Below are 112,929 nucleotides of genomic sequence, written 5' to 3'. Positions count from 1 at the left end.
CAGCCGGCAGTTCGATCGCCAAGATTCCGAAGCCCGGCAGCGAGTGCGTGTTGTATGGCCGCGTCACCGATGCCGCGGGCAAACCGGTCGCGGGCGCCACCGTCTCGATCTGGCAGACCGGCGCCGATGGCCTCTATGACATCCAGGCCAGCGCGACCTCGGTCGATTACCGCGGTGTGTTTGCCACCGATGCCGATGGCCTCTATGTGCTGCGCACCGTCAAGCCGCTCGGCTATTCGATCCCGATGGATGGCCCGGTCGGCGCGATGGTGAAGGCGCAGGCGCGGCACGGCATGCGGCCGGCGCATATTCACTTCCTGGTCGGCGCAGCCGGCTATCGCGAACTGGTCACGGCGCTCTATCTGCGTGACGATCCCCATCTGGCCGATGATGTCGTGTTCGGCTCGTCGGGCGATCTTGCCGTCGACGTGGTGGCCAATGATTCGGACTGCCCGATCAAGGGCATGCCGAGCATCCGCTTCGACATGCGGTTGTCGCGCGAAAGCGCCGCCGACAAGACCAACGGGCGCGTCGGCGCCGATCCGTCGGCGATCATGAAACAAGCCAAAAGCGAACATGCCCCGGCGGGTGCCGGCGGCTAGCCCGAGACTGACGCGATCCACTTCACCGCAGCCGGGCGAAGATCCGGCGGACGCAGAAATACAACGACATAAGGGGGAATCGATGAAACGCAGAACATTCCTGGGCGGCGCAATGGCCGTCGCGGTGGTCGGGCACGGGTCGAGCGCTCTTGCCCAGCAGCCGCCGATCAAGATCGGCATGTCGATGCCGCAGACTGGCGGCCTCGCCGGCGGCGGCAAGGCGTCGTTGCTCGGCATCGAGATCTGGCGCGACGACGTCAATGCCAAGGGTGGGCTGCTCGGCCGCAAGGTCGAACTGGTCGTCTATGATGACAAGTCGAGCGCATCGGAGACACCTGCGATCTACGCCAAGCTGGTCGATGTCGACAAGGTCGACCTGCTGTTTGCGCCTTACGCGACGGTGCCGACCGCGCCGATCATGCCGTTCGTCAAGCAGCGCGGCCTCTTGCTGATGGGAAATTTCTCATTCCAGGTGAACAGCAAGGTCGGCCACGACATGTGGTTCAACAATGCACCCTGGGGGCCGGCCGATAGCTGGGCGGCTTCGTTCCTCGACCTGGCGCAAAAGGCCGGCGGCAAGAACATGGCGCTGTTAACGGCGGATCAGGAATTCGCGCAGAACCTCGCGCTCACAGCGCGGGATGTCGCCAAGAAGCGCAATATCCCGATCGTTTTCGACCAGGTCTACCCGCCGAACACGGTGGAATTTTCGTCCATCATTCGCGCGCTGAAGGCGGCCAAGCCCGACATCGTCTATGTCGCGTCCTATCCGCCGGATTCGGCCGGCATCCTGCGTGCCGTGAACGAGATCGGGATCGGCGACAGCGTCAAGATTTTCGGCGGCGGCATGGTCGGCCTGCAATTTGCCGCTGTGATGTCGAACCTCGGCTCGCTGCTCAACGGCGTCGTGAACTACAATACCTGGCTGCCGGAAAAGAGCATGTATTTCGACGGCACCAAGGAATTCTTCGACAAATACACCAAGCGCGCCGTCGAGGCCAAGGTCGATCCGCTCGGCTACTATCTGGCGCCGTTCGGCTATGCGATGGGCCAGATGATCGAGGCGGCGGTCGGCGCGACCAAGTCGCTCGACCAGAAGGGCATCGCGAAATACCTGCGCGAGAACGAGCACAAGACCATCGTCGGCTCGATCGCGTTTTCGGCCGATGGCGAGCGAAAGGAAACGGCGACGCTGCAGGCCCAGTTCCGCGGTGTAAAGGACAAGGACATCGAACAGTTCCGCTCCTCCGGCAGGCAGGTGATTCTATTTCCTGATAAACTGAAAACCGGAGAGCTCATCAGTCCCTTCGAGGCTGCCCGAAACTTAGGCCTCGTGGCTTTTCCGGCTCAGGGCCAAGGGGGGACTTGAATTGTTTTCGATGGACCTGCTGCTTGGGGCAGTCGTGCTCGGCGTGCTGCTCGGCTGTTTCTATGCAGCCGTCAGCGTCGGCTTGTCCGTCTCGTTCGGATTGCTCGATGTTCCCCACGTCGCGCATCCGGCATTCCTGGTGCTGGCTTCCTATGGCGTGTACCAGCTCAACGAGAGCTATGACATCGACCCGTTGCTGGCGGGCCTCGCCATCACGCCGCTGTTCTTCGTGTTCGGCCTGCTCGCCTACCGCGTCTACTACGAAACCTTCGAGCGGCGTGGCAGCGATGCGGCCGTCCGCGGCATCGCCTTCTTCTTCGGCATCGCCTTCATCATCGAGGTGTTGATCATCCTGCAATTCGGCGTCGACCAGCGCTCGGTTTCCGCGACCTATATCGGCAAGTCGTGGCGGTTCGGCGAGTTTCGGATACCGATCCGGCAACTGGTGGCTTTCGCGGTGGCGCTGGCGCTGACAGTGCTACTTGCCGTGTACCTGTCGAAAACCTTCATGGGCCGCGCGATCCGCGCGGTCGCGCAGGACGAGGAGGCGCTGCGGCTGATGGGCGCCAATCCGGTCCGCATCAAGCAATTTGCCTTCGGCATCGCCACCGCCGTGCTCGGCATCGCCGGTGCGCTCCTGATCATCGTGGCGCCGGTCGAGCCGACGCTCGATCGCGCCTATATCGGGCGGACCTTCTGCGTCGTCGTCATGGCAGGGCTCGGCAGCATCAGCGGCACGCTGATCGCCGCCATCATCCTCGGCGTCGCCGAATCCATCGTGCTGACGTTGTTCGGGGCTTCCTGGGCGCCGGCGATCTCGTTCGCAATGCTGCTCGGCGTGCTCGCCGTCCGGCCGCAAGGTCTGCTGGGCCGATGAACAAGCGCAGCCACAGCATCGCATTCTGGGCCGCCGTCGCCGTCTTCCTGGTCGCCGTGCTGTCGATGACACAGATCGTCCGCAACGAGTATCCGTTTTTTGCCGGCTATGTCATCCTGCAGTTCATCGCGCTTGCGGTTGCCTGGAGCATCCTCGGCGGCTACGCCGGTTACGTCAATTTCGGCACCAACGCCTTTTTCGGCGTCGGCGTCTATACGGCGGTAGCGCTGTTCAAGGCGACAGGCGCGCCGCTCGTGGTGCAGATCGCAGCCGCCGCCGTCGTCGGCATGACGCTCGGCTTTGGCGTTGGCCTCCTCACTTTGCGGATGCGTGGCATCTTCTTCTCGATCGCCACGATTGCGCTGGCGATCATCATCGAGACCTTTGTGATGAACTGGCGGTTCGTCGGCGGCGCGGCCGGCATCCAGATCCAGCGGCCGCCGGTGATGGCGCCGTTCGACAGCTATGTGAAGATGCTGTTTTTCGTGCAGGCCGTCCTGGTCGTCATCGCCATTGCGATCGCGCGCTACGTCCAGAATTCCCGGATCGGCCGCGGCCTGCAGGCTCTCAGGGACGACGAGCTCGCCGCCGAATGCACCGGCGTGCCGACGCTGAAGCTGAAACTGATCGCCTGCATGATCTCCGGCGCGCTGATTTCCGCGGCCGGCGCGCCCGCCGCCATGTACCTGCAATATGCTGATCCGTCCTCGGCGTTCAACCTGAGCTACTCGGTCTCGGCGCTGGCGATGGCGCTGATCGGCGGCACCGCGCACTGGATCGGCCCGGTGTTAGGGGCCATCCTGCTCGGCTCGACGCAACAGCTCCTCGCCGTGACCATCTCCTCGGAGGTCAACGTGCTCGTGCTCGGCATCATGCTGGTGCTGTTCGTGGTCGGCGCGCCGAAGGGCATCATTGGGCTGTTGCGGCCGCGCTACCGTCTGCGCGCGGGGGGCAAGCAATGAATACAGCAGCCGCCGACGCACCCCTGCTGCAGGTGGGGACTCTGACAAGGACCTTCGGCGGCTTCACCGCGCTCGACAATATCAGCGTCGATATCCGAAAGGGCGAACGGTTCGGCCTGATCGGCCCGAACGGCTCGGGCAAGACCACGCTGATCAACTGCATCTCCGGCGCGTTGAAGCCGCAGGTCGGCAGCGTGGTGTTCTGCGGCGAGGACATCACGCAATTGCCGCCGCACTTGCGCGCGCGCCGCGGCATTGCCCGCAGCTTCCAGATTCCGCGGCCGTTCAGGAGCATGACGGTGCTGGAAAACCTCATGGTCGGGCTCGACTTCGCCGCCGCCGGTCCAGCGGCGGCGGAGGAAGAAATCGCGATGTCGATCCTGACGCGGATGGGGCTCGCCTCGAAAGCCGGCGCCGCGAGCGACACGCTGAGCCAGGTGGAGCTGCGCAAGATGGAGCTCGCCCGCGCGATGGCGGTGCGTCCGAAGCTCTTGATTTCGGACGAGGCGATGGCCGGGCTGTCGTCTTCCGAGGTCGACGAGGTGCTCGACCTCCTGATCAGCCTTGGCGAGGAAGACATCACCATCATCATGATCGAGCACATCATGCAGGCGGTGATGCGCTTTTCGGAGCGGGTGATGTGTCTCGACGCCGGAAAGATCATCGCGCTCGGCGCGCCTGGCGAGGTGATGGCCAACAAGCGGGTGCAGGAGGCCTATCTTGGCACTTAGCCTTGCTATCGAAGCCCTCGATGCCGGCTACGGGGCCGTTAAGGCGCTGCGCGGCGTCACGCTGCATGTCGAGGCCGGCGAGACCGTGGCCTTGCTCGGCACCAATGGCAACGGCAAGAGCACGCTGATGAAGTGCGTCATGGGCCTGGTGCGCCCGGATAGAGGCCGGCTTGCGCTGTCGATCGACGGCGTGGCGCATGACCTCACAAAGCTCTCGCCCGAGGCGATCGTCGATCTCGGCGTGGCGCTGGTGCCGGAGGGGAGGCGGCTGTTTCCCAAGCTGACGGTGACGGAAAACCTGATGCTTGGCGCATTCAGGAAAATGGCCCGCAACGCCATCCAGCAGAATCTCGCGCTCGTCTTCGATACATTTCCGGTGCTGAAGGAGCGGCGCAGCCAGCTCGCCGGCACCATGTCCGGCGGACAGCAGCAGATGCTGGCGATTGCGCGCGCGCTGATGTCGTCGCCGCGCCTGCTCTTGATCGACGAGCCTTCCGTGGGGCTGTCGCCGCTATTGGTGTCGCAGACCATTGCCAAGATCGGCGAGCTCAAGCAGCGCGTCGGCCTGACGGTGCTGATGGCGGAGCAGAATTTCAACCAGGCGATCCGGATCGCCGACCGCGGCTACATCATCGTTCACGGCGAGATCGCGGTGGCTGCGCAGTCGGTCGACGAATTGAAGGCCAACGACATCGTCAAGCGGCTCTATCTCGGCGGCGTCGCGTAACGGAGATCCGCCGCAGGGATGCGACTATTGTGCGCCTCTGAGCGTGCAGGCGGTCGAGCAGGTCGTCATGACCCCGCGCTCGCAGGCGATGCACACCGCGACGCACTGCTTCTTGTCCTTGGGATTGTACTGGCTGAAAAGCTTGCGGACGCAATTGTCGATCGAGCCCGTGACGTCAGCATTGCTGCCGCTCTCGGGCGTGCACGACGCCAGTGCCGCCGCCGACAGCACGATGGCAATGATGCTGCGCATGTTGGTCGCTCCACCGAGGGAGCCGCCGCTCAAAAGCTTGGCGACGGCCCAAGGGCCCTCGCAGAAATTCACCCTTCAGGATGGCGCGATTGGATTAATCGAGTGTTACGAGCGGTGGGAGCGCTCGTGCGTAGTTCTACGCCGGTCCAGGTCATGGAGGAAACAATGTGCGCTGCAGCGGGGAGCTGCAGCGCCTGTGTTGCGGTGTTACCGCACCAGCACGTTCCTGAACTGCCAGGGATCCGACGTGTCGATATCCTCCGGGAACAGGCCGGGCCGGTCCGACAGCGGCGTCCAGTCGGTGTAAAACCCTTTCACCGGGCCGAGATACGGCATCTGGATTTCGAGGCAGCGGCGGAAATCCATCTCGTCGGCCTCGACGATGCCGGCTTCCGGATTCTCCAGCGCCCACACCATGCCGGCCAGCACCGCCGAGGACACCTGCATGCCGGTCGCGTTCTGGTAAGGCGCAACGAGGCGGGTCTCCTCGATCGAGAGTTGCGAGCCATACCAATAGGCGTTCTTGCCGTGGCCGTAGAGCAGCACGCCGAGCTCGTCGATGCCGTCGACGACCTCGTGCTCGTCCAGAATGTGCCAGCTCGGCTGCATCTTGCCGGTCGCGCCGAAAATCTCGTGCAGCGACAGCACGGCGTCGTTGGCTGGGTGGTAGGCGTAGTGGCAGGTCGGGCGATAGATCACCTCGTTGCCATCGCGTAGCGTGAAATAGTCCGCAATCGAGATCGACTCGTTGTGGGTGACGAGGAAACCGTATTGCGGCCCCGGCGTCGGGCACCATGAACGGACGCGGGTGTTGGCGCCGGGCTGCAGCAGATAGATCGCCGCACCGCAGCCTTCGGTGTGCTGGCGGCCGTTATCCGGCATCCATTTCTCATGGGTGCCCCAGCCGAGCTCGGCCGGCTGCATGCCCTCGGACACGAACCCTTCTACCGACCAGGTGTTGACGAACACGTTCATCGGCTTCGGATTCCTGGAGCGCTGGGTGTCGCGCTCGGCGATGTGGATGCCTTTGACGCCAAGCTTCTGCGCGAGCTGCCCCCAACCCTCGCGGCTCTTCGGCTCGTTGAAAGGCGTGTTGGTGTCGCGAGCGATATCGAGCAGCGCCTGCTTGACGAACCAGGATACCATGCCGGGATTGGCACCGCAGGTGGAGACGGCGGTCGTGCCGCCCGGACTCTTGTGCTTGGCGGCGAGCAAGGTCTCGCGCAGGGCGTAGTTGGAGCGCTTTTCGGGACCGATGTTCTTGTCGAAATAGAAACCCGCCCAGGGCTCCACCACGGTATCGATGTAGAGCGCGCCGATCTCCCGGCACATGGTCATGATGTCGACCGAGGAGGTGTCGACGGAGAGATTGATGCAGAATCCCTGGCCGCCGCCTTCGGTGAGCAGCGGGATCAGGAATTCGCGATAATTGTCGCGGGTCACGGCTTGCTTGATGAAGCGCACGCCGTGTTTCTTGGCGAGCTCGCCATCCTCATGCGGATCGATGATGACGAAGCGCGACTTGTCATAGTCGAAATGGCGCTCGATCAAGGGCAGCTTACCCTTGCCGATCGAACCGAAGCCGATCATCACGATGGGCCCAGTGACTTTCGCGTGAATTTTTGCGAGTGCGTTCATCAGTCGGTCTCCGGAAACAAAAATTCGTGGGAATGGAGGGATCAGGCGGTGCGGCGCTTGGCCGTCACTTCGATCTCGATCTTCATCTCGGGCTTGTAGAGCCCCGCGACGACGAGGAGCGTTGTGGCCGGGCGGATCTCGCCGAAGATTTCGCCGCAGACCGCAAAGAAGGCGTCCGCATCGGCAATGTCGGTGATGTAGTAGGTGGCGCGGACGATATCGGCCATCGCAAAGCCGCCCTCCTTCAGGGCTGCCTCGATATTGCCAAAGCAGTTGCGCGCCTGGCTCGTGATATCGGCCGGAATGACCATGGTCTTATAGTCGTAGCCGGTGGTGCCGGCGACGAAGGCGAAATCGCCGTCGATGACGGCGCGGCTGTAGCCGGCGGTCTTCTCGAACGGCGAGCCGGTGGAAATCAGGCGGCGGGGCATCGGAACCTCGATCTTGGGAACGATCCTGGGAATGATCCGGCGGCGGGATGGGCGCGGTTTAAGGGCTTTTCCCCGGCGCGCGCAACCCCTGGCGACGTCACCGGGAATGCCGGGTGAAGTCGGCGGCCGGCGGCGCGCCGCCGCTCCAGCGACGCACGAGAATGTCCCTGACGATCATGACCGAGATCATGACCAGGAGGACGGTCGTGACGGCGCTGCGCCAGCGCGGGCGCACGGCGGCGGGAGGGCACTCCGACATGCTTTCAGGCCACGCGCGGCAGGAGCAAGGACTTCGCCTTCCTGGCCCGCACTGCCTTTGTTTTCGGCGAGCGTTCACCGGTCGGAACGATCATGCCGCAGGCGCCGTCAAGCGCGCCATCGCAAAGCTCCAGGCCGAGCAGCCGGTCGCGATCGAAGGCGCCCGGCAGCGACAGCTCGCTGGTCTTCGCGGCCGAGAAGCCGAAGCGGGCGTAGTACGGCGCATCGCCCAGCAGGACTACCGCGCGATGGCCACGCGCCTTCGCCGCCGCGAGCGCGTGGTCCATCAGCGCAGCCCCGACCCCGAGCTGGCGGGAGCAAGCCTCCACCGCCAGCGGGCCGAGCATGAGCGCCGGGATGCCCCCGGCGCTGACGTGCCACAACCGCAACGTACCGACCAGCCGGCCCTTGCTCACAGCCGAAAGGCTAAGGCCTTCGGCGGGCGCGCGTCCATCGCGCAGGCGCTGGCAGGCGCGCATATGGCGGTTGTCGCCAAAGCAGGCATCCAGCAGCGCCTCGCGCGCGGCGACGTCCGAGGCCCGCTCGCTGCGGATCGCAAGCGGAGCGGCATCGGGGAGCAGGGCAACAGTGGTCTTCCGCAAAGCAGTCATGGCACGTCAGTCCCCGCTTCCACGGCAGGGCAGCCGCGCGAAGCGTTGTCTTCAAATCGCAGATGACGGGGAGGGAGCCGGCGCACCGGCTCCCGTTACTCGAGCCTCAAAAAGAGGCAGCTCAGATGTGGTAGGTCCTGAGCGGCGGGATGCCGTTGAACGCCACCGACGAGTAGGTCGACGTGTAGGCCCCGGTGCCTTCGATCAGCAGCTTGTCGCCGATCTCGAGCGTCACCGGAAGCGGGTACGGCATCTTCTCGTACAGCACGTCGGCGCTATCGCAGGTGGGGCCTGCGAGCACGCACGGCGTCATCTCCGCGCCGTCATGCGGCGTGCGGATGGCGTAGCGGATCGACTCGTCCATCGTCTCGGCGAGGCCGCCGAACTTGCCGATGTCGAGATACACCCAGCGCACCTCGTCCTCGTCGCTCTTCCTGGAGATCAGGACGACTTCGGTCTCGATGATCCCGGCGTTGCCGACCATGCCGCGGCCCGGTTCGATGATGGTCTCCGGGATCTGGTTGCCGAAGTGCTTGCGAAGCGCACGGAAGATCGACCGGCCGTATTGCAGGACCGGAGGAACGTCCTTGAGGTACTTGGTCGGGAAGCCGCCGCCCATGTTGACCATGGACAGGTTGATCCCGCGCTCCGCGCAGTCCCGGAACACCGTCGAGGCCATCGCCAGCGCGCGGTCCCACGCCTTCACCTTGCGCTGCTGCGAGCCGACATGGAACGAGATGCCGACCGGCTCCAGCCCCAGACGCTTGGCGAGGTCGAGCACCTCGACCGCCATCTCCGGGTCGCAGCCGAACTTCCGCGACAGCGGCCATTCGGCGCCGGCGCAGTCATAGAGGATGCGGCAGAACACTTTTGCGCCGGGAGCGGCGCGCGCGATCTTCTCGACTTCGGCGGCGCAGTCGACCGCAAACAGGCGAATGCCGAGCGCGAAGGCGCGCGCGATGTCGCGCTCCTTCTTGATCGTGTTGCCATAGGAGATGCGGTCCGGCGTCGCACCGGCAGCCATCGCCATTTCGATTTCGGCAACCGTCGCGGTGTCGAAGCAGGAGCCCATGGAGGCGAGCAGCGACAGCACTTCGGGGGCCGGATTGGCCTTCACCGCGTAGAACACGCGGCTGTCCGGCAGCGCCTTGGCAAAGGTCTGGTAATTGTCGCGCACGACTTCGAGGTCGACGACGAGGCACGGCTCGGTGTCGTGGCCCTCGCTGCGGCGGTTACGCAGGAATTCCTGAATACGTTCGGTCATAGCACCCTCCAAACGGCCCAGCGACGGGTCCCGTTCAAATTTGATCTCGGACGTGAGTGCTTTGGCGTTGCCGCACGATGGAGACGCGACGAAGCCTCGAACTCAAGAACCGAATTGTGCTGCCGTGGATTGGTTGGGAATTTTCCCGCCCGCTCACCTGGCAATGAAGGACAAGCCTTTTCAGTAGCCCGCGCCGGCGGTGGAATGCCGGTAGAGACCAAAAAAGCCCGATCCGTCGTTGCTTTAAGTCGCGTCCCCCGTTGAGAGCGGGGTGCGCCGGTTCGCCTCCGGCTGCCAGTCACGGTTGCAAAGGATGGAGAGACCTTCAACGGCATCTCTTGAGAGAGATGCTGGCCACTCGAACAGGAGCGACCCTCGGTTCTTCATCCCTTGGCGGCTGTCCGGCCTCTTGTCCGGATACCTACCGACTGACACACGACCACAGGCACGTGCGAAATTGGGCAAGGCTGGAAATAAGACTTTTGATTCTGGTTCGCAAGAATTTTTTTAGGCTGGGGACAAATTTCCCCGACGTGTGCTTACGAAAGCGTTCGCAGCGCGCACGGCTCACGACAAACATGAATAGAAGTTAAGATTTTCTCAGGCAGGCGATAAACGCTTCAGCGTCCGTGCCGCAGCGCTTTCTTGAACGCGCGTCAGGCGCGTTTGAAGAACGGCTCGATGCGCTGCGCGCCGCGGATGAACGCTACCATGATCAGCACGCCGATGCCGAACAGCACCGCCTGGAGGATGCGCGCGCTGGTGTCGTCGAGGCCGAACAGGATCGCGAGCGCCCAGCCGCCGGCAAACGCCGCGCCGAACACTTCCGCGCCGATCAGGATCGCAGCCGAAATGACGGTGATGACGCTCGGCCATGCGATCGCGCGGGAGGATGTGGAGGCGGGCTGTGGGCTCATGAAAAAAGGTCCTGTTCTCGGGGGCGCAATCTCTCCGAAAAGGTCCTCTCTATCAAGCACAAAAGGCCCAAAAATGCCGCATCGCGTGCTATAGATTGCCGCATCTTCTGGAGCGTTTTCGAGCGAAATCGGTACCGATTTCGGCCCAAGAAAACGAGGCATAAACGGGAATTGTGATGTCAGAAACCCTGCAGACGGCGGCCCCTTCGGAAGCTGGCGAAAACCCGCTGCTCCGGCCGTGGCAGACGCCGTTCGAGACACCGCCCTTCAGCGAGATCCAGCCGGAACATTTCCTGCCCGCGTTCGAGCAGGCCTTTGCCGATCACGCGGCCGAAATCGCGGCGATCACCCACGATCCCTCGGTGCCGGACTTCGCCAACACCATCACGGCGCTGGAGCGCTCCGGCAAGCTGCTCGCGAAGGTCTCTGCCGTGTTCTACGATCTGGTCTCGGCGCACTCCAATCCCGCGATCCTGGAGATCGACAACGAAGTCTCCTTGCGGATGGCGCGGCACTGGAACCCGATCATGATGAACGCGGTGCTGTTCGGCCGCATTGCGCTGCTGCACGATAACCGCGCCACGCTCAAGCTGACCGGCGAACAGATGCGGCTCCTGGAGCGTACCTACACCAACTTTCACCGTGCCGGCGCCGGCCTCGACGAGGTCGCCAAGAAGCGCCGGGCCGAGATCAACGAGCGGCTGGCCCAGCTCGGCACCGCGTTCAGCCACCATCTGCTCGGCGACGAGCAGGACTGGTTCATGGAGCTCGGCGAGGCTGACCGCGACGGCCTTCCGGAGGCCTTTATTGCCGCAGCCAAGGCCGCCGCTGAAGAGCGCGGGATGGCGGGCAAGGCAATCGTGACGCTGTCGCGCTCCTCGGTCGAGCCGTTCCTGAAGAGCTCCGCCCGCCGCGACCTGCGCGAGAAGGTCTTCAAGGCCTTCACCGCGCGGGGCGACAATGGCAACGCCAACGACAACAACGCCACCATCGTCGAGATACTCGCGCTCCGCGAGGAGGCCGCCAAGATCATGGGCTTTCCGACCTACGCCGCCTACCGGCTGGAGGATTCCATGGCCAAGACGCCGGAGGCGGTGCGCAGCCTCCTGGAGCGGGTCTGGAAGCCGGCCCGGGAGCGGGTGCTCGCCGACCGCGACGCGCTGCAGGGGTTGATCGCGGAGGAAGGCGGCAACTTCGCGCTGGCTCCGTGGGACTGGCGCTACTACGCCGAAAAGCTGCGGCAGCGGCGGGCCGATTTCGACGACGCGGCGATAAAGCCCTATCTGGTGCTCGACCACATGATCGAGGCCGCCTTCGACTGCGCCACACGCCTGTTCGGGATCACCTTCTCCGAACGCAAGGACATTCCGGTCTGGCATCCGGATGTCCGGGTCTGGGAGGTCAAGGATGCTGCCGGCAAGCACAAGGCGCTATTCTATGGAGATTATTTCGCGAGACCCTCAAAGCGCTCCGGCGCCTGGATGACTTCGCTGCGCGATCAGCAGAAGCTCGACGTCGACGTCGCCCCGCTGATCATCAATGTCTGCAATTTCGCCAAGGGCGCGGACGGCCAGCCGTCGCTGCTGTCGCCGGACGACGCGCGCACCCTGTTCCACGAGTTCGGCCACGGCCTGCACGGCATGCTGTCCAATGTGACTTATCCCTCGCTGTCGGGGACATCGGTGTTCACCGATTTCGTCGAGCTGCCCTCGCAGCTCTACGAGCACTGGCAGGAGCAGCCGCAGGTGCTGCGGCAGTTCGCCAGGCACTACCAGACCGGCGAGCCGTTGCCGGACGACCTGCTGCAGCGCTTCCTCGCCGCGCGAAAATTCAACCAGGGCTTTGCCACCGTGGAGTTCGTTTCCTCGGCGCTGGTCGATCTCGAATTCCATACCCAGCCGGCCGCCGCCGGCCGCGACGTCGCTGCGTTCGAAAAGGCGGAGCTGGAGAAGATCGGCATGCCCGCCGAAATCGCGCTACGGCACCGGCCGACCCAATTCGGCCACATCTTTTCCGGCGATCATTACGCATCGGCCTACTACAGCTACATGTGGTCGGAAGTGATGGACGCTGACGCCTTCGGCGCGTTCGAGGAGGCCGGCGATATTTTCGATCCTGCGGTGGCAAAACGCCTGCACGACGACATCTATTCGTCAGGCGGCTCGCGCGACCCCGAGGATGCCTATGTCGCCTTCCGCGGCCGCGAGCCGGAGGCCGACGCGCTGCTGCGCCGTCGCGGCCTGCTCGAAGCAACGCCGGCGGCCTGATTGGCCGGCGCCGCTTCCACGAGTCGTCCCTGCGAACGCAGGGGCCTATAACCTCTGGTGTCCGTTGTGAAGGAACAGCCTTTGCCACATTGCCAAAATGAGACGACACGGCATATCGGTCCCCGCCGTCGGAGAGATGACGTGTTACGTGGAATGTTCGGATTGTTCGGCTTGATCGTCGCGTTGTCGCTCGGCACAGCCGCGGCTGAGGCCCATCCCCATGTCTGGATCACCGCCAGGAGCGAGGTGGTCTACGCGCCCGACGGCGCGATGACGGGTGTGCGCCACGCCTGGACATTCGATGACATGTTCTCGACCTACGCGCTGCAGGGTGTCGCGACCAAGACCAAGGGCGTCTACACCCGCGAGGAACTGGCACCGCTGGCTCAGACCAATGTCGAGTCGCTGAAGGACTTCGCCTATTTCACCTTCGCCAAGGCCGACGGCAAGAAGGCGAAGTTCGAGGAGCCGGTCGACTACTACCTCGAATACAAGGACAGCGCGCTGACGCTTCATTTCGTGCTGCCGCTGAAGGCGCCGGCGACCTCGAAGCAGTTGGCGCTGGAAGTGTTCGATCCCTCCTACTTCATCGACTTCAAGTTCGAGGACAAAGATCCGATCAAACTGATCGGTGCGCCCGCCGCCTGCCAGATGCAATTCCAGCGGCCGAACGACGAGACCGCCAACACCCAGCGCCTGAACGAGCAGAATTTCCTGAACGGCGACAATTCCAACTATGGCGCGATGTTCGCCAACAAGATCATGGTGAACTGCCCATGAGGCGGATGCTCCCCCCAAGCCTCGCGCGAGGGATCGCAGTGACGGCCGCGGCGATCGCGGCCGTTGTGATTTTCGATGCTGCCTTGCATGCGCTGATGGCGCAGAATCCGTTCGGTGGTCCACGTCCCGCGGCCGAGCCGCAGGTCGGCGGCGTGATCGGATGGATTTTGGCCAAGCAATCCGAATTCTACCGCGAAATGTCCGCCACCATCCGCGCGGCGAAATCGGACGGCAGCGCGGTCTGGACGCTGCTTGGAATTTCCTTCGCTTACGGTATTTTTCATGCCGCCGGCCCCGGCCACGGCAAGGCGGTGATCTCGTCCTACCTTGTCGCCAATGAGGAAACCGCGCGGCGCGGCATCGTGCTGTCGTTCGCCTCGGCGTTCTTGCAGGCGTTGGTGGCGGTCGCGATCGTGGCCGTCTTCGCCTGGCTGCTCTCTTCCACCGCCAAGACGATGTGCTCTGCGGAGAAGGCGATCGAGATCGTCAGCTACGCGCTGATCGCGGCGTTGGGCGCCCGGCTGGTTTGGACCAAGGGCGGCGGCTTTATGCGCGCGCTGCAGGCGAAGCCGGAGCTAGCGATGGCATCGGCCACGGCCCATCATCACGGTCATGACCATGCCCATCACCATCATCATGATCACAGTGATCATCACGGCCATGCCCATGTTCATGACGAGCACTGCGGCCATTCGCACGGGCCGACACCGGACCAACTCGCCGGTCCGGGCGGTTGGCGGCGCGGCTTGGGGACGATCTTTGCCGTGGGCATGCGGCCCTGCTCGGGTGCCATCCTGGTGCTGGTGTTTTCGCTGGCGCAGGGCCTGTTCCTGGCCGGCATCGCAGCGACCTTCGTGATGGGCCTCGGCACTGCGATCACGGTCGCCGCTATCGCCGTGATCGCTGTATCGGCGAAGGGCCTGGCAAAGCGGCTGAGCGCCGGGCGCGAGGGCGGCGGCGCGCTGATCATGCGCGGCATCGAATTCGGCGCCGCCGGCCTGGTGCTCTTGTTCGGCCTCGGACTGTTGTTCGGCTACCTCGCCGCCGAACGCGCGACGTGTTTGTGATGCTCATCGTCATTCCGGGGCGCGTCGAAGACGCGAACCCGGAATCTCGAGATTCTCAGGTGCGCAATTGCGCACCACAGTTCGATGCTTTGCATCGCTCCGGAACGACGAGCACGAGGATTACCTGCAAATACTCGCGGATCGAATCCCCACGGTCCGGCACTTCAAGGAACAAGCCCGCTGCGCTATTCAAGCGCCTGAACACGCAAAGTCGGGAATCCCATGTCACGCGAGCAATTCTGGTTCTTCCACCCGTTCCGGGTGCGCTACTCCGAAATCGACGGCCAGGGAGTCGTCTTCAACGCGCACTACCTGACCTATTTCGACACCACCATCACCGAATACTTTCGCGCGCTCGGCTATGATCAATATGCCGATGCCAAGAAATCCGGCGTCGATTTCCACGTGGTCAGATCCGTCATCGAATACAAGGCGCCGGTCCGGTTCGACTGGGAGCTCGACGTCGGCGCGCGCGTGGCGCGGATCGGCAATTCGAGCCTCACCTTCGAACTCGCGATTTTCCTTAAAGGCGGCAGCGACGCGCTCGTGACCGGCGAGATCGTCTGGGTCAACACCGATCAGAAGACGCATCGTGCGGTCCCGATATCGAAGGAGATCCGGGACCTGATCGCGACACGGGAGCGGCATTTGAGCTGAGCCAAGTCGTCCTCGATATCGTAGGTGGGCCAAGGAGCGCTAGCGTGCCCACCATCATCGAGCACGGTGCTTGATGGTGGGTACGCGGAGCCTGTCATCACTCCGCGAGCGCCCTTGCGCGCTCGTCGCTGGGCGCACATTCGCGCGACCCTTTGACTCTTCGCAATGACGATGAGAAACCAGCATGACTCCCAACCCCCACCTACATCGGTAAATACTCCTTGATCGCCGGCAGAAAGAAGATCGCGATGTTGATCGCGAACCCGAGGCTCCATAGGATCGAGCGCAGCGTCGGGCGGTTGCCGAGATAGGTGAAGACATAGGCGATCCGCACGATCACAAAGAGAATCGCGAGTTCGTCGATCAGGCGCTGCGGCCCGAGCCGAAATTCCGCCAGCAGCACGGCGACTGCAAAGAACGGAAAGGCCTCGATGCCGTTTTGATGCGCGCCAAGTGCGCGGGCGCGGATCGGGTCCTGGTAGAAGGCGGGATCGCGCGGCTTGGCATTGTCGAAACGGCCGTAGGCGGCCCATTTGACCGATGCGATCGTCAGCAGATACAGCAGCACCGTTCCGAAAACGCACCATTCGGCGATCGTCATGGTTCCTCCCCGCGCACGCGCGCCCAGCCGCCAGTTGGGAAGCGTAGCGAACCGGCGGTTATCTTGACAAGGATGGTGCAAAGCGCGAAGCCATCGAAATCATGACCGCGGTCGTCCCACTTGGCAATGCAACGGCACCGGCAGCCCTGGAGCAACGCGTCGGCGTGCTGCTGGTCAATCTCGGCACGCCCGATACCGCCGATGCCCAGGGGGTGCGGGTCTATCTGAAGGAATTCCTCTCCGACCCCCGCGTGATCGAGGATCAGGGCCTCGTCTGGAAAGCGATCCTCAACGGCATCATTCTGCGGGTGCGTCCGGCCAGAAAGGCGCGCGACTACCAGAAGATCTGGAACGCCGAGAGAGGCGAATCCCCGCTCAAGACCATCACCCGGTCGCAGGCCGAAAAGCTCGCGTCGGCGATCGCCGATCGCGAGCACGTCGTGGTCGATTGGGCGATGCGCTACGGCAATCCGTCGATCCGCTCGCGCATCGACGCCCTGGCTGCGCAAGGCTGTGATCGCCTGCTGGTGGTGCCGCTCTATCCGCAATATTCCGCGGCGACCTCGGCGACGGTCTGCGACGAGGTGTTTCGCGCGCTCGCCGATATGCGCGCGCAGCCGACGCTGCGGGTGAGCCCGCCTTATTATGACAATCCCGATTACATCGAAGCGCTCGCCGTCTCGATGTCAGAACATCTGGCGGCCCTGCCGTTCCAGCCCGAACTGATCGTGGCATCGTTTCACGGCATGCCGCAGAAATATGTCGACAAGGGCGATCCCTATTACGCGCAATGCGTCGCAACGACCGAAAGCCTGCGCAAGCGGTTGGGCCTTGATGCCTCCAGACTGGTCCTGACATTTCAATCGCGCTTCGGCAGCGACGAGTGGCTGCAGCCCTACACCGACAAGACCATCGAAAAATTGGCGAAAGATGGCGTGAAACGCATTGTGGTGGTAACGCCCGGCTTCTCCGCCGATTGCCTGGAGACGCTGGAGGAGATCGCGCAGGAAAACGCCGAGATTTTCAAGCACAACGGCGGCGAGCAATTTTCCGCAATTCCCTGTCTGAACGACAGCGAGCCCGGCATGGACGTCATCCGCCAACTCGTTTTGCGCGAACTCCAAGGCTGGATTTAACCACATCAACAACCAGTTCGCCGTTCGGAGCCCGAGAACATCTGGTGGCCCGCAAACCATTCCCTAGCTATATAACCATGAACTGAGAACCGCCGGCTGAACCGGGCCTACGCCGTTACAGACAAATGAGAGATCGCGCCGGGCAACGCACCTTGCCGGCCTTGGAGGGACTTTATGAGTGGCTTCGACATTTTCGCGATTGCCTTTGTTCTACTTGTCATTGCCACATTGTTCGCGGGCGTCAAAACGGTGCCGCAGGGCTATGATTGGACCATCGAGCGGTTCGGCAAATACACCCGCACGCTGTCGCCGGGGTTGAACCTCATCATTCCCTATTTCGACCGCGTCGGCCGCAAGATGAACATGATGGAGCAGGTGATCAACATTCCCGAGCAGGAGGTGATCACCAAGGACAACGCCACCGTGACGGTGGATGGCGTCGCGTTCTTCCAGGTGTTCGACGCCGCGAAAGCGAGCTACGAGGTCGCCAATCTCGAGCAGGCCATCATCGTGCTGACCATGACCAACATCCGCTCGGTGATGGGCTCGATGGATCTCGACCAGGTGCTGTCGCACCGCGACGAGATCAACGAGCGGCTGCTGCGCGTGGTCGATGCGGCCGTCTCGCCATGGGGGCTCAAGGTCAACCGCATCGAGATCAAGGACATCGTGCCGCCGGCCGACCTGGTGGAAGCGATGGGCCGGCAGATGAAGGCCGAACGCGTCAAGCGCGCCGACATTCTGCAGGCCGAGGGCCAGCGCCAGTCGGAAATTTTGCGCGCCGAGGGCGCCAAACAGGGGCAGATTTTGCAGGCCGAAGGCCGCCGCGAAGCCGCATTCCGCGATGCCGAAGCGCGCGAGCGCCTGGCGGAGGCGGAAGCCAAGGCGACGCAGATGGTCTCCGAATCCATCGCCCAGGGCGATGTCGCAGCGTTGAACTATTTTATCGCCGACAAGTACATCAAGGCGTTCGGACAGTTCGCGGATTCGCCGAACCAGAAGATCCTGATGATCCCGATGGAAGCAACTAGCGTGCTGTCCTCGCTCGCCGGTATCGGGGAGATCGCCAAGGCGACGTTCGGCGAAAGTGCCGCTTCCGCTACGGCCGCCGCACGGCGGACATCGTCGGTGCCGAATACCGGTCCCACCCCGCCGCCGGTCGCGCCGCAGCGGTAAGAGGTTGATCTCGAAGATTGATTAGAGGTTCGTGTCATGGCCGAGATATTTTCGACGTTGGGCACCTGGAACTGGCTGATCTTCGGCTTCGTCCTGATGGCGCTGGAATTGCTCGCGCCGGGTGTTTTCATGTTCTGGCTCGGGCTCGCGGCGCTGTTGGTCGGGCTCGTGTCGTTTGCGATCAGCCCGTCCTGGCAGACGCAGTTCCTGATGTTTGCGGTATTCGCGGTTGCCGCGGTACCGGCATGGCGGCACTTTGCGCGCAGCGAGGGAAGCCGCAGCCTGAGCAACCCGTTTCTCAACAACCGGACCAAGGCGCTGATCGGCCGGGAATTCACGCTGGAGAAGCCGATCGTCGGCGGCACCGGCACCGTGCGGATCGACGACACGATCTGGCGCGTCGCCGGCCCTGACGCGCCGGCCGGCAGCCGGGTCAGAGTGGTGCAGGCCGATGGCGCCAGCCTGACGGTGGCGGTGGCTTAGCTTCCATCATCTCCTTGCATTATGCTACAAAAAATGTAGCATCGCTACGATATTAGTAGCAATGGAGGTTTGCCGTGTCACAAACCATGCCGCGCATCGCGCCACTTGAGCCGCCTTATGCACCTGACATTGCCGAGCAGTTCGACCGCATCATGCGCGGCGCGCCGCCGCTGGTGCTGTTTCGCGTCGTGGCCGGCAATGCGCGGGCCTGGGAGAAATTCCGCGCCGGCAGCCTGCTGGATCGCGGCCCGCTCAGTTTGCGGGAGCGCGAGATCGTCATCGACCGCACCTGCGCGCGAACGGGCTGCGAGTACGAATGGGGCGTGCATGTCACGACGTTCGCGCAAGCCGCGCATCTGACGGAAGAGCAGGTCCGCGCCACCGTGCTCGGCGCCGCCACCGACGCATGCTGGTCGCCGGCAGAGCAGGCCCTGATCGCCGCGGTCGATGCGCTGCACGGGCACGCCACGCTTGATGACGCCGAATTTGCGGCGCTATCGGCGCATTACGACGAGGCGGAAATATTCGAGATCATCCTGCTGTGCGGGTTCTACCGCACCGTCTCGTATCTCGCGAACGGACTGGCGCTGCCGCTGGAGGAGAACGCGGTGCGGTTTCCGGAGGCCTAACCCGTCATTGCGAGCGGAGCGAAGCAATCCATCTCGCGGCATAACGGATAGGTGGATTGCTTTGTCGCTTGCGCTCCCTTGCGCAAACGCTTCGCGTTTGTCGCAGGCAATGACGGGGAGAGGTCGGGAGTTACGCCACACCCGCGCGCAGGAAATCGTGCAGGTGCACGATGCCGATCGGCTTGCTGGCGTCGGTCACGATCAGCGTCGTGATCTTCGAGGAGTTGAGGATCTCCAGCGCCTCGCCGGCCAGCACGTCGCGGTCGATCGTCTTCGGATTTTTCGTCATCACTTCGTCGACGGTGGCCGACATGAGCTGCGGCCCCATATGGCGGCGCAGGTCGCCGTCGGTGACGATGCCGACGATGTGTCCGCGAGCGTCGACAATACCGACACAGCCAAAGCCCTTGGACGTCATCTCGACCAGCGCCTCGGACATCTTGGTGCCGAGCGGCTTCAGCGGCACAGCGTCGCCGGTGTGCATGAGGTCGCGGGTGTATTTCAGGAGCGCGCCGAGCTTGCCGCCGGGATGCAGCACGCTGAAATCGACCGAGGTAAAGCCGCGGCCTTCCAGCAATGCAATCGCCAGCGCGTCGCCGAGCGCCAGCATCATCAGGGAAGAAGTGGTCGGCGCGAGATTGTGCGGGCAGGCCTCACGCGCCTTTGGCAGCGTCAGCGCGATGCCGGCCGCCTTGGCGAGGGAAGATTCGCGCTCCGCCGTCATGGCGATCACGGGAATACGGAAGCGCTTGGCATAGGTGATCAGATTCTTCATTTCCGGCTGCTCGCCGGACCACGATAGCGCCAGGATGACATCGTCCGGCGTGATCATGCCGAGGTCGCCATGGCTCGCTTCGGCCGCATGGACGAAGAAGGCGGGCGTGCCGGTGGAGGCGAAGGTCGCGGCGATCTTGCGGCCGATATGGCCCGACTTGCCGAGCCCGGTGACGATCAGACGTCCCTTGGCGTTCCGGACCAGATCGACGGCGGCGACAAAGGATGCGCGAAGGTCGGACTGCAGCGCCGCCGCGATCGCGGCGATGCCGCTGCCCTCGGCATCGAGCGTGCGCAGCGCCGATTGGACGGCGGCATCAGCGGGTTCAGAGCCGGATGATTGTACCATCAGCGGATTCGGATTGGCCATGTCTGTCCCAGGAAAGGAGGGGCTTCGCGCCCCGAATCCTTGCATAGCATGGGCCGTCCGGCGAAGCGACGCGGGGCTGCCGCCCTCAACGGCTCATTAACCATAATTGTTTTAACTCCATTAACGACGTGTTCCGCGAGGGTTCGGCGTTCGTCCACCAAGTATCTGTTTTTGTTGGGGTATATTTTATCGTGATGGCGGGGCCAGCATCGGGCCGGAACGGCCGCGCGCGCCTCTTCCGCGCAGCCTTGCCGTGCCTTGCGCTGTTCGTCCTGACCGGAACCGCAGCGCGAGCGCAAACCGTCACGTCGGACCTGTTCAGCTCAAGGCGGACCAGTCAGATGCTGCCGCCGGATTCGCCGCTGCGCCGGACGGCGGCAGAGGTGAACGATCCCGTCAACAGCCCAAAGCTGCAAGAGAGTGACAAGCCCGCGCCGTCGCGGATCGGACAGATCCCGAAATACGGTCTGCCGGCCGCGAGCGGCGCAGCCGACATCGGCTACGATTCGCTCAACCGCAAGCGCAAGAAGCCGAAATATTATCCGGGGCAGGCGAAGCCGAAGCCGCCGGTCGGACCCGGTAGTCCGCCGCCGCCGATTGCGTCGAACACGCGGCTGCGGCTGTCGATTGCCCCATCGGAATCAGCGCACAGAACCCCGATCCCGCCGGCGATGGCGGGCACGGTCGTGGGACAGCCGCCGCGCAAGCGTCTCAGGATCGATGACGATCCGTTCGGCGCGGTCGGCGATTACGCCGGCAGCTTTCTGATCAAATCCGCGGTCGAATTCTCGGGCGGCTACGACACCAATCCCGGCCGGCTCGTCCCGGCGCAAGGCAAGCCGTTCTACGTGATCGCGCCGGAATTCTTGGTGGTCTCCGACTGGGAGCGTCATGCGCTGGTGGCCGATCTCCGCGGCTCCTTCACCGGCTACGGCAGCAATCTCACGCCGAACGCGGACGGCACGCCGCTGTCGGCGCCGCTCGATGTCGACCGGCCCAACTTCATCGGCCATGTCGACGGCCGGCTCGACGTCAGCCGCGACACGAGGCTGACCGCGCAGGGACGCTTGTTCGTCTCGACGGACAATCCCGGCAGCCCGAACGTGCAGGCCGGTCTCGCCAGATATCCGATCCTCACCACGGTTGGCACGACTTTAGGCGTCGACCAGAGCTTCAACCGGCTGCAGGTTTCTGCCGGCGCCACCGTCGACCGCACCGACTATACCAATTCAAAGCTCACCGACGGCACTTCAACGACCAACGACGACCGTAACTTCAACCAGTATGGCGGCGTCGGCCGCGTCAGCTATGATTTGAAGCCGGGCATAAAGCCGTTCGTGGAAGTGCAGGGCGACAGCCGCGTGCATGACGTCAGGCTCGACCGCAGCGGATTTGCGCGCGATTCCAGTGGCGGCTACGTCAAGGGCGGCACCAGCTTCGAATTCTCGCGGCTGTTGACCGGCGAAATCGCCGTCGGCTATGCCGCGCGCGACTACGTCGATCCGAGGCTCGATCGCCTGGAAGGCCTGCTCGTCTCGTCCTCGCTGGTCTGGACCGCAACGCCGCTGACGACGGCAAAATTCTATTCCGACACCACGATCACGGAGACCACGCTGCCAGGCACGTCGGGCGTCCTGACGCATGTCTACACCGTCGAAGTCGACCACGACTTCCGCCGCTGGCTGACCGCGATCGGCAAGTTCACCTGGGGCTCGCTCGACTATCAGGGCAATCCCAGGCGCGACAAGATCTACGCGGTGTCAGGCGAGGCCATCTACAAGATGAACCGCAACGTCTGGCTCAGGGGCACGCTGCGGCGCGACTGGCTGGATTCGAATTTGCAGGGGAATAGCACAGCATCGACGGTGGTAATGCTGGGGGTGAGATTGCAGCACTAGGGCTGCCGACGCCCAAGCTCGTCATTGCCGGGCTTGACCCGGCAATCCATCCCTTAGCGAGAGTCTGATGAAGATTGATGGATGCCCGGATCAAGTCCGGGCATGACAGTTGTGAACGTGGCCCGTTTCGCGTCTCACTACCGCGGCAGGTCCGTCTTCCCCATCAGATACTGATCGATCGCTCGCGCGCACAGCCGGCCCTCACGGATTGCCCACACCACCAGCGACTGCCCGCGGCGCATGTCGCCTGCGGAGAAGACGTTCGGCAGCGAGGTCTTGTAGTCGGCTATGTTGGCGCGGACGTTGCCGCGCTGGTCGAGGTCGACGCCCAGCGTCTTCAGCATGCCGTCGTGCACCGGGTGCACGAAGCCCATGGCGAGCAGCACGAGCTGCGCTTCGAGCTCAAATTCGGTGCCCGCAATCGGCTTGAACTTGTCGTCGACCTTCACGCAGTGCAGCTTTTGCACCTTGCCGTCAACGCCTGAGAATTTTTGCGTCAGCACCGCGTATTCGCGGCTCGCGCCTTCGGCTTGGCTCGACGAGGTCCGCATCTTCAAGGGCCAGTTCGGCCAAGTCACGCCCTTGTTCTCGTGCTCGGGCGGCGCCGGCATGATTTCGAGCTGGGTTACGGACTTCGCACCCTGCCGGAACGAGGTTCCGATGCAGTCGGAGCCGGTGTCGCCACCGCCGATCACGACGACATGCTTGCCGCCGGCCAGGATATCCTTGACGTCGCCGAGCGGCTCGGAGGAGACGCGGCGGTTCTGCTGCGGCAGGAAGTCCATCGCAAAATGGATGCCGTCGAGATCGCGGCCGGGGATCGGCAGATCGCGGCCGGCTTCGGCGCCGCCGGTCAAGGCTACCGCGTCATACTGGTTGAGCAGCTCGCGCGGATCGATGGCGCCTTGCGAAGTGCCGCCGATATGGACGCCGTAGTGGAACGTCACGCCCTCGGCCTCCATTTGCGCCACGCGGCGGTCGATGATGTGCTTTTCCATCTTGAAGTCGGGAATGCCGTAACGAAGCAATCCGCCGGCCTTGGCGAACTTCTCGTAGACGTGGACGTCATGGCCGGCGCGCGCGAGCTGCTGCGCGGCCGCAAGGCCTGCAGGGCCGGAGCCGACGATCGCGACCTTCTTGCCGGTCTTGGCCGGCGCGACTTCCGGCTTCAGCCAGCCATTGTCCCAGGCTCGGTCGACGATCGCGCATTCGATCGTCTTGATGGTGACCGGGTTGTCGTCGATGTTGAGCGTGCAGGATGCCTCGCACGGCGCCGGGCAGATGCGGCCGGTGAACTCCGGGAAATTGTTGGTCGAGTGCAGGTTGCGCGAGGCTTCTTCCCAGTTGCCCTGATAAACGAGGTCGTTGAAATCGGGGATCTGGTTATTGACCGGACAGCCCGGCGTGCCCGGCGCCACCGAGCCGGTGCCGTGGCAATAGGGGATGCCGCAGTTCATGCACCGCGCAGCCTGGTCGCGGGTGTCCTTCTCGCTCAGGGGAATGACGAATTCGCGATAATGCTTCAACCGCTCGGCGACCGGCGCATACTTGCGTTCGTTCCGGTCGATCTCGAGAAAACCTGTGATCTTGCCCATTAAACCTGATGCCCCTGCATCTCTCGTTCGCATCTGTCTGTTTCCGTCACCCTCCATCATCGCGAGGAGCGTTATCGACGAAGCAATCCATGGTTCGGCTTGTGGCGCTATGGATTGCTTCGCTGCGCTCGCAATGACGGGCTGGTGTAACTAAGCCCCGATCGCGATTTTCGGCTCGGCGTCGGCGTCGACCTTCAATTCCTTCAGCGCGCGGCGGTATTCCACCGGCATCACCTTGCGGAATTTCGGCAGCCAGGCCTTCCAGTTCGCGAGGATCTCGGCGGCCCGTTTAGAGCCGGTCAGCTTGGCGTGACGCGTGATCAGCACGTGCAGCCGCTCCACGTCGGAGTCGAGCAGGTTCTGGAACACGTCGACCCGGCCATGCGCTTCGAGATCGCCGGTGTGGTGATAGGTGTTCTGGTTGATCATCTCTTCCGAGAGCACCGGCTCCAGTTCGACCATCGCCATGTTGCAGAGCTTTGCGAAGTCGCCGGCCTCGTCGAGCACATAGGCGATGCCGCCGGACATGCCGGCTGCGAAGTTGCGGCCGGTCTTGCCCAGCACCACGACGATGCCGCCGGTCATGTATTCGCAGCAATGATCGCCGGCGCCTTCGACGACCGCGACAGCGCCGGAGTTGCGCACCGCAAAGCGTTCGCCGGCGATGCCGCGGAAGTAGCATTCGCCCTCGATCGCGCCGTACATCACCGTATTGCCGACGATGATGGACTCCTCCGGGACGATGCCGGAATTCCGCGGCGGCTTGACGACGATGCGGCCGCCCGACAGGCCCTTGCCGACATAGTCGTTGCCTTCGCCTTCGAGCTCGAAGGTGACGCCCTTGGCCAGCCACGCGCCAAACGCCTGGCCTGCCGTGCCCTTCAGGCTGACATGAATGGTGTCATGCGGCAGCCCGGCATGGCCGTAGATCTTCGCCACGGCTCCGGACAGCATCGCGCCGGCGGAGCGGTTGGTGTTATTGATCTCTTCCTCGATTTTCACCGGCGCGCCGCGGTCGAGCGCGGCCTGCGCCTTCTCGATCAGGCGGCGGTCGAGCACCTTCTCCAGATGATGGTTCTGGGCTTCGGCGTGATAGATCTTCTGGCCCTTCTCTTCCTTCTGGCGGACGAAGAGTTTTGAGAAATCGAGCCCCTTGGCCTTCCAGTGCGCCACCAGCGTGGACTGGTCGAGCATCTGGGTCTGGCCGACCATCTCGTCGAACTTCCTGTAGCCGAGTTGCGCCATCATCTCGCGCACTTCCTCGGCGACGAAGAAGAAATAGTTGATGACGTGCTCGGGCTGGCCGGTGAAGCGCTTGCGCAGTACCGGATCCTGGGTCGCGACGCCGACCGGGCAGGTGTTGAGATGGCACTTGCGCATCATGATGCAGCCGGCCGCGATCAGCGGCGCAGTGGCGAAACCGAACTCGTCGGCGCCGAGAAGGGCGCCAATCACGACGTCGCGCCCGGTGCGGAAGCCGCCGTCGACCTGGACCACGATGCGGCTGCGCAGCCGCTCGCGCACCAGCGTCTGATGCGTTTCGGCAAGGCCGATCTCCCACGGGCTGCCGGCATGCTTGATCGAGGTGAGGGGGGAGGCGCCGGTGCCGCCCTCGAAGCCCGCAATGGTGACGTGGTCGGCGCGCGCTTTCGCTACGCCCGCGGCCACCGTGCCGACGCCGATTTCGGAAACCAGCTTGACCGAGACCTGACCGTCCGGATTGACGTTCTTGAGGTCGTAGATGAGCTGCGCCAAATCCTCAATGGAATAGATGTCGTGATGCGGCGGCGGCGAGATCAGGCCGACGCCGGGGGTCGAATGCCGCACGCGCGCGATCGTCGCGTCGACCTTGTGGCCAGGCAATTGGCCGCCTTCACCGGGCTTGGCGCCCTGGGCCATCTTGATCTGCATCATGTCGGAGTTGACGAGATATTCCGTCGTCACGCCGAAGCGTCCCGAGGCGACCTGCTTGATCGCCGAGCGCATTGAATCGCCGTTCGGCATCGGCTTGAAGCGATCGGCCTCTTCGCCGCCTTCGCCGGTGTTCGACTTGCCGCCGATCCGGTTCATGGCGATCGCGAGCGTGGTATGCGCCTCGCGCGAGATCGAGCCGAAGCTCATCGCGCCCGTGGCGAAACGCTTGACGATTTCGGAGGCCGGCTCGACCTGATCGAGCTTCACCGGCTTGCGCTTCTCGTCCTCGGCGGTCTTGATCCGGAACAGGCCGCGTAGCGTCAACAGCCGCTCCGACTGCTCGTTGAGGATCTTCGCGAACGCGCGATAGCGCTCCTGCGAGTTGCCGCGCACGGCATGCTGCAGCGCTGAGACGGACTCGGCCGTCCAGGCGTGGTCTTCACCGCGGGTGCGGTAGGCGTATTCGCCGCCCACATCGAGTGCGGTCTTGTAAACCTGCGCGTCGCCGAACGCGTCCGTATGACGGCGCGCGGTTTCCTCGGCGATTTCGGCCAAGCCCACGCCTTCGATGCGGGTGTGGGTACCGGCAAAATACTTCGCGACGAAATCGGCCTTCAGCCCGACGGCGTCAAAAATCTGCGCGCCGCAATAGGATTGGTACGTCGAGATGCCCATCTTGGACATCACCTTGAGCAGGCCCTTGCCGATCGACTTGATGTAGCGCTTGACGATTTCATAGTCGTCGAGTGCGCCCGGCAAGCGGTCCTTCATCGCGATGATGGTTTCGAACGCCAGATAGGGGTTGATCGCCTCGGCGCCGTAGCCGGCCAGGCATGCGAAATGATGCACCTCGCGCGGCTCGCCGGATTCGACGACGATGCCGACAGAGGTGCGCAAGCCGGTGCGGATCAGATGATGATGCACGGCGGCGCAAGCCAGCAGCGAGGGGATCGGAATCCGGTCCGTGCCCGCCATGCGGTCGGACAGGATGATGATGTTGACGCCTTCGCGCACAGCGCCTTCGGCGCGCGCGCAGAGTTCGTCGAGCACCTGCTCCATCCCCGCCGCGCCGAAGCCGGCATGGAATGTAGTGTCGAGCGTGCGTGACTTGAAATGGGTGTCAGCTACATCGGAGATCGAGCGGATCTTCTCCAGATCCGCATCGGTCAGGATCGGCTGGCGCACCTCGAGCCGCTTGGTCGAGGCCATGCCCTGCAGGTCGAACAGGTTCGGCCGCGGCCCGATGATCGAGACGAGGCTCATGACGAGTTCCTCGCGAATCGGGTCGATCGGCGGGTTGGTGACCTGCGCGAAATTCTGCTTGAAATAGGTGAACAACGGCTTCGGCCGGTCCGACAGCGCCGAGATCGGTGTGTCGTTGCCCATCGAGCCGGCGGCTTCCTCGCCGGTCGCAGCCATCGGCGTCATCAGGATGTTGATGTCTTCTTGCGAATAGCCGAACGCCTGCTGCCGGTCGAGCAGCGGCAGGTTCGAACGCATGCCCTTGACGGGCGCATCGGGCAATTCCTCGAGCACGAGCTGGGTGCGATGCAGCCAGTCGCTGTAGGGGTGGCTCTTGGCCAGCGTCGCCTTGATCTCGTCGTCGGGAATGAGGCGTCCCTGTTCGAGGTCGACCAAAAGCATCTTGCCGGGCTGCAGCCGCCACTTGGTGACGATCTCATCCTCCGGGATCTTCAGCACGCCCATTTCGGACGCCATCACGATGCGGTCGTCCTTGGTGACGAGATAGCGCGCGGGACGAAGCCCGTTGCGGTCGAGCGTGGCGCCGATCTGGCGGCCGTCGGTGAACGCGATCGCGGCAGGGCCGTCCCACGGCTCCATCAGCGCGGCGTGATACTCGTAGAAGGCGCGGCGCTGCTCATCCATCAGGGGATTGCCGGCCCACGCTTCCGGAATCATCATCATCACCGCGTGCGGCAGCGAGTAACCGCCCTGCACCAGGAATTCGAGTGCGTTGTCGAAGCAGGCGGTGTCGCTCTGGCCTTCGTAGGAGATCGGCCAGAGGCGGCTGATGTCCTTGCCGTAGAGCTCCGAGTGAACGGAAGCCTGCCGCGCCGCCATCCAGTTGACGTTGCCGCGCAGCGTGTTGATTTCGCCGTTATGGGCGATCATCCGGTACGGATGCGCCAGCGACCAGGTCGGGAAGGTGTTGGTCGAGAAGCGCTGATGCACCAGCGCCAGCGCGCTCTCGAAATCCTCTTCGTGCAGATCGGGATAGTACTTGCCGAGCTGGTCGGCGAGGAACATGCCCTTATAGATCACGGTGCGGCACGACAGCGAGACGGGGTAATAGCCGGCGAGCCCGCGGTCGCGGCGCTGGTAGATCGCCTGCGAGATCGACTTGCGCAGGATGTAGAGCCGACGCTCGAACTCTTCCTCGGTCTTCGCCGTGCCGTTACGGCCGATGAAGACCTGGATGTGGTAAGGTTCGGTCGGCTTGACGGTTTCGCCGAGCGAAGCGTTGTCGGACGGCACATCGCGCCAGCCGAGCAGCACGAGGCCCTCTTCCTTGATCTGTTCGGCGATGATGCTCTGGATCACCTTTCGCCACGCCGTCTCCTTCGGCATGAACAGCGCGCCGATCGCGTAGTGGCCGGGCTCCGGCAGCTTGAAGCCGAGCTCGGCGGTCTTGCGCGCAAAGAACGCGTGCGGGATCTGCACCAGAATGCCGGCACCGTCGCCGGCGCGCGGATCGGCGCCGACCGCGCCGCGATGTTCGAGGTTACAGAGAATGCTGATCGCGTCGGAGACGATCTGATGCGACTTGCGGCCTTTGATGTTGGCGATGAAGCCGACGCCGCAGGAATCTTTCTCCATGCCGAGGTCGTACAGGCCCTCGGCCGGCGGGCGCCAGTCATGCTCGCGCGCAATGTCGGCCGGTTTCGAAGCCGCGGTCGCCGACAGGGTTTCTGTCACGATGTTTTCGCGCTCGAATTCCGACCCGCTCATCTCATTCCTCTCAAAAAGGCTAAGGGCCTCACCGCATCGTCGGCGCACCTTGGACGCTTGCGGCACCCACCGGGCCACCGCTCGTCCGCCGCGAGCCGCAATTTCTTAAATTCAGGCTTGGGCGTTCAACGTCCCTGAGGAACGGCCTTGCCTGCACTGCCCTGGAGCTCGTGTCGCCACGGTTTCGTTGCAATCCCTGTGCCGGGACGGCTCCGCAATTGAGACAGTGATACTGTCCTAACTTCGACCATGCCAAATTTTTCTTTATCACACAAGCGCGTGAAAGTCCTCGCCCGCATGCGGATCGGCGCTTGATGGCCCGGGGAAAAGCCGCCCGCTGGGGTTTTGCGGCAGCGGCGCCCCGATCCGGCCCAAGGACCGCCGGATTTCGCAATGAAATTCGCCTTGGGCCGTCGGCGAGTGAGCAAAATGCTCCGGCTGCGGTCCGGAGGCTGCGGGGCTTACAGGAGCTTTCGGTGATGAAGTTGTTCACGGGATCTTTGGCGGCGGGACTGGTCCTTCTTGTGGGCGGCGCGCAGGCGCAGGTGCCCGGGCCCTATGAGATCGGGCGCTCGCCATACAGGGCGGCATCGGATTTCGACGCTCCCTATGCGGTGGCACCGCAATCGGTTCCCGGGCCGTACTACGAGCCCGGGCCGCGCTACGGAGCCGTGCCGCAGTATGGAGACGGTCCAGGACTGTTGCCGTCGACGGAAGTCTATTCCGTGCTGCGCGATAACGGATTCTCGCCGCTCGGTATCCCGAGGCTGCGCGGCTTCGTTTACACGATTGCGGCGCTCGACCGCGGCGGCGAGGACGGCCGGCTGGTGATCGACGCACGCAACGGCCGGATCATCCGTTTCGTGCCGTCCTACCGGATGGGCGACAATTTCTACGAGGAGCACAGCGCGCTTCCGGCAACTCCGGGGGCTCCGCCGCCGCAGGCCCACGCGCCGGCCACCCCGGCCAATGTCCAGGCCGCGCCGCGGCCGCAGCGGCCGGCCTCCCATGTCGCGAGCCGCGCGGTGCCGATGCCGAAAGCCAGTCCGGTCGCAGCCAAGCCTGCACCGGCGCCGGCCAAGCAGGCTGCTGCGCCTGCGCCGAAGCCGACCGAAGTTCAGGCCGCGGCGTCGCCGGCGGTGACCGGTTCGGTCCCGGCCAAGCCCGCCCCGCAGATTGCGCCGACGCAGGCGATGCCTGATGTGCAGGCGCTGGAGTAGGCACCCCATCTACGGATCTTCAAAAACGCCCCGGTCTCCCCGGGCGTTTTTCATTGCGATGGGCTATTCGTGCTGCCCGGCGGCGGCCAGGATCAGGTCGGCGACCTTGTCGGCCTGAGAGACCAGTGACAGGTGGCCGGCCTCCAGTTCGACCGTCGTGGCATTCATCCGCTTGGCGAGATACCGCTCGAGATCGGGATTGATGGTGTAGTCCTGTTTCGACACGGCGTACCAGCTCGGCTTGCTGCGCCAGGCGGCCGCGGTGGTGCGGCCGGTGAACAGGGATGCCGCGGTCGGCTCCTGCACGGCGTAGAGGACTTCCGCCGTCTTCCGGTCGACGCCATTGGCGAAGTATTTCAGGAATGCGTCCTCGGACAATTTGGTGAAGCCGTCATGCTCCTGAACGCCGGCCCGCACCGGCCCCGTTGGAAATTTCTGCGAGAGCGCAACGAAATCCTCGCCCGCATCGGGCGCGCGCGCCGCGATATAGACGAGCCCCGTGACCTTCGGGTCGGTGCCGACTTCGCTGATCACGGTGCCGCCCCAGGAATGCGCCACCAGCACGGTCGGCCCGTCCTGCTGCGCCAGCGCGCGGCGTGTGGCGGCTACGGAATCTTCCAGCGACGTCAGCGGATTTTGGACGGCCGTGACGTGAAGTCCCGCTGCCTGCAGCCGCGGAATGACTTTCGACCAGCTCGATCCGTCGGCCCAGGCGCCGTGCACCAGCACGACATTTTTCACTTTGACCGGTGCCGCGGCCTGCGCCGGCGTGGTGAGTACGCCGAACGATCCTGCAAACACACTAGCGGCGAGCGCCGCAACGATCCGTAACCTTGTCATCGATCTCTCCTGATTTGATACGTCTGTTGAAGCGCTGGGTGCGAAGGTGAATACGTCGTCGAACTGCAAACGTTACGCGTCTCGGCGCCGCCGGTGCCGGGCACGCGGTCGAATAGTCGTTGCAGAAGCGGACATCATTTAAATTCGCTGTTAATGAGCGGAGCCGGATTGCGTCGTCTTCGTGATGCGCGCACAAAAAACGCCCCGGTCTCCCCGGGGCGTTTCGCGTTCAGCCAATACCGGCTGAACCTACCGTGTTACGCGGCGACTGAAGCGTCGACCACCTGCGGGGCCTGCGCGCCCGAATTGATCGGAATGCTGCGCGGCTTCTTGGCCTCGGGGATCTCGCGGACGAGATCGACGTGGAGCAGGCCGTTCTCGAGCGAGGCGTTCTTCACCTGCACGAAATCGGCAAGCTGGAAGACGCGCTCGAAGGCGCGTGCGGCGATGCCGCGGTAGAGCACTTCGGATTTGTCCTTGCCGTTCTCGTTGGCGGTTTTCTCGCCCTTGATCGTCAGCGTGTTTTCCTTCGCGACGATCGAAAGCTCGCCCTGCGAGAAGCCGGAAACCGCAACGCTGATGCGGTAGGCGTTCTCACCGGTGCGCTCGATGTTGTAGGGCGGATAACCGGGGCTGCCGTCGGAGGTCACCTGATCGAGCAGGTTGAAGAAGCGGTCGAAGCCGACGGTGGAACGATAAAACGGGGTAAGATCGTAGGTACGCATAGGATAGTCCTCCATTGAGCGACTGTTGCAATTACCCGCCCGCCATCGGGCCGGGCTGTAGTCCTGTGCAGCCTCAGTTTTTGGAGCCTTGGTTTTTGAAGCCTTGGCTTTGGTTCCGAAACACTGGCAGTGGCCTGCACAGAAGTGATATGGGAGGGGTGAAACGGCGTTCAAGAGAGGCGAAACAGGCCCTTTTTTACGCTCCCGCCTTGATTTTCAGCCCTTTTCACCTAGTCGGTTCCCGTCATGACGCTCGTCTCCATCCCCGCCAATCCGGTTCCGGAGGACGTCGTCTCGGGCACCATCAAGACGCCCGACGGCGCGGAACTGAGGTTCGCGCGCTGGGCGCCGCCGGCGGGGCGCAAGGGCACGGTCTGCGTCTTCACCGGGCGCAGCGAGCAGATCGAGAAATATTTCGAGACGGTGCGCGACTTGCGCGATCGCGGATTCGCGGTGGCGATGATCGACTGGCGCGGCCAGGGTCATTCCTCGCGCCGCCTGCGCGATCCGCGCAAAGGCTATGTCCGCGACTTCGCCGATTTCGAAGTGGACGTCGAGACCTTCGTGCAGCAGGTGGTGCTGCCGGATTGTCCGCCGCCGTATTTCGCGCTCGCGCATTCGATGGGCGGCGCTGTCATGCTGCGGGTGGCGCATGCGGGAAAACGCTGGTTCGACCGCATGGTGCTGTCGGCGCCGATGATCGACCTGCCGGGGCGCACGACGTCCTTTCCGACGCGGGCGCTGCTTCGGATCATGCGGCTGATGGGGCAGGGCGGCCGCTACGTGCCCGGCGGCAGCGATGCGCTGACCGGAACGGAATCTTTCATCAACAACCCCTTCACCAGCGATCCCGTGCGCTACGCCCGCAACGCCGCGATCCTGGAAGAAGACCCGACGCTGGGCATCGGCTCGCCGACGGTGGCGTGGGCCGATACCGCATTTCGGGCGATAAATACCTTTCGCGGCGTGAACTACCCGTCCGAAATACGCCAGCCGATCCTGATGCTGGCCGCCAGCAACGACACCATCGTTTCAACGGCGGCGATTGAGGAGTTCGCCTATCACTTACGCGCCGGCTCTCATTTGGTGATCGCAGGCTCCAAGCACGAGATCCTGCAGGAGCAGGACCGCTACCGCGCGCAATTCTGGGCTGCGTTCGATGCGTTCGTGCCAGGCACGCCTCTGTTCAAGTGATTGCCTTTCGTATCCGCTCGCGTTCCCCGGATGCTGCGCAGCGCCTTAAGCGCGTTCACGCGCGTCTTTGACGCGCTATGGCATTTGGCGTGGTGCGCTGCTGATCCAGGGTCCATTGCCGCAGTAGGTCCCGGCTCTGCGGAGCAGACTTACACGCTGCGCCGCGTCCGGACACGAGCGCTCAGATCTTGGCAGCAGGCTTCGGTAGTCGTGACGTGATCCGCTCGGGCAGCCGCCGCTCGACGAACAGCGTCCTGACCTCGGCGATGCTGAGGTAGCGCGCCTCGCCTTCGCCCTTGCCGAGGATTTTCAATAGGACCGGCCATTCCCCCTTCATCAGGATGGGATAGTACCAGCGCGCTGCATCGCCGTCGCGCTTGATATTGGCCGCCATAAAGGTGTCGATCTCCTTCGCCGTCAGCCCGAGTTCGATGCCCCCTGAAGGATCTTTGCAGTCCTTGCCGAAGCTGGCGAGCCGGTCGATCTGCTCTTCATGAACCCTCGCTTCGGCATCGAGAATGCGTGAACCGCCGCCATGTTTGTCGAGCGGGCCGTTGCGCAGCTCGTCGAGCACGGCGCCAGACGTTGCGCTCTTGAATACGCGCAGCGGCCCGAGGCCGTTGGCAATGACGGCGACCATCCAGGCTTTCCGTCGCACCTTCTTTTGCTCTGAGCCCATTTCGCCGGTTGCGAAGCCGATTATTTCTGACAGTTGCGAGAGCGGCACGAGGTGGCCGCTGACATAGCCGTTGGCGACCAATGCGCGCAAAAACGGGCAGGGATTGTTGGGCGAAACTGGTAACTGCCCGGCGGGCGCAGCGCCCGGGGCGGTGGCAATGCGTTGGTCCGACATGGCTCCAATCCTCAAAGGCGCCGAATATGAAAATGGCCGTTCCCGACGTGGAGGGGATGACGGTTCTGAAAATGGAATTCGGCGGCGCGCTACGTCAGGGTGTAGGTAAGTTTGGCGGAATTCGACGCCGTGTCAACCGATAGGCTTACACGCTCAGGAATCCGCGGCGAGCTTCGGAGCGGAGTCGACGACGGTCAATCTGCTGAAGGGGATGCCGGCCTTCACGAGGCCGTCGCGAAAATGGGCGATGTCGGACGCCGACTTCCAATGAAAATTCCGCAAGTACCGGTCGACGGTCAGGTTTGGATAGTTGCTCAGCAGCACCTTGGCCGCGTTCTCGGCTTCCGCCGTTCGTCCCAACTGCGCGAGCGCTGCCGCCCGTATCGCCAGAGCCTGTAGATGATTGGGATTGACATAAAGCTCTTCGCGCGACCAGGACAGCGAAGCGTCGTATTGCCCGAGCAGGTAATGGCTGAACGCGTTAACGGCGGCCCACTGATATCGAGGGTCGTTGTTGCCTTGCTGGGCTGCCATCGTAAACAGTTCGATGGCTCGCCGGTGTTCGCCACTCATCAGATGACAAAAGCCGAGCACGCCGCGGGCACCCATGTCGTACGGATTGAGCCCGACTGCGCGCTTTGCGGCATCCATTGCCGCTTCGTAGTGTCCTTCCACTGCGTGCAGATAGGCCAGAATCTGAAACGCGAAAGACGAACGGGGATCGAGCCGGACGCTGCTCTCCGCGAGACACATCGCGGAGTCCCACAATTCGCGCGTGCTCTTGATCCATCCGAACTGAATGCCCTGGATCTGGATGGTGGCGAGATAGGCGCGCGCGATCGACAGCGTCGGATCGAGCGCGATGGCTTCCTTGAACAGGCTGATCGAGGTTTCGTAATCCGCCTTGGTGTGCAGGTAGTAGTAGGACAGCCCCTTGAGGAAGCGATCCCAGGCGGTGATGTCGTTCGAAGAGGAGCGGGGTGGGGCGGAGGCTTCCGCCCTGTAGATTTCGGCCGCGATCGCCGCCGACAGGCTGGTGGTGAGCTCGTCCTGCATCGCGAACAGGTCGCCCATGTCGCGGTCGAACCGGCCAGTCCATAATTGCTCGCCGGTTTCGGGCGCGATCAAGTCGGCGGTGACGCGGATCTTGTTGGCGGCGCGGCGCACCGAGCCCTGGATCAGGTAGGTGGCATCGATCTCGCGCGCGATCAGGCGCGTGCTCACATTCTTGCCCTTGAACGAGAACGTCGAGTTGCGGCTGAGTACCCGATAGAACGATTGCAGTGATAACGCGTGGATAAGGTCCTCGGTCAGCCCGTCGGAAAAATACTCGTCCGCGCTTTCGCTCAAGTTCGTGAACGGCAGCACGCCCACGATCGCGGTGCGATATTGGGCAGGCAGGTTGGTAGCCGATGTCTCGGACGCGGCCTTGGGTGCCGGGCCGACGGCATCGGCCCCCCCGGGCTGCCAGGTCCAGACATGGATCGGCTCCTCGATGTTCTTGAACCGGTAGGGACCGGCGTCGATGAATGTGACGCTGAGGCGCTTGCCCGCTTCATGACAGGCCTTGCCCGAAACCGCCACGCCGCCGGGGGCGGCGACCGATTCGAGGCGCACCGCGATATTGACGTCGTCGCCGAACACCTCGTCCTCGTCGGCCATCACGTCGCCCATGTGGATGCCCATGCGAAACTGCATGGCGCGATCGGCGGGCAGGTGCTCGTTACGTTCCGCCATTACCATCTGCATCGCGACCGCAGCCTCGATGGCGCCGACGATAGAGGGAAATTCCAGGAGGAAGCCGTCGCCGGTGTTCTTCACCAGGCGGCCGCCATGATTGAGGATGATCGGATAGATCGCGCTTCGATGGGCCTTGAACGTGGCATGCGTCCCCGCCTCGTCGGCTCCCATCATTCGGGAGTAGCCGGCGACGTCAGCGCAGACGATGGCTGCCAGGCGTCTTTCCATATCCCTACTATAATCCCCTGCTGCTCAATATCACCCCGGGGCCGGACACGGCCTACATTATCGGTCGCAGCATCCAGTTCGGATGGCGCGGCGGAGCGGCGGCGGCGACCGGGATCAGTGTCGGTTGCCTCGTTCACGTGTTCGGCGCCGCCATCGGCCTGTCGGCGCTGTTGATGGCGTCGTCCGCGGCCTTTGCGGTCCTGAAATGGGTCGGCGCCGCCTACCTGCTGTTTACGGGTGTCCAGATGCTGCTGTCGCGTTCGCGCCCGCTGGCGGAGACTGCCGTGGCAGGCAGCGAGACATCGCTTGCCCGCGTGTTCTGGCAGGGCGCCCTGACCAACGTGCTCAATCCGAAGGTGGCGCTGTTCTTTCTGGCGTTCCTGCCGCAGTTCGTGGCGGCGGAGTCTGCCCACAAGACCCTGGCGTTCCTGGTACTCGGCCTGATCTTCATCACCAGCGGCACGTTGTGGTGCTTTTGCATCGCCGGCTTCGCTGCCCGGGCCGCGGGCCGTATCCGGCAATCGGCCGGCGCGGTGGCGTGGATCAACCGCGCACTCGGCGGGCTGTTCGTCTATCTCGGTATCCGCGTGGCGATGCTGGAGGCGCGCTGATGCTTCAGCCGTGGATTTTCACGAAGGCGCTGCCGGCGAGATAGAGGCCGAGCAAGATCATCGCGATCAGGAACCAGCGGCGGAACACGTCCGGCTGCATGCGATTCCGCACCGCCTGTCCAATGAACATGCCGGCAAACGACGCCACCATCGCGACTGCGCCGGGCAGCGCGGTTGCCGCGGTCAGCAAGCCCGCGGTGGTGAGATTGAAGGCGAGCGCCACCGTGGCGACGGTAAAGAACACGCCGAGCGCCTGCACCAGCTCGTCCTTCTCCATCCCGATCGCCTGCATATAAGGCATCGACGGGATCACCTGAACGCCGGTCGCGGCCGACACCACGCCGGTGATCAGGCCGACGATGCCGCCGATCCATTTCTCGTCGCGGCGTGCGACCTTGAAGTGGAGCTTGCTGAGACCGAGAATCGCGTAGATCACCAGCAGCGTGCCGAGAACGACGGTGCCATAGGGCGCGTAGGGGCCGGTCAAAAGTCCTGCGTTCAGCCAGATGCCGGCGACGGTGCCGGCCATCAGCGGCCACAGCCGCCGCATGATGTCGCGCAAATACGGGCCGCCGAAGGTTTGCCAGATGTTGGTGACGATCGCCGGCACGATCACGATCGCAATCGCCTGCGCCGGCGGCATCGTCACCGCGAGCAGGCCCATCGAGACCGTCGGCAGGCCGAGCCCGATCACGCCCTTGATGAAACCGGCCAGCAGGAAGGCCGCGGCGATGAGAATGAGCATGGAATCGAACATGGGCGGACATTGACCTATCGGCGTATCAGGCACAATCTGGAGATTACGGAGACAGCCTTCGGGAAAAGCGAATGCTGTCTGGCCCGTCGTTGCGAGGAGCGATAGCGACGAAGCAATCCATGCTTCCGCGTGCGGAGAAGTGGATTGCTTCGCTCGCAATGACAGCTCTACAAGGAATCCCCATGCGTTTCGACCTGGTCGATCTTCAGCTCTTCATCGCGGTCGCCGAGACCCGCAGCATCACCAATGGCGCGCACCGGGTCCATCTCGCGTTGGCGTCGGCGAGTGAGCGGATCAAGGGGCTGGAAGAGGCGCTCGGTGTTTTGCTGCTGAGGCGCGGCCGCCGCGGCGTCGAGTTGACGCCGGCCGGCGAAAGCCTGCTCGACCATGCCAGGATCGTGCTCCACAACATCGAGACCATGCGTGGCGATCTCGCCGACTTTGCCCGCGGTATGAAAGCCACCGTCCGTTTCGTCGCCAACACGTCGGGGCTTTCGGAATATCTGCCGAAGACGTTGGCTGCCTTTCTGGCCGCACATCCTCACATTTCGATCGACGTCGAGGAACGCGAAAGCAGCGACATTGCACGCGCCATTGTCATCGGTGCCGCCGATCTCGGGCTTGCCGCCGAACACGCGCTTGCAGACAATATCGAGCGGATGCCGTTCAGCGAGGATCGGCTGGTGCTGGTTGCCGCGCGGAACGACGAACTGGCTAATCGGCGGCAGGTCGATTTCGCCGAAATAGTGGAGCGCGATTTCGTCGGCTTGATCAGTTCGATCGCGCTGCACGCCCATGTCAGCGGACACGCGGCGCGTCTCGGCGCGCGGCTGCGCTTTCGTGCGCGGCTGAACAGTTTCGATGCGATTGGCCAGATGGTCGCCGCCGGCATCGGGATTGGCCTGATGCCTGAAGTCGCGGCAAAGCGATGCGCGCGGTCGATGAAGATCAATGTCATCAGGATCCGGGACTCCTGGGCCAACCGGCGGCTCGTGATCTGCGCGCGGAGCTTTCGGGCGCTGCCCAAGCCCGCGCAGCAATTAGCCGAGCACTTGCGCAAATCTGCGCCACGTTGAACATGCGAGGGAGCGCGAATGCTGACGGTCTGGGGAAGCCCGGCGTTACTTGCCGGTGGCGAGGCCGGCAGCCTTGATGACGCGCGCCCACCTTTGGGCCTCGGTTCCGATGTAGTCGCGAAAATGCCCCGGCGTGTTGCCGGCGACCGTCAGGCCTTGATCTGCAAGCTTCTGCTTCACCTGCGGATCGTTCATCGCCTCGTTGGCGACGCGGTTCAGGGTGGATCAAAGCAGCAGTTCGTCCGTACGTGCGAGCCTGACTGATCGCTGCGTGATCAAGTGGCTCCAGACCCAGTTGTGGTGACGAATGACGCTCGCCGCGTCGAGATGGGGCCGGTCGTTCACAGTGTGGCCGTCGGTCACCACCACAACGTCGTAATGGTTCGAAACGGCCGATCGGACCGTTGCATCGACGCAAAGATCGGTTGCCCACCCCGTGATGAGGATCCGGTCGGGCGCGATTTCCTTCAGGCGCGCGGCGAGATCGGTCTCGGCGAAGGGATCGTTCAGGGTCTTGCGAATGACGATGTCGGCAGCCGCGCGATTCAACTCCGGCAGAAGCGCCCAGCCCGACGTGCCCGGCACGAAATCGTCTTCCGCGCCACTGCAATGCTGTACGAAGATCACCAGGCCTGAACGTTCGCGGATGCTGGCGGCGAGCCGGTTGATGCGCTCGATGATGCCGCTCAGATCGTGCTTCGGTTTCCCATTGAGAAGCCCGACCTGCATATCGACAACGATCAATGCGTCCATCGGGCTCTAGGGTCCTGTGCTCCTAGCCATTCAGCAACTTCAGCGTGGCCTCGTGGACCCGGGCATCGCCGGCGGCGACGATGCGGCCGCCGCGCTGGGCGGGTCCGCCCTCCCAATTGGTGACGACACCGCCGGCTCCGGTGACGATCGGGATCAATGCCGCGATGTCATAGGGCTTGAGTTCGGTCTCGACCACGAGGTCGAGATGGCCGGCCGCCAGCATGCAGTAGGAATAGCAGTCGCCGCCATAGCGCGACAGCTTCACTGCATGTTCGACCCGGCCGAAGATCTCGCGGTCGGCGGCGTTCATCAGCAGCGGACTGGTGGTGAAGGAGGTCGCCTCCTTCAGCGATGCGCAGCGGCGCACCGTCAGCCGGCGCTCGCCCGACGGCCCGGAATAATGCGCCGAGCCGCTATCGCCGGAAAAGCGCTCGCCGATATAGGGCTGGTGCATCATGCCGAACACCGGCGTGCCCTTGTGCAGCAGCGCGATCAGGGTGCCCCAGATCGGAAATCCCGCGATGAAGGATTTGGTGCCGTCGATCGGATCGAGCACCCAGACATAGTCGGCATCCTCGCGCTCGTTGCCGAATTCCTCGCCGACGATGCCGTGCTGGGGGAAATTGGCCTTGATCAGGCGGCGCATGACCGCCTCGGCGGCGCGGTCGGCTTCGGTGACCGGATCGAAATCGTTGGCGCTCTTGTTGTCGATCGAGAGTGAGGTTCGGAAGAACGGCAGGATGGTCTCGCCCGAAGCGGTAGCAAGGCGCCCGATAAACGCTGTAAAATCGATGACCGTCACGGCTGTCCCTTACCGCATTAGAAATGCCGTCTCTTGCCTAGCCCAATCCGGGCTGCCGCGCATCGCTAACGGCACGTTATTCCCATTGTATTGCGAACAGACTTTCGAATCGCTTTCGGAAAGGCTTCGTTTCAGGCGTGGATTTTTGGTTAGCCCGGCCATCACGAAGTCGCGAGTTTTGGCATACCAGCACTGCAGTAAGCACGGAACTGACGCGGTCATTTCCATAAGTCTTTGATGTAACTGGAGTAAAACGCAATGCCCGTCGGTGTTGCCGATGCGCCGGACTGACCCGGTTTGCACCGAAAGAGATCCGAAAACACTTGCCTTTTGTGCAGCGCGGTCGCATATTGTTGCGGTGCGGTAGCGCCTCGCGCTATCGCTGCCCTCCTTGGGCGTTTCCTCCCTAGACTTGGGCCGCTTGTTCATTCAAGCGGCCCTTTTTTCTTTCTGGGTGCACGTCATTCCGGACGTCGCGTAGCGGCGATCCGGACTCTCGAGATTCTCAGGTGCGCAATTGCGCACCATAGTTCACGCTTTGCGGGCCCCGGAATGACGAAGCGTCACTCCGCCGCCGCCTGGAACGGGCCGAGGTCGCCGAGCGGCACCTGTGCCAGCGCGTCCGCCAGCATCGCGAAATCAGTGACCACCTGGGCAAAGCGCGGGCTGCGCTCCCTGCGCCGCTCATCCATGTAGATCGCGCGGTTGAGTTCGAGCTGCACGGTATGCAGGCCGCTCGCAGGGTTGCCGTAGTGCTCGGTAATGAAGCCACCGGCATAGGGCTTGTTGCGGCCGATCGAATAGCCGAGCCCGTTCATGATGTGCTCGACGACATCGGGCAAAAGGCTCGCGCAACTGGTGCCGTAGCGATCGCCGATCACGATATCGGGCCGCCGTGGCTCCTCTCTGGACACGCCGACCGACGGCATCGAGTGACAATCGACCAGAATCACGGTCCCGAACGCCTGATGGGCCTTGTTGATCAGCCGCCGCAACGCGCGGTGGTACGGCTTGTAGAGCGCCTCGATCCGCCCCAGCGCGTCATCGACGGAAAGCCGCTCGCGATAGATTTCCTGCCCGTCGCCGACTACGCGCGGGATGGTGCCGAGGCCGCCGGCCACCCGCATCGAGCGGGTATTGGCAAAGCTTGGCAGACGGCCAGTGAACATCCGCGGATCGAGTTCATAGGGCTCGCGGTTCACGTCGACATAGGAGCGGGGGAAATTGACCCGCACCGTCGGAAAGCCCTGGTCGCTCAGACCGCCGATCAATTCGTCCATGAACGAATCCTCGGACCGGCGCAGCGTGGCGAGGTCGATCCGGGAGGCGTTGAGGAATTCGGACGGGTAGACGGAGCCCGAGTGGGGTGAGTTGAAGATGATCGGTGCCCGCCAGCGCTGCGGCTCCACGATCTCGAAGGGAGGCGACAGTTCGCCATCAAACTGGGTCATCGTCGGGCGCCGTCCCTTGAATGTCCGCATTTCCCTTCGGCCGGCCGGTCATGCGACCGATTCTGCCGGAAGGGCGGGTATTGTAAGGATGCATTGTCCGTAATCGTAATCATTCTGCCAAGCGAAAAAAGCCACGGTTCTCCTGGAAGGTGTCGTAAACGCCTGAAAAGCGCCGCCTTGATCGATCCTGATGCGCGCCGCTACACAAATTGCGCCGCCCGCTGCCGCCAGAAGCCGTTACCTTTCACCCGAAATTTACCCTCTGTCGGGCTTAGTGGGCGCAATGATCCTCCAAGCCAGGTTCAACGACTGACCGCCATGCACAAGATACTCCTCGCCGAAGACGACAACGACATGCGACGTTTCCTGGTCAAGGCGCTGGAAAACGCCGGGTTTCAGGTCTCGCCCCACGACAACGGCATGTCGGCCTATCAGCGGCTGCGCGAGGAGCCGTTCGAGATGCTACTGACCGATATCGTGATGCCCGAAATGGACGGCATCGAGCTGGCGCGCCGCGCCTCGGAACTCGACCCCGACATCAAAATCATGTTCATCACCGGCTTTGCCGCGGTCGCCCTGAATTCCGATTCGGAGGCGCCCAAGAACGCCAAGGTGCTGGCCAAGCCGGTTCACCTCCGCGAACTGGTCAGCGAAGTGAACAAGATGCTGGCGGCCTGATTCGGCGGCTATTTCGTTCGCAAAGGCACCAGAAATTAGTCCCGAGCATCCTTGCCGGGGCGCTTTGGAGCCGATATACGGACCCCACCCAATACGAATAAAGCTGGAGCGGGATGACAGGTCATCCCATTCCGGGGCGCGTAGCTCAGCGGGAGAGCACTACCTTGACATGGTAGGGGTCACAGGTTCGATCCCTGTCGCGCCCACCAGCCTTCGCTTGCTTCGCAGCCACGGCTCGGCAAGCCACGCGGAGGCCGTCAGGTCGAGGCGTGTCCGGCGCAGCTTGAACCTTGAACAAAGTGAAAGCGAAGACGGACCGCTAGTCGCAAACTCACGCCGGTAACCCCGCCTTGAGCAGGCCCGCCTCGTGACGCGCCCGATCGGCCTCCTGTTTGTAGTGCTGGGTGGCCAGATAGGCGGTCACCGAGAAGCCAGGCTCGAGCTTGATAACCTCTGCGGCATGCGCGCCGGCCGCAACGGCGTCGCCCATCTGCGCGAAGGTGGCGGCGAGGAAGGCGTGATGGGTGAAGTCGGGCCGCGTGATCCGCGCGAACGCCTCTGCGGCTTCGGCAAATTTCTCCGCGCAATAATACGCGCGACCGAGATGGCTCCAGAAGCGCTCGGGGTGGAACGGGTTGAGGCGCATTGCCTTCCTGATCCAGTCGATCCCTTCTTCCGGACGCCCCAGCCATGTCAGAAGCTCGCCCTGCTGCACCACGACGATATCGTAGTTGGGATTGAGTGCGAGTGCCCGCTCCTGATGGTAGACCGCTCTGTCATGATCGTCTCGCGTCAGGTTCACCGCGGCCAGGATGCGGTGAACGTCGCTGTCATTGTCATCGAGCGCCAGCGCGATCTGCAACTCGTCAGCCACCTGCTGGAAGGTGGCGTCGCGATCTTCGCACCATCCGTAGACCCAGGTCTGGCCCAGCACGCACGCCTTCCAGGCGTGGGCGTGAGCATAATTCGGATCGAGTGCGATGGCGCGGTCGAGCAGGATCTGGGCCTGCGCATTGTCTTCACGCCGTGAGCGGTGGTGCAGGACTTTGGCGGCGAGCACGCATTCATAGGCCGCCATGTTGTCCGGCCGCTTGCGGTTCGCCCGTTCCTGCGTGGCGGCCTCGACGCGGCCGGGAAGCGTGGCAACGATCGCCCCGGTCACCTCATCCTGGATGGCGAAGATATCCTCGAGCTTCCGGTCATAGCGTTCGGCCCAGACATGCCGGTCGGTTTGCGCGTCGATCAACTGCACGGTGACACGGACGCGATCGCCAGCCTTGCGTACGCTGCCCTCCAGGACATATTCCACGCCGAGTTCGCGTGCGACCTCCTGCACCTTTACGGCTTTGCCCTTATGCACGAAGGTCGAGTTCCGCGAGATGACGAGAAGGTCGCGGAAGCGCGACAGTTCGGTGATAATGTCCTCGGTGAGGCCGTCGGCAAAGAATTCCTGCTCCGGATCACCGCTCATGTTAACCAGCGGAAGCACAGCGATGGACGGCTTTCTGGTAACGGACGTCGCCGCCGAGCTATCCTTGCCACTCTCGGTCGCTGTGGTTGCTGGCTCAAGTCGCACCCGAAAGACGTGGATCGGCCGGCTGATATTCTTGACGCTCTGCTCGCCGAGATCCTCAAATGCGATCTCGTCCAGCCGATCACCGACTTGATCGCGCACCGCCCCCGAGACGCAGATGCCGCCCGGCTCGGCGAGCATCTCGAGCCGCGCCGCGACATTGACGCCGTCGCCAAAAATGTCGTTTTCCTCGATGATGACGTCGCCCAGATTGATGCCGATGCGGAACTGAATCCACCGCGCAGGCGACACGTCGGCATTGCGCCGCATCATCCTGCGCTGGACTTCGGCGGCGCACAGCACTGCGTCGGCAACACTCTGGAACTCGACCAGCAGGCCATCGCCGGTAGTCTTGATAATGCGACCGCGATTCTTGGCGATGGCCGGATCAATGAGTTCAAGCCGATGGGTCTTCAGGCGTGCGAGTGTCCCTGCCTCGTCGACCTCCATCAGCCGGCTAAAACCGACCATGTCGGCGGCAAGGATTGCTGCGAGCCTTCGCTCGGGTCCAGGCGTTTCCATTTTCTCGCCTCGCTGGCAGGCAGTCTAACAGATTTGCCGTGCCGGCCAAGACTGGATGGCCGCCAGCCTCATCCCAATCGATCACCCACTCTAGATTGCAATGATGAGGTAAAATTTCGAAGGAGTTCGTCTCACGCTCGATGATCGGGCAACGCCAACAAGCCTGTAAGAACCGCCGGCGCATTGAGCACCGCGAACTTCTCGCGCGGGCTCAGAAACCCCGCCGCCTCCTCGAACGTTTCGGCATCTTCGATCTTCGCGCGCGCGATCGCGAGATGCGGATCGACGTCGCCGCGCTTCCGCGGCCTTTGTCCGGAGAGGTTGTTCAGGTGTGCTTCGAGCAGGCGAGCATCGTCGAGCAACTCGCGCAGCGGGCAGGGGAGCGACGAATGCGGCGCGCTAGCCAACTCATTGGCGCGTGCCAGCACCGGCGGCGGCGCCGTCTGCTCGGGGGTCCTGAACAAACCGGACCTGCGGTTTGCACCCGGTGACGACGACAGCATCGCGATCGGAATGGAGAGCAATAGACCGAGGATCACCGGCGTCATCCACAGCAGCAACGACAGCGAGACGGCGTAGGCGCTGATGGCCATGGCGATGCCAATCAATGTCGGCACTGAATAGGTGCTGACGATGTCGCGTTGCGCGACCGCGCCATCATCCCGGCGCTGAACCTGCCATCCTGCGTCGCGCCCGAACAGGATTTCGCCGACAGCGGACGACTGGAAGATCATCATGACAGGCGCGGTCAAACCGGAAAGGATTGTCTCGGCTCCGATGCCGCCAAGCACCAGCAGGCCGCCGCCGAACTTCCTGCGCGTGTCGCGATCGGCAAGGAGCACGATGAAGGCCAGCAGCTTCGGCACGATCAGCATTCCCATCGTGCCTGCAAATACCCATGCTGCCAGGACCGGATCCTGCGCCGGCCATTGCGGAAACAACGAGTATCCTTTCGGAAAATATTCGGGCCGTACGAACTGCGCTTGCAACGAGACCAGGATTCCGAAAACAAGAAAGATCAGCCAGAGCGGCGCGGTGAGATATGACCCGATCCCCGTCAGCAGATGAAGCCGCGAGACCCAGTGAAAGCCGCGGGTCGGCAGCAGCGCCAGATGCTGCAGATTGCCCTGGCACCAGCGACGGTCACGCGCGGCAAAATCTGAAAGCGTGGGCGGAGATTCCTCGTAACTGCCGCGGAGGGTCGGCGCCATGTGGATGGCCCAGCCGCCGCGTCGCATCAGCGCCGCCTCGATGAAGTCATGGCTCATGATATGCCCGCCGAACGGCTTGCGTCCGCTGAGTTCGGGTAGGCCTGCATGTTGCGCAAAGGCGCGGACGCGAATGATGGCGTTGTGGCCCCAGTAATTGCCTTCCGAGCCATGCCACCAGGCGATCCCCGCGGCCAGCATCGGACCGTACAGGCGGCCTGCGAATTGCTGCCAGCGCGCGAACAGCGATCTTGCATTGACGATGACCGGTAGCGTCTGAATCAGTGCGACCCTCGGATGCGCCTCCATCGCGGCAACGAGCCGAACGATGCTGTCGCCTGTCATCAAGCTGTCGGCGTCCAGGATCAGCATGCATTCATATTTGGAGCCGAACCGCCTGACCCATTCCTCGATATTGCCCGACTTGCGCGCGGTGTTCTCAGGGCGGTGGCGATAGAAGATTGTTGCGGCGCAGCCGACGTCCTGCCGAAGCTTGAGAAAACATTTTTCCTCGGCGATCCAGATCGCGGTATCGGTGGTGTCGCTCAGCACGAACCAGTCGAACTGCGCGCCGTGTCCGGTCTGCTCGACGGATTCGTAGATCGCGCGCAATCTCGCCAGCACGCGATAGGGGTCCTCATTATATGTCGGCAGCAGCATCGCGGTGCGGCTATGTATCGTGGGCAGAGGCGCGCTGGCGTCGATGCCGAGCTCATCCTTCCTTCTCATCAGCAGCACGAAGAAACCGCTAAGCGCCGACATGAAGGAGAAGGCGATCCATGCAAACAGCAGCACGAACAGCGCAAGGATGATCGACTCCAGGACCGTGACACCCCCGACCCGGAGCACCCGGTACATCTCATAACAGCCTGCCGCGGTCAGGATCGCGGTGCCGGTCAGAACGAAGGCGCGCCGGATCCACATCGGCGCAAAATCGGGCGCTGGCGGCGGCTCGAACCGCCGCAACGCCTGCACCGTCATATCCGTCGGCGATTCCGGAGGAAGGAAACTGGTCGGCGGGATATCCCGCCTTCCGGGCGAGCCGCCGGCCTTCGTCAAGGTGTCCATCGATAAACCCAGACTTCCGATACCGCCTCCTCGTTCTGCATGAGCGATGCGCGGAGTTCGACTGGGGTCTTTTCCTTCAACAACTCGAAGCTCAATCGCCAGCCGCCTGTCGCCGGGTTTGGCTGGGTAACGATGTTCTGAATCTTCGCCTTCTCGGCCGTCACGACACCGCGTAAGTTTTTCGGATCGACGGATTTCAACCGCTCGCCGGTCACGTCGAGCACGAAGAGCGTAGCGTTGTCGCCTCGTGTGCCGATCCCAGTCCGGGAAAATCGTGCCAGGGGGGCTGGCTTTGGAGTATCCGGCCCCCAGTGCAAACGATAGGTGTAGGTGTGTTCGCCCTTGGCCGGCAACGCCGCTTTGGGGCGCCAGAACAATGCGATGTTGTCGTGAATCTCTTCCTTGGTCGGGATTTCAAGCAGCTTCACCTCGCCTTCACCCCAATTGCCGATCGGCTCCGCCCACAGGCTTGGCCGGCGCTCGAAATTCGATTCCAGGTCCTGGTAGGCGGCGAAATCCTTCTGACGCTGCATGAGACCGAAGCCGCGCGGGTTGATATCGGCAAACGAAGAGACCTGAAGGTCGCGCGGGTTGTGCAGCGGCCGCCAAAGCTCCTCGCCGCGGCCGTTGAAAATTGCCAGGCCGTCTGAATCATGCACAGACGGACGGAAGTCGTCGACGTCCTTGCGGTCGTTCGGTCCAAAGAAGAACATGCTGGTCATCGGCGCGAGGCCGGCTTGTTGCAGATCGACGCGCGGATAGATCGCCATTTCGACGTCGAACACGGTGGTGTCGCCGGGGCGGATGGTGAAACGATAGGCGGCGGCGGCACTCTCGCTGTCGAGCAACGCGTGCACAACGATGGAGTTGGCTCCCGGCGCCGGCTTCTCGATCCAGAACGTCTTGAAGAACGGAAATTCTTCGCCCTTGGCTTCGCCAGTGTTGATGGCGAGCCCCCGCGCCGAAAGACCGTACAATTGTCCCTTGGCAACGGCGCGGAAATAGCTTGCGCCGAGAAAGACGCAAACCTCGTCATAATAGTCGGGCTTGTTGATCGGCGCATGAAGCCGAAAGCCGGCAAAGCCGAGATCGACGGCCGGGCCGGGCGGCGCCAGCTCGCCGAATGAAAACAGGTCGGGCCGGTAGGCGATGGGTGCCGCCTGGCCGTCCTTCACCTCGAAGATGTCGACTCGGTTCTTGTAGAAAAATCCGCGATGGAAAAACTGCACCTCGAACGGCAATTTTTCGCCGCGCCACAACGCGCGGTCCGGCAAGAACCGGATCGCCCGATACCGGTCGTAATCGAGATTTGCGAGATTGTCGGGCAGCTTCTCGCTTGGCGCCTTGTAGGCTTTGCTTGCGAGGTCGCGCGCCGTTTGCCGGACGATGGATCGATCGAACGGCGCAGGCTGGGCATGGGCGGCGGGCAAAAGCCCGGGCGCTATGCCGGTTGCCAATGGTAATACGGAAACAGCGAGGAAATCCCTGCGATTCACGAAACAACCTCGCGGTTACTGATGCGGACCATCGGCAACGCAGTGCATATCGGACGGTTCCCCGCGCCGGAATAGAACTGCTGTTTTTTCCCGACTGCCTACGATCCGGTCACGAGCACGCTAGCTTCGCAGCGTATGGCTTATCCGCGTGACCACGTTGTCCCACTGGCGTTTTTCGGAGACGGGATAATTGATCATGACGCAGTTCAGGGTGCCGTTGCCGCGATTGCAGCGGTTGTACCAGACCCGGTCCTTGCGAATGCTGGACACGACGAAGAAATCAGACGTGATCCGCTTATAGATGATGCCGGCAGGCGGCCGCATCTTGGCCAGGAACGTGGCGGGCGAATCGTTGCCGGGATTGGGAACGGACTGAACCGTCAGGTCGGCGCGGCGGTCGTCGGTGAAGAAGCGCCGTCCTGTGCCGCCTTCCGGCGGTCCGGCGTCGACGCTGAAGATCGAGACCGGCATGTCGACGCTGCTCCCGGTGCTCGCGATCACGTATCGCCGCCACTCGGTCTCGCCGGCGAAGGTAAGGGCGGGAGCAAAGATTGCGGCGAGGGCGAGGGCGGCGGTGAGGAGCTGCGCGCGCATGGAACGATCTCCGGTTGGATCAAAACACAATCCAATCGGTAAACGTTCGTTCCACCGCATCGCCGGCTGGTGCAAATCTCGCCTGCGATATGCCGTTTCGTTGTGTGGCCAAACCTCGGGTTCTGACACCGGCGAAGCGGAACGGTGTTAGCCGCTAGCTTCATCACTCGGGCCGTGGTGGGCGGATCAATTGGCCAGCGCCGGCCAGGAAGCCGCTAGCGGATCGCCTAGATCGATAATATGCGGCTTCTTTTCGTCGACAATCCTGAGTTTCTTCTTGAATTGTGGATTGGCATCGAAAAGCGCCAGCAGACCGTGATCTTGCGCCGACCATTTCTCGCGCACCGTACCTTTTCCGCTCTTCTTCGTGCGCGCGATCTGCTTGTTGCGTTCCTTGTTCCAGTCCTCTTCGCGCAGCCGGTCTATTTCCTTCAACGGATACGTTAGGTGTATCTGGAAATTGCCATCCTTGCGCGCCTTCAGCAGCATCTCGAGGCTTTCGCGTTCGGGATTTCCGTGTTCGCCGTCGCCCGAGAACACATAATGCTTCGCGATGATGCGCTCGAAGAAATCCTTGTCGAGATTATTGGAACTTCCGTGATGCGGCACCTTGAGAAGATCGACTTCGATCTTTGTGCCGTTATCCTTGTCGAGCTTGCCCGCTAGTTGCAGCCCTTTGAGAACCTTGTCGCCCCTCGCATCCCCGGTCAGCAACATTCGCTTCTTGTCTACCTCCACGAGCACTACAATGCTCGACAGATTGGGAACGGATTTGTCGACATAGGCCGCGAGAGCCTCTTCGGGCGTCTTTCCTTGCTTCTTGAGATTCTCAAGCCATTTCTGATGGTCTTTGTGCAGCGCCTGAATCTCTTCAAGCATGGGGCCGATGACGGTGACGTCCAGCGAGTTGGCTATCCTAGTCGGCGCCTTGCCTTGTGGCGCGGCGATGAGCTTCCCCCCGAACTCGGTGTTGCGCCCATAGCCGAGCCGATCGGCGTCCTTCCTCAGCCGAAAGCCCTGCGCGATGCTGGCGAGTACTTTCAGGGAACTTCCAACTACTTCCGCGTCCGCGGCGTCATTGCCTCCGGGATTCTGGCCGATGAAGATATCTTCCACGCTTCCGACCTTTTCGTCGGACAGCTCGACCGCTCCGGTGCTGGCCTCCGTCTTGAATGTCGCGTTCACCTTCGCCGTCAATTCCGCTGGCTGACCGCCGATAATATCGTCAAAGCTGTTGTGCCACAGGCTGAACACATTCAGCAGACGCGGCTTGTGCGCCTCCACATTGGCGATTTCTTCCTTGGTGAAATCCAGAATTCCCTGGATATGATCGTCGTCCACATGACTGACCATCAGCACGTCGATCGGTAGCGGATCACTCTTCTTGATCTTGCGCGCGTTGCGGATTTTCATCAACCTCGGCTTGAGATGCGGTGAATAGACGGACCTGGGTCCGCCGTCGATCATGATGAGCCCGGGCTCCTGCTTGGTGCCGAAGTGCAGCAGCAGGCAATCGCCCTTGCGTGCCCGCCGGACGTCCAGACTGAAAATCATGGGGAGCCTCCTCAAATACTCTGAAAAGCCCTGAGCACATCCAGCAGCCCGCTGCCCTGGAAGCTGCGCTCGCGGCCGAGGTCGGTCGCGGTTTCGCACAATATCTTCTTGATCTTGCGCGGCTGCTTGATGAATTCCGGATATCGCGCCATCAGCATCGCCGCAGCGCCGCTGACATGCGGAGCGGCCATGCTCGTTCCGTCGAGGTCGCCCCAGCCGTCCCGGAACGGACCATGGATACGCTCGCCCGGCGCGACCAGATCGGGCTTCAACCTTCCATCCCCGGTCGGACCGCGGCTCGAGAAAAAGCTGACACCGTAGGTATGCGGCAGCGATCGATGCGTCGATCCGACCGTAATCACGCCGTCCGCATTTCCGGGATCGGTGATGCTGAACGCGGCATAGCTTTCGAACGCACCATCGGTAGTCGTAAAGCTCTGAAATCCGTAGTTTCCGGCGGCCGCGACCACTACCACGCCACTTTCGACCAGATGCTCGCACTCCTCGCAAATCGGCGTTCGGCCGCAGGCGTAATTCCGCACATCGTGCTTGATCGAAAGACTGAGGTTTGCGCCGTGAATTGAAATATAGTCGTGGCGCTCGTTCAGATGCCTGATGTACTGCAAGGCGGCGATAATCGCGAATTCGGTATCTTTCTCGTCGCTGTTTCGTGAAAGGACCCTGAAGTCGTACAGTTGGATATCAGGACACATCCCGTCGATCCTGTCGTCTTCCGCAATGGCCTTGGTTCGCTTTTGAGGTGCCCTGGCGCCAATGATGCCGGCGACGTGCGTGCCGTGATCGCTTACCGAGGGGCGCGTGTCGATTTTGATTTCGATGAACGGTTCGACCAACTCCCAATGAATCGGGCGTTGCGCCCGTACATCCCTAGACAATTGAACGAGGTTCGAGATCAGCTTGGCGCCGGCCTGCTTCAGTTTCTGCCCTTCGGGCATTTTGTGCCCGTCCGGCAGAAGCTGCTTGAGCTTGTCCTCCTGTATTTCCGGATCTTCGTCTTCGTTGAAGATCCTGAGGTTGTCGAGGTTGACGATTTTGCGAAAGTTGCTGAAATCGAAACTGGCAACGACCCTGGATTGCTTCCCGGTCGCATCCTTGAAGCATGGGTGATCGCCCTGAATCCCGGAGTCGATGACGGCCCACGCGATCTCTGCGCAATTGACCGTGAAGAGCAGGCGGGCGGCGTCCGCCTTGACTGAAGGTACGGATCGAGCGACGGCCATATCGGCGCGCCGATTGAGTGAAACCTGATAGACGAGCGAATCTTTCCATTGCTTGCGCCGGTTTGCGTCGTTCTGTTCTTGGCGATCAAGAATTTCGGAGAACAAATCGGTCAGCAGGCGCGCAATTTCGCCTTTTCCCACCTTGATCGCGGCAGCCAGTTGTTTTGCATCAGGAGCAATCGTGGTGGTTTGGGCCGCCCAGAGAATAATGCCGGCGAGCGCGGCGTAGCGATCGAGTGCCGTCAGCATTCCGGGCGATCTCTTGATTGTCTTGGGATCGCTCCAGTGTGCCGCCATTTCCTGAACTGTGTCCAGAACGGCGTTGATGCGTTGACTGCCGCTTGCGGGCTGCAGATAGACCGCCATATCGCTTTGAATGCGCGCGCTGCTCCACCAATTCGTCGTGGGTACGATGACGCGCAGCACCTCGTCGAAGTACAGCCGTGCGGCGATTACACCCTGCAGATAGGCAATTTTTCGGGGCTCGCGACCACTCGCGTCATGCGCTAGTCGATCGTGATCGACTTCGTCATCGATCCAGTTTGCGACGAGGCCTGCTGTATTCGTCTTGTACGTTGTGATGAGCAGCTCCTGCGGTCCAGCCTCGCTCGCATATGCAATCCAGACATCGCCCAAAATCGGCGAGTCCTGCAGTTGACGGCGATCACCGGTCGGTCCAAGCAGGATGTATTCGGCCAAGGTTCTTGGAATGAGCACCGTCATGGCTCAGACCTTTGATGCTGGAAAGGGAAATTCGGCAGGTGTTGGCAACGCAGACTGGAAATGTTTCCGGATCGCGGCATCGCATACTGCATAGCCCCAGTTGATCAATCGCTCCTGCAATTGATCGTCCACAGCTTGCAACCGGGTGGGCGTTTCAGCGAGCCGCATGGTCGGGTCCGCCTGCCATGCACTGCGGTTCAACGGTGCGTCGGCTGCATCACAAAGCGGGCAACATGGCGCGGAATTCCGCGCGCGCATGCCCGATCGCTTGCCGGATGAGACCGCATGGCTGTGTGTACGCGGAAGGAGCATGGACTGCCTGCCCCACTACTAACTGAAATGGTGCGCGGTTGTATCTATAAAGAATAATTCTTTTAATTGAGCGCCATGAAATGTTGGTTGTCAATGTGGTGTCGCACACATTCGTCCGGATTTTTTTGCCGACACATGGAGCCGGCGCGTCCGACGTGTGCTGCAGCTCTGCCGCCGCGGGGGGCGTTCGATTGTCGCTGTGCCTTTCTCATCAGACCTCCGCCGGCAGGGCCGTTCATCGCGTGGCAGTCTCGGGAGCATCCGCCGCGAGGTGCTTGCCCGCGATGTATCCAAACGTCAGCGCGGGGCCCAGCGTGATACCGGCGCCGGGATAGTTGCCGCCCATGATGCTCGCCATGTCGTTGCCGGCGGCGTAGAGGCCGGTGATCGGCTGGCCGTGTTCGTCGAGCGCGCGGGCATGCGCATCGGTCTTGATGCCGGCATAGGTGCCGAGATCGCCGACCACCAGCTTGATCGCATAATACGGTCCGTCCTTGATCGGCGCGACGCAGGGGTTCGGCCCGTGCAGCGCATCGCCCTGGTAGCGGTTATAGGCGCGCGATCCCTTGCCAAACGCGGGATCGCGCCCCTCCGCGGCCGAGGCGTTGAACTCGGCGACCGTCGCCTCGAGCCCCTGTCGATCGATGCCGGTTCTATCAGCCAGTTCAGCCAGCGTTGCGCCGCGCTTGAGGTAGCCGGTGGCGAGATGGTGGCGCAGCGGCATCGGAAACGGCGGCACGCAGCCGAGGCCGTATTTTCGCAGCGCGCGGTGATCGCACAGCAGGAACGCGGTGATCTCCTCGCCGGGCTTTGCAGCCTTCACCATCGCCTGCACGAAGTCATGATACGAATTGCCTTCATTGGCAAAGCGCCTGCCGTCGCGCATCACCGCAATGACGCCCGGTTTCGCGCGGTCGATGAAATGCGGCATCACGCCCTTGGAGCCGTCCTTGCGCTCGGTGATTGAGACCGGCACCCAGGCAGCCGCGTTCGGCAACGTATCCTCGATGCGGCCGCCGGCGGTCTCCGCCAGCCGCAATCCGTCGCCGGTGTTGCCGACAGGACCCGGCGAAAAATGCTCGGCGCCGGTGGGCGCGTGCGCAAACATCGTCTTGCGCCTCGCCGCATCATGCGGAAAGCCGCCGCAGGCGAGCACCACGCCGCGCCTGGCGATGATGCGCACCAGCTTGCCATGACGCTCGACGATCGCGCCGCGCACCGCGCCATCCTCGACGATCAGTTCGTGCACGGGCGAGGACAGCCACAGCGGAATTTTCAGGTCGAACGCTGATTTCGCCAGACGCCCGGCCAGCGCATTGCCGTTGGTCAAGGTCATGCCGCGGCCGTGGCGCATCACGTCCATCAAATGCTTCGACAGGCGTTTTGCGACGTAGACCGCCGAAGTCAGCGATTTGGTCGCCCGCATGAAGTGGATGATCTCCTTGCCGGAGCCCAGCATCATGCCGAACACGGTGAGTTCGGGGAGGGGATTGCCGAGATCCTTGATATGCCCGCCCAGTTCGCGACCGTCGAACGGCCGCGTCACCATCGAGCGACCGCCCTGCGCGCCGCCGGGGGCTTCCGCGTGGTAATCCGGAAAGGTCAAGGGCATGTCGAACTGGACGGCCGTCTTGCTGGTGAAAAAGTCCACCGCCTCGGGACCGGCGGAAAGAAACGCCTCGACGCGCGCGGCATCAAAACTGTTGCCGGCCTCGTGGCGCAGATAGGTCCGCGCCTGCTCCGGGCTTTCCTCGATGCCCCACGCTTTCGCCAGCGAAGTGCCGGGAATCCATAGCCAGCCGCCGGAACGGGCAGTAGTGCCGCCGAAGCGCGGCTCCTTTTCGACGATGAGAACGTTGAGCCCGTGATGCCCCGCGGTGACCGCTGCCGACATCCCGGCACAGCCGGAGCCCACCACCAGCGTGTCGCATTCGTAATTCTCTTGTTCGTTGCCAGCCACGCGATCCGCCTCGTGTTTCCATTCTTTGAACGGACATTTGGATGGGGATGGATTGGCCTGTCAATCGCGCGGCGTTCCTGGTTCGACCCGAAGCGGGTGAAGGTGCGCTCCTATCCGGTCGCGGTCGAAAGCGGCGGGGAATTACAGAAAGGGTCGTATGTGGCCGAGACCTTTCCGATGCATGTCGAGGAAAGCTACGTCATCATCGAGACGTAGATTGCCTACCACGGTTCGCAGGCATAACTCCCACCACGTCGTCCCGGCCTTGAGCCGGGACCTATAGCCACCGCTGCCGGCGATGGACCGAGCTGTGGCCTCATCGCGCCAGAGCTCTGACATCGGTGGTTATGGATTCCGGGTCGCGCTTCGCTTGCCCGGGACGACGGGAGGTGTCAGCCCATCGACCATCGCGCCGACGATGGTCGCAATCTCCTTGCGCAACGCCTCGACCGGCACCGCGATCAGCTTCTGTTCGAGGCCGAGCAGCACCATGCCGTGCACGGCGGAGAACAGACTGCGTGCGGTCACGCCGAGTTCGTCCGGCGTGCGCTTCGGAAAGAGTTCGGCCAGCGGCTGATAGATGTGGCGGAATAGATTCATCTGTTCGCTGATGGCCCAGTCCGGCACCGGCTTGCCCGGCGCCATGCGGTGCTCGAACAGCGCGCGCCACAGCTCGAGATTTTCCGCGGCGAAATCGCAATAGGCGACTGCGATGCGGACCAGCGTCTCGCGAGGCGAGGCGGAGCCATCGGCTTCGGCGGCCGTGAGTGCGGCGTCCAACCGCCCTAGCGTCCGCGATCCGACCCGCAGGATCAGTTCGTCGACGTCTTCGACGAGATTGTAGACCGCGCCGTTGGCGATGCTGATGTCCCGCGCCAGATCGCGTGTTTTCAGGCCCGCCAGACCGCCTGCGGCAATCCGTCGCTCAGCCGCTTCGATGAGGGATTCCCGAAGTTTGGCTCGTCTTTCCAGTGCTTTAGACATCTTTCACCAATCTTGAGCGCCGCTCAAAATAAATCTTGAGCATCGCTCAAAGTGCTGCTACGACAGTTTCGTGAGCAATGCTCATAACACAGGGAGCCACCAATGTTCAAAACTGTTTTGACGCTTTTCCGGGGCAGCGTGGCTGTCGCGGGTGAAGAACTGGAAGACCGCGCGGCGCTGCTCATTCTCGACCAGCAGATGCGCGATGCGGCCGCGGCAGTGGAGCGCTCCAAGCGATCGCTGGCGCTGGCGATTGCAGGCGACCAGCAGGAAGGCCGCCGTCTCGACGCCACCAACGCCCGGATCGCCGATCTTGAAGTTCGCGCCACCGCTGCGCTCGACGGCGGAAGGGAAGATCTCGCGCGCGAAGCGGCGCAGGCAATCGCCAATCTCGAGGCCGACCGTGATGCCGCGATGACCGCGCGAACGCTGTTCGCCTCCGAGATCACTCGCATGAAGCGCCAGGTCGCCAGCGCTGAGGCGCGGATCACCGAACTCGATCGCGGCCGTCGCATCGCCCGCGCGTCGGAGGCGGTTCGTGCGCTGCGCCGGGGCGGTATCGAGGCCGCGCGTCCCTACGAATCCACGCTGCCGGAAGCGGAGAACACCCTGAAGCGTCTGCGCGAACGACAGATCGAGGCCCAGTCCGCTGCGGACGCCTTGGTCGAACTCGATGCCGCCACCGGACCGCAGGCGACCGCCGAGAAACTGGCCGAACAGGGCTTTGGGCCACGGCTGAAATCAACCGCGGATGATGTGCTCGCGCGGCTGAACGCCAAACGCACGCAAGCTGCCTGAACTGAATTTGATCGATTAAGCCATACCAACAGGAGACTATCATGAACCAGAACGTCCAACCCCACAGCGGTGCCTGGGTTACCTTTACCTATGTTTCGTTTGCCGCCTCGGCCTTCATGGTTGCCGTCGGCGTGTTCTTCCTGCCGCTCGATCTCTGGATCAAGGGCTATCTCGCGATGGGCATCGTCATGCTGGTGCAGTCCTGTGTCACCCTGACCAAGACCGTGCGCGACATGCACGAGAGCGGCAAGCTGGTGAACCGCATCGAGGACGCCAAGGCCGAGCGGTTGCTGATGGAAGTTTCCAAGGCTGCTTGAGTTGCAAGACTGCGTAACCTGTGGCGCGGTGCTGGCGAGGGCTGACGGCGGATGTTTCGGCATCTGCCGTTCGCTCGTCCGCCTTCGCCGCCCTCACCAGAAGCAGCAACTCAATACCAGGCAAAGCAAAACTGAAAGGGAATGTCCGTGCCTTCTCCTGAAAACGATGATGGCCGTCGGCTTCCGACTTCGCTGCGAAGAGCGCTCGTGTTCGTGTTGCTGGGTCCCGTCCTCGGAGTGCTCATAGGCTTTTCAGTGGTGGCCATTGCGATCCGGGGATACGCGCCCGACCTTTACGGCGTCCCGATAGCGTTTTTGTTCAGTCTGGTTGTATGTGCGATCACCGGCCCCGTTGACGGAGTTCTGGCTTGGGTTGTGCCTGTTTCCTTGAGGGTGCCTTTGACCGCGATCGTCGGGGCGGCCGTTGCCGTCGGTCTCGTCCTTTTCTTGGCAGCCCAACTGGGAGGCCAGATGACACCGCCGCTGCACACGCTGATTCCGATCGCAGTCATCGGGGCAATCAATACAGGTGCGTGCTCGTTGCTCACGTACTATTGGCGTCGCAGGAAGGCTTGACCTAGCCAGCATCCGCGCCGCCGTTCCCTATCACGAATTATTTGATGCCGCCGTTCAATGCATCGTTTACCCTGCGGCAATTGCAACATGTCGCGCTCATGGCTCCTTAACCGGCCCGGCGCACAAATCCGCCCCCAAGTGGGAAAGCGGCATGGCGTCTGTCTGGAGCGACAATTCGGCGATCCGTCACGCCTTGGGGCAAGTGCGCTCCGCCGCTGCGCGTCTGGGCGGATATGGTCTCTTTTGGCTGAAGGCACTGCGCCAGCCCACCATCGATCTCACCCTGCGCACCCATACCGGGCTGGTCACGCGAATCGTCGAGGCCCCCGGCCTGTCGCTTTCCGAAGCCGAACTCGACGAGTTGGTCTCTCAACTGCGCGTCGTGGCGGCCAAGACCCTGCCGAAGGAGGGCCTCACTTACGGAATATTCTCTGGCGAGCGCGAACGGCTGTCGCGCGCCGTCGTCACGCTGATCTCAGAGGAAGCAACGGGCCGGCCGATTGCCTTCAATGCGCTGTCGGTCATGAAGGTCGAGCTCGACGGCGAGCCGGTGGAGGTCACGCATCTCGGCCTGGTCATGGTCGATCCCGATGAGCGGGGGCAAGGGCTCTCCTGGGTGCTGTACGGCCTGACGGCGCTCGTTCTCTTTGTCCGTGACGGACTGCGTCCGAAATGGATCTCGAACGTCACCCAGGTGCCGTCGGTGGTCGGCATGGTCAGCCAGACCTTTTCGGATGTCTTTCCGGCGCCCCATCCGGACTCACGCCAGAGCTTTGCGCATCTGCAATTGGCACGCGGCATCATGTCCCGTCATCGCGCCGTGTTCGGCGTGGGTGAGGATGCCGGGTTTGACGAGGCGCGTTTTGTCATCACCAATGCCTACACCGGCGGATCGGAAGCGCTGAAGAAAACGTTCGAAGCCGCACCCAAACATCGCGACGAGCAATATAACGCCTGGTGCGCGCGTGAGCTCGATTATGCCAGGGGCGACGACGTCCTTCAGCTCGGCCGCATCGATCTCGCCGGTGCCCGCCGCTACGTCCAGCGCGATGTGCCGGCCGGTTCATTGCCGGCGCTGCTCGCGGCCTCCGCCGTGCTGGCGTTGCAGCGGCTGATACTGCCGGTGGTTTACTGGCTCGACGACACGCGTCCGTTCGGCAGCTTGCGGCCTTGGCGAGGGAACGGCCGATGACACCAGGTGAAATGACATCTGGCATGATCGCCGATTCCATCGTCAATCTCTGCGGCGCGATCGGGCTTGGCGTCGCTATGATCACGCTGCACCGGCGCGATCCCAAGGGCCCGCTGACGCGGCGTCTTCTGGTCGCGCTTGGCATTATCGCGCTGCTGTTCCTGGTGCGGGGCACCGCGTGGTGGAGCGGCAGCGCGGGGCTCAACAACCTGTCGGCAATTCCGGCCGCGCTGATCCCGCTCGGCTCATTGATCGTTACCGAAGGTATCCTGCGGCGTCATGCCCCGCGCCCGGCCAAGATCGCGCTTCTGAGCGGCGGTATCGCGCTCGGTCTCGCCGGCGCTGCCGGGTTGGAAACCCTCGCGATGCCCGCCGCCATCCTGCTCGCGTTGTTTCAGCTTGGCGGCTTCGCCATTTGCGCCTGGTTGCTGGCGACGCGCGACCGCGCCACGCTGATGGTATCAGAGAATCGCATCGTTAGCCGTCTCGCCGTCGGCGCCATCCTGGTCATTCCCTTCATCGTTACCGATTTCAGGGTGCTGTTTCCGGATATCCCGGTCAGGCTCGGGGCATTGGGAGCATTGCTCGTCGTTACCGCGATATTGATCGCAGAACGCGGCGCAGAGACGCAGCATCAGGCGTTGATCATGACGGCATTGCGGCTGTCGAGTTCGGCCCTTCTCGGTATTGCCGCGGCGTTTGTCGCGCCGGATGCCGATGCGGCGCAGGTCATGCGATTCTGTGCGATAGCGATCGCGGGCGTTCTCACCATCGGGTTGATGGTGGACGCGCTGCGCGCCCACTTCGAATCCCAGGTGCCCGGTGTCCTCAACTCCGTCGCGGCCTCGCCAGCCAGAACGCGCGACGCGCTGATCGCGGAACTCGCGCGTCATCCGATCTTCGAGAGCGCCCGGCGTTATCGGGAGAGCGAACTCTCGAGCTTCGATCCGCAACTGCTGCGCCATTTTCTCTCGACCCGGCGTGTACTGCGCCGGCCGGATGCGCCGTGGGGCCTGACATCGTCCGATCCGGCCGTCGAACGCGTGGTATCGCTGCTGGCGGCCAACAGCGCGACGCACCTCATCGTGCTATCGCACGATCCGGTCGACGTCATCACACTGGCAGTTCCCGTAATTTCGGCCGATCCGGCCACGGAAACCGCGCTTGCACTGCTGCGGCGCCTGCTAGCGCTGACGCCGGAGGCGACGTGATATTCAATCCCACGATTTTTCACGCCCGGCTTACGAAACGTGTTGTGACTGTGATAAGACCGCCGCCGTAGCGAGTTCATGACGGGGCAGGCCGATGTCGAAGCAAGCGATGCGTGAAGAGGCAGAGCGGCTGATCCGCGAGACGATGGAAAAGAAGGCCCTCGTCATCAAGCAGGGCAACACCAGGATAGAGGCGGTGTGCGGAAAATGCGGCGCGCCGAACCGCGTCCAGGCCGAAAAGGGCGCGACCCGCGTCAAATACGTCTGCAAGCAATGCGGCGACAAGCAGGTAACGCTGTAAGCATAAATAGCCAAAGCTGTCATTGCCCGCCAACGGGTCGCGCGAATGCGCGCCCGATGACAGGCTGCGGCGGGCAATTCGGTATCCCAGAGACACACCAGCGATAGAATCGAGAGGCCGCAGCGTACTGGATACCCCGCATCGCGGGGTATGACGGCTGCCTATTCCCCCTTCACAAATCTGGCGAACGCCTCCGCGTAATCCGGATGCCAGCGCGACAGTGCGGGGCGGTTCTCCACGATATCGCCGATCGCCCACGACATGCGCCGCTCGTCGAGTTGTCGCGGTACGTCGTTGTCCGGACAGAGGATGTAGAAGTCGCCGGCGTCGATGCGTTCGATCATGAAATCGATCGTTTGCTCCGGCGTCCAGGCGCCGGGCGGCTTCTCGGTGCGGCCGCGCGCGGTCAGGGGAGTGAAGACGTGGCCGGGGATCATCAGATGCGCGCTGATCTTGCAGCCCGGCAGGTTCCGCAGTTCGTGCTGCAGCGCTTCCGTCTGCGCTTTGATGCCGGCCTTCGAGACGTTGTAGGCGGGATTGCCGGGCGGCGTCGTGATGCCTTGCTTGGAGCCGGTGTTGATCACGAGGCCGGGCCGCCCGCGTTCGACCATGTGAGGTACGAAAGCTTGCGTGCCGTGAATGACGCCCCACAGGTTCACCGCGAGAATGCGCTGCCAGTTCTCCAGCGGACCAAAACTGTTGCTGTCGGGGCCAATGCCGGCATTGTTCATCAGGATGTCGGTGCCGCCGAACCGCTTTTGCACCGCGGCTTCCAGGCCCGTAACCTCATCGAAGCGGCTGACGTCGACCGATGCCGTCATGATGTCGGCCGCGCCGCCTTTGGCGACGGCTGCCAGTCTGGCCGCGGCCACGGCGAGGCGCTCGGCGCCGATGTCGGCGATGCACACCTTCATGCCGAAGCCGGCAAAACGCATCGCGGCGGCGAGCCCGATGCCGGAGGCGCCCCCGGTGATCACGGCAACATGATTTGGCGACATCGCGGGATGGGGCATCGTCATTCTCCGGACAGTTGAGGTATGTATTCGCAGGCCGACGCCTTAGACTACCATGTACGAACGGGCATGGGAGGTCTTCGCATCGGCTGCTTTCCGCAATCCTTCGGCCGCATTACGGTTCATGCCACGGTTATTAGATCCGCAAGCATAGCGGCGACCAACCGACTTCAAGGGAGTGTAAACATGGCAGTCACGCAGGCGATTCCGATCACGCGCCATCCTTACGCGGATGGTTCCTACAAGAGAATGCTGATCGACGGCCAGTGGGTCGACGCCGCCTCCGGCAAACAGTTCGAGACCCACAATCCGGCGACCGGCGAATTGCTCGCGACCGTCGCCGAAGGTGACGCGGAGGACATCAACCGCGCCGTGGCGGCGGCCCGCCGCGCCTTCGAGGGACCCTGGAGCAAGATCAAGCCGTATGAGCGGCAAGGGCTGTTGCTGAAGCTCGCCGATCTCGTCGAGAAAAATTTCGAGGAGCTGTCGCAGCTCGATACGATGGACATGGGCGCGCCGATCAGCCGCACCCGTGGCAACAAGCTGCGCGTGCTCGGCATGCTCCGCTATTACGCCGGGCAGGCTACGGCGTTGCACGGCGAGACCATCGAGAACTCGTTGCCCGGCGATATCTTTTCTTACACGTTGAAGGAGCCGGTCGGGGTTGTCGGGGCGATCATCCCCTGGAACGGCCCGCTCGCCGCGACCGTCTGGAAGATCGGTCCCGCGATCGCAACCGGCTGCACCGTCGTGTTGAAGCCCGCCGAGGAAGCGCCGCTGACCTCGCTGCGGCTCGCCGAGCTCTGCATGGAAGCCGGCGTCCCGCCTGGCGTCGTCAACGTCGTGCCCGGCTATGGCGAGACCGCCGGCGCGGCGCTGGCGTCGCATCCCGACGTCGACAAGGTCGCTTTCACCGGCTCGCACGTCACGGGACAGTCGATCATCCGCGCCTCCGCCGGCAACCTCAAGCGCGTGTCGCTCGAACTCGGCGGCAAGTCGCCCGATATCGTGTTCGCCGATGCCGATCTTGACGCGGCGGTGCCGGGCGCCGCAATGGCGGTGTTTGCCAATTCCGGGCAGATCTGCAGCGCGGGTACACGGCTGTTCGTAGAAGAGAACGTCTATGACGAATTCGTCGGCCGCGTCGCCGAATTCGGCAAGAAGCTGCAGGTCGGCAACGGTCTCGATCCGGGCACGCAGATTGGGCCGTTGGTCTCGCAGCAGCAGATGGACCGCGTCGCCGGTTACCTGGACATCGGCCAGAAGGAAGGCGCCAAAGCAGTGGCCGGCGGCGGCCGGCTGACCGAAGGCGCGCTCTCGAAAGGTTTCTTCGTGCAGCCGACCGTATTCGCCAACGTGCAGGACAATATGCGGATCGCGCAGGAGGAAATCTTCGGCCCGGTGATCTCGGCGATCTCCTTCAAGGATACCGATGAACTGGTCAAGCGCGCCAATGCCACCACCTTCGGCTTGGGCAGCGGCGTCTGGACCACCAATGTCAGCAAGGCGCACCAGGTCGCGAAGGCGCTGCGCGCCGGCTCGGTCTGGGTGAACTGCTATCAGGCGATGGACCCGGCCGTGCCGTTCGGCGGCTACAAGATGAGCGGCTACGGCCGCGAGTCCGGCAAGCAGCACGTCGAGGAATATCTCAACGTCAAGGCGGTCTGGATCAAGACGGCCTGAGACGCTTCAGATCGGTGGATGCGATGGCGGCGGCTTCGGCCGCCGTTGTCTTGAACCTTTTACGAACAAGCTGAAGCGGTTACGTATCCGTATCAACCCGGAGTTCTGGAAGAGACATGAATTATCCATCGTTGTTTTCGCCGCTCAAGCTCGGCGCCTATCGGCTCAATCATCGTCTCGCGTTGGCGCCGTTGACGCGGATGCGGGCGGCGAAGCCGAGCCTCGCGCCGCGGCCGCTGAACGCGGAATATTATGCGCAGCGCGCGACGCCGGGCGGATTGCTCATCGCCGAAGCCTCGCCCGTGATGGCGACGGGCTTCGGCAGCCCCGGCGTTCCCGGAATCTATACGGAAGCGCAGATCGAAGGCTGGCGCGAGGTGGTCGATGCCGTTCACGCCAAGGGCGGAATCATTTTCCTGCAGCTCTGGCATGTCGGGCGCGTCTCGCATTCCTCCTTCCAGCCGGGCGGCGTGTTGCCAGTCGCGCCATCGGCGGTGCCGATCGCCGACCTGAAGACGGGCACGGCAGACGGCAAGGCGGTGCCCTACGAGACGCCGCGCGGGCTTGAGACATCGGAAATTCCCGGCGTGATTGACGCCTACCGTCAGGCCGCGAAGAACGCGCTTGCCGCGGGCTTCGACGGCGTCGAGGTGCACGGCGCCAACGGCTACCTGATCGAGCAGTTCCTGCAATCGCACACCAACCTGCGCACCGATCAGTATGGTGGTTCGATTCCGAACCGCGTGCGCTTCCTGATGGAGGTGACCAAGGCCGTGGTCGAGGTATGGGGAGCCGACGGCGTCGGCGTGCGGCTGTCGCCCTATGGTGTTGCCAACGGCAGCGGCGAACCGGACCCGATGCCGCTCTACACATATGCCGTCGAACAACTCAATCCGCTTCGCCTCGCCTACCTGCATTTCATCGAGCCGCGCTCCTCCGGCGCCGGCCGCGCCGAGGTCAACCACCAGAACGTGCCGTCGGCGATGGTGCTGTTCCGTCCGATCTGGAAGGGCGTGCTGATCGCGGCCGGCGGCTTCACCGGCGAGACCGCCGATGCGGCGATCAGGGATGGCCATGCCGACGCGGTCGCTTTCGGCCGCATTTTCATTTCGAATCCGGACCTGCCGCGCAGGCTGCAGCGCGGTTTCCCGCTGACGCCCTATAACCGCGCGACGTTCTACGGCGGCGATGTGACAGGCTACACGGATTATCCGGAGCACAACGAGTTGGAGCAGGCGTGAAGCTCCTGCGTCATTGCGAAATCGTATAGTGTGAGCCCGTCATTCCGGGGCGATGCGAAGCATCGAACCCGGAATCTCGAGATCCCGGGTCTGGTCCTTCGGACCATCCCGGAATGACGGAGTGTCGTCGCTCCGCTCCTCGCAATGACGAAACGTGAGGATTGAGCCAAAAATGTTTCCGGAAGAAGAACCAGAGAAAAAGAAAACCAAGGCCGTATCCCTCGGCAAACCTGCCGCGGGCCAATGCCTGTGCGGCAAGGTCGCCTTCGAGATCGACGTGCCGGCGCGCTGGGCCTGGCACGATCATTCGCCGGACAGTCGCCGCGCCCATGGCGCGGCCTACGCGACCTATGTCGGAAGCTGGCGCAAGCGCTTTCGCATTACCAAGGGCAAGGCCAGTCTTACACGATACGAAGACGAGGCCACCAAGACGGTACGCAGTTTTTGCTCCGATTGCGGCACGCCTGTCGTCTATGAGCGTCCGCGCTCGCCCCATATGGTCAACATCCCCCGTGCGCTGTTCTCCGGCCGCACCGGCCGCCAGCCGCTCTATCACATCGCGATCGAGGAATTGCAGGAGTGGGCCTATACCGGTGAACCGCTGGTGCCGCTGAAGGGATATCCCGGCGTGGTCTGGCAGCGCTCGAAAAAGAAGAAGCGCGCGGATCGTGAGGGGATGTTCTAGAGCGTGGACCCACTACGCGCAGCCAGCCATAGCCGGATGGATGCGAGCTGGACGAAGGCGATAAGGGGCTTGAATCACGGCAAGACAGTCCGGCTCAATGTGGCCCGCCAAGGAGCGGGTCGGACGCTATGCACCCGAAAGCGGACCCATTATGCTCACCCTGAGCTTTGTCGTTCTTGACCCAAAGCGGAGATCGGATCGAATAGCGGATTATGTATCGGTTAGCAGTGGCCCAATTTCAACTTGAGGCTTATGTTTCGCAGCCTCACTACAAATCGGAGGCATAGGGCCTAAGAAGGATTGATTGGGACGCTCCACTGCATCGCAACGCTTTCGGCGAGGCGGAGGCCGAACCATTCTCACGGGATTATGACGGAACGTAGCTCGAAGACCTGCATTTACCGTCGCCGAGGCAATCCGCTTTGGCACCAAACGAGGAAATACCCATGAGGAAAACCGTTCGCGTCGTGGGTACGATATCTTCTCTCGTGCTGGCATATGGCGCCGTCGGCGCGATGGCACAGCCCCAGCCAGACCAACAGGCTCAATCCCATCGCATGGATCAGGAAGAAGTCGGTACGATGGGGCAAGGTGGTATGGGGCAAGGCGGTATGATGTGTGGAGGCATGATGGGTCGCGGCATGATGGGCCGTGGAATGATGGGCGGTGGCATGATGGGCGGCCACATGGGATCTCCTATGATGTTCCGCATGATGTTCGCTCTTATGGACGATGGCGACGGGCAAATCTCGTTGCAGGAGTTTCAGGCGGCCCACGAGAGAATTTTCAAAGCGATAGACAGCAACAAGGACGGCCAAGTGACGCTGGAGGAGATGCAAGCCTTCATGCGCGGGCGGCCCCAGACATCAGCTTCGCGTCAGTAGTGCTGGCTCGGGAGGTGGATGCATTTGTACCTCTGGTCTGAATGGACCATGCGCCTTTTGGCCGTAGGTGAAGTGACGGCACGTTGCATTGAGGTCCGCTCATGGACGTGTAGCGAACTAGGTTTGCTCACGGTGAGTTCTTCGCATTTTGACGCAAAGTAGACGTTGAGCGGCTATCGATCTAACGAACAGCCATCCAGACGCTCATCGCGACCATCATCAGATTTTCGGTAAGCGAAATGAAGCCAAGGGGCACCTTGCTGTCCCCGCCCACGCAGGCGCATTTCAGCTCGCGTTTATCAATATAGACGGCTTTGAAGACCGAGGCCGCGCCAATCGTGCCGATCACAAAGGCGACCGGGATGGCTAACCGTTTCAGCGCACCGCCTGCAACCATCAGCACGCCCGAAATCGCCTCACCAAAGGGGTAGACATAGGCGTATCTTGCATAGCGTTGGGCCAACAGGTCGTAACCCAGAAACATGTTCGAGAACGTCTCGAGGTCACGCAGCTTCAGAATGGCCAGGATGCACATACTAAAGGCGATGAACCATTCGAGGCTCCGCACCGTCGTCACAATTCCAGTCGAAGCCCACGTCGCAGCCAGAGCCATGGCCAAGGCTGTGGCGAAAACCGCGGTCACAGGCTGGTAACTCGTCGCGTTGGGATTGCTGACCGGCTTGTGGAAATGTTGCCGAAGAATCATAACCCCCGATGCGACTGCCTGCGATGAATGTCTGCGGCGTCGTTTCGACGTGTTGGCGCGCCATGTAGGCGTCCGTTTCGGCACGGCTCTTCAGTTGATGATCTTCGACATCGAACCCCTCCCGCTGCAAGAGGTCGAGCGATTTCAGACCGAAGGGACAGACGTGCTCCGGTGTCACCATGCGGTAGAGCGTCGCCCTTTCTTCTCGCGTCTTGTCCAGCATTGTACCGAGCAATTCCGCTGAGACTTGGGGGTTCCTATGCTGCGGCGCAATGCCTGCTCCACGACGAGGAACCAATCGGTACGGAACAGTTATCCTTCGAGTAAGGATGGGAATCGGAACATGTCCTATGCTCGCTTCGCCGCGATGATCGCAGCCTCGACTTTGATTATGTTCGGGTTAATGTATCTCAACACGTACGCGCTGGATCATGTTTGGTACAGCCAGACGCGAACCTGGATGGCGCTTCTCATGGGCGCAGTCATGGCGGCGGTGATGCTTGCCTTCATGTGGCGCATGTACGAGAGCCGGTCCGCCAATGCAGCGATTTTGATAGCGAGTGCGGCCTTGTTTGTTGTTTCGTTATGGTTGGTTCGCAGTCAGGAGACGGTGTCGGACGTCTCTTACATGAAAGCGATGATCCCGCATCATTCGATTGCGGTGCTGACGAGCGAGAGGGCTCACATCCGAGATCCGCGCGTCCGCAAACTGGCGGACGGCATCATTGAAGCTCAGGTAAGAGAGATCAGCGAAATGAAAAAGTTAGTAGCCGATCTTGAAGCCAATCCGACGCCAACTAGCGCCAAAGACTTGCCACCTCGCGCCCCAGACTAATTTCTGCTTTTGGCCCTGACCGACCAACCTGAACTCTTCTTTCCACGTCGGCTGTCAGGCGGTAGACCGGAAATGGCTGACATATGGCCAAAACGACGCGAGCGGCGAGCAGGCTTGGGAAACCGTGCCCCGGCAGGCCGTCGTCAGCATATATTTGGGCACAAGGAGGTGCGATATGGCGACAACAGCTACCCAAGCCGTTCTTGATACGCCGGCGGCGGAGTTCCGGCTTCCGGCGACCGACGGCAAGACTTACGCACTGGACGACGTTGCGGGCGAAAAAGGCACGGTCGTCGTCTTCATCTGCAACCATTGTCCCTATGTTAAAGCGGTGATCGACCGTATGGTTTCGGACGCCCGCGTGCTGATGTCGGAGAGCGTAGGCTTTGCGGCGATTTGCTCGAACGATGCGGCGAGCTATCCCGAAGACTCATTTGAGAATATGAAGCGTTTCGCGAAGGCCCATGATTTCCCGTTTCCATATCTCCACGACGAGACCCAGACAGTCGCTCGGGCGTATGGAGCGGTCTGTACGCCGGACTTCTTCGGTTACAATGCCGACCGCGAGCTCAAGTATCGCGGCCGCCTCGACGAAGGCCGCACAACTCCGCCTCGCGCGGGGGCGCCCCGAGAGCTTGTCGAGGCTATGCGTGCGATTGCGACCACCGGTGTGGCGCCAGCTGACCAAAAGGCGTCTATTGGCTGTTCGATCAAATGGAAGGACGAATAAAGCCGGTCGCGGGTTCCACCGGGGCTTCGAGGCAAACCGAAATTATTCAGTCGCGCATTTCCATCTCGCCGCTGCGCTTGCGCACCAGGCACGGGCGGTGGTGCAGACGGGATCCAAGCTTCACTGTCCGCCGCTTGCGTACGACCATTACATGGAGCGAGAATCCGGCCTTCCTTGCCAGGCGCGAACGCGTCATTGAGGGCATGCGGATGGCAGGGGTGCCTGAGGGCAAGGATACCCGTTCTGCTTATTGCAGCGCATGATTCTGAAAACGGCCCGTAGGTGAAGTGGCGGCACGTTCCGCTCATGGACGTGTAGCGGACTAGGTTTGCTCATGCTGAGTTCTTCGCATCTTGACCCAATGCAGAAGTCATCTACTCGGCCTGACAAACGCCGCCCCCTGCTTCGGTATGACGTAGGCCAGCAATCGCGCCGCGGGTTGAAAGCGCGAATAGAGGGTGTGTTCAGGCCCTGCGTCACTGATGGTCATTCGTCGAACGGTTGCTCCCCTCGATCAACGGTGTCATCGGCGCCTCACTAACATGTGTCCGGCACACAGCATGGACGTGAAAATCACCATTGAAGTACGATCGTAATTTCATATTATGATCGTAATGGCATTGAGCTGAGCCGCTGTTTGGCGGCGGCGGGATGCCGCCAAACAGCTCTTTGGAGGATTTCATGGACGACACGACCGCCACTTCACGCCAGATTGCATCGCGAGACACCACAGATCTCACCTCGCTTGGGCTCGCAGCCGCTGCAGCAGCGGTTCGCAACGGCGACATCACGTCGGAAGCCTACACTACTGCGCTTCTGCAGCGCGCCCGAGCGCTTGCCGAGCTGAACGCCTTCATCACCATCGACGAGGCCGCTGTGCTCGAGGCCGCGAGGGACGCGGACAAGGCGCATGCGGCCGGCTCGGCGGCTCCGCTCCTTGGCGTGCCCCTCGGGGTGAAGGACAGCTATTTGACGAAAGGGCTGCCTACCAGCCTGGGTGTCGAAGGTCTCGCTCGTTTCGTGCCGCGCGAAGATGCCGACGCCGTTCGCGCCATTAAGAGTGCGGGCGCTTTGGTCTTCGGCAAGAACAACCTCGTCGAGATGTCCTACGGCTTGACCGGTCACAACGCACGTTACGGCCAAGTGAAGAATCCGCGCGCACGAGATCGCGTGTCGGGCGGCTCCTCGAGCGGCTCCGCCGCTTCCGTGGCCGCCGGCCTCGTTCCCGCGTCCCTGGGCGGTGACACCGTCGGGTCGATCCGGGTGCCCGCATCGTTCTGTGGCGTCGTGGGATTCAAGCCGACCACCGGGCGTTGGCCGCGCAACGGCGTTGCGCCGATCTCCCATACGCTCGACACGACGGGCGCATTCGCCCGAAGTGTCGCGGACTGCATATTGATCGATCAGGTCGTGACTGGTGAACAGGCTGCGGAGTTCTCCGACGGCGGCTATAACCTGAAGGGAGCCAGACTGGCCTTCGCGCCGCGCCAGTTCCTGGATCTGGTGGACTCGGAAGTCGAGACCCGCTTCCGCGAGGTGGTTCGGCGGCTGCAGGACGCCGGCGCCGAGGTCGTTGAGGTAGACCTTGGCGACGATTTCAATGCCCTCATCCAAACCGCGACATGGGGCATCTTCGCTCATGAGACGATGGGCGCAATTTCGGAATTCCTTCGGCGCCACGACATTCCGACCACATTCGAGGCGATCTACGAGAGCCTCAAGCCCGAGCTTCGCCAGGCGTGGGGGCACATCGTACTGCCAGGCGGTGCAGGCGCTACCTCGGCAGAGGCCTACCAGACGGCGCTCAACGTGAGCCGCCCGGAAATCCAGCGCCGCCTCAACGCGGCGTTCGTCTCTCATGGAGCGCTGGTCATTCTGCAACCGACCACGCCCTGCACGGCGCCGTTGATCGCTGAGCAGGCGACGGTCCATATCGCGGGGCAGGAAGTCAGCTACCTCGCTTTGGCGAACCACACCGTGTCGGCAAGCAGCGTGGGGCTGCCGGGTATCAGCATTCCTGTTGGCTTGTCTCGCGCTGGGCTGCCTATTGGCCTTGAGCTGGACGCCCCCTTGGGGAGCGACCGGGCGCTTCTTGACCTTGCCCGCCGGATCGAGGGCGTCTTGAGCACCCCGTAGACTACGATCTGACGTCTGGCCCCCTTTAGTTGGGAAAGGGGCCAACTCCGTACAACGACAACCGATTAGAGGATCAACAGATGGCCAATGCACGGTACTCAACGCGTGCCATTACGGTCGAGCACGTGACCATCAGCTCAACAAAGCCTTTCGAGGAGGTTCAAGCCAAGCTCGCGAACTTGGCCCCCCGCATCGACGACGGGAGCAGCTTGATCGCGACCTCCAAGCCTTGCTGGAAGCGGCTGCAGCCTAACGGCTGTGGGATGTTAGTGGAGTGGAGAGAAGATGCGTTTCGAGAAAGGTCATAAGGCAGCGACGCGACGGCACATCATCGATGTGGCGTCGAAGTGCGTGCGTCGAGACGGCATCTCCGCCGCCGGGATCGCCGGGATCATGGGCGAAGCCGGCCTGACCAAAGGGGCATTCTCTCCACACTTCGAGTCCAAGGAAGCGCTCGTTCGCGAGGCGCTGGCGAGCGCGCTCGGAGACCAGCAACATCGGCTCGATGAAGATCAGCAGAGGGGCCTGGCCCTCGAGGGGGCGATCCGGAGATACCTCAACCGCGCTCACCTCGAAGACCCGGCGGAAGGGTGCCCTTCGGCGGCGTTGCTCCCGGAAATCGCCCGCCAGCCCCTGTCCACCCGGCAGGACTACGAGAAAGCGCTGCGAAGCTACGTTTCGTCTCTGGCCGCACTACTTCCGGATGCCGATTCTGCAGCGAGCCGCCGCCGCGCGACCGCCATCTTCGGCCTCATGGTGGGCACCCTCCAGTTCGCGCGGGCCGTCCCCGACACTGTCCAGGCGGAGCAGATCCTGGAAGGCGGCGTTGAAGCCGCGTTGCACTTGGCGCGAGTTTGATCTTGCTAGATTAGGAAGGGCGGAGAGGTGCGGAAAGATTTTCCACGCCACCGGAACGAGCCGTGACACTCCGGACTGACCGCTAACCGCGGGCCATGTCTCCTTCTGGCCCTTCTGCGACATCGGGCTATGTCCGCTATTCCGCCGCTGTTGAGCGTTGAGCGGACATCAGTCAGTTGCTTAATGAGTACACGGCCTCGAGCGGGATGAGGCCGTGAAGACGGACCATCTCGTGCTTCGGAGGGAAGCGGCCTGAGTGCTGCGAGCCGGGTCCCATTCTACTTTGCATGGGGTTGTTTTCGCGTTTTTTGTGTCCGGGTCCCGCGCTGCACGGTGTCCGGGACACGGAAAAAATTCTGTGCAGAGCAGCCATGACCGCGATCCATTGCTTACGCGCGCCAAGTTTGGTCATCTGCTTCCGCCCCGCACATCAACGAAGCGGCGGGCGGGAGGAACAATGAAGAACAAGATCACCGGCCGTTCGGCATTCCTGGCGCTGCTAAAGGACGAGGGCGTTACGCATCTGTTCGGCAATCCCGGCACCACCGAACTGCCGATCATGCACGCGCTGAAGGACCATCCCGACCTCACCTATGTGATGGCGATGCAGGAAAGCCTGGTCGTCGCCATGGCCGACGGCTTCAGCCGCGCCTCCGGCAAGCTCGTCGCCTGCAACGTCCATGTCGCGCCCGGCCTCGGCAACGCGATGGGCTCGCTCTACAACGCCAGCTTCACCGGCACGCCGCTGATCCTGACCGCCGGCCAGCAGGAGCAGGGCCACGGCCTGACGGAGCCGGTGCTTTATGGTCCGCTGGTGCAGATGGCTGCGCCCTTGGTCAAATGGGCGGTGGAGGTGACGCGGCTGGAGGACCTGCCGCGGATCGTGCGACGTGCCGCCAAGATCGCGACCACGCCACCGACGGGGCCGGTGTTCATCTCGCTGCCGGGCGACATCCTCAATTCCGAAGCCGGCATCGAGCTCGGCCGCTCGACCCGCGTCGATACCCGCGTCAAACCGTCGGAGGCATCGTTACAGGCGCTCACCGCGCGGATTCTCAAGGCAGAGCGGCCGGTGATCATTGTTGGCGACGAGATCGTGAAAAGCGATGCGTTGCAGGAGGCCGCTCAACTCGCGGAAACGCTGGGTTGCCCAGCCTACCAGTCGCCGACGCCCTATGGCGCCCATTTCCTGTCGGAAAGCCCGTGCTTCATGGGTGCGCTGGCCCGCATTCAGAAGATCGCCCGCGACGCGCTGTCGCCGTACGATCTCATCATCGCGCTCGGCGGCGATCCCTTGCGGATGTCGGTCTACAGCGAAGTCGATCCGTTGCCGGACGGGCTGTCGATCGTGCAGATCGGCCTGGTCGATCAAGACCTCGCCAGGAATTACGGCGCCGATATCGCGCTCAAGGCCGATGTGCGGGAAACCTTGCGCGCCCTGGTCCCGGCACTAAAGGCCGCCGGCGGCAGCACGCTCCAGGCGCGCGCGAGCCAAGGATTGGACGCACTCGCCTCGAAGAACTGGACGGCGCGGCGCAAGCCGCTGATCGAGCAGATTTCGAAGCACGCCAAGACCTCGCCGATCGATCCGGACTGGCTGGCGCTGCAGGTGGTCGAGGCGATGCCCGACAACGCGATCCTGGTCGACGAGGGATTAACGTCGTCGCGGCAGATGATCTCGCTGCGTCCGCACCGCGACCGCTACGGCTATCACGCGCTGGCCTCCGGTGGCATCGGCTGGGGACTGCCGGCGTCTGTCGGTGTCAGCCTCGCCAACCCGCAGCGGCCAGTGGTCTGTTATTCCGGCGACGGCAGCTCGATGTACTCGATCCAGTCGCTGTGGACGGCCGCAAACCACAAGCTGCCGCTGACGTTCGTGATCGTCAACAATGGCGGCTACCGCATCATCAAGCAGCGGCTGCTCGCCTTCCACGGCGACGATCATTACGTCGGCATGGATTTTATGGATCCCCCGGTGGATTTTGCCGGCGTGGCGAAATCGCTCGGTCTGGAGGCGACGAAGGTGACCGATCCCGGTCAGCTAAAGTCGGTATTGTCGTCGGCCTTCAGCCGCCCCGGCGCGAAGCTGATCGAGGTGGTCGTCAGCAATTCGGTGAATTGAGCCGTGGTCGAAATCGTAGCGAAATCGTAGGGTGGGCAAAGCGCAGCGTGCCCACCATTCAGAGGTGCGGTGCGGATAGGTGGTGGGCACGGCGCAAGTGCGCCTTTGCCCACCCTACGAATTACTCCGCCGCCTGCACATGCGGGCGAAATCTCGCCGCCGGATGCTGCTCCGTCAGCCCGGCGCGGCCTGTGCCGAACAGCTTCTCGCGCAGCGTCCCTTTCGCATACGTCTCCTTGTACCGTCCTCGCCTTGTCAGTTCAGGCACCAGCATGTCGGCGATATCCTCGAAATCGCCCGGCGAGGTGGCGAACGCGACATTGAGGCCGTCGACGTCGGTCTGCTCGAACCAGGCCTCGATATCGTCGGCAATCTTCTCGGGCGTGCCGACCACGACCGGCCCCGCGCCGCCGATGCCGACATGCTCGACCACTTCGCGCACGGTCCAGACCCGGTCGGGATCGGCGCGCGTGACGTTGTCGAGCGCAGTGCGGCCGGCGTCGTTCTGGACGTGGCGCACTTCCTGGTCGAGGTCGTAGCTCGAGAAATCGACGCCCATCCAGCCCGACATCAAGGCCAGCGCGCCCTCCGTCGCGATGTGCGCCCGATAGTCGGCGTATTTCGCTTTCGCCTCTGCCTCGGTGCGGCCGAGAATGATCGTCATCATGGAAAACATCAGGATTTCAGCCGGATTGCGGCCGATCTCCTGCGCCAGCGCGCGGATCGCGGCAACCCGCGGCCCGATGATCTTGGCCGACGGGCCTGACATGAATACGCATTCGGCATGCTGGGCGGCGAACTTTCGACCGCGCGGCGAGGTGCCGGCCTGGTACAGCACCGGCGTCCGCTGTGGCGACGGCTCGCTAAGATGGATGGCGTTGAGCCGGTAGTTACGGCCCTCGTGCTGAATGCGATGCACCTTGGAAGGATCGGCAAAAATCCCGCGCGCGCGGTCGCGCAGCACAGCGTCGTCTTCCCAGCTTCCTTCCCAGAGCTTGTACGCCAGCTCCATATATTCGTCAGCGATGTCGTAGCGGTCGTCATGCGCGGTCTGCTTGTCCTTGCCGGCGCCGCGGGCGGCGCTGTCGAGATAGCCGGTCACCACGTTCCAGCCGATGCGTCCCTCCGTGAGATGATCGAGCGTCGACATTCTCCGCGCAAACGGGTAGGGCGGCTCGAAGGAGAGATTGCTGGTGACGCCGAAGCCGAGATTCTGCGTCACCGCTGCCATCGCCGGGATCAGCATCAGCGGCTCGTTGGCCGGCGTCTGCGCGGCATTGCGCAGCGCCGCGTCCGGGCTGTTGCCGAAGACGTCGTAGACGCCGAGCACGTCGGCGAGAAACAGCCCGTCGAACCTGCCGCGCTCCAGCGTCCTCGCCAGATCGAGCCAGTAGGGCAGGCGGTTGTAGTCCAGCGTGCGGTCGCGCGGATGGGTCCAGAGCCCCGGCGATTGATGCGCCACGCAGTTCATGGCGAAGGCGTTGAGCCGGATTTGTTTTGTCATGACGCGAACCTCGCCGCGCACAGTTCCCTTGCGCATTTGCCCGGTTAAACGCCGGGCTATCGCCTGAAATTGTTGCATCCTCGCTGCGTTTAGCAAGGCCCATTCGACGGACCCTGCCACTTCCAGCGGGCGGCTTATCCCGATAGGTTGCGGCCCCAACACGTTTGCGAACAAAGGAAAGAAACATGGCTGATAGAGCCGACGCGGTTGCGCGGGTACGCGAGCATCTTCATTCCGGCGCGTTTCTCGCCGAGCTCGGCCGCAGGGTTGGATATCGGACCGAAAGCCAGAATCCCGGCAGCGGCGAGGCGTTGCGCGCCTATCTCGTGGACGACCTCCAGCCGGCCTTCGCCGCGCTCGACTTCTCCACCCGCCTGATCGAATCGCCGACCGGCAAGGGCCCCTATCTGCTGGCGGACTATCGTGAGGATCCCTCCCTGCCGACCGTGCTCACCTACGGCCATGGTGACGTCGTCGACGGCATGGAAGGCGAATGGCGCGACAATCTCGATCCGTGGCAGGTCACCACCAAGGGCGAGCGCGTCTATGGCCGCGGCACCGCCGACAACAAGGGCCAGCACAGCATCAACCTTGCAGCGTTGCGCGCGGTGCGCGAGACCCGCGGCGGCAAGCTTGGCTTCAATGCCAAATTCATTATAGAGACCGGCGAGGAGATCGGCTCGCCTGATCTGCGGCAGGTGTGTGAAGCCCATCGCGAGGCGCTGAAAGCCGATCTGTTCCTGGCGTCCGACGGGCCGCGGCTCTCGGCCGATCGGCCGACGATCTTTCTCGGCTGCCGCGGCGGCAACCGCATTCATCTCGATGTTAACTTGCGCGAAGGCGGCCACCATTCGGGCAATTGGGGCGGCGTGCTCGCCAATCCCGCGACAATCCTTTGCAACGCCATTGCGAGCCTCGTCGATGGCAAGGGCCGCATGAAGCTCGACGCGCTCAAACCGCCGCGGATCTCGAATGCCGTCCGCGCGGCGCTTGCGGATGTGAAGATCGAGCCGACCGCGGACGAACCGGCGCTTGCGCCCGACTGGGGCGAGGAGGGGCTATCGTCTGCAGAGCGGCTGTTTGCCTGGAATACGCTGGAGGTGCTGGCGATGTCGTCGGGCAGTATCGAGAAGCCGGCCAACGCCATTCCCGGACGCGCCAATGCCGTGCTGCAGCTTCGTTTCGTCGTCGGCACCAAATACGAAGAGGTCATCGACGCCGTGCGCGCGCACCTGCACGCCAACGGCTTTCCTATGGTGGAAGTCAGCGGCACGCAACGTTTCGCTGCCTCGCGCACCGATGTCGACAGTCCCTGGGTGAACTGGACGGCGGACTCGATCAGGGAGACCACCGGCAAGTCGCCGGCGATCCTGCCGAACTTTGGCGGCTCGCTGCCGAATGACGTGTTCGCCGAGGGGCTTGGCCTGCCGACGATCTGGGTGCCGCATTCCTACCCTGGCTGCTCGCAGCATGCGCCGGACGAGCACATCCTGCTGCCGGTGACTGAGGAAGCGCTGGCGATCATGGCAGGCCTGTTTTGGGATCTCGGCGAGAAGCCGCCAGGCACAGGCGTGCGGCGCTAGGCCTCTTCATCCAGCGCGACCAGTTCGCGCTTCTTGCGCAGTGCCGGCAGCAGCGGGCCGACCAGCAGCACGACCGCGACCAGAAGGCAGGCGGCCGAGATCGGCCGCTCGACGAACGTCATCAGATCGCCCTGGGAGAGGATCAGCGACTTCCGCAGATTGTTCTCCAGCATTGGTCCCAGCACGAAGGCCAGCACCAATGGGGCCGGCTCGTAGCCGAGCTTGCGCATAAAATAGCCGATAATGCCGAACGCGATCATCACATAGACGTCGAACACGTTGTTGCTTGAGCAATAGACGCCGATAATGGTGAACAGGATGATCAGTGGGAACAGGATGTTGTAGGGCAATTTCAGGAGTTGCACCCACATGCCGATCAGCGGCAGGTTCAGCACCAGCAGCATCAGATTGCCGATATACATGCTGGCGACGATGCCCCAGAACAGGCCGGGGTTCTGCGTGATCATCAAGGGCCCAGGCTGCAGGCCGTGAATGACGAAAGCGCCGAGCAACAGCGCCATCACCACATTCGGCGGAATGCCGAGCGTCATCAGCGGAATGAAGGCGCCCCCGGCGGCGGCATTGTTGGCGGCTTCGGGTCCCCCCACGCCCTCGATCGCGCCGTTGCCGAACCGCTCCGGTGTCTTGGACAGTCGCTTTTCCAGAGCATAGGACGCAAAGGAAGAGATCACCGCGCCGCCGCCCGGCAGGATGCCGAGAAGGAATCCCATGATCGTTCCGCGCGACATCGGGCCCGCGCTGGCCTTCCAGTCTGCTCTGCTCGGCAGCAGGTGCGTGATCTTCGTGTTGATGATGTCGCGTTTGATGATTTGTTCAGTGTTGAGCAGCACCTCCGCGACGCCGAACAGGCCCATGACAACCGGGACGAGGCCAATGCCGTCGATCAGCTCGATCCGGCCGAAGGTCAGGCGCGGTTGCGCGGTAATGCTGTCGAGCCCGATCAGGCCGAGCACAACGCCGGTGCAGGCCATCAGCAGCGCCTTCGCCATCGAGCCCTGCGTCAGGAAGGTGAGCACCACGACGCCGAGCACCATCAGGCTGAAATATTCGGCCGGCCCGAAAGCGATCGCGACGCTGGCAAGCTTTGGCGCCACCAGCATCAGCGCGATCAGCGCGAAGGTGCCGGCGATGAACGAGCCGAACGCGGCGATGCCGAGCGCAGGACCAGCGCGACCTTGTTTCGCCATCTGGTGCCCGTCGATACAGGTGACGACGGAAGCGGCCTCGCCGGGAATGTTGACCAGGATCGAGGTGGTCGAGCCGCCATACATCGAGCCGTAATAGATTCCGGCCATCATGATGATGCCCGACTCCGGCGTTCCCGACAGCGTGATCGGCAGCAACAGCGACATCGCAGAGATCGGGCCGATGCCAGGCAGAACGCCGACCAGCGTTCCGATGAAGACGCCGATGAAACAATAGATCAGATTGATCGGCTGAAGGGCGACGCCGAAGCCATGCGCGACGTTGATGAGCGTGTCCATGGTGCGATCAGCCGATTTCGAAGATGCCCGAGGGCAATTGGATCAGCAGCAGGCGTTTAAGGATCCACCACATGCCGAGCGGCACCAACAGCGCGATCGGAATGGTCAATTGCCAGCGCACCGGGTCGACCAGCCGCAACAGCAGCACCATCAGCGGGATCGACGACAGCAGGAAGCCAAGCGGATTGAGCGCAAAGGCGAACGCGGCGAGGCAAACGATGACGATCACCGGCTTTGTCCAGCGGGTGTTCTGCCAACGCGAACCGAAGGTCGGCCCGCCCTCGCTGAGCGCCGCGATGATGATCGCCGCGGCGAACACGCACATCAGGATGCCGGTATAGAACATGACGTAACCCGCCCCGGGATCGTTGATGGTACCGAGCTTGAGCTTGAGCCCGGACCAGATCACGAAACCGCCGAGCGCGAGCCCGATCAGCCCGCCCCACAGTTCGGAATTGTTGAGGCGGAATTTGACGTCGCTGTCGTTACTCATGCGAAACTCTCTCAGGCGTTCCCCGGACGCAGCGCAGCGCCATCAGCGCGTTTACGCGCGTCTTGACGCGCTATGGCATTGCGCTGCAGAGCCGGGGTCCACGGCTGGCGTCATGGGGTGCCGGCTCTGCGGAGCAGCGCAAACGCGCTGCACCGCGTCCGGGACACGATTGCGGCTAATTCGTCTTCTTCGCCAGCCCGAGCCTGTCGATCACCTTGCGCTCGGATTCGGTCACTTCGACGACGAACTTCTTGTAATCCTCGGTATTCCTGTAGTTCGGCACCATGTCGAATTTCGCGAGCGTGGCGATCACGGCAGGATCTTCCAGCGCCTTCTTGAAGGCGTCGTGCAGCTTGGCGACGATCTTCGGGTCCATGCCCTTTGGTCCGGCGATGCCGAAAGGCGAGTCATAGACCATTGGATAGCCGAGTTCCTTCAGCGTCGGCACGTTTGGATAGTTCGGCGAGCGCGCCGAGGTCCACACCATCAGAAGCCGCAGCTTGCCGGCGTCGACCAAGGGGCGCCAGCCGGTCGAGTCCGCCTGCAGCATCGTGTGCTGCCCCAGCACCGCGGCATTGGTCTCCGCGCCGCCCTTGAACGGTACCTGCGTCAGTTTGATCCCTGCCATCGAGGCAATCTGCTCCATGCCGATATGCAGCGACGTGCCGGCGCCCGGTGTCGCATAGGTCACCTTGCCGGGATTCTGCTTGGCGTAGTCGATCACATCCTGCCAGGTCTTGAATGGCGACTCGGCGCTGGTGGTGACACCGAACGTGTAGCCGGTGAGGTGAATGATGTAGGTGAAATCCTTGGCCGGATCCCACGAGACTTCCTGCATCAGCGGCAGCCGAAACACCGTGATCGGAATCTGTGCGATAGTGTAACCGTCAGGTTTGGCGCCGGCCGCCATGGTCGCGGGCCCGACGGTGCCGGAACCGCCGGCCTTGTTGTCGATCGCGATCGGCTGCCCCAGAACTTTCGAAGCGCTCTCGGCGATCGCGCGCATCGAGATGTCGGTCGAACCGCCCGCCGGCCACGGGACAATCAGCGTAATCGGCTTGGTGGGATATTCTTGCGCGCCGGCGGCTGCGGATATCAGCATGAAGGCAGCAATCGCGGTCGCCAAATGGCTACGTCTGAACATGTGCAACACTCCCCTGCAGCTTCTCTTGACACGAGAGCCGCTTGTTTCTTCCCGGGCTCGATCATCCCTGAAATCGCCCAAGAAGAAAAGCGTGTTACGCGCCGTCCGCGTCGCAACAAGCTGGAAACGACGCCAGCGATGATCGCCCTGCCGCGGCATCCCGGACTACGGAATTTGGCCGCCGCCGCACAATGCGAATTCGGGCAATGATGACTAGCCTGGATTGTCGGCCCCTTCGTCCGCAACGTCACCGTTCGTTAGGCGGCGCGGCGCGGAGCAAATGGCTTGCAACCGATCAAGTCCGCCGTCAGCCGCGCGCTGGCGCACGCCAGCGTCCAGCCGAGCATGCCGTGTCCTGAATTGAAGAAGAGGCCGTCAAGCGGCGACCAGCCGATGATCGGCCGGCTGTCGGGCGTCATGGGACGAAGCCCGCACCAGGGCTCGATGTCGCCGGCTGCGTCGCTTGGCGACCCGCTACGTTTACCGGCATGGAACTTCACATTTGCTATCGAGAACCAGCGCCGCTTCACCCGCGCCGCCGAGAAACGAAACACGTCCCAAGCCGCGTTCAGCCGGTGGATCAAATCGCTCCAAGCCTGGCTCGGTTTCGACCTGATCGACCGCAGCGTGTACCCGACGCAGCTCACGCCGCAAGGCGAGCGCTTTCGCGCATGCCGGCGAGTTGCTGCGGCAGATGCTCGACAGCCGCGTCGAGCTTGCGGCATCCGCATCGCCCTGCCGTTCGCGATGGCCACCGCCCGGCTGCCGCATTGGTGGCAGGCCTGGTCACAGGAGCGGCGGTTGAGCTGCTCGGTGGTCGTGGCAACATCCACGATCTCGTCACCTCGCTCGTCTCGGACAACGTGGACCTGATGATTTGCTACCACCACGCCGCCCAGCAGCCGATCCATCTCGATCCGGATCGCTACGAACGCGTCACCCTCGGCACCGAGTTCCTGCGGCCCTATGCCAGCGAGGCGCTGATGGCGAAGGGCGGCGCGTCGCTGCCCGGCCGGGCGTCGCATCCGGTCCCCCTTTTGATTATTCGCCCGGCGTCTATTTTCCCGGCTGGTCGATCTCATCCTGGAGACCGCCCCCATTTTCGGCGTGCGGGTCATTGAAAGCGACATGTCGGACGTGCTGTGCGGGATGGCGCTCAGCGGACGCGGTGTGGCTTGGTTAACGGAGGGGACTGTGACGGCTTCCGGCCGGCGGCGGCTGGTCCCAATCGGCGGCGACAAATGGGCGTTGCCTTTGCCTTTAGTCGCATTCAGGGGCCGAATGCATGATGGCCAACGGGCGCTAAATCTGTTTTGGTCCGAATTGTGCAGTTATAGTGCCGGGCACGCCGGAGGCGGTCTTGCCAAAGGTCTTGCCAAAGGTTTTGCCAAGACAGGTTCGAGACCGCCGGCCAAACGGCCCGGCAAGTTGCTGAGTTAGGGTGGATGAGCAATCATCTGAAACCTTTGGAGGGAGAAGTCACGTGAAACACCGTCATATTATCGGCTGTCTGGTCGCGGGTGCGTTGTGCGCCGGGCCGGCAGCGGCCCAGGAGCTCACTGGGACGCTGAAGAACATCAAGGATACCGGCGCCATTACGCTCGGCTACCGCGACTCGTCGATTCCGTTTTCCTATCTCGACGACAACCAGAAGCCGATCGGCTACGCCATGGACATCTGCTACAGGATCGTCGATGCCGTGAAGAAGGAGCTCAAGCTCGACAAGCTCGAGGTCAAGCTCAACCCGGTGACGTCGTCGACCCGCATCCCGCTGCTCGCCAACGGCACGATCGATCTCGAATGCGGCTCGACCACTAACAATGCCGAGCGCCAGAAGCAGATTTCCTACACCAACACCCACTTCCTGACCGCCAGCCGCTACGTCACCAAGAAGGCGAGCAAGATCAACTCGATCGACGATCTGAAGGGCAAGCCGGTGGTCTCGACCGCCGGCACCACCAATATCAAGCAGCTCACCGAAGCCAACGCGGCGCGCAACCTCAACGTCAACATCATCCCGGCGAAGGATCACGCCGAGGCATTCCTGATGGTCGAGACCGATCGCGCCGTGGCCTTCGTGATGGACGACATCCTGCTCGCGAGTCTGGTTGCCGGCTCGAAGGCGCCGGGCGATTACGTCATCTCTAAGGATGCGTTCTCCAAGCCCGAGCCGTACGGCATCATGCTGCGCAAGGACGATCCGGCCTTCAAGAAGGTGGTCGATGCGGCGACGGCGGCGCTCTATACTGGCGGCGAGGGCCAGAAGATCTACGACAAGTGGTTCACGCAGAAGATCCCGCCCAAGGGGCTGAACCTCAACACGCCGATCAGCGCCGAGTTGAAGAACGAATTCGCCAAACCGTCGGACTCGCCGGATCCGGATTCGTATAAGTAAGTGATACGTTGACCCTCATGGTGAAGAGGCGCGCCATGCGCCGTCTCCGGACGATGCTTCGCATCGCCGGGCGAATCCATGAGGGCCCAGTTGGGCCTTCATCCTTGGAGACGCCGCGCGATGCGCGGCTCCTGAGGATGAGGGGCTTCCAACCGGCAAGTCCGGCCATTCTTTTTAAAGCAAAGAATGGCCGGACATTTGCATACGCAGTCATGACCAAGAGCTTTACCGGCACTTTCGGGGACAAGGTGCAGCGTGAACTATAACTGGAACTGGCACATCTTTTTCGAGCCGAACCCGACAGGGGCGGGGACCTATCTCGACATGTTGGTGGCGGGACTGCTGCTGACCATCAAGACCGCGCTGTTGGCCTGGGTCATCGCGCTGATTTTCGGCACGATCATCGGCATCCTGCGCTCGCTGCCGTCGAGAACCGCGTCCTGGATCGGCTTTGGCTATGTCGAATTCTTCCGCAACATGCCGCTGCTGGTGCAGCTATTCCTCTGGTTCTTCGTGTTGCCGGAACTACTACCGCGCGGCGCGGGGCTGTGGCTAAAGCAGATTCCCAATGCGCCATTCTGGACGGCGGCGATCGGGGTCGGGTTGTTCATGTCGGCGCGTGTCGCCGTGCAATTGGCCGCAGGCATCGCCTCGCTGCCGCGTGGACAGAAGAATGCCGCGACCGCGCTCGGGCTGACGACGGCGCAGGGCTATCGCTACGTGCTGCTGCCGATCGCGTTCCGCATCATCCTGCCGCCCCTCACGTCCGAATTCCTCAACACCATCAAGAATACGTCCGTCGCGATCACCATCGGCCTCATCGAACTGACCGGTCAGGCGCGGGCGATGCAGGAATTCTCGTTCCAGGTGTTCGAGGCCTTCACCGCCGCGACCGTGATGTATCTCGCGATCAACATCGTCGTCGTCACCGGCATGCGCTTCCTCGAACGCAGCCTGGCGATCCCCGGCTATATCACGGGGAAATAGCGATGTTCGACAATCTCGATTTCGATGTCATTCGCCGCTCGCTGCCTTACCTGTTTCTCGACGGCATGAGCTTTACGCTGATGCTGACCGGGTTATCGGCGCTGGGCGGCCTGGTCTTCGGTACGCTGATCGCGCTGATGCGGTTGTCCGGCTACAAGCTGCTCGGCCGCGTCGCCGGGCTTTATGTCGACTTCATGCGCTCGCTGCCGCTGGTGCTGGTGATCTTCTGGTTTTATTTCCTGGTGCCTTATATCGGCCAGTGGCTGACGGGTGCGGCGCGCCCCATTCGTGTTGGCGCGTTCACCTCGTCTCTCGTCACTTTCATCATGTTCGAGGCGGCGTATTTCTCCGAGATCATGCGCGCCGGCATCCAGTCGATTTCCAAAGGGCAGCCGGCTGCGGCGAGCGCGCTCGGCCTGACCTACAGCCAGTCCATGCGCTATATCGTACTGCCGCAGGCGTTTCGTAACATGCTGCCGGTGCTGCTGACTCAGACCATCGTGCTGTTCCAGGACACTTCGCTGGTCTACGTGCTGTCGATCCCGGATTTCCTGGGCGCCGCCAGCAAGGTGGCGCAGCGCGACGGCCGGCTGGTCGAGATGTATCTGTTCGCGGCCGCGGTCTATTTCGTGATTTCCTGTGTCGCGTCCTATGGCGTCCGGCGCCTGCAGGCACGCATTGCTATTGTTCGGTAGCGAGCATGATCCGGAAAAGTGGAAACCGGTTCTCCTCGGGACAAACGCGAAGCGTTTGCCCGGCGATCATGCTCAAAAGGATGGGTTCATGATCGAAATCAGCCACGTCAATAAATGGTACGGGCCGAGTTTCCAGGTTCTGAAGGACTGCACCACCAGCGTCGCCAAGGGCGAGGTGGTGGTGGTGTGCGGCCCGTCGGGCTCGGGAAAGTCGACGCTGATCAAATGCGTCAACGCGCTCGAGCCGTTTCAGGAAGGCCAGATCATTCTCGACGGCATCAAGGTCAACGATCCCAAGACCGATCTGCCGAAACTGCGCGCGCGAGTCGGCATGGTGTTCCAGCATTTCGAGCTGTTCCCGCACTTGAGGATCATCGAGAATCTGTGTCTCGCGCAGGAGAAGGTGCTGGGCCGCTCGCATGACGAGGCCATGGCCAAGGGCCAGAAGCTGCTCGAGCGCGTCGGCCTGACGGTGCACGCGAACAAATATCCGGCCGAATTGTCCGGCGGCCAGCAGCAGCGCGTCGCGATCGCGCGGGCGCTTGCCATGGACCCGATCGCGATGCTGTTCGACGAGCCGACCTCGGCGCTCGACCCCGAGATGATCAGCGAGGTGCTCGACGTGATGGTCGATCTCGCCCATGAGGGCATGACGATGATGGTCGTCACCCACGAAATGGGCTTTGCCAGCAAGGTTGCGCACCGCGTGATCTTCATGGACAAGGGCGAGATCGTCGAGGATGCGCTGAAGACGGATTTCTTCGGCAGTCCGCGCAGCGAACGCGCGCAGAAGTTCTTGTCGAAGATTCTGTCGCATTAGGGATGCTGCGGCCATCCGCGTCATTGCGAGCCACCCGGTCGGCGCGAAGCGCCGCCGGATGACAGGCTCCGCGAAGCAATCTATAGCGCTGCAAGTGGAGGAATGGATTGCTTCGTCGCTTGCGCTCCTCGCAATGACGGTTACCTATAACGTCCGCCGCGGCGGCATCGCTATCTTTTAGGAGACTCTACTTTGGAACAGATCGCTTACGTCAACGGCTCGTTCGTCCCGCTTTCAGAGGCGAAGGTCTCGATCTTCGACCGCGGATTCCTGTTTGCCGACGGCATCTATGAAGTCGCCGCCGTGCTGGACGGAAAATTGATCGACAACGCCTCGCATCTGGCGCGGCTGGAGCGCTCGGTCGGCGAGATCGAGCTGGCGCTGCCGGAGACGACGGCGCGCATCCAGGAGATCCAGAAGGAGCTGGTCGCGCGCAACGATCTCGTCAACGGCATGGTTTATCTGGAAGTAACGCGCGGCGCCGACACCGGGCGCGATTTTGCGTTTCCGAAGAACGTAAAGCCGACGTTGATCATGTTCACCTCCACCAAGGACATCATCAACGCGCCGTCGGCCAAGACCGGCATCAACGTGATCACGGTGCCGGACCTGCGCTGGGCCCGCCGCGATATCAAGAGCGTCGCGCTGTTGGCGCAGGTGTTGGCCAAGCAGGCTGCGGCGGTGGCCGGCGCCGGCGAGGCCTGGATGATCGAGGACGGCAAGGTGACCGAGGGCGGCTCGTCGTCATGCTTCATCCTGACCCAGGACGACGTAATCGTGACGCGGCAGAACGGCAGCGAGATCCTGCCCGGCTGCACCCGCAAGGCCGTCGTCGCGCTGGCCGAAGAACGCCAGCTTCGCGTCGAGGAGAGGGCATTTTCCGTCGAGGAAGCGCTGGCCGCCAAGGAAGCCTTCGTTACCAGCGCCAGTCTGTTCGTACAGGCCGTGGTGTCGATTGACGGCAAGAAGGTCGCCGACGGCAAGCCCGGCCCGATGACCAACCGCCTTCGCGAGATTTACATCGAATTCGCCAAGGCGACGGCGGTGTGATGATCGGAAGAGCCGCGACGGGCCGCGGCTCGTCCGTCTCACTTCTTGCCGAACGTCGTCAGTTGCGCGCCATCGTCGGCAACGAAAACCGCGAGCAGGCTTGCGGGCTCCGTCGTGCTCGCATTCTCGCTGACGAGGTGCTCGCTGCCGGGTGGCTCAAAGAAGCTTTCGCCCGCCTTGTAGACGCGGGCCGGGCCGGTCGCCGAATTTTCTGACCGGATGCTGCCCGACAGCACATAGGCGAATACGCTGCCGGCGTGATGATGGCTGGCCGACTTGCCGCCCGGCTCGTAGTTGACCACGACGGCCGTCAGGCTCTTGCCGGGCACGTTGGGAAGTCTCTCCGAACGAACCGGCGTTACCTTGTCGCCTTCGGCATGGGCTGTGGGTATGCCGACGATTGCCAGCGCAACCACGGCCGCTACCGTGACATGATGCATCGTAAATTTCATATTGACCTCCTCGCTTTACGCCACTGCCGCCTTTGCCTTGACCGGGTGCACCGCGCGAAAAGCGATCGCCAGCCGGTTCCAAGCATTGATAGCCCCGATCAGCATGGTCAGATTGACCGTCTCCGCTTCCGAGAAGTGGGCGCGCACGTCTTCGTAGAGATCGTCAGGGGCATGCGTTTCAGCAATCAGCGTCAGCGCGTCGGTCCAGGCCAACGCCGCGCGTTCACGGTCGGTGTAGAGCGGCGACTCGTGCCATGCGCTCAACAGATACAGCCGTTGCTCGGTCTCGCCGAGCTTGCGGGCGTCCTGGGTGTGCATGTTGATGCAGTACGCGCAGCCGTTGATCTGCGAGGCGCGTGTCTTCACCAGTTCGATCAGCGACTTTTCGAGACCTGAAGCGACGATCTGGGCCTCCAGCGCGACAAGCGCTTTGATGGTCTCAGGCGCGGCCTGGTAGTAATTCATCCGGGGCTTCATGCGCTTCTCCTTCTCTGCGACGCTTTCAATTTGAGCGGTTGTTTCAGTGTACGCTGACAGCCTGTCCTCATTTCTGAGGACGTTAGACCTTCTCCTTCACAAACCTGTTCCGCAACGTTCCGATGCCGGTGATGTCGATGTCGACGACATCGCCGGCTTTCAAATCAGGTGAGGCGCCGTCGGTGCCCATCCAGATCACGTCGCCCGGCGACAGCGTGAAATATTTGGTGAGTTCGACGAGGAACGGCACGATGCCGAAGATCATGTCGTTGGTGCGGAAGCGGCCGGTCTCCTTGCCGTTCACGCGGATCACGGTTTCCATCCTGTCGAGGTCGACATCGGTTTCGATCCACGGGCCCATCGGCTTGAAGGTGTCGGCATTCTTGGAGCGCCACAGGCTGCGGTCGGCCTTCTGCCAAGTGCGCTCGCTGACGTCGTTGCCGATCGTATAGCCGAACACGCAATCCATCGCGTTGGCTTCGATGAGGTGTTTTGCCTTCTTGCCGATCACGACCACCAGTTCGCCCTCGTAATGAATCTTCTCGGTCGCGCTCGCGGGGATCACCACATCCTCATCATGGGCGATCAGCGCGTTCTGCGCGCGATAGCCGATCTCGGGCCGGTCGGGTACGTTCGGCGCCGTGCCGGCCTTGTCGGCGGCTTCCTTGAGGTGTTTGAGATAGTTCAGCCCGACGCAATAGAAGGTGCGCGGGATCAGCGGCAGCTCGATCTTGACGTCCTTCAGCGCATGCGACTGCGTTCCGCGCTGCCATTCGCCGAACGGATCGCCTTCGACCGCGATCACGCGCTCACCTTCGACAATGCCCCAGGATGTCTTGCCGGCAGCGGTGAATTTGAGCCAACGCATAAAGTGTCCTCTTGTTATTCGGCGGCGGTCTGCGGCCGAGTTTTCCAGGCGCCGGCGGCAGGTCGCTTCAGGCCGAGATTGTCGCGCAGGGTCTTGCCGGCATAGTCCTTGTGAAACAGGCCGCGGCGCTGCAATTCCGGCACCACATGCTTGACGAAGTCGGCGTAGGAACCCGGCACGATAGTGGCTGCGATGACAAAGCCGTCGCAGCCGCGCTCGACGAACATCTCTTCGAGTTTGTCCGCGATCTCCTTCGGGCCGCCGACGATCGCGTCCTGCACCTGGCCGCGGCCGGAGAAGGTGACGAAGTCGCGCGCGCTGGGATTGGTCTTGGCTGATGCCCTCAGCACGCCGTCGCGAATGCCGAGGATACCCTGCATGCTCTTGAGCTCTTCCGATGTCAGCGGCTCATCGAGCGGCTTGGCGGCGAAGTCGAAGTTCAGCGCTTCCGCGAGCAGCGACAGTGCATCGATTTCCAGCGGCAGCTTGTTGATGACGGCCATCTTGTCCTCAGCCTCGGCCTTGGTCGCGCCGCAGACGGGGGTGGTGAGGTTGCAGAGAAACATCTGATCGGGATCGCGGCCGGCCTTCGCCGCTTCGTTGCGGACCGCCGCATAGCCTTCCTTGGCGGCGGCCACGTTGCGCGCGGCGGTGAAGATCACTTCGCCCCATCGCCCCGCAAAGCGCTGGCCGCGACCGGACGCGCCGGCCTGGATGATGACGGGATAGCCCTGCTCCGAGCGGGGCACGGTGAACGGCCCGCGCGACTTGAAGAATTGTCCCTTGTGGTCGAGCCGCTTCACCTTGGCCGGATCGGCGAAGCGGCCGCTCTTCTTGTCCATGATCAAGGAGCCGTCTTCCCAGGTGTCCCAATGGCCGAGCACGACTTCCATGAACTCGTCGGCGCGATCGTAGCGGAAATCATGTTCGAGATGGGCGTCCTTGCCCATGTTGTGGGCCTCGCCGTCATTGAGCGAGGTAACGACGTTCCAGCCCGCGCGTCCGCCCGACATCAGGTCGAGGGTGGCGAAGCGGCGTGCAACGTCGAACGGTTCGTAATAGGTGGTCGAGCAGGTCGACCCCAGGCCGAGCTTCGTCGTGACCATGCCCATTGTGGTCAGCACGATCAGCGGGTCCATCTTCACGCAGCGGATGCCGTATTCGACGGTGTGGGCATGATCGTTGCCGTAGCGGTCGGGCATCGCCAGGCGATCGTCGAAGAATGCCATGTGGAATTTGCCGGCTTCGAGGATCCGAGCGATCTCCTGGTAGTAGTCGGCCGACATCGAATCGTCGCGCGATTCCGGGTGCCGCCATGAACTCGGCAGGTTGGTGCAGTTCTGCGCCTGCAAAAATCCCACCAGCGCCATTTGCCGTGTCATGCCGTTCTCCCTGTGCGGACTGGTTTGGATTTCATTTCAGGTCGAGCTCAGCGATGAGCTTGTAGTCGGTAGCGAGTGCCTTCAATTTTTCCCAGGTGGCGTCCTCGACCTCAATACCGTCGCGCCTGCGCTGCTGCTCGCGGACATGTTCGATCTCGCCGGGATAGAACACGCCGGGCGAGCCTTCCGACGGCGGCGTCGATTTGAGATAACGTGCGAACTCGCCGACCTCCCGCTCGAAATCCTTCAGGGGACGGAAGGCCGCGACATTGAACACCGCCATGAAACATCCGTCGTTGTGCCGGCCGGTCGGCTCGACGCCAAAACCGAGTCCGGTGAGCAGGCCACAGAGCACTTCGACCATCGCGGCGAGGCCGCTTCCTTTGTAGCCTTCGCTGCCGCCGAGCGGCAGCAGCACGCCGCCCTTGCGATACTGGCTGGGGTCGGTGGTGTGCCGTCCGTCGGCGTCGATGATCCAGCCTTGCGGAATCCGTTCGCCGCGCGCGACCGATAGTGCGATCTTGCCGGCCGCCACCGCCGAGGTCGCCATGTCAAGGTAGAACGGCGCCTCAAGGTCCGACGGCACCGCGATCGAGATCGGGTTGGTGCCGAGCCTTGCCTCGCGGCCGCCAAACGGCGCGACATGCTTCGGCGAGCGACCGGAATCGGCGGCGGCAATCCCGATCATGCCGGCCCGCATCGCCATCAGCGGATAGGTGGCGAGACGCCCGACATGGCTTTGCCGGAACACCGTGCAGGCGGCGACATTGGCGGTTTTGGCTTTCCCGATCGTCAGGGCCATCGCCTTGGCGTTGACATGAAAGCCGAACCCCCAATGGCCGTCGATCACGGTCGTGGTCGACGATTCCTGGACGATCGTCCATTTGGCGCCGGGCACGATATGGCCGGCCTTGATGCGGTCGATGTAGGTCGGGATCGCGATCACCCCGTGCGAATCGTGGCCGGCGAGATTGGCGTTGACGCAGCCGACAGCGACCGCCCTGGCTTCCTCTTCAGTTGCACCGGCAGCCCTAAGCAGAGCCGCGCCGATTTGCGTGAGACGGTCGGCCTGGACCATCGGCATGGGAGTTTCCTCACCTTGAGCGCCCGCGCGAACCGCGGGTCGTGCTTGGTACCGGCATGCTCTCAAAGCGCCCGCGACAGGGCAAGCGTGGAAATATCCTGTTAGCCATGCCGTCAGCAGGGCCCTCACGTATCAGGATTTTCATCCTGCAAAATCCGAAAATTGCTTGCAGCAGGTCCCGCAACCCGGCCGGCGCCAGCGGTATGGCTGACAGATCGTGAATGGGCCGTAGTTCTCCGGAGCAGCGTCGTTCGTCGTTGGTCTGACATTTACTCTGAATCGCAACTTCCGCCGCCAATAACGAGCATTTAGGCCTGTTGCACGCATAAAATCCGTAAGGGCAGCCCGGCGCTGCCGGCAGGGAGCTTGGGGACGGTGACGACCGACATCGCGCGAACACTCGCGGCGTTGAATGCGACCAACGAAGCGATTCTGTACGCCAAATCGCCCGAAGAATTGTATGCGAAGGTCTGCGAAGCCGCGTTCTCGGTTGGCGACTTCCTGGCTATCTCGGTCTTCCTGCTGGAGAGAGAAACCAATCTCCTGCGCTTCGCCGCCGGCTGCGGCGATGACGTGCCCCGCCTTCGCAGCATCGACATTTCGATCGTGGCCGGTACGCCAGAGGGTTCCGGGGTTGCCGGACAAGCGTTTCGCGACCGGCGGGTGAGCGTCAGCAATGATTTCCTGAACGATCCGCGCTCGCTGGTTTGGCGCGAGGGCGCCAAGGCCAACCAGGTGGGCGCGGCGGCAGCGCTGCCGCTGATCTGCAACGGCCAGAGCGTCGGCGTGTTGCTGGTCTCGCGGCGCGAGGCGCACTCGATCGACGCGCAGCTCGTATCGATGCTGGAGCGCGTCTCGGCAAACATTTCGTTTGCGCTCGATAATTTCGACCACGAGGCCGCACGAAAGAACGGCGAGCGTGCGATGCGGCGGTTGAACCGGATGTTCGGCGCCATCAGCGCGACCAACGAAGCCATTCTTCGCGCCAAGACCGAACAGGATCTCTATCAGCGCGTTTGCGACGCCGCGGTGTACAGCGGCAAATCCGCGGCCACAGTGGTCCTGCTCGCGGAGCCGGACTCGATCTGGCTGAAACCGGCCGCCGGGACAGGCGCAATCGTCGAACAGATCATGCGGGCGCCATTCTCGATCGACGCGGGCAACCCGTACGGAACGGGCGTCTGCGGCAAGGCATTCCGGACACAGCAGCCGGCCGTCAACAACGACATCCTCAGTTCGACACAGGGGCAGCCCTGGCATCAGGCCGCCCGCGAGACGGGCGTTACCGCCTGCGTCGCCGCTCCCCTGATCAAGGCGGATGAGAGTATCGGCGTGCTGCTGTTCTTCGTCGGAAAGCTGTGGGCGGAGGACGAAGAGATCGTCGCGCTGATGGCGCGGATTGCCGAAAACGTCTCCTTCGCACTGGAAAATTTCGAGCGCGCCAGCGAGAAGGCGCGGGCCGACGCCCAAAAGCAACGTCTGGGGCGCATGCTGGCGGCGCTCAGCGCCACCAACGAAGCGATCGTCCGCGCGACGTCGCGGGCAGAGCTGTTCGAGCTGGTGTGCGAAGCTGCCGCAAACGGCGGACGGTTCAACTCGACCAGTATCCTGTTGGCTCGCCCCGACAGCTACGATATCGATCTGGTGGCCGCTGCAGGACCGACGGCAAACAACATGCGGCGGGTCAAGGTCTCGACCAACGCGGATCTGCCTGAAGGGCGCGGTCTCTGCGGCAATGCGTTCCGCTCCAGGCGAACTTGCATCGCAAACGACTTTCGGTCCGATCCGCGAGGATCGGCATTTCGTCAGTTCATTCACAGCGACGGTGCTATGTCGGGCGCTGCGTTTCCGCTGCTCGTTTCCGGTCAGCCCGTCGGTGTGATGTTCTTCATCTCGTCCGAGAAAGACACGTTCACGCCCGAATTTGCCGAGTTGTTGCAGCGGCTCACGGAGAATGTGTCGTTCGCGCTGGAAAATTTCGACCGTGCGGACGAGAAGGCGAGAACCGAAAGTCAGAAAGAGCGCCTGACGCGGATGTTCGCTGCTTTGAGCAGGACCAATGAAGCCATCATGCGGGCCAAGTCCCGCACGGAGCTCTTTGATCTCGTGTGCGAAGCTGCAGCAAATGGCGGCAGGTTCACGTCGGCCACCATTGCGCTGGCAACTCCGGGCAGCGACCTTCTCAGGATCGTGGCGGCCTCCGGCCCGGCAGCCGAGACGACGCGGCATGTCAGGCTGTCGACCGATGAAAGTCGTCCCGAGGGACGTGGGCTCAGCGGAACGGCGTTCCGAACCGGGCGTCCATGCATCACCAATGATTATGTTGGCGACCAGCGCGTTGCCGCCTTCCAAGCCGTCGTAGGTAGCTATGGCGCTCAGTCGGGCGCCGCCTTTCCCCTCTTGGCGCATGACGAGCCAGTTGGCGTCATGATTTACATGTCCCTCGATAAGGACACTTTCACTCCCGAATTCTCGGAACTGCTGCAGCGATTGGCCGACAACGTATCTTTCGCGCTGGAGAATTTCGACCGTGCGGACGACAAGGCGAGGACCGAAATCCAGAAGGAGCGCCTGACGCGCATGCTGGCGGCGCTGAGCGCGACCAATGAGGCGATCATCCGCGCGACGTCGCGGGCGGAACTGTTCGATCTGGTGTGCGAGGCCGCGGCCGACGGCGGCAAGTTTACCCTGACTTCCATCGTATTGACGAAGCCCGACAGCGACTATCTCGACGTTGTCGCTGCCGCCGGTCCGACTGCCCTCAGCGCACGTCTGGCAAAGATATCGGCCAGTGAGGCACACCCGGAGGGACGTGGGCTGTGCGGTCAGGCGATCCGTTCGCAGCGGGCCTGCATCATCAACGATTACCTCGCGGATCCCAATACCGAGGCGTTTCATCACAGCGCGCGTCTTGATGGTACGAATTCCGGCGCTTCATTCCCCCTGCTGGTGCATGGGAAAGCCGTCGGCGTGATGTCGTTCATGTCGCTCGAGAAGGATACGTTCACGGCCGAATTTGCCGAGTTGTTGCAGCGGCTCGTCGACAACGTGTCCTTTGCGCTGGAGAATTTCGACCGCGCGGATGAAAAGACCCGCGCGGACGAGCGGATCGAGTACCTGGCGTCGCACGACAGCCTGACCAACCTGCCGAACCGGGAAATGTTCAACGGCATGCTTCGCCGCGCGATCGACGCCGCCGCGCGCCACCAGCGGCAGTTTGCGCTGCTGTTCATCGACCTCGACAGGTTCAAGGTCATCAACGATTCGCTTGGGCATGACGCTGGCGACGTGCTGCTGGTGGAGATCGGCGACAGGGTACGCCGCGCGCTGCGCTCGAGCGATGTCGTGGCGCGGCTCGGCGGCGACGAGTTCGTGGTCATTCTGGAGGAGGCGGCCGAGCGTCACGAGGTGGAGCGCATAGCCGGCGAGCTTCTCTCCGTACTGGGCCAGCCGCTGCAGCTCAGCGGTCACGAATGCCACACCACCGCTTCGATCGGGATCGCGATGTACCCGTCCGACGGCACCGACGTGCAAACGCTGACCAAGAACGCCGACATGGCGATGTATCTCGCCAAGGAGGACGGCAAGAACGGCTTTCGCTTCTTTACCAAAGAGATCAAGACACAGTCGATCGAGCGGCTGACGCTGGAGAGCGCGCTTCGCCGCGCGCTGGAACGCGACCAGTTCTCGCTGCATTATCAGCCGAAGATCGACATGGCGAGCGGCCAGATCACCGGCGTCGAGGCGCTACTGCGCTGGGTACACCCCGAACTCGGCACCGTCTCCCCGGGACAATTCATCCCTCTAGCCGAGGAAACCGGCCTGATCGTTCCGATCGGCTGCTGGGTGCTCAAGGAAGCCTGCGCGCAGAACATGGCCTGGCAGCGCCGTGGCCTGCGGCCGGTGACGATGGCGGTCAACCTGTCGCCGCGGCAATTCGCCGATCCGCATCTGTTGCACGATGTCGACGAGGCGCTTTTGGCAAGCGGCATGTCGCCGGTGCTGCTGCAGCTTGAAGTCACCGAAAGCATGGTGATGCGGAATGTCTCGCGCGCGATCAAGGTGCTCGATGCGATCCAGAGCCGCGGCATTCGCCTTGCGATCGACGATTTCGGGACCGGCTATTCGTCGATGTCGCTGATGAAGCAGTTCCCGATCGATACTATCAAGATCGATCGCTCTTTCATTCGCGACCTGCCTGTCGATTCCGAAGACCAGGCCATTGCGCAGGCGATCATCAGCATGGGCAAGGCGCTTGGCATGACCGTCATTGCGGAGGGCGTCGAGACCGTCGAGCAGGAGGTGTTTCTGCGCAATCACGCCTGCGACGAGATGCAGGGATTTCTGTTCTCGAAGCCGCTGCCGGCAAAGCAGATGGCTGATTTGCTTCGGGCCGAACCGCGGCTAGCCTCGCCGCCGCTGCAGCCGGAAGCCGGGTCAGGGTTGGAACGCACCGTCGTCTGACGGCTGCGGGTGCAGTTCACGCGCGAGCTTGGTGTCCGAAGCCTTGCGAGGAAAGTCGTCGGGCCAGGGCAGGGTCGTCTGTCCCGCGATGGCTTTGAGGAGGAGTCCTGCCGCGGCGGCATATGTGGTCTGGTTGGGCAGGCCAAGCTCGGCACACCATTCCGCCGGCAAGGATTGCGGCGCGCTGCGCAACTCCATCGCCGGTCCCCACCACCATGCCGGGGCGGGCGATCGTTCGGTTTCGGGAACAGCCCGCCAGCGTGCATACTCGCCGATCAAGCGTTCGAACTGCAATCGCGCCGCCGGATGCATCCCATCTCCCGTCATTAGATGATATCCACATCCGCACGCGTTGCAATGCGTGTCAGCCGGTCACTGCCGGCCGTGCTGCCAGTGCGCGGTCACATCCGCGCCCGATTTATTGAGATGCACGTGCTGATCGACGTGATCAACCCATGACACCGGAATGAAGTGGTGATGTTCACCATCAGGCGAGCTCTGCTTGGTCAGCTTGATCTTGTCGGGTCCTTCCAGATGATCGACTTTTCCGACCGTCTTCCTGTCCGACGAGATGACGTCCATGTGTTCCTTGATCTGCGCGGTAACAGCCATGTTTTACATCCCTAAGCTGGTTGAGAACATAAAAACGCGCCGCACCCAAAATAGTTGCCTGCGGGAATGGACCGGCGAGGTCGGGGTTACTTCTCTTCTGCCGCCATTGAGGTCGCCGGACCTTCGCCCATGATCAATCGCGACCGACCGCACCCGTTTTCAGCGGATGAGCCTTCTTGTGCCAAGCCCAGGCGGTGCGGATGATCGTGGCCAGGTCCGAATGGGCGGGGCGGAAGTTCAATGTCGCGCGTGCGGCGGAGGGATCGGCGACCAGATAGGTTGGATCGCCTGGTCGGCGGGGCTTGACGACATGCGGGACTTCGCGGCCGGTCTCGGCGGCGATCGCCGCTAGGATTTCGCGCACCGAAAAGCCGTTGCCGGTGCCGAGATTGAAGGCGCCGCCGGTATGCCCCTGCAGCAGAAGCTCGAGCGCAAGCACGTGGGCAGCCGCCAGATCGGTCACGTGGATGTAGTCGCGGATCGCCGTCCCGTCGGGTGTGTCGTAATCGTCACCGAACACGGCGAAATCAGGCACGTGTCCCTGCAGCGCCATCATCGCGCGGGGGATGAGGTGGGTTTCCACCTCGCGCAATTCGCCGATGCCGCCGGCAGGGTCGGCGCCAGCGGCGTTGAAGTAGCGCAGTGCGAACGAGCCGAAGCCATAGGCTATGCGATAATCCGCCAGCACGCGCTCGATCATCCACTTCGAGGCGCCGTAGGGGTTGATCGGCGCGCAGGGATAATCTTCGCGCAGCGCCTTGCTATCGGCGTTGCCATAGACTGCGCCGGTCGATGAAAACACCAGGCGGTTGCAGCCGGCCGCGCGCATGGTCTCGAGCAGCGACAGCGTGCCGGCGAGATTGTTGACGTAGTATTTCTGCGGATCGGCAACGGATTCGCCGACCAGGCTCGACGCAGCGAAGTGCATGACCGCAGCGATGTCATACTCGGCAAAGGTCCGCGCCAGCGTCGCCCTGTCGGCGATGTCGCCGACAGCCAGCGTGCCCGCCGCAAAGCTGCGATGGCCGGTCGAAAGATTGTCGTAGACGACGGGCTCGTAGCCCGCGTTATCCAACGCCCTGCAGCAATGCGAGCCGATATAGCCCGCACCGCCGGTGACGAGAATGGTTGGACGGCTGCTCATCGGTTTTGTGTCCCGCCGATGTCTCTCGATCGGCTCCTGTTCAGCAACAGATAAAGCGCTCGCGGATTGGTGGTCAATAGCGCCAGAACAGGCGGCGCGGCTCCAGCCAGATGCGCGGATTAACCCCATCCATTAACCGTCGCCGGAATTCGGTGCGTCACGTTTCGCTGCCGGATCGGTTTTTGCACCACCGTGCGCGTTATGTCCGCAAGGACGGGATAATCCCCGAACAAGCGGCTTTATCGAGACGGAAGTGTCCCGGAATTGATCCGGCAATCCCGTTTCGGGACGATGAGACATATTCGTGAACGACCAGACTTTCACGGCAGAGAGCTCGATCGGCGAGATCAGGATGGGCCGGCCTGATCCGGCGGTCAGGGCTCTGCGTGCGTTGGTGGCGGCTTCACCGGCGCTCGATCCAGGAATCGAAACGGTGGTTTGTGTCCACTGTTTTCGCCGTCCCAAATCCCTGCGCCGGACGCTGCAGTCGCTTGCCGTCCAGCGCACCAGCCGCCGCTTCGCCGTCGTGATGGTGGAGAACGATGCATCGAGGAGCGAGAGCGTGCCGGTTGCCGCCGAATACCTCGCGTCGGGGAGATTCTCGGGTCTCTGCGTGATCGAGCCGCGGCAGGGAAATTGCTATGCGATCAATGCCGCCTTCGAGACGGCGCTGCAGATGTTCCCGCTGGCAACCAGCTTCCTGATGATCGATGATGATGAAATCGCTTCGCCGGATTGGCTGGAGCAGATGGTCGGGACCGCAGAGGCGACCGGCGCCGACATCGTCGGCGGGCCGGTATTCCCTGAATTCGACGACGAACGGAAGCGTGGGCTGCGGCGCCATCCCGCTTTTGCACCGGCCTACGACGCCTCAGGTCCAGTGCCGGTGATCTATGGCTGCGGCAATTGCCTGATCCGGCGCGCGGTGTTTGATCGGTTGGGCATGCCGGCATTCGACCTCCGTTTCAATTTTCTCGGCGGCGGAGACACCGATTTCTTCTATCGCTGTGAAAGGCTCGGCTTGCGGTTTCATTGGGTGGCCGAAGCCGCGATCAGCGAGACCGTGCCGCAAAGCTGGACCAGCCTGAAATGGCTGGCGATGCGGGGCCTGCAGATCGGGGCCATCAATTATCACGTCCAGCGAAAGGCGACGCCGACGTTCTGGTTGCGGGCGAAGCTGACGGCCAAACTGCTGGCAGCCTTGCCGCTTTCGCTTGGCTATGCCGTGCACGCAGTCTTCACCGAGCGTGAGTGGACCATTGCCATGCATCCCGTCACGGTGGCGATCGGCAGCGTGCTGGCCGCGTTCCGCCTCGAGCCGCAGCCCTACAAGGCGTCGAAGATCGTCTCATGAGCCGGCTCATCGACGCGTGCTCGGCAAGCCACTGTCGCGCGATAGGGGCTGACACATTGTTGCCGCACGGGAACTGCCGTGCAAATCTGCAACACGTGCCAGGATTATGCAGCCGTTCATCATGTGTTCGCGAGAGTTGATGATCCGTTTAGCCGCACGCGCGTATGCTGCGCTTCGGGTGATGGGCTACTCGTGAATTGCTGCCGTGGGGAGAGCCAACATGCCAGCCTATATTCATCATGATGGCATTGAGCCGGGTTTCGTCCTTTGTCCGAGGTGTGTCGGGCTTCCGATGTATGTGCGCGACGTCGAACCGCATTGGAGCCAGGCCAAAATTGACTTCACCTATGAATGCGCCGATTGCGGCGCCGAAGTTCGCCAGACCATTATGAAGCCGCAACTGCGGCATTAGTGGCAGTTCGTAGGGCGGGTAAAGCCGAGTTGCGCCGTGCCCACCATATTTTCGGCGAAGCGGGAATATGGTGGGCACGCGGAACCTGCCAACGGGCGCGCGTTCGCGCGACCGTTGGCTTTGCCACCCTGCACAGCAGGTTCAAACCCGCCTCACCACGCCGGGCTGTCCGGAGTCGGATTCCAACGCGTCGCGATCCCAATTTGCCGCGATTGCCGCGGCTTCATAGGTGCTGTGCAGGAACTCGAGCAGCGCCCTGTCGGGATCGGCAGCCGTCCGGACGGCGTCGTATGGCAGAATGAATTCGCCGAGCGCTTCGCTGAAGAATGCCGCATCCGGTTGCACCTTCGCCGAGCGAAAAGCCGGCGGCTCGGGATAGGCATAGGAATAGAAGGCAGGGTAATCGATAGCGCCACCGCCCGGCCAAAACCCGGCGCTGCTGACTTCGTGTGAATAGGCTTCATGTGCAACCGCGTCGGGCAAATGTGGCACACCGCCGGGATGGCGTGGCGCGCGGCGTCCCGAGAAGCGCGTCACCGCGAGATCGAAACTGCCCCAGAAGAAGTGCACCGGGCTCGTCTTGCCGAGAAAGCCGGTGCGGAATTGTTTGAAGACGCGATCGCTCGTGACGAGGATTTGCAGGAAGCGTCCAACAGCATCTGGATCGTAGGAGGCGTGCACGGTGTCATCGGAGAATTTTATCGGATCGGGCAGTTCGTTCGGCATCTCGTCGATGCCAACGGCAATGCCGAGTTCGCTAAGCGCGGCAAGCGTGGCGGTGTAGAAGCTTGCGACGGAATGACCAGGCAGCGCAACCTCCCGCTGCGCGCCGTCGCTGGTCGAGATGCGCAAGAGGTGATCGATGAGGTCGAAATCGATCTGGAAGGTTCGTGCGCCGTCGGGCACTGGCGATGTCGTCAATCCGCGCGGCGTGACATAAAGCGCCACGTGCCAGGAATGATTGAGCCATGGCGATTTGGCGAGCCGGATCTTGCCGACGATCTGGGTCCAAAGATGGAGCGTCGCATAGGTGTCACGCCACGTCGCGGTCGGCAATTCCGGCCACGGGACTTGCGAATTGTTGCTCATGCTAGAACCTTTGCGTGCCGACTGGGAGGCCGAAGGCCTATCACGAATTCATAAGGCGTTTAGAAACTATGCCTCACGATTTCGTGCATTCCGGGCAGCGCCGCGCTCCGCGCGAGGCGCGCTCTTGCACCACAATGCGTTGCGCCGTGGCCAGCAGCGGCCGGCGTGCCAGTTGCGATAGGGCGGCATTCGCAAGAGAGAACGCCGCCCATTTCGCTTTCAGCCATGCAGCTTGTTCGCGGTCTCCGCGATCACGCGCCCCTGGTAGCGCGCGCCGGCGAGTTCGTTTTCGCTCGGCTGGCGGCTGCCGTCGCCGCCGGTGATCGTGGTGGCGCCATAGGGTGCGCCGCCGGTGATTTCGTCGAGCTTCATCTGGCCGGCAAAGCCGTAGTTCAGGCCGACGACCGTCATGCCGAAGTGCAAGAGATTTGTGATGATCGAGAACAGCGTGGTTTCCTGCCCGCCATGCTGGGTCGCCGTTGCGGTAAAGGCGCCGCCGACCTTGCCGTGCAGTGCGCCCTTGGCCCAGAGGCCACCGGCCTGGTCGAGGAAGTTCGCCATCTGCGACGTCATGCGGCCGAAGCGCGTGCCGGTGCCGATGACGATCGCGTCGTAATTGGCGAGGTCCTCGATTTTTGCGATCGGCGCGGCCTGATCGAGCTTGTAATGCGAGGCCTCGGCGACCGCTTCAGGCACGAGCTCCGGCACGCGCTTGATGTCGACGGTGGCGCCGGCCTTTCGCGCGCCTTCGGCTACGGCATTCGCCATCGCCTCGATGTGACCGTAAGCGGAATAATAGAGCACAAGTACTTTCGCCATGGTGGTTGTCCTTTGGGTTGGCAGATGTTTGTTGTTCATTTTGGGTGTCATTGCCTGGCTTGACCCGGCAATCCATCGCGCTTCGTAAGATTCTTCGCGAAGGAGGATGGATGCCCGGGTCATCTAGCGCGAAGACGCGCTTCGGCTTTTGCCCGGGCATGACGAGCGGTGATTGCGCTACGCGGCGTCGACCAGCACCAGTTCGGAATCTTCCAGCGCGGTAATCGTCAGCTTCGCCTCGTCGCGGATCGCAGCGCCGTCGCGGGCATTGACGCGCACGCCGTTGACTTCGACGCTGCCGGCCGCCGGCACGAGATAGAGGTGACGCGCCTCCGCCGCCTCATACGCCGCGCTCTCGCCCGCTTTCAGCGTGGTGGCGAGCACCCGCGCATCGGCGCGGATCGGCAGCGCATCCTTGTCGCCGGCAATGCCGCTGGCGATGGTGACGAGCTTGCCGGAGCGATCCGACTTCGGAAACGGCTTGGCGCCCCAGGTCGGCTGGCCACCCCTCGTCGTCGGCTCGATCCAGATCTGGAAGATCTTGGTCTTGCTCGGCTCCAGATTGTACTCGGAGTGACGAATGCCGCTGCCGGCGCTCATCACCTGCACGTCGCCGGCTTCAGTCCGGCCCTTGTTGCCGAGCGAGTCCTGGTGCGTGATCGCGCCTTCGCGGACATAGGTGATGATTTCCATGTTGGCGTGGGGATGGGCGGGAAAGCCGGTATTCGGCGCGATCTCGTCATCGTTCCACACCCGCAACGCGCCGTGGCCCATATTGTCGGGATCGTAATGGCTGCCGAATGAGAAGTGGTGTTTTGCCTTCAGCCAGCCGTGATCGGCGCTGGCGAGTTTTGCAAATGGTCTGAGTTCGATCATGGGATATTCCTTCGTTGAAAGTTTTTGAATTAAGTGGCCGGGCGGCATGCGCCCGGCCGCGCTGGATTTGAGTTACGCGCCGAAGCCGCCATCGACATTGAGCACTGTGCCGGTCACGAACGAGGCTTCAGGGCTCGCGAGGAACACCACGCCGGCTGCGATCTCTTCCGGCTTGCCGAAGCGCTGCAGCGCGTGCTGCTTGCGCTGGAGATCGGCGATCTCGCGGTCGTCATCCGGGTTCATGTCGGTGTCGATCGAGCCCGGCTGCAGCACATTCACGGTGATGCCGCGGGGACCGAGGTCACGCGCCGCGCCCTTGGTGTAGCCGACAACGGCAGCCTTGGTGGCGGCGTAATCGGCAAGGCCGGGGAATGAGGCGCGGGTCGCGATATCGGAGCCGATCGTGACGATACGTCCGCCTTCACCCATCAGCTTCGCCGCCGCGCGGATCGCGGTGATGACACCATCGACGTTCACGGCACTCTGCCGGGCCAATGCCGCGGTGTCGGCGTTGGGATCATCGACCGCGCCGCCGACGGCAACGCCGGCGTTGTTGACGAGGATGTCCAACCGGCCGAAATCCTTCGCGACCTTCTTCACCAGTTGGTCGACATCGGCGGAGAATGCCTGGTCGGCCTTGTAAGCGCGGGCGTTGACGCCCCTGGCCTTCAACTCGGCCACAACCGCTTCCGCCTTGTCGGGAGAGGCGACATAACTGATCGCGACGTTGGCGCCTTCTGCCGCGAGGGCGCGGGCAGACGCTGCGCCGATGCCGCGCGAACCGCCGGTGACGAGGGCTACCTTGCCTGAGAGCTTCTTGGTCATTGGATTTCTCCGTTGCTCGAATTCCGATAGCCATTGGATATGCCTCCCGCCTTGGTATAGAAATAGAAACTATTGAAACTCATTGTTTCTAAAAATGATCTTGAAGGTGATCCGAATGTCCAAGCTCCCGGATTTCGAGGCGTTCGCGATTTTTGCAAAGGTCGTGGAGTTGCGGTCATTTGCGGCGGCCGCGACCGAGCTGGCGCTGTCCAAGGCCACGGTGTCCAAGGCCGTCAGTCGGCTCGAGCAGCGGCTCGGCGCGCGGCTGTTCAACCGCACCTCGCGGCGGCTGGCGCTGACCGATGCCGGGCAAAGGCTCGCCGAGCGCGCCGCGCGCCTGCTCGCCGACGGCGAGGATGCCGAGAACGAAGCCCTGTCGCAATCGATGGCGCCGCGCGGGCTGGTGCGGCTCGCGGTGCCGATGACGTTTGGCGTGAAAGCCGTTGCGCCGATCTTGCCGGAATTTCTCACAGCCTTCCCGGAAGTATCGATTGATCTTCACCTGAGCGACGCGACAGTTGATCTGATCGGCGAAGGTTTCGATGCCGGCCTGCGCATCGCGCGCCTGCCGGACTCGTCGTTGATCGCGCGGCGGCTCTGCGCGATGCCGCGCTACACGGTCGCGGCGCCGTCCTATCTCAAACGCCATGGCAGGCCGACGCATCCGATGCATCTGGCGGAGCATAAATGCTTCGGCTACGCCTATCTCTCGACAGCCGGCGTCTGGCACTACACCAATGCGTCAGGCGAACAGGCCAGCGTGCGGCCCGCAGGCCAGCTCCGCGTCAACAATGGCGAGGCGCTGTTGCCGTCCGTCATCGCCGGCCTCGGCATCGCCGATCTGCCGGACTTCATCGTCGGCGACGCCATTGCATCCGGCGAGGTGGAAGTGATCCTGAAAGGCTGGCACCAGCCCGAAGGCGCGGTGCACCTGGTGACGCCGCCCGGCGGCCCAAGGCCTGCGCGCGTCGAAGTGCTGGCGGAGTTTCTGGCAAAGCAGTTTTCAAAAGCGAAGAAGCGGAAGTGAATATCGCAGGGTGGGCAGAGCGAAGCGTGCCCACCACGATCAGGCAAAAGGAGCTTGTATCGAGCAACTTCACGCGTTGTGCATGAATGGTGGGCACGCTTCGCTTTGCCCACCCTACGATTTGAGGCTAGGCTGTCTTCAACAACGAAAACAAACGCTGGGGAGAAACCACCATGAACCGCCGCGAACTTCTGAAAGCTGCCGCCGCATTGCCGCTCGTGCCAGCCGTGCTCTCCAACGCCGCCTTGGCGCAAGGCCCATACCCTTCGCGCAACATCACCATGATCGTGCCGTTTCCGCCCGGCGGGCAGGCCGATCTCGCGGCGCGGCCGATCGCGCAGGCGCTGGAGCGGATCCTCGGAAAGCCCGTGATCGTCGACAACCGCGCCGGCGGCGGTGGCGGATCGGTCGGCAACGCGGCGGCGGCGCGCGCCGAGCCCGACGGGCACACACTGTTGATGACGCTGTCCTCGCTTGCGGTGCTGCCGGAAGCCGATCGTCTGTTCGATCGCCCGGTGGCGTATGAAGTCTCGCAGTTCGCGCCGATTGCACGCGTGCTCGCCGATCCGACGCTGCTCGCGGTGCCGGCATCCGCGCCGTGGAAGACGCTGCAGGAGTTCGTCGACGACGCCAAGAAACGTCCCGGGCAAATTCCCTACGGTTCGTCCGGTCCCTACGGCACGCTGCACGTGGCGATGGAGATGTTTGCCGCGAGCGCCGGCATCAAATTGCTGCACGTGCCGTTCCGCGGCGCAGGACCGGCGCTGACCGCGCTATTGAGCGGCACTGTGCAGGCGGTGGCGTCGGCGCCGGGCACGCTGAAGCAGCAGGTCGACGACGGCAAGATGCGCGTGCTCGCCAATTGGGGCGCCGAGCGCATCAAGAGCTTCCCCGATCTGCCGACCTTCAAGGAGCTCGGTTACAAGGATGTCGAGTTCTACATCTGGGCGGGACTGTTTGCGCAACGCGCATTGCCGGCGCCGATCATGACGCGGCTGCGCGAAGCGATGGCGGAAGCCGTGAAGGCGCCCGAGGTGGTCAAGACCTATGAGACCGCCGGCAGCCCGGTCGCCTATCTGGACGCGCCGGAGTTTGCAAAATTCGTTGCGGAAGACAGCGCGCGGCTGGTCGCGGCGGTGAAGAAAATCGGCAAGGTGCAGTAGGGAACCCGCTTCACATTTTTTTGTTCGCACTATCGTCGCGTGGCCGCATTCATTCGACAGGCTTAGTCCGTCGCCGCGCGGAGCTTCCGCGCACTGTGAAAATTAAAAAGAAGGGGACCTGTCCATGCAAACGCAGCGGATCGTCCTTGCACTCGCCCTCGCGATCGGCGGCGGAACTGGCGTTGCCGTTCCCGCTTTCTCGCAGGAGTATCGCGGAACCTGGGAACAGCAGATGGCCTGCACGCCCGACGTCTGGCGGCTCTGCGGCGACCAGATTCCGGACGTCAACCGGATCGTGGCATGCTTGCGGCAGAACACGCCGCAGCTCTCCACCGGTTGCCGCGCCGTATTCGAAACGCAGGCCAACGCGCAGCCGACGCCGCCTCCGCGCGGAGTGCCGCAACAGACGGTTCCGCGTTCGCGCGCGCCGCAACCGGTACAGCCGCAGGCGGTGCAGCCGAGGCCGTTCTTTGAAGACGATTATTAGGCCGCCGCTTCCGACGCGGGCCTGAGTTCGCAGACGTCGACCCATTCGGCTGACGTCAGTTCGGCCATGCGCGCCGGCGTAATCTTCACCGCGCTGTGGGTTGAGCCCGCGGCGGGCACCACGACGTCGAACGCCTTCAGCGACACGTCGCAATAGACCGGCAGCGGAGTCTTCAGTCCGAACGGACAGACGCCGCCGACCTCGTGCCCGGTGATCTCGGCGACCTCCTCGAGGCCGAGCATTTTCGGCTTTCCTCCGAACAGCGCCTTCACCTTCTTGTTGTCCATCCGCGACGTGCCGGCCGTGACGATCAGGATGACGCGATCACCGATCCGCAAGCTCAGCGTCTTCGCAATTCGCGCCGGCTCGACGCCGTAAGCCTCCGCCGCCAGCGCGACGGTCGCAGAACTCATCTCGGATTCGATCACGGAAATTTCGGGCGCCTTTTCTGCAAAGAAGGCGCGCACGGACTCTAGACTCATCTTGTTCAGGACCTTTGCGCAGACACCAGTGCGGGCAGTTCGGAGAGGCTGTGGATGCGATGATCGGGCTCAAATCCCAGCTCATCCATCTGGGTGCGCAATATCTTGAACATCGTCAAGGGCGGCAGCGTCTCGCTTTCGAGACAGGCCAGCGCCATCGCTTCCGGCGTCACCCGCTCGATCCAGGCGACGTGGAGCCCGAACGCCTTGGCGCCGCAGGCGTCCCAGGGATTGGAGGAGATGAACAGCACTTCGGCGGGCGGCACGTGGAGCACCTCCTCGATCAGCGCATAGACTTCGGGGCTGGGCTTGAAGATCTTCTTGGCGTCGACGCTGATGGTGGCATCGAGCACGCGCTCGAGCCCGCTGTTCTGCACCAGTGCGTTGAGCATATCAGGGCTGCCGTTGGACAGGATCGCGAGCTTGCAATCCTTGATCGCCGATAGCGCCGCAAGCGCATCTGGATAGAGATCGAGATGCAGATATTTGTCGATGATACGCGCGAAAGCATCATCGTCATATTGCAGCCCGAGGCTGCGCAGCGTGTAGGCCAGTGAGTCGCGCGTGACGACCGAGAAATCCTGGTAGCGTCGCATCAGCGAGCGCAGCCAGCTGTATTCGAGCTGCTTGATGCGCCAGACCTGGGTGATGATCCCGCCATAGCCCGGGAACGCATCCTCGGTGACGTCAGCCACCGACTGGACATCGTAAAGCGTGCCATAGGCGTCGAAGACAACTGCTTTGATGGTCACTGCAACTACTCTTTTCCGCCGATCGTCGTGCCGAGAAATTCGCGAAGCGCCTCGGACGCTTGATCCGTTGCCGGCTTATTGAATTCGAGGTGGTGCCCCTTCAACACGAGCGGCGTCGTGAGCTGCGGGGCATCGAATGCGTGATAAGCGCCGGGAAACACCGTCAGCTTGATCGGCACGCCCTTTCCCTTCTGCCGCGATATCCCCCAGTCGTCTCGGGCCTCCACCATACTACGGCACTCTTTGGCCGAGGCCCAATCGTCGAGCTCGCCAATCAGGATCAGGGCCGGCGCGGTCATCTCGCCCTTGAGGCCAAGGCAGGACGGATAGAACGCAATGGCCGCGCGGAATTTGTTCGGCGATGACTGTTCCAGAAAGCCATGGTCGACCGACATCAGCGCCGCCCGGCCGCCGTTGGCAAAACCAATGACACCAACACGATCGGGATCGACGAATCGATCGCGCACCAGAAAGTTCAGGGCACGATAGGCGTCTCCAGCCGAATCGATCCGGGCCCTGTCGTCGCAGATTTCGAGGCCGCGCGGACCCAAGCTATCCACGGTGAGCACCACATAGCCCCAGGACGCGATCCGCTTGCCCCAGCGTTCATCGATCCGCTTCCAGTTTCCATGACAGCTATGCAACAACACGACAGCGGGCGAGGGGCCTGAAACATCGGTTCGCCGCAGATAGCCCTGCAGCGGATGCGGACTTGCAAGCGGGTTCTCGATTTCGACGTAGGTCGCTGACGTTTCAGCAGCAACGCACTCGGCCGCGCTTCCGGTCAGGAGCGCGGCGAGCAGGGCAACGGTCTTGGCAAAGTTCGTCACTGGCCATCTCAACGTTTCGCCGATGATGGCCTTAGATTATATACCCAAAATCTTCCTTGCGTTGGCTTTCATCACCTTCGGCCTGATCTCCTCGCGGATCTCGAGCTTGGCGAAATCCGCCAGCCAGCGGTCCGGCGTGATCACCGGCCAGTCCGAGCCGAACAGCATCTTGTCTTGCAAAATGGAGTTGATGTAGCGCACCAGGATCGGCGGGAAATATTTCGGCGACCAGCCGGAGAGGTCGATATAGACGTTCGGCTTGTGGGTCGCGACCGACAGCGCCTCTTCCTGCCAGGGGAAGGAGGGGTGCGCCAGGATGATCTTGAGGTCGGGGAAGTCAGCCGCGACATCGTCCATGTACATCGGGTTGGAATATTTTAGGCGCATCCCCATGCCGCCGGGCATGCCGGAACCTACGCCGGTCTGCCCGGTGTGAAACAATGCGATCGCGCCGCCGTCGTTGATCGCTTCATAGAGCGGATACGCCATGCGATCGTTGGCGTAAAAACCTTGCATGGTCGGATGGAATTTGAAGCCGCGGACGCCGTATTCCTCGATCAGCTTGCGCGCCTCGCGCACGCCTAACTTGCCCTTGTGCGGATCGATCGAGACGAACGGGATCAAAACGTCGAGATGGTCGGAGGCGACCTCCAGCATCTCGTAATTGTTGTAGCGGCGAAAACCGGTCTCGCGCTCGGCATCGACCGGGAAGATCACGGCTGCGATGTTCTTCGAGCGGTAATAGGCCGCAGTCTCTGGCACGGTCGGCGGATGCTTGTGCGGCGATTTGAAGTATTCGGCCATGCGCTCCTGAAAATCGTCATAGCCGTCGTCGCCATGCAACCCGCAGGGTTCTTCCGCATGGGTGTGGATGTCGATCGCGACGACTTTCTCGATATCGGGCAGCTTGAGCTTGGTCATCCTGGGTTCCCACCGGCTTGATTTTTGGGTCTGGAAAATTGATTATACTATATAACGAATTCCGCAAGGCGGCAGAAACAAAAGACGGAAAATAAGGGAGCGCGGCATGGCCCAAACGCAGGCCTTCGAGACCGATTTCTGGAAAGACGCCAACTTGAGAAAGGTCTGGGACGACATCGTTCCCGGCGAGCCGCGCAAGACCATCCCCTACACGCTCACCAGAGAGGCGATCGAGCTGTACTGCAAATCGGTCGGCGAAACTCATCCGATCTATTTCGACGAGGCCTATGCGAAGACCACGCGCTATGGCGGGCTGATCGCGCCGCCCTCGATCCACATCCTCCTGATGTTCTCATGCACGCCGGCGGATGACTGGATGCGCTCGCCCGGCACCGTCAATGCCGGGCAGTCCTGGAGCTACAACATTCCGGCGCGGCCGGGCGACGTCATCACCTTGCAGGCCCGCGCGCTTGACAAGTTCATCAAGCGCGAGCGGCTGTTCGTGGTGCACGACAACGTCTTCTTTAATCAGAAGGGCGACGTAATCTGTTCCGGCCGTGGCTGGACGATTCGGCCGATATGAGCGGGGAGGTTGCCATGACCACGACGTTCGAAAAGCTCAGAGCCGGCGATGCCATCGACGGCCCCACCTTCGCGGTTAGCCGCGAATCCATCCGACTGTTTTGCGACGCCTCGCTCGACTACAACCCGCTGCATCTCGACGACGAGTACATGAAGGGCAGTTTCGGCAAGACCAATTTCGGCGGCATCATCATGCACGGCATGAACAATTTTGGCCTGATCTCGCGCATGATCACTGACTGGGCCTATCCTGCAGGCGCGATCCACCGCCGGCTGGAGACGCGATGGGTCAAGCCGGTCAGGCCGGGCGATACCATCCAGCCTACGGGAATCATCAAGGCCAAGCAGGTGACCGAAAAATCCCGTTGGGTGATGATCGACGTGATGGTGAGGAACCAGACGGGTGAAAAGGTCGCGACCGGCGAGGCTCTGGTCGAGTTCCCGCGCGACCTGTTCTGCCAGTGATTCCGCAGAGTTCTTCCGGAGGCCAGCGATTCGGTACTGGTCGGAATGCCGGGCATCTGCCCGCGCTAGGTCCGGAACGGGACAGATGGCCCCGAAAACGGCCCTTCCGCATTGACATCCGGTGTCACCTTGCCCTAGAAACCGCCCCGTCCCGGGCGGTTGGCCGCTTTTCGGGATTAATCCCATTTTGCCACTTTCGGGTAGCTCAGGTTCGGGCCTCCAACACGGCCTTTCAAAGCATCAGGATTGTCCCATGAAGGTCCGTAACTCCTTGAAATCGCTGCGCGGTCGCCACCGCAACAACCGTCTGGTCCGCCGCAAGGGCCGGGTCTACGTGATCAACAAGGTGCAGCGCCGCTTCAAGGCCCGCCAAGGTTAATCCTGGCGCTGAGCCGGCTTTTTTTCTTCGCTTCACAGGTCTTTGACGATCTGCTGCTTTGCGGCGCGATTTTACGCGTCTAGACTTGCCCCATGGCTTTGAGATTCCCGGGTGCCCGTAACTGCCGGATCGTGGTCCTCGCCGCTGTCATGACGGCCGTGCCGGCTGCTGCGTTTGCCCAGAACGACCCCAGGGTCATTCCTCCACCGAAATCCGAGAAAAGATTACCGGAAGCGCCAAGCAAGCTTCCGAAGGTTGGTGCGGATCGCACCCGCGGGCTGGACTTCCTGTTCGGCGCCCTGAAAGCTGCCCCCGATGAAGCGAGCGCCAAACACGTCGAGGCGCGGATCTGGGCGCAATGGATGCAGACGCCGAGCGACACGGCTGCGCTGTTGATGCTGCGCGCCAAGGCCGCGATGGATGCACAGAAGGTCGACGTCGCGCTAAAACTGCTGGATTCTCTCGTCAAGCTGCGTCCCGACTACGTCGAGGCATGGAATCGTCGCGCCACGCTGTATTACCTGAAGAACGACTACACCCGTTCGCTCGAGGACATCCGGCAGGTGCTGATCCGCGAGCCCCGGCATTTCGGCGCGCTGGCCGGGCTCGGCATGATCATGCAGGAGATCGGCGACGAAAAGCGCGCGCTGGAAGCGTTCCGCAAGGCGCTGGCCGTCAATCCGCATCTCGAGAAGGTGCCGGACCTGGTTAAGACGCTGACCGAAAAGGTCGAAGGCCGCGATATCTGAACTTTCGCGGTTTAACCCTGATTTCCCGCGACTTGCATCAGGCAGGAACGTCGCGCCGCGTGCGCGCTCTTATGGCTGACTGCGTGACACAGCGAGCGATGAAATCACAGTTGCTAGCAGCGCGATGCAATCCCGTCGTCGATGCCCAGGTCGGCGGAAACATCTGATTGGGCACCGGACCTTACAAGTCGCTCAACGACGCCAAGCTGGCCCGTTCGACCCATCAGCCAATACCCGGCGGTGGACGAGCCGCCCGCAGAGACGCGGAAAACGAGCACCAACTAGAGCGCTCTTGAGCCGTTTGCGTCTCTGGAAAAGCGTCGGCTCACAAGGACCTAGTGTACGGCGTTGCTGCCGCGCGCCAGACCGTCGAGGCCTACCGCCGCGTAGATTTGCGCCAACTCCGTCTCAAGCTGCTCATTGACCCGCAGCAGCGCCTTGAGTGCGCCGCGGATGTCGCCATTGCAACTCGCTACGATCTGATCGATGGCGGCTTCGTCGGAAATCATGGGTAGTCCTCCGATGATACGCTGGAACAATTTGTAGTGAGCGTCACTGTTCCTGTGGATGTCGGGTACAGTGCAAGCGCCTGGCTACCCCCCAATCAGGCACGCGCACACATGGCAAAAGTGGCAACGACACTGTACAAACTTGCTGATGACGTCAGTATGACCCCGCTATCCACAGGTTCGGCCCCCTGTGGACAGTCTCCGTAACCCGCGCCGGTCCGGGCCGTAGCTCGCTGGTGCAGAAAATCAGCCGGAAACTCTCGATGGTGGTGGTGATTCTGGTGGCTGCGCTGGCGGTGCTGGCGCTGGCCACGCAAGCCGGCGTTTTTCTCAGCGAACGGGCCCATCCGGCCCAGGGCCGGATGGTCGAGGTGGCGGGCGGAGCCCTGCATATCCTCGATATCGGTCCGCGCGATGCGGCGGGGCCGCCGGTCGTGATGCTCCACGGCGCCAGTTCCAATCTGGAAGTGATGCGGCAGCCGGTCGGGGAGCGGCTTGCGGGAAAGCACCGCGTGATCCTGATCGACCGTCCCGGGCATGGCTGGAGCACCCGCGCGCGCCTTCAGGACTCCACGCCCGAAATTCAGGCCCGCATGATCGAGGAGGCGCTGACCAAGCTCGGCGTCGGCCAGGCGATCTTCGTGGTTCATTCCTGGGCCGGCGCGTTGGGGACGCGTATCGCGCTGGACTACCCGCAGGCCGTCGCCGGTCTGGTGATGCTCGCGCCGGTGGCCTATCCTTGGCCCGGCGGCGTCGGGCGCTACAACAAACTGATCGCCACGCCGGTGGTCGGCCCGCTGTTCGCCTACACCATCACGCTGCCGCTCGGAATGCTGCTGGCGGATTCGGGCGCGCGGGGCGTGTTCCTGCCGCAGACCATGCCGGACGGTTTTGTCAAGAACACCGCCACGCCGCTGTTGCTGCGGCCGCGCGAATTCATTGCCAATGCGCGCGATCTGGTGACGCTGAAAGCGGCGGTGGCCGAGCAGGCGCCGCGCTACGGCGAGATCAAGGCCCTCGTCACCATCATCACCGGCGACGCCGACAAGACGGTGTCGACCAACATCCACTCACGGCCGTTCGCGGCGGCCACCCAGAACGCGAAATTGATCGTGCTGCCGGGCGTCGGTCACATGATTCAGAATGCGGTTCCCGATCTCGTCATCGCCGAAATCGAGGCGATGATCGGGGGGATAGCACCGAATGCTACGGCAGCGGCCGACTGAAGCGTGCGAGAGGTCGGATCCTGTCGACGTTCTCGCGCGACCCAGCACGACGTGGACACCGTGGCCTGACGGCTCCGTATGCGATACGATCGGTGCGCGCGGGATTCCGCTGCTCGTCCCGCCGGGGATGAAGCTTAAGGAGTCGCGATATCGGGCAGCTTACCTTCGAGGGAGAGCCCCATGTACGCCGCCATTCGTCAGGGCAAGGCCAAGGCTGGCAAGGCCGAAGAGCTGACACGCAGAATCAAGGAAGGCGCGATTCCCGTCATCAGCGGCGTCGAGGGCTTCATGGGCTACTATGTGGTCTATGCGCCCGACGATACGGTGATCGCGATCAGCCTGTTCAACAACTTTGCGGCCGCCGAGGAATCCAACAAGCGCGCGCTGGCGTGGATCGAACACGACCTGGCGCCGCTGTTGACCGGACCGGCCACCGCGACGGCCGGACCGGTGATCGTGCACACGCTGGCTTGACGAGGCGAGTGCTGGAACTCTGTCATCAGAGCAGGGGCCGCATCCTTCACCCTCCAGGGGAGGGTGAGATGACGCCAGAGGCTGGCTCAAAAAGTGCTCGATGGACTCGAGCATGAGGCCCAGCTCTCACTTCTGCTTCCCGTCCTTGTCGAACGAGGAGATATAGGCCCAGAGGTCGTTAGCCTCTTTCTCGTTCTTGATGCCGGCGAAGATCATCTTGGTGCCGGGAATCTTCGCCCTGGGATCCTTGATGTATTCGAGGAACACATCCTTGCCCCAGGTGATGCCGGAATTCTTGTTGGCTTCCGAATAGGAATAGCCCTCGATGGTGCCGGACTTGCGGCCATCGAGCCCGTTCAGCACCGGACCGACCTTGTTCTTGGCGCCCTCGCCGATCGCGTGGCAGGCCAGGCATTTGTTGAACGAGGTCTTGCCGGCGGCGACGTCCTGCGCCAGCGCGCCCGATGACGCGGCCAATGAGGTAACGACGACCAGCGCGCTCAAAGTCGATATTTTCATGTGGTGCTCTTCGTTTCTTCCCAGAGGGGCGGATTTCTTGTGGCAGGCCCGCTTGGATTGGACAAGCCACGAAACTTTGACAGGTTTCACCATTGCCGACTTGTCCCAGAGAGAACTGATCGATTGAAGCGTGGCAATCCGACCTTCGGATAGCCTACCCAAACCTTGGCAGATGTGCTTGATTTACCACCACAAATCGTTATTCGCCGGGCCTGGAGGATTCGCATGGCCATCATGATGCCGGCTTCCGATCAGGCGGTTCTGGAACGCCGGGACGCCATCGTCGCTGCTCTTCGCACGATCGTGCCCGGCGAGGGGGTGATCGACAGTGCGGCCGAGATGCTGGCCTATGAGTCCGATGGTCTCACCGCCTACCGGCAGCCGCCGATGGTCGTGGTGCTGCCCGATACCACGGAGCAGGTATCCAGAGTTCTCAAATACTGCTTCGAACAGGGCATCAAGGTGGTGCCGCGCGGCTCCGGCACGTCACTGTCAGGCGGCGCGCTGCCGCTCGTGGACGGCGTGCTGCTGGGCTTGGGCAAGTTCAAGCGCATCCGCGAGATCGATTTCGACAACCGCGTGGTGGTCACGGAACCCGGCGTCACCAATCTCGCCATCAGCCAGGCGGTGGCGCATGCCGGTTTCTATTACGCGCCCGATCCCTCCTCGCAGATCGCCTGCTCGATCGGCGGCAATGTCGCGGAGAATTCCGGCGGCGTGCATTGCCTGAAATACGGCATGACCACCAACAACGTGCTGGGCTGCGAGATCGTGCTGATGTCCGGCGAGATCCTGCGCATCGGTGGCAAGGCCGCCGAAAATTCCGGCTACGATTTGATGGGCATCATCACCGGCTCGGAGGGCCTTCTCGGCGTCATCACCGAGATCACGGTGCGAATCCTGCAGAAGCCGGAGACAGCCCGCGCCCTGATGGTCGGCTTCGCCGAGGTCGAGGCCGCCGGCGAATGCGTCGCTGACATCATCGGCGCCGGCATCATTCCCGGCGGCATGGAGATGATGGACAAGCCGGCGATCCACGCCGCCGAAGCTTTTGTTCACGCCGGCTATCCGCTCGATGTCGAGGCGCTTCTGATCATCGAGCTCGATGGTCCGGGCGTGGAAGTCGACGAATTGATCAAGCGGGTCGAGGCGATCGCGCAACGTTGCGGCTCGACGAGTTGCCAGATTTCGACGTCGGAGGCCGAGCGCAATCTGTTCTGGGCCGGCCGCAAGGCGGCGTTTCCGGCGGTGGGGCGGATATCGCCCGACTATCTCTGCATGGACGGCACGATTCCGCGCGGCGCGCTGCCGAAGGCGCTCGCGCGCATCCGCGACCTCTCGGAGAAATACGATCTGCGCGTCGCCAATGTGTTTCACGCCGGCGACGGCAATCTGCATCCTTTGATCCTCTACGACGCCAACAAGCCTGGCGAGATCGAGCGGGCGGAAGCCTTCGGCGCCGACATCCTGCGGGCCTGCGTCGAATTCGGCGGCGTGCTCACCGGCGAGCATGGCGTCGGCATCGAGAAGCGCGATTTGATGGGCGAGATGTTTTCGGAAGTAGACCTCAACCAGCAGCAGCGCCTGAAATGCGCTTTCGACGCGCAGGGCCTGCTCAACCCCGGAAAAGTGTTCCCGACGCTGCATCGCTGCGCCGAACTCGGCCGCATGCATGTTCACGCCGGCAGACTGGCGTTTCCGGACATCCCGAGATTTTAGTGATGAACAAAATCATGCGCACAATGGAAGGGCTCCCTAATGAGCACCGCCCGTGCGGCTCACCCCTCTCCCCAACCCTCCCCCGCAAGGGGGGAGGGAGCCTGAAGAGCGTGCTCACTTCACTCTGCCTCACAGCGCCAGCGGCTTGCAAACAAGCAGGAGAATCGCGACTCGTCAGGGGCGCGCGGGCGGATGGGCTCCCTC

At 62.7% G+C, this 112,929-nt stretch carries 109 protein-coding genes, 1 tRNA gene and 1 pseudogene (1 of these 111 only partly in view); 57 read left to right on the top strand and 54 right to left on the bottom strand.

Going from position 1 to position 112,929, the window contains the following annotated elements; genetic code table 11:
* From CQ13_RS02930 to CQ13_RS02905, 6 genes are all read left to right on the top strand, one after another.
* On the top strand, nt 1-602 hold the 3' portion of the coding sequence (locus CQ13_RS02930; RefSeq protein WP_057841535.1) for a dioxygenase family protein. It extends 340 nt beyond the left edge of the window; only the last 602 of its 942 coding nucleotides appear in the window; its start codon lies off the left edge, out of view; it ends in the stop codon at nt 600-602.
* Between the two features lie 82 nt (nt 603-684).
* Nucleotides 685-1,971: an amino acid ABC transporter substrate-binding protein gene (locus CQ13_RS02925; RefSeq protein ID WP_057841534.1), complete on the top strand. Its 1,287-nt coding sequence runs from the start codon at nt 685-687 to the stop codon at nt 1,969-1,971.
* Nucleotides 1,972-1,981: 10 nt separating this feature from the next.
* Nucleotides 1,982-2,848, top strand: coding sequence for a branched-chain amino acid ABC transporter permease (locus CQ13_RS02920; protein ID WP_245308991.1), 867 nt, complete (start codon nt 1,982-1,984; stop codon nt 2,846-2,848).
* Nucleotides 2,845-3,810, top strand: a complete 966-nt coding sequence (locus CQ13_RS02915; protein ID WP_057841532.1) for a branched-chain amino acid ABC transporter permease — start codon at nt 2,845-2,847, stop codon at nt 3,808-3,810. The genes CQ13_RS02920 and CQ13_RS02915 overlap by 4 nt, the downstream gene beginning before the upstream one ends.
* Nucleotides 3,807-4,541 (top strand): ABC transporter ATP-binding protein, encoded by a 735-nt coding sequence (locus tag CQ13_RS02910; protein ID WP_057841531.1) that lies wholly within the window; start codon nt 3,807-3,809, stop codon nt 4,539-4,541. Before CQ13_RS02915 ends, CQ13_RS02910 begins: the two co-directional genes overlap by 4 nt.
* Entirely contained in the window at nt 4,531-5,268 is a 738-nt protein-coding gene (locus tag CQ13_RS02905) for an ABC transporter ATP-binding protein (RefSeq protein ID WP_057841530.1), read from the top strand. Before CQ13_RS02910 ends, CQ13_RS02905 begins: the two co-directional genes overlap by 11 nt.
* A 24-nt stretch (nt 5,269-5,292) precedes the next feature.
* Here CQ13_RS02905 and CQ13_RS02900 read toward each other — a convergent pair whose 3' ends face one another.
* From CQ13_RS02900 to CQ13_RS02875, 7 genes are all read right to left on the bottom strand, one after another.
* Nucleotides 5,293-5,520, bottom strand: a complete 228-nt coding sequence (locus tag CQ13_RS02900) for a hypothetical protein (RefSeq protein WP_063800024.1) — start codon at nt 5,518-5,520, stop codon at nt 5,293-5,295.
* 207 nt (nt 5,521-5,727) lie between these two features.
* Complete coding sequence (locus CQ13_RS02895) at nt 5,728-7,158, bottom strand: homospermidine synthase (protein WP_057841528.1); 1,431 nt, start codon at nt 7,156-7,158, stop codon at nt 5,728-5,730.
* Nucleotides 7,159-7,199: 41 nt separating this feature from the next.
* A complete protein-coding gene (locus CQ13_RS02890) occupies nt 7,200-7,589 on the bottom strand; it encodes a RidA family protein (protein WP_057841527.1) in 390 nt (129 codons plus the stop codon).
* Nucleotides 7,590-7,686: 97 nt separating this feature from the next.
* A complete protein-coding gene (locus CQ13_RS44195) occupies nt 7,687-7,848 on the bottom strand; it encodes a hypothetical protein (protein ID WP_197427223.1) in 162 nt (53 codons plus the stop codon).
* A 4-nt stretch (nt 7,849-7,852) separates the two neighbouring features.
* The gene (locus CQ13_RS02885) at nt 7,853-8,458 is read right to left on the bottom strand and encodes a GNAT family N-acetyltransferase (RefSeq protein WP_057841526.1); all 606 of its coding nucleotides are present in this window, start codon (nt 8,456-8,458) and stop codon (nt 7,853-7,855) included.
* 121 nt (nt 8,459-8,579) lie between these two features.
* Nucleotides 8,580-9,722, bottom strand: coding sequence for a type III PLP-dependent enzyme (locus tag CQ13_RS02880; RefSeq protein ID WP_057841525.1), 1,143 nt, complete (start codon nt 9,720-9,722; stop codon nt 8,580-8,582).
* A 656-nt stretch (nt 9,723-10,378) separates the two neighbouring features.
* Nucleotides 10,379-10,639 carry a hypothetical protein gene (locus CQ13_RS02875; RefSeq protein WP_057841524.1) on the bottom strand — a complete coding sequence of 87 codons (261 nt, stop codon included), beginning with the start codon at nt 10,637-10,639 and terminating at the stop codon, nt 10,379-10,381.
* Between the two features lie 176 nt (nt 10,640-10,815).
* Here CQ13_RS02875 and CQ13_RS02870 point away from each other — a divergent pair, with 176 nt between their 5' ends.
* The 4 genes from CQ13_RS02870 (at nt 10,816) to CQ13_RS02855 (ending at nt 15,410) form a co-directional block, all read left to right on the top strand.
* Entirely contained in the window at nt 10,816-12,906 is a 2,091-nt protein-coding gene (locus CQ13_RS02870; RefSeq protein ID WP_057841523.1) for a M3 family metallopeptidase, read from the top strand.
* A gap of 153 nt (nt 12,907-13,059) precedes the next feature.
* Nucleotides 13,060-13,686, top strand: a complete 627-nt coding sequence (locus CQ13_RS02865; protein ID WP_057841522.1) for a DUF1007 family protein — start codon at nt 13,060-13,062, stop codon at nt 13,684-13,686.
* Complete coding sequence (locus CQ13_RS02860; protein ID WP_156433459.1) at nt 13,683-14,753, top strand: nickel/cobalt transporter; 1,071 nt, start codon at nt 13,683-13,685, stop codon at nt 14,751-14,753. Before CQ13_RS02865 ends, CQ13_RS02860 begins: the two co-directional genes overlap by 4 nt.
* A 222-nt stretch (nt 14,754-14,975) precedes the next feature.
* Nucleotides 14,976-15,410, top strand: a complete 435-nt coding sequence (locus CQ13_RS02855) for an acyl-CoA thioesterase (RefSeq protein WP_057841520.1) — start codon at nt 14,976-14,978, stop codon at nt 15,408-15,410.
* 202 nt (nt 15,411-15,612) lie between these two features.
* Here CQ13_RS02855 and CQ13_RS02850 read toward each other — a convergent pair whose 3' ends face one another.
* Nucleotides 15,613-16,011, bottom strand: coding sequence for an MAPEG family protein (locus tag CQ13_RS02850; RefSeq protein WP_057841519.1), 399 nt, complete (start codon nt 16,009-16,011; stop codon nt 15,613-15,615).
* A 101-nt stretch (nt 16,012-16,112) separates the two neighbouring features.
* On the opposite strand from CQ13_RS02850, the gene hemH reads away from it, so the two are divergent.
* The 4 genes from hemH (at nt 16,113) to CQ13_RS02830 (ending at nt 19,435) form a co-directional block, all read left to right on the top strand.
* Complete coding sequence (gene hemH, locus CQ13_RS02845) at nt 16,113-17,147, top strand: ferrochelatase (protein WP_057841518.1); 1,035 nt, start codon at nt 16,113-16,115, stop codon at nt 17,145-17,147.
* 174 nt (nt 17,148-17,321) lie between these two features.
* Nucleotides 17,322-18,323 (top strand): SPFH domain-containing protein, encoded by a 1,002-nt coding sequence (locus tag CQ13_RS02840; RefSeq protein ID WP_057841517.1) that lies wholly within the window; start codon nt 17,322-17,324, stop codon nt 18,321-18,323.
* Nucleotides 18,324-18,359: 36 nt separating this feature from the next.
* Nucleotides 18,360-18,806 (top strand): NfeD family protein, encoded by a 447-nt coding sequence (locus tag CQ13_RS02835; protein ID WP_057841516.1) that lies wholly within the window; start codon nt 18,360-18,362, stop codon nt 18,804-18,806.
* 74 nt (nt 18,807-18,880) lie between these two features.
* Nucleotides 18,881-19,435 carry a carboxymuconolactone decarboxylase family protein gene (locus CQ13_RS02830; protein WP_156433458.1) on the top strand — a complete coding sequence of 185 codons (555 nt, stop codon included), beginning with the start codon at nt 18,881-18,883 and terminating at the stop codon, nt 19,433-19,435.
* Between the two features lie 130 nt (nt 19,436-19,565).
* On the opposite strand, the gene CQ13_RS02825 is transcribed toward CQ13_RS02830, so the two are convergent.
* Nucleotides 19,566-20,579, bottom strand: coding sequence for a KpsF/GutQ family sugar-phosphate isomerase (locus tag CQ13_RS02825; protein WP_057841514.1), 1,014 nt, complete (start codon nt 20,577-20,579; stop codon nt 19,566-19,568).
* Nucleotides 20,580-20,773: 194 nt separating this feature from the next.
* On the opposite strand from CQ13_RS02825, the gene CQ13_RS02820 reads away from it, so the two are divergent.
* Nucleotides 20,774-22,477, top strand: coding sequence for an outer membrane beta-barrel protein (locus CQ13_RS02820; RefSeq protein WP_057841513.1), 1,704 nt, complete (start codon nt 20,774-20,776; stop codon nt 22,475-22,477).
* A 137-nt stretch (nt 22,478-22,614) separates the two neighbouring features.
* On the opposite strand, the gene CQ13_RS02815 is transcribed toward CQ13_RS02820, so the two are convergent.
* Together CQ13_RS02815 and gltB are read right to left on the bottom strand one after the other, a co-directional pair.
* A complete protein-coding gene (locus CQ13_RS02815; RefSeq protein WP_057841512.1) occupies nt 22,615-24,072 on the bottom strand; it encodes a glutamate synthase subunit beta in 1,458 nt (485 codons plus the stop codon).
* Nucleotides 24,073-24,222: 150 nt separating this feature from the next.
* The gene (gene gltB / locus CQ13_RS02810; protein WP_057841511.1) at nt 24,223-28,956 is read right to left on the bottom strand and encodes a glutamate synthase large subunit; all 4,734 of its coding nucleotides are present in this window, start codon (nt 28,954-28,956) and stop codon (nt 24,223-24,225) included.
* Nucleotides 28,957-29,435: 479 nt separating this feature from the next.
* On the opposite strand from gltB, the gene CQ13_RS02805 reads away from it, so the two are divergent.
* A complete protein-coding gene (locus CQ13_RS02805; protein ID WP_057841510.1) occupies nt 29,436-30,176 on the top strand; it encodes a hypothetical protein in 741 nt (246 codons plus the stop codon).
* A 63-nt stretch (nt 30,177-30,239) separates the two neighbouring features.
* Here CQ13_RS02805 and CQ13_RS02800 read toward each other — a convergent pair whose 3' ends face one another.
* Nucleotides 30,240-31,016 (bottom strand): alpha/beta fold hydrolase, encoded by a 777-nt coding sequence (locus CQ13_RS02800; protein WP_057841509.1) that lies wholly within the window; start codon nt 31,014-31,016, stop codon nt 30,240-30,242.
* A 257-nt stretch (nt 31,017-31,273) separates the two neighbouring features.
* Nucleotides 31,274-31,741, bottom strand: a complete 468-nt coding sequence (locus CQ13_RS02795) for an Hsp20 family protein (protein ID WP_028350462.1) — start codon at nt 31,739-31,741, stop codon at nt 31,274-31,276.
* Between the two features lie 246 nt (nt 31,742-31,987).
* Between CQ13_RS02795 and CQ13_RS02790 the strand changes: the two genes are divergently transcribed.
* A complete protein-coding gene (locus CQ13_RS02790; protein WP_057841508.1) occupies nt 31,988-32,935 on the top strand; it encodes an alpha/beta fold hydrolase in 948 nt (315 codons plus the stop codon).
* 181 nt (nt 32,936-33,116) lie between these two features.
* Here CQ13_RS02790 and CQ13_RS02785 read toward each other — a convergent pair whose 3' ends face one another.
* Both CQ13_RS02785 and CQ13_RS02780 read right to left on the bottom strand, forming a co-directional pair.
* Nucleotides 33,117-33,788, bottom strand: a complete 672-nt coding sequence (locus CQ13_RS02785; protein WP_057841507.1) for a hypothetical protein — start codon at nt 33,786-33,788, stop codon at nt 33,117-33,119.
* A gap of 153 nt (nt 33,789-33,941) precedes the next feature.
* A complete protein-coding gene (locus CQ13_RS02780; protein ID WP_057841506.1) occupies nt 33,942-35,756 on the bottom strand; it encodes a tetratricopeptide repeat protein in 1,815 nt (604 codons plus the stop codon).
* Between CQ13_RS02780 and CQ13_RS02775 the strand changes: the two genes are divergently transcribed.
* The gene (locus CQ13_RS02775; protein WP_057841505.1) at nt 35,738-36,367 is read left to right on the top strand and encodes a LysE family translocator; all 630 of its coding nucleotides are present in this window, start codon (nt 35,738-35,740) and stop codon (nt 36,365-36,367) included. The genes CQ13_RS02780 and CQ13_RS02775 overlap by 19 nt on opposite strands.
* A gap of 4 nt (nt 36,368-36,371) precedes the next feature.
* Here the strand turns inward: CQ13_RS02775 and CQ13_RS02770 are convergent, their stop codons facing one another.
* Nucleotides 36,372-37,124 (bottom strand): sulfite exporter TauE/SafE family protein, encoded by a 753-nt coding sequence (locus tag CQ13_RS02770; protein WP_057841504.1) that lies wholly within the window; start codon nt 37,122-37,124, stop codon nt 36,372-36,374.
* 182 nt (nt 37,125-37,306) lie between these two features.
* Here CQ13_RS02770 and CQ13_RS02765 point away from each other — a divergent pair, with 182 nt between their 5' ends.
* Entirely contained in the window at nt 37,307-38,200 is an 894-nt protein-coding gene (locus tag CQ13_RS02765) for a LysR family transcriptional regulator (protein ID WP_057841503.1), read from the top strand.
* A gap of 45 nt (nt 38,201-38,245) precedes the next feature.
* On the opposite strand, the gene CQ13_RS42420 is transcribed toward CQ13_RS02765, so the two are convergent.
* The 4 genes from CQ13_RS42420 to CQ13_RS02750 all read right to left on the bottom strand — a co-directional run bounded on the left by CQ13_RS42420 (nt 38,246) and on the right by CQ13_RS02750 (nt 41,206).
* Nucleotides 38,246-38,395, bottom strand: a complete 150-nt coding sequence (locus tag CQ13_RS42420) for a hypothetical protein (protein WP_156433456.1) — start codon at nt 38,393-38,395, stop codon at nt 38,246-38,248.
* A 30-nt stretch (nt 38,396-38,425) separates the two neighbouring features.
* Nucleotides 38,426-38,953 (bottom strand): isochorismatase family protein, encoded by a 528-nt coding sequence (locus tag CQ13_RS02760; RefSeq protein WP_057841502.1) that lies wholly within the window; start codon nt 38,951-38,953, stop codon nt 38,426-38,428.
* 22 nt (nt 38,954-38,975) lie between these two features.
* On the bottom strand, nt 38,976-39,755 hold the full coding sequence (gene hisN / locus CQ13_RS02755) for a histidinol-phosphatase (protein WP_057841501.1): 780 nt from the start codon (nt 39,753-39,755) through the stop codon (nt 38,976-38,978).
* A gap of 563 nt (nt 39,756-40,318) precedes the next feature.
* Nucleotides 40,319-41,206, bottom strand: coding sequence for an N-formylglutamate amidohydrolase (locus CQ13_RS02750; RefSeq protein WP_057841601.1), 888 nt, complete (start codon nt 41,204-41,206; stop codon nt 40,319-40,321).
* Between the two features lie 318 nt (nt 41,207-41,524).
* Here CQ13_RS02750 and cpdR point away from each other — a divergent pair, with 318 nt between their 5' ends.
* Entirely contained in the window at nt 41,525-41,884 is a 360-nt protein-coding gene (gene cpdR, locus CQ13_RS02745) for a cell cycle two-component system response regulator CpdR (protein WP_027539837.1), read from the top strand.
* A gap of 134 nt (nt 41,885-42,018) precedes the next feature.
* Nucleotides 42,019-42,093, top strand: a tRNA-Val gene (locus CQ13_RS02740).
* A gap of 122 nt (nt 42,094-42,215) precedes the next feature.
* Here the strand turns inward: CQ13_RS02740 and CQ13_RS02735 are convergent.
* The 8 genes from CQ13_RS02735 to CQ13_RS02705 form a co-directional block, all read right to left on the bottom strand.
* Nucleotides 42,216-43,979, bottom strand: coding sequence for an adenylate/guanylate cyclase domain-containing protein (locus tag CQ13_RS02735; RefSeq protein WP_057841500.1), 1,764 nt, complete (start codon nt 43,977-43,979; stop codon nt 42,216-42,218).
* 131 nt (nt 43,980-44,110) lie between these two features.
* On the bottom strand, nt 44,111-46,255 hold the full coding sequence (mdoH, locus tag CQ13_RS02730; RefSeq protein WP_057841499.1) for a glucans biosynthesis glucosyltransferase MdoH: 2,145 nt from the start codon (nt 46,253-46,255) through the stop codon (nt 44,111-44,113).
* On the bottom strand, nt 46,243-47,751 hold the full coding sequence (locus CQ13_RS02725) for a glucan biosynthesis protein G (protein ID WP_082637277.1): 1,509 nt from the start codon (nt 47,749-47,751) through the stop codon (nt 46,243-46,245). The genes mdoH and CQ13_RS02725 overlap by 13 nt, the downstream gene beginning before the upstream one ends.
* Before the next feature lie 120 nt (nt 47,752-47,871).
* A complete protein-coding gene (locus tag CQ13_RS02720) occupies nt 47,872-48,345 on the bottom strand; it encodes a hypothetical protein (protein WP_057841498.1) in 474 nt (157 codons plus the stop codon).
* A 186-nt stretch (nt 48,346-48,531) separates the two neighbouring features.
* Nucleotides 48,532-49,899: an MBL fold metallo-hydrolase gene (locus tag CQ13_RS02715; RefSeq protein WP_057841497.1), complete on the bottom strand. Its 1,368-nt coding sequence runs from the start codon at nt 49,897-49,899 to the stop codon at nt 48,532-48,534.
* Nucleotides 49,900-49,910: 11 nt separating this feature from the next.
* Nucleotides 49,911-51,863, bottom strand: a complete 1,953-nt coding sequence (locus tag CQ13_RS02710) for a S8 family peptidase (protein ID WP_057841496.1) — start codon at nt 51,861-51,863, stop codon at nt 49,911-49,913.
* A 3-nt stretch (nt 51,864-51,866) separates the two neighbouring features.
* Nucleotides 51,867-52,031, bottom strand: coding sequence for a hypothetical protein (locus CQ13_RS40380; RefSeq protein ID WP_197427222.1), 165 nt, complete (start codon nt 52,029-52,031; stop codon nt 51,867-51,869).
* A gap of 379 nt (nt 52,032-52,410) precedes the next feature.
* Nucleotides 52,411-54,135, bottom strand: a complete 1,725-nt coding sequence (locus CQ13_RS02705) for an FAD-dependent oxidoreductase (protein WP_057841495.1) — start codon at nt 54,133-54,135, stop codon at nt 52,411-52,413.
* 12 nt (nt 54,136-54,147) lie between these two features.
* Here CQ13_RS02705 and CQ13_RS02700 point away from each other — a divergent pair, with 12 nt between their 5' ends.
* The gene (locus CQ13_RS02700; protein WP_245308988.1) at nt 54,148-54,351 is read left to right on the top strand and encodes a hypothetical protein; all 204 of its coding nucleotides are present in this window, start codon (nt 54,148-54,150) and stop codon (nt 54,349-54,351) included.
* A gap of 129 nt (nt 54,352-54,480) precedes the next feature.
* Here CQ13_RS02700 and CQ13_RS02695 read toward each other — a convergent pair whose 3' ends face one another.
* Complete coding sequence (locus CQ13_RS02695) at nt 54,481-55,119, bottom strand: TetR/AcrR family transcriptional regulator (RefSeq protein ID WP_057841494.1); 639 nt, start codon at nt 55,117-55,119, stop codon at nt 54,481-54,483.
* A 102-nt stretch (nt 55,120-55,221) separates the two neighbouring features.
* Between CQ13_RS02695 and CQ13_RS02690 the strand changes: the two genes are divergently transcribed.
* From CQ13_RS02690 to CQ13_RS02665, 6 genes are all read left to right on the top strand, one after another.
* Nucleotides 55,222-55,917, top strand: a complete 696-nt coding sequence (locus tag CQ13_RS02690; protein WP_057841493.1) for a PspA/IM30 family protein — start codon at nt 55,222-55,224, stop codon at nt 55,915-55,917.
* 41 nt (nt 55,918-55,958) lie between these two features.
* A complete protein-coding gene (locus CQ13_RS02685; RefSeq protein ID WP_057841492.1) occupies nt 55,959-56,234 on the top strand; it encodes a YiaA/YiaB family inner membrane protein in 276 nt (91 codons plus the stop codon).
* Between the two features lie 207 nt (nt 56,235-56,441).
* Nucleotides 56,442-56,810 carry a hypothetical protein gene (locus CQ13_RS02680; RefSeq protein ID WP_057841491.1) on the top strand — a complete coding sequence of 123 codons (369 nt, stop codon included), beginning with the start codon at nt 56,442-56,444 and terminating at the stop codon, nt 56,808-56,810.
* A 151-nt stretch (nt 56,811-56,961) separates the two neighbouring features.
* Nucleotides 56,962-58,002 carry a hypothetical protein gene (locus CQ13_RS02675; protein WP_057841490.1) on the top strand — a complete coding sequence of 347 codons (1,041 nt, stop codon included), beginning with the start codon at nt 56,962-56,964 and terminating at the stop codon, nt 58,000-58,002.
* 11 nt (nt 58,003-58,013) lie between these two features.
* Nucleotides 58,014-59,213, top strand: a complete 1,200-nt coding sequence (locus tag CQ13_RS02670) for a hypothetical protein (protein WP_057841489.1) — start codon at nt 58,014-58,016, stop codon at nt 59,211-59,213.
* Between the two features lie 94 nt (nt 59,214-59,307).
* Nucleotides 59,308-59,514 (top strand): hypothetical protein, encoded by a 207-nt coding sequence (locus tag CQ13_RS02665; protein WP_028350436.1) that lies wholly within the window; start codon nt 59,308-59,310, stop codon nt 59,512-59,514.
* Between the two features lie 161 nt (nt 59,515-59,675).
* Here the strand turns inward: CQ13_RS02665 and CQ13_RS02660 are convergent, their stop codons facing one another.
* Nucleotides 59,676-60,527, bottom strand: coding sequence for an SDR family NAD(P)-dependent oxidoreductase (locus tag CQ13_RS02660; protein ID WP_057841488.1), 852 nt, complete (start codon nt 60,525-60,527; stop codon nt 59,676-59,678).
* Between the two features lie 186 nt (nt 60,528-60,713).
* On the opposite strand from CQ13_RS02660, the gene CQ13_RS02655 reads away from it, so the two are divergent.
* The 4 genes from CQ13_RS02655 (at nt 60,714) to CQ13_RS02640 (ending at nt 65,020) form a co-directional block, all read left to right on the top strand.
* Nucleotides 60,714-62,210, top strand: a complete 1,497-nt coding sequence (locus CQ13_RS02655; RefSeq protein ID WP_057841487.1) for an aldehyde dehydrogenase family protein — start codon at nt 60,714-60,716, stop codon at nt 62,208-62,210.
* A gap of 116 nt (nt 62,211-62,326) precedes the next feature.
* Entirely contained in the window at nt 62,327-63,451 is a 1,125-nt protein-coding gene (locus CQ13_RS02650) for an alkene reductase (RefSeq protein WP_057841486.1), read from the top strand.
* A gap of 172 nt (nt 63,452-63,623) precedes the next feature.
* Nucleotides 63,624-64,136 carry a GFA family protein gene (locus CQ13_RS02645; protein ID WP_057841485.1) on the top strand — a complete coding sequence of 171 codons (513 nt, stop codon included), beginning with the start codon at nt 63,624-63,626 and terminating at the stop codon, nt 64,134-64,136.
* Between the two features lie 446 nt (nt 64,137-64,582).
* A complete protein-coding gene (locus tag CQ13_RS02640; RefSeq protein ID WP_057841484.1) occupies nt 64,583-65,020 on the top strand; it encodes an EF-hand domain-containing protein in 438 nt (145 codons plus the stop codon).
* 181 nt (nt 65,021-65,201) lie between these two features.
* Here the strand turns inward: CQ13_RS02640 and CQ13_RS02635 are convergent.
* Nucleotides 65,202-65,949: pseudogene (locus tag CQ13_RS02635) on the bottom strand (MauE/DoxX family redox-associated membrane protein).
* A gap of 120 nt (nt 65,950-66,069) precedes the next feature.
* Here CQ13_RS02635 and CQ13_RS02630 point away from each other — a divergent pair.
* From CQ13_RS02630 to CQ13_RS02610, 5 genes are all read left to right on the top strand, one after another.
* On the top strand, nt 66,070-66,561 hold the full coding sequence (locus CQ13_RS02630) for a DUF305 domain-containing protein (protein ID WP_057841483.1): 492 nt from the start codon (nt 66,070-66,072) through the stop codon (nt 66,559-66,561).
* 175 nt (nt 66,562-66,736) lie between these two features.
* Nucleotides 66,737-67,291 (top strand): thioredoxin family protein, encoded by a 555-nt coding sequence (locus CQ13_RS02625; protein WP_057841482.1) that lies wholly within the window; start codon nt 66,737-66,739, stop codon nt 67,289-67,291.
* A gap of 681 nt (nt 67,292-67,972) precedes the next feature.
* Nucleotides 67,973-69,427 carry an amidase family protein gene (locus tag CQ13_RS02620; RefSeq protein ID WP_057841481.1) on the top strand — a complete coding sequence of 485 codons (1,455 nt, stop codon included), beginning with the start codon at nt 67,973-67,975 and terminating at the stop codon, nt 69,425-69,427.
* 285 nt (nt 69,428-69,712) lie between these two features.
* Complete coding sequence (locus tag CQ13_RS02615; protein ID WP_057841480.1) at nt 69,713-70,285, top strand: TetR/AcrR family transcriptional regulator; 573 nt, start codon at nt 69,713-69,715, stop codon at nt 70,283-70,285.
* Nucleotides 70,286-70,742: 457 nt separating this feature from the next.
* Complete coding sequence (locus tag CQ13_RS02610; RefSeq protein ID WP_057841479.1) at nt 70,743-72,407, top strand: thiamine pyrophosphate-binding protein; 1,665 nt, start codon at nt 70,743-70,745, stop codon at nt 72,405-72,407.
* 121 nt (nt 72,408-72,528) lie between these two features.
* Here CQ13_RS02610 and CQ13_RS02605 read toward each other — a convergent pair whose 3' ends face one another.
* Nucleotides 72,529-73,911, bottom strand: coding sequence for an LLM class flavin-dependent oxidoreductase (locus CQ13_RS02605; RefSeq protein ID WP_057841599.1), 1,383 nt, complete (start codon nt 73,909-73,911; stop codon nt 72,529-72,531).
* A 185-nt stretch (nt 73,912-74,096) separates the two neighbouring features.
* On the opposite strand from CQ13_RS02605, the gene CQ13_RS02600 reads away from it, so the two are divergent.
* Entirely contained in the window at nt 74,097-75,494 is a 1,398-nt protein-coding gene (locus tag CQ13_RS02600) for a M20 family metallopeptidase (RefSeq protein WP_057841478.1), read from the top strand.
* Here the strand turns inward: CQ13_RS02600 and CQ13_RS02595 are convergent.
* The 4 genes from CQ13_RS02595 to CQ13_RS46685 all read right to left on the bottom strand — a co-directional run bounded on the left by CQ13_RS02595 (nt 75,491) and on the right by CQ13_RS46685 (nt 79,523).
* Nucleotides 75,491-76,999: a tripartite tricarboxylate transporter permease gene (locus CQ13_RS02595; protein ID WP_057841477.1), complete on the bottom strand. Its 1,509-nt coding sequence runs from the start codon at nt 76,997-76,999 to the stop codon at nt 75,491-75,493. The two genes, CQ13_RS02600 and CQ13_RS02595, sit on opposite strands and share 4 nt — an antisense overlap.
* 7 nt (nt 77,000-77,006) lie before the next feature.
* Nucleotides 77,007-77,492, bottom strand: coding sequence for a tripartite tricarboxylate transporter TctB family protein (locus tag CQ13_RS02590; RefSeq protein ID WP_057841476.1), 486 nt, complete (start codon nt 77,490-77,492; stop codon nt 77,007-77,009).
* A 175-nt stretch (nt 77,493-77,667) separates the two neighbouring features.
* Entirely contained in the window at nt 77,668-78,636 is a 969-nt protein-coding gene (locus CQ13_RS02585) for a Bug family tripartite tricarboxylate transporter substrate binding protein (RefSeq protein ID WP_057841475.1), read from the bottom strand.
* 257 nt (nt 78,637-78,893) lie between these two features.
* Entirely contained in the window at nt 78,894-79,523 is a 630-nt protein-coding gene (locus CQ13_RS46685) for an FAD-dependent oxidoreductase (RefSeq protein ID WP_347337009.1), read from the bottom strand.
* On the opposite strand from CQ13_RS46685, the gene CQ13_RS44190 reads away from it, so the two are divergent.
* The 6 genes from CQ13_RS44190 to CQ13_RS02545 all read left to right on the top strand — a co-directional run bounded on the left by CQ13_RS44190 (nt 79,407) and on the right by CQ13_RS02545 (nt 84,583).
* Nucleotides 79,407-79,757, top strand: coding sequence for a hypothetical protein (locus tag CQ13_RS44190; RefSeq protein WP_197427229.1), 351 nt, complete (start codon nt 79,407-79,409; stop codon nt 79,755-79,757). The genes CQ13_RS46685 and CQ13_RS44190 overlap by 117 nt on opposite strands.
* A gap of 362 nt (nt 79,758-80,119) precedes the next feature.
* On the top strand, nt 80,120-81,031 hold the full coding sequence (locus tag CQ13_RS02570; RefSeq protein WP_057841472.1) for an amino acid ABC transporter substrate-binding protein: 912 nt from the start codon (nt 80,120-80,122) through the stop codon (nt 81,029-81,031).
* Nucleotides 81,032-81,286: 255 nt separating this feature from the next.
* On the top strand, nt 81,287-82,018 hold the full coding sequence (locus CQ13_RS02560) for an amino acid ABC transporter permease (protein WP_057841470.1): 732 nt from the start codon (nt 81,287-81,289) through the stop codon (nt 82,016-82,018).
* Between the two features lie 2 nt (nt 82,019-82,020).
* Complete coding sequence (locus tag CQ13_RS02555) at nt 82,021-82,713, top strand: amino acid ABC transporter permease (RefSeq protein WP_057841469.1); 693 nt, start codon at nt 82,021-82,023, stop codon at nt 82,711-82,713.
* 88 nt (nt 82,714-82,801) lie between these two features.
* Complete coding sequence (locus tag CQ13_RS02550) at nt 82,802-83,533, top strand: amino acid ABC transporter ATP-binding protein (RefSeq protein ID WP_057841598.1); 732 nt, start codon at nt 82,802-82,804, stop codon at nt 83,531-83,533.
* Nucleotides 83,534-83,725: 192 nt separating this feature from the next.
* On the top strand, nt 83,726-84,583 hold the full coding sequence (locus CQ13_RS02545) for a D-amino-acid transaminase (protein ID WP_057841468.1): 858 nt from the start codon (nt 83,726-83,728) through the stop codon (nt 84,581-84,583).
* Nucleotides 84,584-84,621: 38 nt separating this feature from the next.
* On the opposite strand, the gene CQ13_RS02540 is transcribed toward CQ13_RS02545, so the two are convergent.
* From CQ13_RS02540 to CQ13_RS02520, 5 genes are all read right to left on the bottom strand, one after another.
* Nucleotides 84,622-85,035 (bottom strand): cupin domain-containing protein, encoded by a 414-nt coding sequence (locus CQ13_RS02540; RefSeq protein ID WP_057841467.1) that lies wholly within the window; start codon nt 85,033-85,035, stop codon nt 84,622-84,624.
* 15 nt (nt 85,036-85,050) lie between these two features.
* Complete coding sequence (locus CQ13_RS02535) at nt 85,051-85,512, bottom strand: carboxymuconolactone decarboxylase family protein (RefSeq protein WP_057841466.1); 462 nt, start codon at nt 85,510-85,512, stop codon at nt 85,051-85,053.
* Nucleotides 85,513-85,594: 82 nt separating this feature from the next.
* Entirely contained in the window at nt 85,595-86,380 is a 786-nt protein-coding gene (locus tag CQ13_RS02530) for a fumarylacetoacetate hydrolase family protein (RefSeq protein WP_057841465.1), read from the bottom strand.
* A gap of 14 nt (nt 86,381-86,394) precedes the next feature.
* Nucleotides 86,395-87,762 carry an LLM class flavin-dependent oxidoreductase gene (locus CQ13_RS02525; RefSeq protein ID WP_057841464.1) on the bottom strand — a complete coding sequence of 456 codons (1,368 nt, stop codon included), beginning with the start codon at nt 87,760-87,762 and terminating at the stop codon, nt 86,395-86,397.
* A 31-nt stretch (nt 87,763-87,793) separates the two neighbouring features.
* On the bottom strand, nt 87,794-88,846 hold the full coding sequence (locus CQ13_RS02520) for an Ldh family oxidoreductase (RefSeq protein ID WP_057841463.1): 1,053 nt from the start codon (nt 88,844-88,846) through the stop codon (nt 87,794-87,796).
* Between the two features lie 375 nt (nt 88,847-89,221).
* On the opposite strand from CQ13_RS02520, the gene CQ13_RS02515 reads away from it, so the two are divergent.
* A complete protein-coding gene (locus CQ13_RS02515; RefSeq protein ID WP_057841597.1) occupies nt 89,222-93,310 on the top strand; it encodes a bifunctional diguanylate cyclase/phosphodiesterase in 4,089 nt (1,362 codons plus the stop codon).
* Here CQ13_RS02515 and CQ13_RS02510 read toward each other — a convergent pair.
* The 3 genes from CQ13_RS02510 to galE all read right to left on the bottom strand — a co-directional run bounded on the left by CQ13_RS02510 (nt 93,284) and on the right by galE (nt 95,066).
* Complete coding sequence (locus CQ13_RS02510) at nt 93,284-93,637, bottom strand: hypothetical protein (protein ID WP_430649648.1); 354 nt, start codon at nt 93,635-93,637, stop codon at nt 93,284-93,286. The genes CQ13_RS02515 and CQ13_RS02510 overlap by 27 nt on opposite strands.
* 45 nt (nt 93,638-93,682) lie before the next feature.
* Complete coding sequence (locus CQ13_RS02505; protein ID WP_057841461.1) at nt 93,683-93,922, bottom strand: DUF2171 domain-containing protein; 240 nt, start codon at nt 93,920-93,922, stop codon at nt 93,683-93,685.
* A gap of 133 nt (nt 93,923-94,055) precedes the next feature.
* Nucleotides 94,056-95,066, bottom strand: coding sequence for a UDP-glucose 4-epimerase GalE (gene galE, locus CQ13_RS02500; protein ID WP_057841460.1), 1,011 nt, complete (start codon nt 95,064-95,066; stop codon nt 94,056-94,058).
* Nucleotides 95,067-95,418: 352 nt separating this feature from the next.
* Here galE and CQ13_RS02495 point away from each other — a divergent pair, with 352 nt between their 5' ends.
* Nucleotides 95,419-96,420: a glycosyltransferase family 2 protein gene (locus CQ13_RS02495; protein WP_057841596.1), complete on the top strand. Its 1,002-nt coding sequence runs from the start codon at nt 95,419-95,421 to the stop codon at nt 96,418-96,420.
* Nucleotides 96,421-96,640: 220 nt separating this feature from the next.
* Complete coding sequence (locus tag CQ13_RS02490) at nt 96,641-96,832, top strand: hypothetical protein (protein WP_057841459.1); 192 nt, start codon at nt 96,641-96,643, stop codon at nt 96,830-96,832.
* Nucleotides 96,833-96,973: 141 nt separating this feature from the next.
* Here the strand turns inward: CQ13_RS02490 and CQ13_RS02485 are convergent, their stop codons facing one another.
* The 4 genes from CQ13_RS02485 to CQ13_RS02470 all read right to left on the bottom strand — a co-directional run bounded on the left by CQ13_RS02485 (nt 96,974) and on the right by CQ13_RS02470 (nt 100,441).
* The gene (locus CQ13_RS02485) at nt 96,974-97,921 is read right to left on the bottom strand and encodes a DUF5996 family protein (protein ID WP_057841458.1); all 948 of its coding nucleotides are present in this window, start codon (nt 97,919-97,921) and stop codon (nt 96,974-96,976) included.
* Between the two features lie 219 nt (nt 97,922-98,140).
* A complete protein-coding gene (wrbA, locus tag CQ13_RS02480) occupies nt 98,141-98,740 on the bottom strand; it encodes an NAD(P)H:quinone oxidoreductase (RefSeq protein ID WP_057841595.1) in 600 nt (199 codons plus the stop codon).
* A gap of 177 nt (nt 98,741-98,917) precedes the next feature.
* Entirely contained in the window at nt 98,918-99,616 is a 699-nt protein-coding gene (locus tag CQ13_RS02475) for a pirin family protein (protein WP_057841457.1), read from the bottom strand.
* Between the two features lie 72 nt (nt 99,617-99,688).
* On the bottom strand, nt 99,689-100,441 hold the full coding sequence (locus CQ13_RS02470; protein ID WP_057841456.1) for an SDR family NAD(P)-dependent oxidoreductase: 753 nt from the start codon (nt 100,439-100,441) through the stop codon (nt 99,689-99,691).
* 115 nt (nt 100,442-100,556) lie between these two features.
* Here CQ13_RS02470 and CQ13_RS02465 point away from each other — a divergent pair, with 115 nt between their 5' ends.
* The 3 genes from CQ13_RS02465 (at nt 100,557) to CQ13_RS02455 (ending at nt 103,118) form a co-directional block, all read left to right on the top strand.
* Nucleotides 100,557-101,468 (top strand): LysR family transcriptional regulator, encoded by a 912-nt coding sequence (locus CQ13_RS02465; protein WP_057841594.1) that lies wholly within the window; start codon nt 100,557-100,559, stop codon nt 101,466-101,468.
* Nucleotides 101,469-101,641: 173 nt separating this feature from the next.
* The gene (locus CQ13_RS02460) at nt 101,642-102,631 is read left to right on the top strand and encodes a tripartite tricarboxylate transporter substrate binding protein (protein WP_057841455.1); all 990 of its coding nucleotides are present in this window, start codon (nt 101,642-101,644) and stop codon (nt 102,629-102,631) included.
* 124 nt (nt 102,632-102,755) lie between these two features.
* Nucleotides 102,756-103,118, top strand: coding sequence for a hypothetical protein (locus tag CQ13_RS02455; RefSeq protein WP_057841454.1), 363 nt, complete (start codon nt 102,756-102,758; stop codon nt 103,116-103,118).
* On the opposite strand, the gene CQ13_RS02450 is transcribed toward CQ13_RS02455, so the two are convergent.
* From CQ13_RS02450 to CQ13_RS02435, 4 genes are read right to left on the bottom strand one after another with little or no spacing between them, the layout of a single operon-like run.
* Nucleotides 103,115-103,600, bottom strand: a complete 486-nt coding sequence (locus CQ13_RS02450) for a YbaK/EbsC family protein (protein WP_057841453.1) — start codon at nt 103,598-103,600, stop codon at nt 103,115-103,117. The genes CQ13_RS02455 and CQ13_RS02450 overlap by 4 nt on opposite strands.
* 5 nt (nt 103,601-103,605) lie before the next feature.
* Nucleotides 103,606-104,352, bottom strand: a complete 747-nt coding sequence (locus CQ13_RS02445; protein ID WP_057841452.1) for a haloacid dehalogenase type II — start codon at nt 104,350-104,352, stop codon at nt 103,606-103,608.
* Nucleotides 104,353-104,357: 5 nt separating this feature from the next.
* The gene (locus CQ13_RS02440; RefSeq protein ID WP_057841451.1) at nt 104,358-105,182 is read right to left on the bottom strand and encodes a dienelactone hydrolase family protein; all 825 of its coding nucleotides are present in this window, start codon (nt 105,180-105,182) and stop codon (nt 104,358-104,360) included.
* A 36-nt stretch (nt 105,183-105,218) separates the two neighbouring features.
* Nucleotides 105,219-106,103 carry an amidohydrolase family protein gene (locus tag CQ13_RS02435; RefSeq protein ID WP_057841450.1) on the bottom strand — a complete coding sequence of 295 codons (885 nt, stop codon included), beginning with the start codon at nt 106,101-106,103 and terminating at the stop codon, nt 105,219-105,221.
* A gap of 106 nt (nt 106,104-106,209) precedes the next feature.
* On the opposite strand from CQ13_RS02435, the gene CQ13_RS02430 reads away from it, so the two are divergent.
* From CQ13_RS02430 to CQ13_RS02415, 4 genes are all read left to right on the top strand, one after another.
* Complete coding sequence (locus CQ13_RS02430; RefSeq protein ID WP_057841449.1) at nt 106,210-106,686, top strand: MaoC family dehydratase; 477 nt, start codon at nt 106,210-106,212, stop codon at nt 106,684-106,686.
* Nucleotides 106,687-106,700: 14 nt separating this feature from the next.
* The gene (locus tag CQ13_RS02425; protein ID WP_057841593.1) at nt 106,701-107,150 is read left to right on the top strand and encodes a MaoC family dehydratase; all 450 of its coding nucleotides are present in this window, start codon (nt 106,701-106,703) and stop codon (nt 107,148-107,150) included.
* 253 nt (nt 107,151-107,403) lie between these two features.
* Nucleotides 107,404-107,529, top strand: a complete 126-nt coding sequence (ykgO, locus tag CQ13_RS02420; protein ID WP_002718645.1) for a type B 50S ribosomal protein L36 — start codon at nt 107,404-107,406, stop codon at nt 107,527-107,529.
* 149 nt (nt 107,530-107,678) lie between these two features.
* Nucleotides 107,679-108,278: a tetratricopeptide repeat protein gene (locus CQ13_RS02415; RefSeq protein ID WP_430649649.1), complete on the top strand. Its 600-nt coding sequence runs from the start codon at nt 107,679-107,681 to the stop codon at nt 108,276-108,278.
* A 335-nt stretch (nt 108,279-108,613) separates the two neighbouring features.
* Here the strand turns inward: CQ13_RS02415 and CQ13_RS44185 are convergent, their stop codons facing one another.
* Nucleotides 108,614-108,787, bottom strand: coding sequence for a hypothetical protein (locus tag CQ13_RS44185; protein WP_197427221.1), 174 nt, complete (start codon nt 108,785-108,787; stop codon nt 108,614-108,616).
* Between the two features lie 263 nt (nt 108,788-109,050).
* Between CQ13_RS44185 and CQ13_RS02410 the strand changes: the two genes are divergently transcribed.
* Both CQ13_RS02410 and CQ13_RS02405 read left to right on the top strand, forming a co-directional pair.
* The gene (locus CQ13_RS02410) at nt 109,051-110,013 is read left to right on the top strand and encodes an alpha/beta fold hydrolase (RefSeq protein WP_057841447.1); all 963 of its coding nucleotides are present in this window, start codon (nt 109,051-109,053) and stop codon (nt 110,011-110,013) included.
* Nucleotides 110,014-110,193: 180 nt separating this feature from the next.
* Nucleotides 110,194-110,487: an antibiotic biosynthesis monooxygenase gene (locus CQ13_RS02405; protein WP_057841446.1), complete on the top strand. Its 294-nt coding sequence runs from the start codon at nt 110,194-110,196 to the stop codon at nt 110,485-110,487.
* Nucleotides 110,488-110,613: 126 nt separating this feature from the next.
* Here CQ13_RS02405 and cycA read toward each other — a convergent pair whose 3' ends face one another.
* The gene (cycA, locus tag CQ13_RS02400; RefSeq protein WP_057841445.1) at nt 110,614-111,006 is read right to left on the bottom strand and encodes a cytochrome c-550 CycA; all 393 of its coding nucleotides are present in this window, start codon (nt 111,004-111,006) and stop codon (nt 110,614-110,616) included.
* A 225-nt stretch (nt 111,007-111,231) separates the two neighbouring features.
* Here cycA and CQ13_RS02395 point away from each other — a divergent pair, with 225 nt between their 5' ends.
* A complete protein-coding gene (locus tag CQ13_RS02395; protein ID WP_057841444.1) occupies nt 111,232-112,725 on the top strand; it encodes an FAD-linked oxidase C-terminal domain-containing protein in 1,494 nt (497 codons plus the stop codon).
* The last annotated feature ends 204 nt before the right edge of the window (nt 112,726-112,929 follow it).

Origin of the sequence: Bradyrhizobium retamae (assembly GCF_001440415.1) — a bacterium.
Taxonomy (GTDB): domain Bacteria; phylum Pseudomonadota; class Alphaproteobacteria; order Rhizobiales; family Xanthobacteraceae; genus Bradyrhizobium; species Bradyrhizobium retamae.
Note: the sequence above shows the minus strand (reverse complement) of the source record. Positions and strands in the feature narration are given on the sequence as shown.

Bases quoted from the DNA above. Each gene is read 5' to 3' on its own strand.
- CQ13_RS02925 (WP_057841534.1), top strand. From the start codon at position 685: ATGAAACGCAGAACATTCCTGGGCGGCGCAATGGCCGTCGCGGTGGTC.
- CQ13_RS02920 (WP_245308991.1), top strand. From the start codon at position 1,982: ATGGACCTGCTGCTTGGGGCAGTCGTGCTCGGCGTGCTGCTCGGCTGT.
- CQ13_RS02915 (WP_057841532.1), top strand. From the start codon at position 2,845: ATGAACAAGCGCAGCCACAGCATCGCATTCTGGGCCGCCGTCGCCGTC.
- CQ13_RS02910 (WP_057841531.1), top strand. From the start codon at position 3,807: ATGAATACAGCAGCCGCCGACGCACCCCTGCTGCAGGTGGGGACTCTG.
- CQ13_RS02900 (WP_063800024.1), bottom strand. From the start codon at position 5,520: ATGCGCAGCATCATTGCCATCGTGCTGTCGGCGGCGGCACTGGCGTCG.
- CQ13_RS02895 (WP_057841528.1), bottom strand. From the start codon at position 7,158: ATGAACGCACTCGCAAAAATTCACGCGAAAGTCACTGGGCCCATCGTG.
- CQ13_RS02890 (WP_057841527.1), bottom strand. From the start codon at position 7,589: ATGCCCCGCCGCCTGATTTCCACCGGCTCGCCGTTCGAGAAGACCGCC.
- CQ13_RS44195 (WP_197427223.1), bottom strand. From the start codon at position 7,848: ATGTCGGAGTGCCCTCCCGCCGCCGTGCGCCCGCGCTGGCGCAGCGCC.
- CQ13_RS02885 (WP_057841526.1), bottom strand. From the start codon at position 8,458: ATGACTGCTTTGCGGAAGACCACTGTTGCCCTGCTCCCCGATGCCGCT.
- CQ13_RS02880 (WP_057841525.1), bottom strand. From the start codon at position 9,722: ATGACCGAACGTATTCAGGAATTCCTGCGTAACCGCCGCAGCGAGGGC.
- CQ13_RS02875 (WP_057841524.1), bottom strand. From the start codon at position 10,639: ATGAGCCCACAGCCCGCCTCCACATCCTCCCGCGCGATCGCATGGCCG.
- CQ13_RS02870 (WP_057841523.1), top strand. From the start codon at position 10,816: ATGTCAGAAACCCTGCAGACGGCGGCCCCTTCGGAAGCTGGCGAAAAC.
- CQ13_RS02865 (WP_057841522.1), top strand. From the start codon at position 13,060: ATGTTCGGATTGTTCGGCTTGATCGTCGCGTTGTCGCTCGGCACAGCC.
- CQ13_RS02860 (WP_156433459.1), top strand. From the start codon at position 13,683: ATGAGGCGGATGCTCCCCCCAAGCCTCGCGCGAGGGATCGCAGTGACG.
- CQ13_RS02855 (WP_057841520.1), top strand. From the start codon at position 14,976: ATGTCACGCGAGCAATTCTGGTTCTTCCACCCGTTCCGGGTGCGCTAC.
- CQ13_RS02850 (WP_057841519.1), bottom strand. From the start codon at position 16,011: ATGACGATCGCCGAATGGTGCGTTTTCGGAACGGTGCTGCTGTATCTG.
- hemH (WP_057841518.1), top strand. From the start codon at position 16,113: ATGACCGCGGTCGTCCCACTTGGCAATGCAACGGCACCGGCAGCCCTG.
- CQ13_RS02840 (WP_057841517.1), top strand. From the start codon at position 17,322: ATGAGTGGCTTCGACATTTTCGCGATTGCCTTTGTTCTACTTGTCATT.
- CQ13_RS02835 (WP_057841516.1), top strand. From the start codon at position 18,360: ATGGCCGAGATATTTTCGACGTTGGGCACCTGGAACTGGCTGATCTTC.
- CQ13_RS02825 (WP_057841514.1), bottom strand. From the start codon at position 20,579: ATGGCCAATCCGAATCCGCTGATGGTACAATCATCCGGCTCTGAACCC.
- CQ13_RS02820 (WP_057841513.1), top strand. From the start codon at position 20,774: ATGGCGGGGCCAGCATCGGGCCGGAACGGCCGCGCGCGCCTCTTCCGC.
- CQ13_RS02815 (WP_057841512.1), bottom strand. From the start codon at position 24,072: ATGGGCAAGATCACAGGTTTTCTCGAGATCGACCGGAACGAACGCAAG.
- gltB (WP_057841511.1), bottom strand. From the start codon at position 28,956: ATGAGCGGGTCGGAATTCGAGCGCGAAAACATCGTGACAGAAACCCTG.
- CQ13_RS02805 (WP_057841510.1), top strand. From the start codon at position 29,436: ATGAAGTTGTTCACGGGATCTTTGGCGGCGGGACTGGTCCTTCTTGTG.
- CQ13_RS02800 (WP_057841509.1), bottom strand. From the start codon at position 31,016: ATGACAAGGTTACGGATCGTTGCGGCGCTCGCCGCTAGTGTGTTTGCA.
- CQ13_RS02795 (WP_028350462.1), bottom strand. From the start codon at position 31,741: ATGCGTACCTACGATCTTACCCCGTTTTATCGTTCCACCGTCGGCTTC.
- CQ13_RS02790 (WP_057841508.1), top strand. From the start codon at position 31,988: ATGACGCTCGTCTCCATCCCCGCCAATCCGGTTCCGGAGGACGTCGTC.
- CQ13_RS02785 (WP_057841507.1), bottom strand. From the start codon at position 33,788: ATGTCGGACCAACGCATTGCCACCGCCCCGGGCGCTGCGCCCGCCGGG.
- CQ13_RS02780 (WP_057841506.1), bottom strand. From the start codon at position 35,756: ATGGAAAGACGCCTGGCAGCCATCGTCTGCGCTGACGTCGCCGGCTAC.
- CQ13_RS02770 (WP_057841504.1), bottom strand. From the start codon at position 37,124: ATGTTCGATTCCATGCTCATTCTCATCGCCGCGGCCTTCCTGCTGGCC.
- CQ13_RS02765 (WP_057841503.1), top strand. From the start codon at position 37,307: ATGCGTTTCGACCTGGTCGATCTTCAGCTCTTCATCGCGGTCGCCGAG.
- CQ13_RS42420 (WP_156433456.1), bottom strand. From the start codon at position 38,395: ATGAACGATCCGCAGGTGAAGCAGAAGCTTGCAGATCAAGGCCTGACG.
- CQ13_RS02760 (WP_057841502.1), bottom strand. From the start codon at position 38,953: ATGGACGCATTGATCGTTGTCGATATGCAGGTCGGGCTTCTCAATGGG.
- CQ13_RS02750 (WP_057841601.1), bottom strand. From the start codon at position 41,206: ATGACCCAGTTTGATGGCGAACTGTCGCCTCCCTTCGAGATCGTGGAG.
- cpdR (WP_027539837.1), top strand. From the start codon at position 41,525: ATGCACAAGATACTCCTCGCCGAAGACGACAACGACATGCGACGTTTC.
- CQ13_RS02735 (WP_057841500.1), bottom strand. From the start codon at position 43,979: ATGGAAACGCCTGGACCCGAGCGAAGGCTCGCAGCAATCCTTGCCGCC.
- mdoH (WP_057841499.1), bottom strand. From the start codon at position 46,255: ATGGACACCTTGACGAAGGCCGGCGGCTCGCCCGGAAGGCGGGATATC.
- CQ13_RS02720 (WP_057841498.1), bottom strand. From the start codon at position 48,345: ATGCGCGCGCAGCTCCTCACCGCCGCCCTCGCCCTCGCCGCAATCTTT.
- CQ13_RS02715 (WP_057841497.1), bottom strand. From the start codon at position 49,899: ATGATTTTCAGTCTGGACGTCCGGCGGGCACGCAAGGGCGATTGCCTG.
- CQ13_RS02710 (WP_057841496.1), bottom strand. From the start codon at position 51,863: ATGACGGTGCTCATTCCAAGAACCTTGGCCGAATACATCCTGCTTGGA.
- CQ13_RS40380 (WP_197427222.1), bottom strand. From the start codon at position 52,031: ATGCGGCTCGCTGAAACGCCCACCCGGTTGCAAGCTGTGGACGATCAA.
- CQ13_RS02695 (WP_057841494.1), bottom strand. From the start codon at position 55,119: ATGTCTAAAGCACTGGAAAGACGAGCCAAACTTCGGGAATCCCTCATC.
- CQ13_RS02690 (WP_057841493.1), top strand. From the start codon at position 55,222: ATGTTCAAAACTGTTTTGACGCTTTTCCGGGGCAGCGTGGCTGTCGCG.
- CQ13_RS02685 (WP_057841492.1), top strand. From the start codon at position 55,959: ATGAACCAGAACGTCCAACCCCACAGCGGTGCCTGGGTTACCTTTACC.
- CQ13_RS02675 (WP_057841490.1), top strand. From the start codon at position 56,962: ATGGCGTCTGTCTGGAGCGACAATTCGGCGATCCGTCACGCCTTGGGG.
- CQ13_RS02670 (WP_057841489.1), top strand. From the start codon at position 58,014: ATGACATCTGGCATGATCGCCGATTCCATCGTCAATCTCTGCGGCGCG.
- CQ13_RS02665 (WP_028350436.1), top strand. From the start codon at position 59,308: ATGTCGAAGCAAGCGATGCGTGAAGAGGCAGAGCGGCTGATCCGCGAG.
- CQ13_RS02660 (WP_057841488.1), bottom strand. From the start codon at position 60,527: ATGCCCCATCCCGCGATGTCGCCAAATCATGTTGCCGTGATCACCGGG.
- CQ13_RS02655 (WP_057841487.1), top strand. From the start codon at position 60,714: ATGGCAGTCACGCAGGCGATTCCGATCACGCGCCATCCTTACGCGGAT.
- CQ13_RS02650 (WP_057841486.1), top strand. From the start codon at position 62,327: ATGAATTATCCATCGTTGTTTTCGCCGCTCAAGCTCGGCGCCTATCGG.
- CQ13_RS02645 (WP_057841485.1), top strand. From the start codon at position 63,624: ATGTTTCCGGAAGAAGAACCAGAGAAAAAGAAAACCAAGGCCGTATCC.
- CQ13_RS02640 (WP_057841484.1), top strand. From the start codon at position 64,583: ATGAGGAAAACCGTTCGCGTCGTGGGTACGATATCTTCTCTCGTGCTG.
- CQ13_RS02630 (WP_057841483.1), top strand. From the start codon at position 66,070: ATGTCCTATGCTCGCTTCGCCGCGATGATCGCAGCCTCGACTTTGATT.
- CQ13_RS02625 (WP_057841482.1), top strand. From the start codon at position 66,737: ATGGCGACAACAGCTACCCAAGCCGTTCTTGATACGCCGGCGGCGGAG.
- CQ13_RS02620 (WP_057841481.1), top strand. From the start codon at position 67,973: ATGGACGACACGACCGCCACTTCACGCCAGATTGCATCGCGAGACACC.
- CQ13_RS02615 (WP_057841480.1), top strand. From the start codon at position 69,713: ATGCGTTTCGAGAAAGGTCATAAGGCAGCGACGCGACGGCACATCATC.
- CQ13_RS02610 (WP_057841479.1), top strand. From the start codon at position 70,743: ATGAAGAACAAGATCACCGGCCGTTCGGCATTCCTGGCGCTGCTAAAG.
- CQ13_RS02605 (WP_057841599.1), bottom strand. From the start codon at position 73,911: ATGACAAAACAAATCCGGCTCAACGCCTTCGCCATGAACTGCGTGGCG.
- CQ13_RS02600 (WP_057841478.1), top strand. From the start codon at position 74,097: ATGGCTGATAGAGCCGACGCGGTTGCGCGGGTACGCGAGCATCTTCAT.
- CQ13_RS02595 (WP_057841477.1), bottom strand. From the start codon at position 76,999: ATGGACACGCTCATCAACGTCGCGCATGGCTTCGGCGTCGCCCTTCAG.
- CQ13_RS02590 (WP_057841476.1), bottom strand. From the start codon at position 77,492: ATGAGTAACGACAGCGACGTCAAATTCCGCCTCAACAATTCCGAACTG.
- CQ13_RS02585 (WP_057841475.1), bottom strand. From the start codon at position 78,636: ATGTTCAGACGTAGCCATTTGGCGACCGCGATTGCTGCCTTCATGCTG.
- CQ13_RS02555 (WP_057841469.1), top strand. From the start codon at position 82,021: ATGTTCGACAATCTCGATTTCGATGTCATTCGCCGCTCGCTGCCTTAC.
- CQ13_RS02550 (WP_057841598.1), top strand. From the start codon at position 82,802: ATGATCGAAATCAGCCACGTCAATAAATGGTACGGGCCGAGTTTCCAG.
- CQ13_RS02540 (WP_057841467.1), bottom strand. From the start codon at position 85,035: ATGAAATTTACGATGCATCATGTCACGGTAGCGGCCGTGGTTGCGCTG.
- CQ13_RS02535 (WP_057841466.1), bottom strand. From the start codon at position 85,512: ATGAAGCCCCGGATGAATTACTACCAGGCCGCGCCTGAGACCATCAAA.
- CQ13_RS02530 (WP_057841465.1), bottom strand. From the start codon at position 86,380: ATGCGTTGGCTCAAATTCACCGCTGCCGGCAAGACATCCTGGGGCATT.
- CQ13_RS02525 (WP_057841464.1), bottom strand. From the start codon at position 87,762: ATGACACGGCAAATGGCGCTGGTGGGATTTTTGCAGGCGCAGAACTGC.
- CQ13_RS02520 (WP_057841463.1), bottom strand. From the start codon at position 88,846: ATGCCGATGGTCCAGGCCGACCGTCTCACGCAAATCGGCGCGGCTCTG.
- CQ13_RS02510 (WP_430649648.1), bottom strand. From the start codon at position 93,637: ATGACGGGAGATGGGATGCATCCGGCGGCGCGATTGCAGTTCGAACGC.
- CQ13_RS02505 (WP_057841461.1), bottom strand. From the start codon at position 93,922: ATGGCTGTTACCGCGCAGATCAAGGAACACATGGACGTCATCTCGTCG.
- galE (WP_057841460.1), bottom strand. From the start codon at position 95,066: ATGAGCAGCCGTCCAACCATTCTCGTCACCGGCGGTGCGGGCTATATC.
- CQ13_RS02495 (WP_057841596.1), top strand. From the start codon at position 95,419: ATGGGCCGGCCTGATCCGGCGGTCAGGGCTCTGCGTGCGTTGGTGGCG.
- CQ13_RS02490 (WP_057841459.1), top strand. From the start codon at position 96,641: ATGCCAGCCTATATTCATCATGATGGCATTGAGCCGGGTTTCGTCCTT.
- CQ13_RS02485 (WP_057841458.1), bottom strand. From the start codon at position 97,921: ATGAGCAACAATTCGCAAGTCCCGTGGCCGGAATTGCCGACCGCGACG.
- wrbA (WP_057841595.1), bottom strand. From the start codon at position 98,740: ATGGCGAAAGTACTTGTGCTCTATTATTCCGCTTACGGTCACATCGAG.
- CQ13_RS02475 (WP_057841457.1), bottom strand. From the start codon at position 99,616: ATGATCGAACTCAGACCATTTGCAAAACTCGCCAGCGCCGATCACGGC.
- CQ13_RS02470 (WP_057841456.1), bottom strand. From the start codon at position 100,441: ATGACCAAGAAGCTCTCAGGCAAGGTAGCCCTCGTCACCGGCGGTTCG.
- CQ13_RS02465 (WP_057841594.1), top strand. From the start codon at position 100,557: ATGTCCAAGCTCCCGGATTTCGAGGCGTTCGCGATTTTTGCAAAGGTC.
- CQ13_RS02460 (WP_057841455.1), top strand. From the start codon at position 101,642: ATGAACCGCCGCGAACTTCTGAAAGCTGCCGCCGCATTGCCGCTCGTG.
- CQ13_RS02455 (WP_057841454.1), top strand. From the start codon at position 102,756: ATGCAAACGCAGCGGATCGTCCTTGCACTCGCCCTCGCGATCGGCGGC.
- CQ13_RS02450 (WP_057841453.1), bottom strand. From the start codon at position 103,600: ATGAGTCTAGAGTCCGTGCGCGCCTTCTTTGCAGAAAAGGCGCCCGAA.
- CQ13_RS02435 (WP_057841450.1), bottom strand. From the start codon at position 106,103: ATGACCAAGCTCAAGCTGCCCGATATCGAGAAAGTCGTCGCGATCGAC.
- CQ13_RS02430 (WP_057841449.1), top strand. From the start codon at position 106,210: ATGGCCCAAACGCAGGCCTTCGAGACCGATTTCTGGAAAGACGCCAAC.
- CQ13_RS02425 (WP_057841593.1), top strand. From the start codon at position 106,701: ATGACCACGACGTTCGAAAAGCTCAGAGCCGGCGATGCCATCGACGGC.
- ykgO (WP_002718645.1), top strand. From the start codon at position 107,404: ATGAAGGTCCGTAACTCCTTGAAATCGCTGCGCGGTCGCCACCGCAAC.
- CQ13_RS02415 (WP_430649649.1), top strand. From the start codon at position 107,679: ATGACGGCCGTGCCGGCTGCTGCGTTTGCCCAGAACGACCCCAGGGTC.
- CQ13_RS44185 (WP_197427221.1), bottom strand. From the start codon at position 108,787: ATGATTTCCGACGAAGCCGCCATCGATCAGATCGTAGCGAGTTGCAAT.
- CQ13_RS02410 (WP_057841447.1), top strand. From the start codon at position 109,051: ATGGTGGTGGTGATTCTGGTGGCTGCGCTGGCGGTGCTGGCGCTGGCC.
- CQ13_RS02405 (WP_057841446.1), top strand. From the start codon at position 110,194: ATGTACGCCGCCATTCGTCAGGGCAAGGCCAAGGCTGGCAAGGCCGAA.
- cycA (WP_057841445.1), bottom strand. From the start codon at position 111,006: ATGAAAATATCGACTTTGAGCGCGCTGGTCGTCGTTACCTCATTGGCC.
- CQ13_RS02395 (WP_057841444.1), top strand. From the start codon at position 111,232: ATGGCCATCATGATGCCGGCTTCCGATCAGGCGGTTCTGGAACGCCGG.